Source organism: Streptomyces sp. NPDC055749 (assembly GCF_053617235.1).
Map to the genome: position 1 here is coordinate 1 of NZ_JBSHFH010000006.1, position 94,033 is coordinate 94,033.

Below are 94,033 nucleotides of genomic sequence, written 5' to 3' on the forward strand. Positions count from 1 at the left end.
CGGGGATGAGCGTGCTGCGTGACCGGTGCCTACACACCGGTCCCGCAGCACGCTGTTTGCTGTCAGGGGCTCTTGAACTCCACCGCGTCCACGTCGAACGAGTTGTTCTGCGGGGACGTGAAGACCAGATAGAGCCTGTGGGTGCCCGCCAGTTCCTTGACCGGGACGGCCGCCGTCGCCTGGTAGGTGTCCCAGCCCCCGGTGTTGGGGACGGGTGTGGTGGCGATCAGCTCACCGTCCGGGGCGTCCGCGCGGAGTTCGATCGCGCCCACGCCGTACGGCGAGGAGAGGGTGTAGCCGACGGTCGCGATGCCTTCGAGGCTCATCGGATCGAAGGCGACCCAGTCGCCGTTGGAGACGTCCCCGATCCGCTTGCCGTTCTCGGCGCCTGCCTGGGCGACGATCCGGGTGCCGGACTGGGCGTCGTGGTACTCCGCCTGCTTGTGCTTCGGCTGGAGCACCGAGCGCCCGTAGCCGGTGAGGGCCGATACGCCGTCACCGCCCTTGTCGGTGTATTTGGCGTTGAGTACGTAGGTGAGGTCGGCGCCCTCGGGGTGACCGCCCAGGTCACCGGTGTCCACGGTTCCCTCACAGCCGGGGATGTCGGTGGTGGGGTGTTCGTGGTCGTCGTGTCCGAGGGCCGGGTTCACCGTCACCTTGGTGCAGTCGACCGGGCCGTCCTCGGGGTCGGTGACGGTGACCTTGTAAGGGATCTTGTCGCCGAACTCGATGAGCTTGCCGCTGACCGGGAAGTCGATGGTGACCTTCGGTGCGGTGTTGCCTGCGGTGACGGGGATGTTGGCGTAGCCGGACTTGCCGGTGGAGTCGGTGACCTTCAGCTGGGCGGAGAAGTCACCCTTGGTGGTGTAGGTGTGGGTGGGGTCGGCCTCGTTCGAGTCGAACGTGCCGTCGCCGTCGAAGTCCCAGGCGTAGCTGAGCGAGTCGCCGTCCGGGTCGTTGCTGCCCCGGCTGGAGAAGTCGACCTTCAGCGGCACGGGGCCGTCGGTGGCGGAGGCGGTGGCCTTGGCGACGGGGATGCGCTGCCCCTGGGCGTAGTCGATGCGGAAGAGGCCCGAGTCGTTGTTGCCGCCGCCGAAGGAGGAGCCCCATTCGAGAACGTACAGCGAGCCGTCGGGGCCGAAGGTCATGTCCATGGGCTTGTTGAACTTCTGGGAGGACAGGAAGTCATTGATCTTGAGCAGCTTCTCGTCCTTGTCGAAGCGGACTTCCTTGACGTAGTTGCGTGACCACTCGTAGAAGAAGCTCGCGCCCTCGAAGTAGGCGGGGAACTTCGTGGTGGAGGGGTTCTTGGGGTCGTAGTGGTAGACCGGGCCGCTCATCGGGGCCGAGCCGCCGCTGCCGACCTCGGGGAACTCCTTGGAGGCGCCGTAGCCGTACCAGATCTCCGGCTGCTGGATCGCGGGCAGTTCGGTCAGACCGGTGTTGTTGGGCGAGGGATTGACGGGCTTGGCGCAGTCGAACTTCGCGCCGACCACCTTGGTGTCCGGGTCGTACGGGGCGTACGCCTGGTTGTTGCCGTGGCAGAAGGGCCAGCCGAAGTTCCCGGCCTTCTTGATCACGTTGTACTCGACGAGCCCCTCGGGTCCGCGGTCGGTGGTGGGCAGTCCGCGGTCGGGACCGTAGTCGGAGGCGTGGACGTAGCCGGTCTTCTGGTCGACGGTGAAGCGGAAGGGGTTGCGGAAGCCCATGGCGTAGATCTCGGGGCGGGTCTTGGGGGTGCCCCGCTCGAAGAGGTTGCCCCTGGGGATGGTGTAGCCGCCGGAGTCCTTGGGCTTGATGCGCAGGATCTTGCCGCGCAGGTCGTTCGTGTTGCCCGAGGTGCGTGCGGCGTCGAGCATCTCCTTGCCCTCGCGCCAGTCGAGCGGGGCGTATCCCTGCCAGTTCGGGTCGAGGTTGGGCGGGGTGTCGTCGCCGACGCCGAGGTAGAGGGTGCGGTCCGGGCCGAACTCCACGGCGCCGCCGGTGTGTCCGGGTTCGGGGAAGGTCCGGTCACGGTAGGCGGGGACGTCGAGGAGCTTCTTCTCGCTGGCGGGGTCGAGGGTGTTGCCCTTGACCGTGAAGCGGGAGAGCCGGTTGACGTCCTCGGTGGCGCCGGCGGGTGCGTAGTAGAGGTAGATCCAGTGGTTGTCCTTGAAGGCGGGGTCGAGTTCCATGCCGACGAGGCCGTCCTCGCCGCCTGAGTAGACGTCGAGCTTGCCCGCGGTGGTGGTGGCGTGGGTGGCGGGGTCGAAGATGTTCACCTCGCCGCTGCGCTGGATGTAGAAGACGCGGCCGTCCTTGGCGACGTCGAGCTCCATCGGGTCGGCGGTGTTGTCGTCGAGGGTGACCTTCTCGTAGCCGTTCCAGACGGTGCCGCCGCAGTCCCCGGGCTTGTTGCCCGCCGCCCACTTGAGGCCGCCGATGACATGGTCACGGAAGGCGGGTTCGGTGTACGAGGGGATGTCGTGGCCCATCGCGGTGGCCCAGACCTTGCCGCCCTCGGTGTTGCGGCACCAGGAAATGGGGTGGTCGGCGCCCATGGCGGAGCCGCCGGGGTTGTACGTGGTCTCGTCGGCGGTGACGAGGACGTGGACGTCGCCGCGGGGGTTGGCGTCGAAGTTGTACCACTCCTCGGGGCGCTCCCAACGTTCGGGGAGGCCGGCGGTGGAGGGGTGGACGCGGTCGGCGACCTTGGCCGTGCCCTTGAGGACGCCTGGTGAGTGGGCGGGCATGTGGGCGCCGCCGTTGATGACCTCGTCCCACCAGGGGAACTGTTCCTCGACGCCCATGTCGAGGGTGTTGTGCAGGGCTACGACGCCGCCTCCGCCGCGTACATAGGTCTGCATCGCCTGGCGCTGGGCGTCGGTGTCCCAGACCATGCCCGAGTTCTGGAGCATGACGATGGCGTCGAAGCCGGCGAGCTTCGCGTCGTCGAAGACGGTGGGGTCTGCGGTCTGGACGAGTTCGAAGTCGTTCTCGGCCGCCTCCTCCTTGAACATCTGGATGCCGGCGGGGATGGAGGCGTGCACATAGCCGACGGCGCGGGTGAAGAGCAGGACTCGGAAGGCGGGGGCGTTGGCCGTGGTGGCGGCGGTGGCGGGCAGCGCGGTCAGCGCGAGGAGCAGTGCGCTCGCTAACGCGATGACCATCCGCCGTATGTCACGAGCATGACAGCTCACGATGGGTCCTCTCTGCGGTAAGACGGTGGGACGGGTGCGGATCAGGGGGTGGTCGGCAGGGCCCGGCGCAGAAAGGCCAGACCGTCGGTGGCGATGGTGTCCTGGCTCGCGGCGAGCGGGCGCCAGACGGAGGCGGCGACCGCGATCGCGTCGTTGTGCGCGGTGAAGGACTCGATACACAGGGGGCCCCGGTAGCCCGTCCCAAGGAGCGCGGCGAGGAAGCCGGGCCAGTCGAGGCTGTCGGCACCCGGGGTGCCGCGGTCGTTGGCGCAGACCTGGACATGGAAGATGCGGCCGGCCGCGCTGCGTACGGCACCGGGCAGGGAGCGTTCCTCGATGTTCTGGTGATAGGTGTCGAGGGCGATGCCGATGGTGTCCTCGGGCAGTCCGGCCAGTGCGTCGAGGGTCTGCTCGACGGTGTTGAGGAGGCTCGTCTCGTAACGGTTGAGGGGCTCGACCGCGATGCGTACGCCCGCGGCCCGTGCGTGCGTGACGACCGGGGCCAGGTTCTCCCGTAACTCCTCGTACGCCGCTGCCCGTTCGGCCCGGTTCATCCGCCAGGTCCGGCCGACCGCCGTGTACACGGGACCGGCGACGGTCGGGGCTCCCAGGGCGTGGGCGGCGTCGACGCAGCGCCGCAGGTAGTCCTGGGTGACCTGGACGGTCAGCGGATCGGTGTGCACGAGGTTGCGCTCGGGGGGCATCACCGCGATCACCGCGGCGGGCGCGAGTCCGGAGGCGTCGAGGAGTTTCGTGACGGCCGCGGGCTCCCAGTCCCGTACGTTCTCCAGCGGGATCTCCACACAGTCGAAGCCCCAGCCGGAGAGGCGCGGCAGGACGTCACCGAGTGCTTCGTACGTCACCGGGGAGTGCCAGATCCAGGGGTTGGCCCCGAGCGGCAGTAACGCGGCACTCACTTCTTGCCTCCCCACTTCTCCGGGAAGCCGGGAAGGTTCTCGCAGCCGCACATCGCGTAGTGCAGGGGCGGCATGCCGGGCTTGAGGTACTGGTCGAGGGTGTCCTGGGTGACGGTGGGCTGCGGCAGCTTCCACTCCTTGGGGACCTGCTGTCCGTTCAGGATCTTCAGCGCCGCGATGACGGGCGTGCGCCACTGGAAGGTGGGGTAGGACGGCGCGATGGCGGTGAGGTCCTTCTCCTTCCATGCCTGGAGGAAGTCCTGCTGGTCCTCACCGGTGATGGGCGGTACGTCCTTGCCTGCGTCCTCGAACGCCTCGACGGCCGCGACAGCGGTCGCGCCGGAGTCCATCCAGACGCCGTCGATGTCTCCGTGACGGGTCAGCGCGTCGGTGACGATCGACTTGGTCTTCGCCGGGTCGCCGTCGGTGAACTTCACGTCGGCGACATCGAGTCCGCTCTTGTCGAAGGCGACCTTCGCGGCGGACCAGCGGGTCTCCAGGACGTCGACGCCGGGCGAGATCCGCAGGGCGAGGATCTTCCCCTTCGGCTTCACCTTCTCGACGAGGAAGTCGGCGGCGACCGCCCCGTATCCGTACCCGCCGACCGGGTTGACGAAGGTGACCGCGCAGTCGCTCTCCACACCACGGTCGAAGACGATGACGGGCAGCTTCGCGCATGCCTGCTTGACCGCCGGGGTGAGTGTCGCCGTGGTGTTCGGGGAGACGATCAGGGCGTCGCAGCCCTTGCCGGTGAGTTCCTGGATGTCGGAGATCTGCTTGTCGTCCTTGCCCTGCGCGTCCAGGACCGTGAAGTCGGTGATCTCCTTGTGGAGCGCGACCTCCGCCCGCATGTTCTTCAGGCCCACCTGGCGCCAGGGGTTGAAGACTCCGGCGTTGGAGAAGCAGAGGTGGACGGAGCCGGTGTCCTTCTTCTTGTACGTCGTCGTGTCGACGAGCTCCGGCCGGAGCATCTGTTCCCACGGCTTGTCGGCGGGGCCCTGCGCGGTCTCCTTGCCGAGGGCGATCTGCCGGTCGTACTCGGCCTGGTCGAAGAACTTCGACTGTTCCCCGGTGCCGTCTCCGGTCCCGCTGCCGCTTTGGGAGGCGGCGGGTGTGTCCGGTGGCGCGTCGCTCGTACAGCCCGCGAGGAGCGCGGCGCCGAGCAGGGCGGTGAGGGGGAGCAGGGTGTGCCGGGTCAGTCGGGTGCTCATATGGGTTTCCCTCCCGGAGGTTCGGTGCGGCGCCGCCGCAACCGGGACCAGTCGGCCGCGCCGAGTCCGACGGCGGCGATGACGATGACGCCTTGCACGGTGGATTCCAGGGCGCCGGAGACGCCCTGGAGGTTGAGCAGGGTGAACAGGGCCTGGAGGGAGAAGGCTCCGGCCATCGCGCCGACGACGGACCCGCGGCCTCCGCCGAGCACGACCCCGCCGAGCACGACCGCGGTGATGGCCTCGAACTCGTAGCCCCGGCCCGCCTGCGCGGAGACCCCGGAGAAGCCGCCGACGAGTACGGCGGCGAGCGCGGCGGCGGCGCCGGAGAGGACGAAGGCGATGGTGCGGGTACGGACGACCCGCACCCCCGAGAGCGCGGCGGCGCGTTCGCTGTCGCCGGTCGCGAGGAGGGTGCGGCCGAAGTCGGAGCGCATGAGGCGTACGGCGAGCAGCCCGGTGGCGAGGCAGACGAGGACCGCCCAGGGCAGCCAGCCGAACGCGCTGCCCCGGCCGAGCTGGCGGAACGCGGTGGGCAGGGCGCCGTGCGGGGAGCCGCCCGTCCAGAAGAAGACGGCGCCTTCGAGGATCAGCATCATGCCGAGCGTGGTGATGAAGGACGGTACGCGCAGCAGGGTGGTGATCAGGCCGCTGACGAGTCCGGCCAGGGCTCCGGCGAGCAGCAGGATCGCGGTGACGAGCAGCCAGGGGGCGTCGGGGAAGGAGCCGTACAGTTCGGCGGCGACGACGACGCCCGCGGTGACGACGGCTCCGACGGAGAGGTCGAACTCGCCGCAGACGATGACGAGGTACTGGCCGGCGGCGAGGATCACCAGCGGGGCGGCGCGTTTGACGAAGGCGAGGAAGCGGTCCGGCTCGTAGAAGCCGGGGTCGGTGAGGGCGAGGGCGGCGAGGAGCACGGCGAGCAGGGCGTACACGGGTGCGGCGGTGCCCAGTGCTTGCAGGACACGGCGGCCGGCCGGCGGCGCCTTGGCTGCGGTGGTCATGCGGTCCTCCCCAGCGGAGTGCGGCGGCGCCGGGCGTAGAGGGCGACGGCGGCGATGATGACGACCCCCCGGACGACGTTCTTGAAGAACGGGTCGACGGCCAGCTGGTTGAAGACGCTGTCGAGGACGGCGAGGACGAGGACGCCGCCGAGGGTGCCGGACACTCCCCCGCGTCCTCCGGCGAGCGCGGTGCCGCCGAGCACGACGGCGGCGATGGACTCCAGGTCGTAGCGGGCCTCGGTGCCCGCCCAGGGGGCTCCGGCGCCGAGCCGGGCGGCGAGGAAGAGGGCGGCGGCGCCGACGCAGAGGGAGCACAGGACGTGTGCGGCGACGACGGTGCGGCGGGTGCGGACGCCGGAGAGCCGGGCGGCGTGCTCGTCGCCGCCGGTGGCGTACATGTGGTGGCCGAGCCGTGTGCGACGGGTGATCAGCCAAATGACGGCGGCGACCGCGAGCAGGAGGAAGAGGGAGACCGGGACGGGTCCCATCCGGTCGTAGCCGAGGCGCTGGAAGGAGTCGGGTACCGCCCCTGCGGGTCCGGTGTAGTTGTCCTCGATCCAGCCGCGCAGGATGAAGGCGGTGCCGAGGGTGGCGATGAAGGCGTTGACCTTGAGGCCGGTGACGACGAGGCCGTTGGCGAGGCCGACGGCGGCGGAGAGTGCGAGCACGGCGAGGATCGCGACGAGGACGCTGCCGCTCTCCATGGTCTCGGCGGCGACGAGTGTGCCCAGGCTGATGAGGTAGGCGACGGAGAGGTCGAGCGAACCGCTGAGGATGACGATGGACTGGCCGACGGCGACGAGGCCGAGGGCCACGCAGTTCTGGAGGATCGCGACGACGTTGGTGACGGTGAGGAAGTCTCCGCCGCGCGCCGCGACCACGATCCAGCCGAGGACGGTGACGGCGAGTGCCGCCAGCCAGACGCCGGTGACCGGTCCGGTGAGGCGCGCTCCGGCGGTCGCCTTCGCCGGGGCGCGGGCCGCGGGGGGTTTCTGGCCGGTCCTGACCGCGGTCATGCGGCGCCCTCCTGTGCACGGCCGCCGCCGGTAGCGACGCGCATGATGGCCTCTTCGCCCGCCCCGGCGGGGAGTTCGCCCGCGAGACGGCCGTCGGACATGACGAGGATGCGGTCGCTCATACCGATCAGTTCCGGCAGTTCGGAGGAGATGATCAGTACGGCCAGGCCCTCGCCCGCCAGTTCTCGTACGAGGGTGTGGATGGCGGCCTTGGCGCCGACATCGACCCCGCGGGTCGGCTCGTCGAAGAGCAGCACTTCGGGGCGGGCGGCGAGCCACTTGGCGATGACGACCTTCTGCTGGTTGCCGCCGGAGAGGTACTGCGCCTGCTGGTCCTCGCCGCTGGCGTGGAGGCGTACGCGCTCCAGCAGAGCGGTGACCTCCCGGCCTGCGGGTGGTCCGCCTCGGGCGGGGACGGCCCGGGTGACGAGGAGTGTGTTGTCCCGCACGGACTGGCGAAGGGCGAGCCCTTCCGTCTTGCGGTCCTCGGTGACCAGCGCGATCCCCGCCCGGATCGCGTCGATGGGCCGGGCGGGCCGCAAGGGTCTTCCGCCGACGGTCATGCCACCGGTGGTGAAGGGGGCGGCGCCGAAGAGGGCGCGGACGAGGGAGGTGCGGCCCGAGCCCTGGAGTCCGGCGACGCCGACGACTTCACCGGCCCGGAGCGTCAGATCGATCCCGGAGATACGGGCGTTGGCGCCGCCCGTGACCGTCAGTTTCGCGGTGCCGATGTCACTGGGACGGGCGCGTGGCGGGTAGTACGCGCCGAGTTCCCGGCCGACCATGGCCCGTACGACCTCGTCGGCGTCGGTGTCCCGGGTGGTGAGGGTGGTGACGTGCCGGCCGTCCTTGAGGACGGTGATGCGCTGTGAGAGGTCGAAGACCTCGGGTAATCGGTGCGAGATGTAGAGGATGCCGAGGCCGCCGGCGGCCAGTCGGCGTACCAGCGCGGCGAGTTGGGCGACCTCGTGGCCGGCGAGGGGGGCGGTGGGCTCGTCCATGACGAGGACGCGGACGTCGGAGGCGAGCGCCTTGACGATCTCCACGGTCTGCCTGCGGGCCACGGAAAGCTCGTGGACGGGGGTACACGGGGTGATGCCGGTCTCGTCGATCCGGGCCAGGAGTTCGGCGGTCCGGCGTTCCATGGTGCGCCGGTCGACCAGTCCGCGGCGGGTGGGTTCACGGCCGAGGAAGACGTTCTCTGCGACCGTACGGTGCGGGAGGAGCGCGAACTCCTGGTGGATGATGCCGATACCCGCGGCCTGGGCCTGCGAGGGGTGGCTGAAGGAATGCGCCACCCCGTCGATCGTGATGGTGCCGGAGTCGGGTGTGTGCTCACCGGCGAGGATCTTCATCAGCGTCGACTTGCCCGCACCGTTCTCGCCCACCAGGGCATGCACTTCTCCGGCTTCGAGGTCGAGCCCCACATCGTGGAGCACACGCACCCCGAGAAAGCTCTTGGACACGCCTTGCATCGTCAGCATCGACTGGCTCCTCGGTCAGCGGTCTGCAGTGAGCAGAGTCGTGACAGAGCTTTGGCCTGTCAAGGTGTCAAGCATCTTTCTTTCAGGGCGAATTGGACCGGACTTATGCCGACGATCGAACAACACATGCCTTGTGAGCAGCAGAAGTCGTCCCTATGGTGACTGCCATGCCTTCGTCGCCGGATCGCCAGTTCTCCGCCGTTTCCCACTCGCCGGGCGAGGTGCTCGCGCTGATCAGTTCGGGGTCGGCCGCGACCCGTTCGGACATCGCGAGGATCACCGGCCTGGCCCGTTCGACGGTGTCCCAGCGCGTCGACGCGCTGATCGCCCACGGCTTCGTGGACGAGGACGCGGACGGCAGCTCGACGGGGGGACGGCCACCGCGACGGCTGGCCCTGCGAACCGCGGAACACGCTGTCGCGGGCGTCGATCTGGGAGCCTCGCACTGCCGGGTGGCACTGATGGACATCGGCGGCACGATGCTCGCGGCGCAGGAGGACCCGTTGTCGATCGGTGACGGCCCCGAGTCCGTACTGCGCCATGTGGAGCGGACTCTGCGCGGGCTGCTGGAGACGTCGGGGCGGGCACCGGGCACGCTGCGGTCGATCGGGGTCGGGGTGCCGGGACCTGTGGAGTTCTCCACGGGCCGTCCGGTCGATCCGCCGATCATGCCGGGCTGGCACCAGTACCCGATCCCGGAGTTCTTCGCGGCCCGTTTCGGGGTGCGTGCGCTCGTCGACAACGACGTGAACGTGATGGCGTTGGCCGAACAGCGCCGGGCCTTCCCCGACTGCCGGTATCTGCTGTACATCAAGGTCGGGACGGGCATCGGCTGCGGGATCGTCTCCGACGGCCGGCTGCACCGGGGGGCGCAGGGCTGTGCGGGCGATATCGGCCATATCCGGGTCGCCGAGCTGGACGAACCCTGCCGGTGCGGCAACTCGGGCTGCCTGGAGGCCGTCGCGGGCGGGGCCTCTCTGGCGGCGAAGCTGTCCGGGCTGGGTCTTGAGGCGACCTCGGGCAGCGATGTGGTGCGGCTGGTGAAGTCCGGCAACCGGGACGCGGTACGGATGGTTCGCGAGGCGGGGCGGGCGGTCGGTGAGGTCCTCGCGGGGCTTGTGAACTTCTTCAACCCCGACACGGTGGTGGTGGGGGGTGCGCTGGCCGCCGTCCACGACCAACTGCTCGCGGGGGTACGGGAAGCGGTGTACCGGCGGTCGCATCCGCTGGCCACGCATGTCCTGCGGATCGAGCCGAGCCGGACGGGGGAGAACGCGGCGGCCGTGGGGGCGGGGATTCTGGCGATCGAGCACGCGTTGTCGCCGGAGCAGGTGGACCGGGAGGTGGCGGGGGCGGGGCGGGGGTAGGGGCGCGGAGGCGCACGGGGCAGGGGGCAGGGGGACTCCCCCGGCCCCCTGCCTGCGGCACACTTGTCAGCCGGTCTGACCTGCGAACGGAAAGATCAGCCCGGAGTGTTGCCGGGTCCCGTTACCTGAGTTTTACGCGGCGCTCCGCGACCCGCCGGACTTGTGTGACTAATTCGCGCCGTGCGTGCCCCGGATGGCCGAGGGGTAGTGCTGGCGCGGACAGGACCGGTCCGGCGCGGACAGCGCGCGGATGTACTCGGAAAGGCCGCACGCACATGGCACAGCCCTTCTCACTGCCGGACTTCTATGTTCCGTATCCGGCACGGCTCAACCCTCATGTGGAGGAGGCCCGGCGTCATACCAAGGAGTGGGCGCGCCGGATGAACATGCTGGAGGGGTCCGGCATCTGGGAGGAGAGCGACCTCGACGCCCATGACTACGCGCTGCTCTGCGCGTACACCCATCCCGACTGCTCGGCCGATGTCCTCTCGCTGGTCACCGACTGGTATGTGTGGGTCTTCTTCTTCGACGACCACTTCCTGGAGACCTTCAAGAGGTCACTGGACCGGGAGGGCGGGAAGCGGTATCTGGACCGGCTGCCGGCTTTCATGCCGATGGATCTCGCCGACGGTATGCCGGAGCCCGAGAACCCGGTCGAGGCGGGACTCGCCGACCTGTGGGCGCGTACGGTTCCGGCCATGTCGGATGCCTGGCGGGCCAGGTTCGCCGAGAACACCGAGCATCTCCTGAACGAGTCCCTGTGGGAACTCTCCAATATGGACGAGGGGCGGATCGCCAACCCCGTCGAGTACATCGAGATGCGCCGGAAGGTCGGCGGGGCGCCCTGGTCGGCGGGCCTGGTGGAGTTCGCGGCGGACGCGGAGGTACCGGCTTCGGTGGCAGGGTCACGGCCGCTCGGGGTGCTGCGGGACGCCTTCTCGGACGCGGTGCATCTGCGTAACGACCTCTTCTCGTACCAGCGCGAGGTGGAGGACGAGAAGGAGAACAGCAATGGCGTGCTGGTCCTCGAACACTTCCTCGGGTGCACGACACAGGAGGCCGCCGAGGCCGTGAACGATCTGCTGACCTCGCGGCTCCAGCAGTTCGAGAACACCGCGCTGACGGAGGTGGGCCCGCTCTGCGCCGAGAAGGGGCTCACGCCCACCGAGACGGCGTCCGTGTTCGCGTACACCAAGGGGCTCCAGGACTGGCAGTCCGGTGGGCACGAGTGGCACATGCGCTCCAGCCGCTACATGAACGGCGGCGGGGTGCCCGCCGGGCCCACCGATTCGGCGTTCGGCATGGCAGCGGCCTCGATCCGCTTCACCCCGCGGGCCGAGGCAGCACGCCTGCGCAGCCATGCCCATGTGCCGTTCCAGCATGTCGGCCCGTCGCTGCTTCCCGAGTTCGACCTCCCCTACCCCCTCCAGCTGAGTCCGCATCTGGCGGGCGCCCGGGACCGGAACATCGAGTGGGCACGGCGGATGGGCATCCTCGATCCGGTGCCGGGACGGCCCGGTTCGCACGTCTGGGACGAGCAGCGGGCGCGCAACATCGATCTGCCGCTCTGCTCGGCGGGCATCGATCCGGACGCGACGCCTGAGGAGCTGGACCTGTCGTCGAACTGGCTGACCTGGGGAACGTACGGCGACGACCTCTATCCGGTGATCTACGGACGCACGCGTGATCTGGCCGGGGCCTGGTCGGCCAATGAGCGGCTGCGGTTGTTCATGCCGCTGGACGGGGCGCCCGTTCCCGAGCCCACCGATGCGATGGAGCGCGGGCTCGCCGATCTGTGGGCGCGAACGGTGGGGCCGCTGGACGAGGCTTCGCAGCGTTCGTTCCGCAAGTCGGTGGACGACATGCTGGACAGCTGGCTCTGGGAACTGGCCAATCAGGTGCAGAACCGTGTTCCGGACCCGGTCGACTACATCGAGATGCGGAGGTTCACCTTCGGTGCGGACATGACGATGCGGCTCAGCCGGCTGTCGCACGGTGACCGGGTGCCCGCCGACGTCTACCGCAGCGGGCCGATCCGCCCACTGGAAAACGCCGCCGCCGACTACGCGGCGCTGCTGAACGACCTCTTCTCGTACCAGAAGGAGATCGAGTACGAGGGCGAGGTGCACAACTCCGTCCTCGTCGTGCAGAACTTCTTCGGGGTGGACTACCCGACGGGCGTGTCCATGGTGCACGAGTTGATGCAGGGCCGTCTGCGGCAGTTCCAGCACGTCATCGAGCACGAACTCCCTCTGCTCTACGAGGACTTCGCGCTGGACGCGGAGGCCCGCGAGATCCTCGACACCTATGTGCTCGATCTGCAGAACTGGATGGCCGGGATCCTGAACTGGCACCGGGACTGCGTCCGTTACTACGACGCGGATCTGCGGGCGGGGACGGGTGGAGCCCCGTGGCACCTCAACGGCCCCACGGGGATCGGCACTTCGGCGGCGCGGGTGGTCTCGCTGCTAATGCCTCAGCCGGTAACCGCGTAGCGGTTCGCACCTCTTCCGGCAGGGACGTTTCAGCCCTGCTGGAAGAGCTCCGCGGGGAGCGGCTTGAGCAGTGCGTAGAGGTCGTCGGTGATCGGGCGGTCCCAGCTGGCGATGGTCACCAGGACGCCGTCGCTGCGGTCGAACTGAACGCAGGAGATGCGGCTCTCGGAGAGCTTGACGCGCCGGACGATCAGCAGGTTGTCGCCCTGCATGACCGGGGAGTCCTCGGTGCCTGTCACCTCGACCGGCTCGTCGTTCTCCAGCGCCAGGAGCAGCTGGGCGACCTCGAAGGGGACCTGGCCCTCCTCGGTCTCGCGGGCGGGCGAGCCCTCGGGCAGATTGCCGATGATCATCGCCGGGCCGCGCCCGCCGAACAGGTCGTACCGCAGAAACACGCCCTGACAGGTGCCGTCGGGGGCAGGAAGCAGACCGGCGCCGAGGTTACCGGGCCAGTCCCCCGGGTCCATGGCCAGGACGTCGAAGTCCGGGCCCGCGGGTGTGGCGGCGCTACGGCGGCGGAGGAAGGACATGCGGACATGTTACGTGTCCCGGCTCACGTTGCGGAGCCGGGCCCGGGCGTCGGGCAGCCGTGACCGGCGCTTTCGGGTGACGGGGGCTGGACGGGCTTCGGGTGACGGGGCGGAACGGGCCGGGACCCGGCACGGCTCAGGCCGACTCGGCGGCCAGCCGTTCCAGTACGCCGACGGCCTCGGCGGCCCGGTCGTGGGGGACGAACACGTGGTCGTGGTGGTAGCCGGCGACCACGTTGCAGGACAGGCCCGCGTCCGTCAGGGCCAGAGCGACCGCGGCGGTGAGCCCGACGGCGTCCAGCGCCGAATGGACCCGGAGCGTGATCCAGCCGGCCACGTAGTCGTGCGCCAGACCTGCCGCGTCCGCCTCCGCTTCCGGCAGGACGAGGGTCAGCCCCTCGCGCTCCGTCACCGTGACCACGGGGTTGGTGCCCGCGGGCACCACCCGGTCCGGCGCCGTGGTGAATACGTAGCGCCCCGGGTTGAGCTCGGGTCGCATGCTCTTCAGCAGGGTCCGCAGATCGCGCTCGCCAGTCATGGGCGCCAGGCTACGGCTGCGGCACGCGGTGCCGCTCGTGGTGGCGGGCCACCCGGGCACGGTTGCCGCAGGACGGCTTGCACCACTCCTGCCGGGGGTGCTCCTTGAGGAAGTAGCGCACGCACCTCGGCGCGTGGCAGGCGCGCAGGGCGTTCCGGTCCGGTCCGGTGAGGAAGGCGATCGCGGCGCGGGCGAGCGTGGCGGCCAGGGCGTCGGGCCCGGTGGCGGCGGAGGCCGGCCGGGCGGCGGCCTCCGGTTCGCCGCCCTGCGGCCATGCAAGGACCGCGACGGTGGGGACGGCGGCAGCGGCGGCGTTGAGCCGTTCCAGTGCCTCGGCGACGGGGAGCAGCCGCCGCGCGTCGGCAGGGCTCGGTTCGCCGGGGCGCACGGCATGCGCGAAGAGCGCGCGCACGGCCGCGCGCAGTGAGCGGACGGCCGCGAGGGCGGTTTCGTCGGCCTGCCAGTCGTCGCCGGACACCTCACCCAGGGCATCGGGGTGTTCCCGTACCCATCGGGTGAGTCCCGCGGTGGTGTCCAGGTCGTCGGCGACTCCGCCCTGTCCGTCGTGGCGGATGGTGAGGGCGAGGTCGAGAGCGAGCCGGGTGTCGGGCATGGCTTTAACGATAGCGTCGGCCTCAACCGTTAGCGCGAGTCACGTGCGGTCGCGCTCACGTCGTCGGGGGCTCCGAGCCGACGAGCCACATCGCGAAGAACTGCGCCCCGCCGCCGTACGCGTGGCCGAGTGCTTTCCGTGCCCCGTCGACCTGATGCTCGCCCGCCTGTCCGCGTACCTGAAGGGCGGCCTCCGCGAAGCGGATCATGCCGGAGGCGCCTATGGGGTTGGTGGACAGGACGCCGCCCGAAGGGTTCACCGGCAGGTCCCCGTCGAGTTCGGTGACCCCGGACTCGGTGAGTTTCCAGCCCTCGCCCTCGACCGCGAAGCCGAGGTTCTCCAGCCACATCGGCTCGTACCAGGAGAACGGGACGTACATCTCGACGGCGTCGATCTCACGGCGCGGATCGGTGATGCCCGCCTGCCGGTAGACATCGGCCGCGCAGTCCTTGCCGGCCTGCGGCGAGACGAAGTCCTTTCCGGCGAACAGCGTCGGTTCGCTGCGCATGGCTCCGCCGTGCACCCAGGCGGGGGGCGCGGGCGCACGGGCCGCCCCGGCCCGGTCGGTGAGGATCATGGCGCAGGCGCCGTCGGAGGAAGGGCACGTCTCGGAGTAGCGGATCGGGTCCCAGAGCATGGGCGCGGCCTGGACCTTCGCCAGGGTGATGTCCGGATCACGGATGTGCGCGTACGGGTTCAGCAGCGCGTTGCGCCGGTCCTTGTACGCGACGAGGGAGCCGACCGTGTCGGGCGCCCCGGTCCTGCGCATGTACGCGCGGACGTGCGGCGCGAAGAAGCCTCCCGCGCCGGCCAGCAGCGGCTGCTGGAAGGGGACGGGGAGCGAGAGGCCCCACATGGCGTTCGATTCGGACTGCTTCTCGAAGGCGAGGGTGAGGACCGTGCGGTGGACGCGGGCGGCGACGAGGTTGGCGGCGACGAGTGCCGTGGAACCGCCGACCGATCCGGCGGTGTGGACGCGCAGCATGGGTTTGCCGACGGCGCCGAGGGCGTCGGCGAGATAGAGCTCCGGCATCATCACGCCCTCGAAGAAGTCGGGCGCCTTGCCGATGACGACGGCGTCGATGTCCGCCCAGCCGAGCCCCGCGTCCTCCAGGGCGCGCACGGCGGCCTCACGGACCAGTCCGGCGATGGAGACGTCGTGCCGGGCGGCGACGTGCTTGGTCTGGCCGATACCGACGACCGCTACGGGTTCCTCAGACATGAGCGCTCTCCCCTTCCAGTACGGCGACCAGGTTCTGTTGCAGACAGGGACCCGAGGTCGCGTGGGCGAGGGCCCGGTCGGACTCGCCACGGTGGATGCGCGCGGCGGCTTCGCCGAGCCGGATGAGGCCGGTGGCCATGACGGGGTTGGCGGCGAGTGCGCCGCCGGACGGATTCACGTCGACCTCGTCGCCGAGCCCGAGCGCCCTGCGCAGGACGACCTCCTGGGAGGAGAAGGGGGCGTGCAGCTCCGCGGTGTCCACCGGCCGTTCGAAGGCTCCGGCGCGTTCGGCCGCGAGCCGGGTGGACGGCGAGTCGGTCAGGTCGCGGACGCCCAGGGCGTGGGCCTCGATGCGGTGGTCGATCCCGCGGATCCAGGCGGGCCTGGCGCACAGGGCGCGGGCCGTGTCGCCCGCGGCGAGGATGACGGCAGCGGCGCCGTCGCCGATGGGCGGGCAGTCGCCGGTGCGCAGTGGCTGTACGAGGTAGTCGCCTGCCGGGACGGTGCCGCTGAGCTGGGCGTGCGGGTTGGCCGTCGCGGTGGTGCGGCTGCGGGCGGCGATGCCGGCCAGCGCCGGTTCGTCGGTGACGCCCTTGTCGATCAGCGCCTGCGCCTGGAGCGCGGCGAGGGCGACGGAGTCGGGCCAGAGCGGGGCCACGTAGTACGGGTCGAGCTGGCGGGTCAGGACGTCGCGGACCTCACCGGGTGAGGACTTGCCGTAGGCGTAGACGAGGGCGGTGTCCGCCTGACCGGTCCGGATCTTCACCCATGCCTCGTAGAGGGCCCAGGCACCGTCCATCTCGACGTGGGACTCGGAGATCGGCGGGTGGGCGCCGACGCCGTCGAGGGCCATGGTGAAGGAGAACGCGCGGCCCGCGAGGTAGTCGCTGGAGCCGGAGCAGGTGAAGCCGATACTGCTCGCCTTCAGGCCGGTCGCGTCGAGGACCTGATGCAGGACGGGCATCAGCATCTCGACTTCGGAGAGTTCGTCGGTGCGCCGCCGGTGGTCGGTCTGCGCGAAGGCGACGATCGCCACGTCTCGCATCTACAACAGCTCCTTGTACGCGTCGTAGTCGGCATCGGGTTCGCCGGTGGGCCGGTAGTGGTCGGGGTGGCGGCTGCCCGGGGTCCAGACGGGTTCGACCCGCAGCCCCATGCGCACCTGGTCGTAGGGGATGCCCCCGATCCGGGCGTGCAGGGCGAGATCGGCGCCGTCGAGGGCGATGTGGGCGTAGACGTAGGGGACGTCGATGGCGGCGTTCTTCGCCTTGATGTTGACGATGCAGAACGTGGTGACGGTGCCGCGCGGTCCCACCTCGACCCGTTCGTCGGTGGCGACTCCGCAGGTCGGGCAGGCGCCGCGGGGCGGGACGTAGACCTTCCGGCACGCGGGGCAGCGTTCGCCGACGACGCGTTGCCCGGCCAGCGCTTCGAGGTAGGCGCTCTGCGCGCGGCCGGGGTGGTAGGTGTAGTCGAGCCGGGCGGGTGCGACGATGCCGGTCACCGGGTCGGCGAACTCACCACTGTGCGGGGTGGGTTGCGCCGGCCCGCTCTCCCCTTCGTACGGTTCGAAGCAGGCGATGTCCGTGATGGCGCCGGTGCGTTCCGGCGCCCAGCGGATACGGACGCGCATGCCGGTGCGTACCGCTTCGGGGCCGGGTGCGTCGAGGACGTGGAGCAGCGCCGTGTCGGCGCCGTCCAGCCGGACCAACACCCAGGCGAACGGGATACCGAGGGGCTGGTCGCGGCGCGGTGACGGGTTCCAGGCCCAGGTGGTGACGGTGCCGGTGGCCGCGACCTCGACGAGTTCGCCGATCTCCTCGGCGGTGACGGGGTCGTACTCGACGGGTGGGACGAGGACCTTTCCGCGGCCGGTGCGCACACCGAGGACGGTGCGTTCGCGCAGTCCGGTGAGGAAGGCGCTCTGGACGGGGCCCAGGGAACGGGTGAAGGGGAATTCGACCACCAGCGGTGCGCTGAGGACTTCGGGCACGTTTGTCTCCTTGGCTCAGGAGCGCCGGTAGACGGGCGGGCGCTTCTCGGCGAAGGCGCGGGCGCCTTCCTTGGCGTCGTCGGTGGCTAAGACCGGCCAGCCCCGCTTCAGTTCGGCGGCCAGGCCCTCGGTCTCGGTCATCTCAGCGGTCTCGTACACCGACGCCTTGACCGCCTCGACCGCGAGCGGTCCGCAGGCGTTGATCTGCTCGGCGACGTCGAGTGCCTGCTCCAGTGCGGTGCCGTCGGGGACGACCCTGCCGATCAGGCCGATTCCCGCGGCTTCCGCCGCGCTGTACGGGCGGCCGGTGAGGAGCATTTCCAGGGCGTGGGTACGGGCGATCTGGCGGGGCAGGCGCACGGTGGAGCCGCCGATGGGGAAGAGGCCGCGCCTGACCTCGAAGAGGCCGAAGGTGGCGCCGGCTCCGGCGATGCGGATGTCGGTGCCCTGGAGGATCTCGGTGCCGCCCGCGACACAGTGCCCCTCGACGGCCGCGATGACGGGTTTGCGCGGGCGGTGGTGGCGCAGCATCGCCTTCCAGTGCAGATCGGGGTCGGCCTTCATCCGGTCCCGGTACTCCTCGCCCTCCATCCCTCCGCCCGCCAGGGCTTTGAGGTCCATGCCGGCGCAGAAGGTGCCGCCCGCGCCGGTGAGGACGACGGAGCGGATCGTGTCGTCCTCGTCCGCGGCGAGCCAGCCGTCGTACAGCCCCACCAGCATCGGCAGCGAGAGTGAGTTCTTCGCTTCCGGCCTGTTCAGGGTGAGCACCAGCGTGGCGCCCTCGCGCCGCACGGTCAGGTGTTCCGTACCGCCCATTACCTGCCTCCAGTCTCAAGACCTAGAACAGGTTGCAGTAGGAGGGGCCGCAGTTCAATAGTTTTCTGACAGTCAGTCAGATTATCTCTACGCCCCCTCTTCCCACTTGCGCCGGTCGGCGCTCTAATGACGCCGAGTCGTCAGTCACCCCGGGGTCAGGAGGAACGGTGGAGTACAACCTTGCCGACCTGTTCGAGTCGGTCGTCGACGCCGTCCCGGACCGTGAGGCGCTCGTCTACGTCGACCACCCCGGCACGGGCGCCGAACGCCGCCTCACCTACGCCCAACTGGACGCGGCGGCCAACCGGATCGCCCACCATCTGATCGACGCGGGTATACGCCCCGGCGAACATCTGGGCCTGCACCTGTACAACGGCATCGAGTACCTGCAGACCGTGCTGGCCTGCCTCAAGGCCCGCATCGTGCCGGTGAACGTGAACTACCGTTACGTGGAGGAGGAGTTGGTCTACCTCTACCGTGACGCCGATCTGGCGGCGCTGGTCTTCGACGCCGAGTTCGACGATCGGGTGTCGGCCGCCGCCCCGCAGGCCACGAAACTGCGCCATCTCGTACGTGTCGGAGCGAGCTCGAAGGGCGGCCCGGACGCCGTGCCGTTCACCGAGGCGGAGGCGGCCGGCTCGCCCGCCCGCGGGTTCGCGCCGCGCTCGGCCGACGACCTCTTCATCATCTACACCGGCGGCACCACCGGAATGCCGAAGGGCGTGATGTGGCGCCAGGAGGATCTGTTCTTCTCCGGGCTGGGAGGAGGCGCTCCGACCGGTGAGCCGGTGAAGACCCCGCAGGAGCTGGCCGAGCGGGTGGCCGCCGGCGGGGACGGCATCACCTTCTTCCCCACTCCCCCGTTGATGCACGGCACCTCCACGCTCACCGCGTTCATCGGGTTCAACTTCGGCCAGCGCGTCGTCGTGCACCGCAAGTTCGCCCCTGAAGAGGTGCTGCGGACGATCGAGAAGGAGAAGGTCACGAGTGTGTCCCTGGTCGGCGACGCGATGCTGCGCCCGCTGATCGACGCACTCAACGGGCCCCTGAAGGGCGTCGACTGTTCCTCGATGTTCTCCGTCTCCAGTTCGGGCGCGATCATGTCGGACTCGGTCCGCGCGGAGTTCCAGGCGCTCGTGCCGACAGTGTTGCTGCTCAACAACTTCGGTTCGTCGGAGTCCGGCTTCAACGGCACCGCGACGGCCGACTCGGGGCCGGAGAAGGGGTTCCGCGTCCAGGTCAACTCCCGTACGGCCGTGGTCGATCCGGCGACGTACGAACCGGTGGTGCCCGGCGAGCCGGGGCGGATCGCACAGCGGGGCCATGTGCCGCTCGGGTACTACAACGACCCCGTCAAGACGGCCGAGACCTTCTTCCAGAAGGGGGACGAGCGGTGGGTGCTGCTGGGTGACATGGCGACCGTCGACGGCGACGGCATCGTCACGGTCCTCGGTCGCGGTTCGCAGTGCATCAACACCGGCGGGGAGAAGGTCTATCCGGAGGAGGTCGAGCAGGCGCTCAAGGCCCATCCGGATGTGTACGACGCGCTGGTCGCCGGGGTCCCGGACGTCCGATGGGGCAATCGTGTCGCCGCTGTCCTTCAACTGCGCGCGGGAGCGGCACCGTTGGATTTGGAGTCCGTACAGGCGCACTGCCGCACCCGGCTGGCCGGATACAAGATTCCGCGCAGTGTCGTGCTCGCCGACCACATCCGGCGGTCACCGAGCGGCAAGGCGGACTACCGGTGGGCGAAGGCGGTCGCGGCACAGGACTGAGGCCGGGGGGCTCTGCCCCGGGCCCCCGCTCCTCAGTCGCCGGAGGGGTTCGCAATCCACGGTCTGAGCGCCGCCAGGAACTCCTCCGGCCTGGTGCTGTGCACCAGGTGTCCCGTGTCGATGGTGACGAAACGGCTGTCGGGGATCTGTTCCGCCATCCAGGCCAGCTGCTCCTGGTCGATGTGACTGTCGGCGCCGCCGATGACGAGGGTGGGGGCGGTGATCTCGGCGAGACGTTCACGGCCCGTCGGGTCCGGGGCGTTCAGCTGTGCGTCGATGGACGGCACGACCGGCCAGTCGAAGTCGAGCTGCCCGTCGGGCCGTTCGGCCGGCGGCCGGGGCGGGTCGAGCGGAAGGAGCAGCGGGGCGTCCTCCAGGACGAGTCCGCCTATCAGTCCCGGCTCGCGCTCGGCGAGCAGACAGGCGGCGACGCCGCCCATCGAGTGACCGACGACGGTCGCGCCGTAGAGATTGCGGGCTTCCAGAAACGCGTGGAGGTCGTCGCGGAAGAGCTCGAAGGAGTAGCGGCCCGGCCAGTCGCTGAGGCCGTGACCGCGGAAGTCCAGCGCGTACACCCGGTACTCGTCGGCGAGCCGCTCGGCGACGAGGGTCCAGTCGAGGCTGCTTCCGCCCCGGCCGTGGACGAGCACGACGGGCGGGGCCGACGGTGCGCCCAGGACGCGGTAGGCGAGCCGGATGCCTCCGGCCTGCACGCTGTGCACATCGGGGTCGAGGAAGGCGGTGACGGTACGGGCGAAGGCGCCCGGGTCGTCGAGCCAGGGGTAGTGGGCAGCACCCCGCTGCACGACGAACTCGCCGTGCGGGAAGAGGGCGGCGAGCTCCGTGGCACGGTCGGGGCTCGGGCCCCCGTCGTACTCCCCCGCGAGAACGAGCACCGGAGCGGCCAGTTCCCGCAGGGCGGCGACCGTGGGCGCCGGATCGAAGGCGCCCTCCCCGTAGAAGAGCTGCCGCGCCTCGTGGTTGGTCTGCCCGGTGGCCGAAGCGGCGTGTTCCCTGGCCGCCTCGTCCCAGCGTCCGTACGCGAACGGCTCGACGGCGGAGCGCAGTTCGTCCACCGGGCGTCCGGCCCGGATCTCGTCGAGCGCGGCCCGGGCCGTCGCGTACCAGGGCTCGTGGCTGCGCAGCTCGGCCGCTTCGTGCCAGTCCTGCCCGGTCACCTCGACGCCGACGGCGCGGGTGCCGGGCGTGATGAGCGTGAGGGTGCGCAGGCGGTGCGGGTACCGGGCCGCGTAGAGCACGGCGAGGTTTCCCGAGGCGGAGTGCCCCAGCAGATCGATCCGCTCGTGTCCGAGGTGTTCGCGCAGTGCCTCTACGTCGTCGACCTGCCGGTCGCAGCGGTACGTCGCCGGGTCGGCCGGGGCCGCGGAGTCACCGGTGCCGCGCAGATCGAGCAGGACGAGCCGCCGGCCGGCCGACAGTCCGCCGAGGTCCCCGAGGCAGGCGCTCGCCCGCATCGGTCCGCCGGGCAGGCAGATGAGCGGGCTGCCCTCCGGGTCGCCCTCCCCCACGAGGTGGTAGGCGAGTTCGGTCCCGTCGTACGCGCGGAAGATCGGCATGCGTGCCATCCAAACAGCCGGGCCGCGCACGCGCAGCGGGCAGGAGCGCCCTGGCGGGCGAAATGCGCGGTTCCGGACCCGCTGTCCAGGCACGTCCGCCCGTAGCGAATCAGGCGGGGGTGGTGGCCGACAGCAGCAGCGACGCCGCTTCCCGGGCCCGGCTACCGGCGTCGGGCGTGCCGGAGACCGCGGCGGTGGAGATGGCACCTTCGGCAAGCAGGACGAAGGCGTCCGCGCATGCTGCCGGGCGGCCGGAGGCGACGACGAGGCCCGCCAGGTAGTCGCTGAAGGCGAGCTTGTGGGCGCGGGCGACGGCGGCGACGGCCGGGTCGACGGCCCCGAGCTCCCCGAAGGCGTTGACGAACGCACAGCCTCGGAAGTCCGGCTGCGAGAACCACTGATGGAGCCAGTCGAAGACCGCCAGGATCCGCCCGTCCGGAGTGGGAGCGCTGTCGGCGTACGCGGCGAGCCCACCGCGCCAGCGGATGTCCCGGCGTTCCAGATACGCCTGCACGAGCTCCGTTTTCGAGGGGTAGAGCCCGTAGAGACGCTTGAGCGAGAGGCCCGAGGCCGCGCGGATCTCGTCCATCGGGACGGCCTGGATGCCCCGTTCGTAGAACAACGCCTCCGCGGCGTCGAGCAGCCCGGTCCGCGCCTCGGCGGCATCCATCCGCGGCCTCCCTCGTGTCTTAAGAACCTTGCGTGAGAACGTGCGTTCTCCTAGGCTACGTCACCTCAGGGAGAACGACCGTTCTCTCCGTCCGGACACCTCTCAGCAGCCAGGAGCCCCCATGAGCGCACGACCGCCTGTCCCGCCCTTCACCCGGGAATCCGCCGTCGAGAAGGTCCGTCTGGCCGAGGACGGCTGGAACTCCAGGGACCCCGCCAAGGTGGCCCTCGCCTACACCGAGGACTCCCGCTGGCGGAACCGCTCCGAGTGGGCCACCGGGCGCGAGGAGATCGTCGCCTTTCTGACCCGCAAGTGGGCCCGGGAGCTCGACTACCGGCTCATCAAGGAACTGTGGGCGTACGGCGACGACCGGATCGCGGTGCGCTTCGCCTACGAATGGCACGACCGGCAGGGCCGCTGGCACCGTTCCTTCGGCAACGAGAACTGGGAGTTCGACGAGCACGGGCTGATGCGGGTCCGCCACGCGAGCATCAACGACGTACCCATCGAGGAATCGGCCCGGCGCTACCGCTGGCCGCTGGGCCGCCGCCCCGACGATCACCCGGGCCTCACGGAGCTCGGCTTCTGACCGCCCGGCGCGACTCGACCGCGTCACCCCCTTGCCATCTCCCGCGATGGCCTGAATTACTGCTCCCAGGAGAATCGACCGAATGATCGGTCGTCCGTTCGGGAGAGGAATATGCGCATGTCGGCACTGCTTGACGCCTCGGAACGACTCGGCCGCGACGAGCTGGAGGCGTTGCAGCTGGAGCGGCTGCGCGCCACGCTGCGGCATGCGTACGACAACGTCGCCTTCTACCGGGCGGCCTTCGACAAGGCGGGGCTCCGGCCCGAGGACTGCCGCACGCTCGCCGACCTCGCCCGCTTCCCCTTCACCACCAAGGCCGATCTGCGCGAGAACTACCCCTTCGGGATGTTCGCCGTACCGGAGGACCAGGTACGGCGCATCCACGCCTCCAGCGGGACCACCGGGCGGCCCACGGTCGTCGGGTACACCGACCGGGATCTGGACACCTGGGCGGATGTCGTCGCCCGTTCGATCAGGGCCGCCGGGGGCCGGCCCGGCCACAAGGTCCATGTGGCGTACGGATACGGGCTGTTCACCGGCGGGCTCGGCGCGCACTACGGGGCGGAGCGGCTCGGCTGCACGGTGATCCCCGCGTCCGGCGGGATGACCGCCCGCCAGGTGCAGCTGATCCAGGACTTCCGGCCCGAGATCATCATGATCACGCCCTCCTACATGCTGACACTCCTCGACGAGTTCGAGCGCCAGGGCGTCGACCCGCGTACGACCTCACTGAAGGTCGGCATCTTCGGCGCCGAGCCGTGGACCGAGGCGATGCGCCGCGAGATCGAGGAGCGATTCGCGATCGACGCGGTCGACATATACGGGCTGTCCGAGGTGATGGGCCCGGGTGTCGCGCAGGAGTGCGTGGAGACCAAGGACGGGCTGCACATCTGGGAGGACCACTTCTACCCGGAGGTCGTGGACCCGTTCACCGGTGAGGTCCTGCCGGACGGCGAGGAGGGCGAGCTGGTCTTCACCTCGCTCACCAAGGAGGCCATGCCGGTGATCCGCTACCGGACCCGGGATCTGACCCGCCTGCTGCCAGGGACCGCACGGGTCTTCCGGCGCATGGAGAAGGTCACCGGGCGCAGCGACGACATGGTGATCCTGCGCGGGGTGAACCTCTTCCCGACCCAGATCGAGGAGATCGTGCTGCGTACGCCGTCGGTGGCTCCGCACTTCCAGCTGCGGCTGACCCGTGAGGGCAGGCTCGACGCGCTGACCGTGCGCGCGGAGGCGCGGTCCGACGCCTCGCCCGAGCAGCGCTCGGCCGCCGCGGCGTCGATCGCGGCGGCCGTGAAGGACGGGATCGGGGTGTCCGTCGGGGTCGAGATCGTCGACCCCGAGACGCTGGAGCGGTCCGTGGGCAAGCTGAAGCGGATCGTGGACCTCAGGGACGCCGGCTAGGACCTTTCCCGGGCGATCTCGGGCCAGGAGGACGTCACCTGTCCGCTGAACGCACTTGAAACGCGGGCGGACCGGCTCACTTCGAGCCGGGGTCGAGCAGCCCGGCCATTGCCGCCGCAGCTTTGTGTCCCGATCCGGTGATGACCGCGACAACGTCGTCATCCGGATGAAGGTGTCCCGCAGCCTTGAACTGCGCTATTGCCGGGACGACTTGGGCGCTGGTGGGTTCGGCGTACAGGCCGGTCCGGGCCAGTGCCAGGACGGCTGGGCCGAGGTCTGCCTCGTCCACCGCGGTCATCGCCCCGCCGCTGGCGCGAATGGCGGCGAGTACCTCTCGGTCGCGGACCGGCCGGGTGATGGCGGTGCCCTCGGCGAGCGTGGAGTGCCATGGGGCTGGTTCGACGTGGTCGAGGCCCGCCTCGAAGGCTCGCACCAGAGGGCTGCAGCGGGCGGGCTGGCTGACCAGGAGTCGGGGAGGGCGGGCGATCTCGCCGGCCTGGTACAGCTCGTTGAAACCCCGCGCGCATCCGAGGACCAGGCTTCCGGCGCCGGCAGGAATCACGACCGCGGTGGGGGCGGTGAAGCCGCGGTCCTCCCAGATCTCGTAGGCGATCAGTTTCATGCCTTCGAGGAAGTGCGGCTGCCAGTTGTGGCTGGCGTAGAAGCGTTCGCCGGAACGGCGCAGCGCTTCGTCGGCGGTGTCCTGCCGGGTGCCGGGCCACAGTTCGACCTCGGCGCCGTGGAACCGGCTCTGCAGGAGTTTCGCCGGTGAGGTGGTGGCGGGCGCGAGGATCTGCGCGTGGATGCCGGCGGCGGCGCAGTAGGCCGCCACGGACGAGCCGCCGTTGCCGCTGGAGTCCTCCAGGACCGCGGTCACGCCCTGGGCGCGCAACACGCTGAGCATGACCGAGCTGCCACGGTCCTTGAAGCTTCCGGTGGGGTTCTGTGTCTCCATCTTCACGGCGACGTCGAGCCCGGCCAGGTGGCGGGGCAGCAGCGGCGTGCGGCCCTCGCCGAGGGTGACGGGTGTGAGGCCCGGCATGCCCAGCGCGGCGGCGTAGCGCCACTGCGAAGGTACGCCGGAGTCGATGTCGGCTCGGGTGATTCCGCGGTGCGGTGCGACGGTCAGCGGTGACCTGTCGTCGCCGCACCAGCGCGGCTGGTCACCGGGGTACTGGTGGCCTGCTCGGTCCACCAGTGCAGGCCACGCGGTCGGCCGCCGCGGGGTGGTGGGGCCTGCGGTGTTCATGGTGCCTCCACTGTGTGTGTGCGGGGGTGGGCCGGAGGGAGGGCTCTGGGTTCTGGAGGTTCACTTTGCGTAGTTGTAGACGGTGGCTCGGGAGATGCCGAGCAGCTCCGCGATCACCTGCGCGGCGTCCCGGGACTCGAAGTAGCCGTCCTGGTGCAGCCGGCGGACCAGTTCTCGCTTGGCCTCGCGGGGCAGGGCGCGGGGGCTGACCGCCCGCTCGGCCGCGTGGCTTTCCACGATCAGGCGCAGCTCCCGGGCGTTGCGGTTGCGCAGAGTCTCCAGAGGCTCCTGGCGGCGCTCGGTCTCCGTCTCGGTCTCGGTCGCGACCAGGTTCGCCAGGGTCAGTGCCAGGGGTGAGAGCACCGATACGTCGAGGTTGAGGCACAGGGCGGCGATGTAGTCGCCCGCAGCGTTCTTGATGCCGATCGAGGTGCTCTTGACGGGCCGGCCGTCCGGGAAGTGGTTGGCGTAGTTCTGGATGACGCTGGGGTATTCGGGGTCGCCGATCCTGGCCAGGCCCAGCTCAGTGGCGGAGTCGCCCACCTGACGTCCCGACAGGTTGTTCTCGATGACCCGGATGGCGTGGTCCGGGTTCCGCAGGTCGTGCAGGACGACCTCGCACAGGCCGGGCAGCGTCTTGCCCAGGGCCACTGCGATCTTCTCCGCCTCGCGGATGAGGTGCTCGTCCGCGTCCTCGGTGCCTGCGGTGACGGCAGGTCTCGGTTCGGGCTGACGGCCCGCCAGGTCGTTCACAGGTCTCCTCTCCCCGTTGATCGGACTACTCCGTGCTGCTGAACCAGTTTGACTTTTAATCTACCTCTAGACAGAAAGTCTATACAGTTCTAGATTCCTCGTCCAGCGGCAGACAACCCGCTCAGCGATACGCCATAGTCATTGCCCCATCACAGGAGGAACGCGTGGCTCAGTTACTGAGGGTCCAGAACTTCAACGTCTCGAGTGACGGCATCGGTGCCGGTGAGGACCAGACCCTTGAGAGGCCGTTCGGTCATGTCGATCCCGAGAGGCTGTTCGCCTGGGCCGGCGCCACGGCGAGCTGGCCCATGCGCACCGACCCCGGAGGCAGCCGGGGCCTGGACGACTACCTCACGCGTGACTACGCCCGCAACATCGGCGCCGAGATCATGGGCCGCAACAAGTTCGGTCCCCAGCGCGGGCCCTGGCAGAACCATGAGTGGCAGGGCTGGTGGGGTGACGAACCCCCCTTCCGTACGCCGGTGTTCGTCATGACCCACCACAAGCGTCCTTCGCTCACGCTCTCCGACACCACGTTCCACTTCGTCGACGCAGACCCTGCCACGGTCCTCGCGCAGGCCCGGGAGGCGGCACAGGGCAAGGACGTCCGACTCGGCGGCGGGGCCACCACCATCCGGGAGTTCCTCGACGCCGACCTCGTCGACACCATGCATGTAGCGGTCTCACCCGTGAAGCTCGGGTCCGGAGTACGACTCTGGGAATCCCCCGACGAACTGCTCGACCGCTTCAACCTGGACGTCGTCCCCAGCCCGAGCGGAGTAACACACCACCTGTTCTGGCGAAAGTAAACGGCACTCAGGGCCGACCTGAGGCGGGCCGTCAGCCCCCGAGATGTTCGGGTGCCGTACAACCCTTCGCCGTGCGAGTGGTCTTCTTGGGAGAGCAGAGCAACCGGCCTGCAAAGGCTGCGGTGGCGGTGGCCCAGGTACCGCCGCCGACCACTGTTCGTTCCTACCACTTCGCACAACAACAGGGGATATACATGCTGGACTCCCGGTTCCGTACCGCGTCAGCTGTCTTCGTGGCGCTTGCGGCCACCGCGGGCGCTGTTCCGCTCGCCTTCTCCGGTACGGCTGCGGCCGCCGGGTCCGCGGCGGTGTCGGGACAGCACGTCGACTTCAACGGGGACGGATACGAGGACATGTTCGCCTCGGTGTACGAGGGAACCGTCTCCGGCATCGCGAAGGCCGGGTACATCGCGGTGTACCCGGGTGACGCGAAGGGCATCAGCCCGGCCCGGCACCACGTGATCAGCCAGAACTCTTCCGGGGTGCCGGGCGTGGTCACGGCGAACGCCCGGTTCGGAGCGGGAACGGCCGCCGACATCGACCGCGACGGATACACCGACCTGCTCGTGTCGGCCGGCCAGGGCCCGCGGATCATCCTGTTCGGCGGGACGAACGGGCTGGCGACCCGGGCGGCGGAGTTCCACGGACCGGGTGACGCGGTCGGCGACTTCGACGGGAACGGCCGGACGGACGTGGCCGGCATCGACCGGACCGGCTTCGGCAAGGTCGTGGTGAGTGAGAACGTCGGTGCGGACGGCTCGGTCGGGAGCACCCGCACGGTCCTCACCGCCGACGGCGCCACCGACTTCACGAGCGTGCAGGCCGTGGACATGAACAATGACGGCAAGGACGACCTGCTGGTGCGCACCGGGTGCACCGACGAGCCGGACTGCGACGGGACGACGCTGTACCTGTCGACCGGCACGGGCTTCAAGAAGACGCCGATCCTCGCCGCCGCCGGGACGTACCTCAACCACTCCTCGGTGACCGTCGGTTCGGTCAACGGGGACGCCTATCCGGACCTGGTCTTCACCCGGCAGCCCACCGGGCTGGACAGCGACGTGGACTTCCCGAGCAAGGGCGGCGCGGTGGCGGTCGCCTACGGCGGCCCCACGGGGCAGAACACCACCACGAAGCCGAAGTGGATCACCCAGAGCACGACCGGGGTGCTCGGCGCCGACGAGGCCGGCGACAACCTCGGTGCGAGCGCGGCGGTGAAGGACCTGAACGGCGACGGCTACGGCGAGGTCGTCGTGGGCGTGCCCGGCGAGGACGTGGGCACGGCCCCGGACGCCGGCGGTGTCCTGATCTTCAAGGGCCGCGCCTCGGGCATCACGGGCGCCGACACGAAGGTGATCGGCCAGTCCACGGAGAACGTCCCCGGCGTCGACGAGAAGGGCGACGCGTTCGGCGGCGAGGTCCACATCGTGGCCGCCGCGAAGGGTGTACCGGCGACACTCGCGGTGGCTGCCCCCAACGAGAACGCAGGCCAGGGCGGCGTGTGGCTGTTCAAGGGCAGCAGCTCGGGCCCGGTCACCCAGGGCAGCGTCTCCTTCGGCGAGGCAAGCCTGGGTGTGAATCCGTCTGTGGTCAACTTCGGCCACTTGCTGGGATGACGCTCGATCACCTGCCACAACGCCTGTTGCATCGTTCCGATCCGGACAGGTCCTCGACGGTGACCGCTGCTTTCAGGCGAACCGGTCCCGCAGCTCGCGCTTGAGGATCTTCCCGCTGGCGTTGCGCGGGAGCTCGTCCACGAACAGGACCTTCTTCGGGGCCTTGAAGTGGGCGAGCTTCTCGCGGGCGTGCGCGATCAGTTCGCTCTCGGTCGCTTCGCCGCGCAGGACGACGACGGCGGTGACGGCCTCGATCCACCGCTCGTCGGGCAGTCCGACGACCGCTGTCTCGGCGACCGCGGGATGGGTGTAGAGCGCGTCCTCGACCTGCCGGGACGCGATCAGCACACCGCCGGAGTTGATGACGTCCTTCACCCGGTCGACGATGGTGAAGTACCCCTCGGTGTCGCGCACCGCGAGGTCCCCCGAGCGGAACCAGCCGTCCCGGAAGGCCTCCCTGGTCTCCGCGGTCCGGTGCCAGTATCCCTCGCACAACTGCGGTGACCGGTAGACGATTTCGCCCTCGGTCCCGTCCGGGACATCGCGCCCCCGTTCGTCGACGACCTTCGCCTCGACGTACCGCACGGGCCGGCCGCAGGAGTCCATCCGCCCCTCGTGTTCGTCGGGGCCCAGCACGGTGGCGAGCGGGCCGATCTCGCTCTGCCCGAAGCAGTTGTAGAAGGCAAGCCCGGGCAGCCGTGCGCGCAGCCGTTCCAGTACCGGTACGGGCATGATCGAGGCCCCGTAGTACGCCTTGCGCAGGCCGCTCAGCTCGCGGGTGGCGAAGTCGGGATGATTGGCGAGGCCGATCCACACCGTCGGCGGCGCGAAGAGACTGTCCACCTGCCCGGTCTCCACAAGGTCGAAGACGGTCTTCGCGTCCGGCCCGTCGATGATGATGTTCTCCGCGCCGACCGCGAGGTAGGGCAGCAGGAAGACGTGCATCTGCGCGGAGTGGTAGAGAGGAAGCGAGTGGACGGGCCGGTCGGTCTCCTTCAGGTCCAGTGCGGTGATGGCGCTGACGTACTCGTGGACCAGTGCGCGGTGGCTCATCATCGCGCCCTTGGGCAGCGCGGTGGTCCCCGAGGTGTACAGGAACTGCACAATGTCCTGGGCACTTCGGTCCGGGTCGAAGGGCTCAGGGGTGCCGAGCGCCGCCAGCAGCGAATCGGCGGAGCCGCGCAGCGGACGTACGGCGAAGTCCCCGGGGACCCGGTCGGCGAGGTCGGGGTCGGCGAGCACCAGGGCGCTCAGGGAGTCTTCAAGAATGTACGTCAGGTCCGCACCGGTCAGGTTCTGGTTGACCGGCACATGGATGAGACCGGCGCGTGCGCAGGCCAGAAACGCGATCAGGTACACATCGGAGTTGTGGCCGTACGTGGCGACCCGGTCCCCGCACTCCAGGCCCTGGCCGACCAGTGCCGCGGCAGCCGTGGACACCGCCTCGTCCAGCTCCGCATAGGTCCAGGTCCGGTCCGCGTACCGCAGGGCGGTGCGGTCGGGGACGCGCCGGGCGCTGAGCCGCAGGACACCGTCGACTGTGCTGTTGCGTACCTCTTTCATGCCGTGATCCTGGGCGGCCCCGCTCCGGTGGTCAAGTGTCCTGCATACCGACCAGACGGTTGACAGGTACATGGGTGTGCTGGCTGAGTGGCGTGTGGCTGCCCGGAACACCCGGGCAACCTCCTATCTCACCCGCACAGTTGGGAGGACCCTTGCCCCTCCGTAACCGTCTGAGACTTCTCGCGGTCTCCGGTCTCGCTCTGCTGACCGTGTCGGCATCGCTGCCGCCGGCCGCGGCCGGCACCTCGCCGAGCCGGCATCCTTCGGGCGGCGGGCTGTCCGCCGTCATCCGGTACACCGAGTACGGCATCCCGCACATCGTGGCGAAGGACTACGCGAATCTGGGCTTCGGCACCGGCTGGGCGCAGGCGGCCGACCAGGTGTGCACGCTGGCCGACGGCTTCGTCACGGTGCGCGGCGAGCGGTCGCGGTTCTTCGGTCAGGACGCCGCGCCGGACGGCTCGTTGTCCTCGGCGACGAAGAACCTCTCCAGCGATCTGTACTTCCGCGGGGTGCGGGACAGCGGCACCGTGGAGAAGCTGCTGAAGGTGCCCGCACCGGTGGGCCCGAGCCGCGACGTCAAGGAGGCGATGCGCGGCTGGGCCGCCGGCTACAACGCCTGGATCGCACAGAACCGGATCACCGATCCGGCCTGCCGGGACGCCTCCTGGGTACGGCCAGTCACCCAACTGGACGTGGCTGTACGGGGCTTCGCGATATCCGTGCTCGGCGGCCAGGGGCGTGGCATCGACGGGATCACGGCAGCACAGCCGCCGTCCGCCGCTCCGACGGAACCCGGTGTGTCGCCGGGTGAGGCGGCCGATGCGGCGCAGCGCCTGCTGTCCACGGAGAACGCGGACATGGGCTCCAACGCCGTGGCCTTCAACGGTGCGACGACGGCGAACGGGCGCGGGCTGCTCCTGGGCAACCCGCACTACCCGTGGCAGGGCGGGCGGCGGTTCTGGCAGTCCCAGCAGACCATCCCGGGCGAGCTGAACGTGGCGGGCGGTTCGCTGCTGGGTACGACGACCGTGTCGATCGGCCACAACAAGCACATCGCGTGGAGCCACACCGTCGCGACGGGAGTCACCCTCAACCTGCACCAGCTGACCCTCGATCCGGCGGACCCGACCGCCTATCTGGTGGACGGCAAGCCGGAGCGGATGACGAAGCGCACGGTGACGGTGCCGGTCAAGGACGGTGCCCCGGTCACCCGCACCCAGTGGTGGACCCGGTACGGGCCGGTCGTCACCGCGATGGGCGCCGGGCTGCCGCTGCCCTGGACGGCGACGACCGCGTACGCGCTGAACGACCCCAACGCGAAGAACATGCGCGCATCGGACACGGCCCTCGGCTTCAGCAAGGCCCGCAGCACCGAGGGCATCCACGCCGCGCTGCGCCGCACGCAGGGCGTGCCCTGGGTGAACACGATCGCTGCGGACTCCGCGGGGCACTCGTTCTTCTCCCAGTCGCAGGTGCTGCCGCGGATCACCGACGAGCTGGCGCAGCGCTGCTCCACGGCGCTGGGCAAGGCCACCTATCCGTCGTCCGGACTCGCGGTGCTCGACGGATCGAGGAGTGAGTGTGCGCTCGGCTCGGACCCCGACGCGTTGCAGCCGGGCATCTTCGGCCCGAGCCGCATGCCGACGCTGAAGGACACCTCGTACGTCGAGAACTCCAACGACAGCGCCTGGCTGACGCACGCCGGGCAGCCGCTGACGGGCTATGAGCGGATCTTCGGCACGATCGGTACGACCCGGTCCATGCGGACGCGCGGGGCGGTCGAGGATGTGGCGGGCATGGCGGAGAAGGGGCGGCTGACGGTCGCGGACCTCCAGGACCAGCAGTTCGCGAACCGGGCGCCGGCCGGTGATCTGGCCGCCGCCGATGTGGCGAGTGCCTGCGCGGCACTGCCGGGCGGAGTCGCGACAGGCAGCGACGGCACGCCCGTCGATGTCTCGGCGGCCTGCCCCGTGCTGCGGGACTGGGACCGGAGCGTGAACACCGACAGCCGGGGCGCGCTGCTGTTCGACCGCTTCTGGCGGAAGGCGGCGGCAGTGCCCGCCGCCCAGCTCTGGAAGGTGCCCTTCTCCCCCGCAGACCCGGTCCGCACGCCGAACACCCTCAACACCTCGGCTCCGGGCGTCACCGCGGCGTTCGCCGACACGGTGAAGGAGCTGCGGACCGCCGGAATCGCTCTGGACGCGCCGCTGGGCGACCATCAGTTCGTCGTACGGAACGGGAAGCGCATCCCGGTCGGCGGCGGTACGGAGTCACTGGGCATCTGGAACAAGACCGAGCCCGTGTGGAACGCGGCGGCCGGTGGCTACACCGAGGTGTCGGCCGGCTCCAGCTATATCCAGGCGGTCGGCTGGGACGGCAGCGCGTGCCCGGTGGCGCGCACCCTGCTCACGTACTCCCAGTCCTCGAACGCCCGGTCGCCGCACTACAGCGACCAGACGGAGCTGTTCTCGGGTGAGCGCTGGGTGACGTCCCGCTTCTGCGAGAAGGACATCGCACGCTCGCCCGACCTGCGGGTGGTGCGGGTGCGTGAGGGCCGGTAGCCGGTAGCCACGCTCGCGGGGCCTGTCCGGCACGAACGGCCGGGCAGGCCTCTCCCGCGCGGCGCGCAGCGAAATCGATTGCGGATCAGATGTTCGGTTGACAGCCTGGGACCATGAGCTCTCAGCACGACTCCGTCCCCGGTCCCGCCTCCTCGCGGACGACGGACTGGATCACCACGCCCGTCACGGCCGGCCTCCTGCGCGGCGCACTCGACGTGGAGCGGACCGAGCACGGTGTGCTGCCGCACCGGCTGCCCGCGTGGGCCCGCGCGCAGTTCCCCGACGGGCAGCTGGCCATGGCGGAGTCCCAGCCCTCCGGGGTACGGGTGGTGTTCCGCACCCGGGCCACCGTCGTCGAGCTGGACACGCTGCGCACCAAGATGGCCTACGAGGGCGCCCCGCCCCGTCCGGACGGGGTGTACGACCTGGTCGTCGACGGCCGGCTCGCCGGGCAGACGGACGCCACCGGCGGCAACGTCCTGCTGGTGGACATGCTCACCGGTGCCACCGAGGCGCGGACCGGGCCGGTCGGCACGATCCGCTTCAGCGGTCTGGCCGACCGGCTGAAGGACGTCGAGATCTGGCTGCCGTGGAACGAGATCACCCAGCTCATCGCGCTGCGCACGGATGCCCCCGTCGAGGACGTGCCGGACCGTGGCCGCAAGGTGTGGCTCCACCACGGCAGCTCGATCAGCCACGGCTCCGATGCCGCGAGTCCCACCACGATCTGGCCTGCGCTGGCCGCCTCGCTCGGCGGTGTGGAGCTGATCAACGTCGGTCTGAGCGGCAACGCCCTGCTCGACCCCTTCACCGCCCGCGCGCTGCGGGACACCCCCGCGGACCTGATCAGCGTCAAGATCGGCATCAATCTGGCCAACCGGGATCTGATGCGTCTGCGCGCCTTCACCCCGGCGGTGCACGGCTTCCTCGACACCGTCCGCGAGGGGCATCCCACCGCGCCGCTGCTGGTCGTCTCGCCCATCCTGTGCCCCATCCAGGAGGACACCCCGGGCCCTATCGCCCCGGACTTCAGCGACATCGGCGAGGGAAAGCTCACGTTCGTCGCCATGGGCGACCCCGACGAATCGGCCGCCGGGAAGCTGACGCTCAACGTCATCCGGGACGAGCTGGACCGCATCGTGAAGCAGCGGGCGGTTGACGACCCGAACCTGTACTACCTCGACGGCCGCGAGTTGTACGGGGAGGCGGATGCCGTCGAACTGCCGCTGCCCGACCGGCTCCACCCGGACGCCGCCACCCATCTCCGTATCGGCGAACGCTTCGCGGCGCTGGCCTTCGCCGGTGGAGGACCGCTGGGCGAACGGGCGTGAGTCCGGCCGGGGTTCACATCGCGCGCGTGTGCCCCTCCCAGTACGGCTCGCGCAGGCGTCGTTTGTAGAGCTTGCCGTTGGGGTCGCGGGGCATCGCCGTGATGAAGTCGACGCTCTTGGGGCGCTTGTACCCGGCGAGCCGCTCCTCGCAGTGGGCGAGGATCTCGGCGGCGAGGCCGTCGCCGGGCTCGTGCCCCTCGGCGGCTTCGACGACCGCCTTGACCTCCTCGCCCCAGTCGGCGTGCGGGATACCGAAGGCCGCCGCGTCGGCGACCGCCGGGTGGGTGAGGAGGGCGGCCTCGATCTCGGCGGGGTAGATGTTGACCCCGCCCGAGATGATCATGTCGATCTTGCGGTCGCGGAGGAAGAGGTAGCCGTCCTCGTCGAGGATGCCGAGGTCGCCGACGGTGAAGAAGTCACCGATGCGGTTCTTCGCCGTCTTGGTCTCGTCCTTGTGGTAGCTGAAGCCGCCCGTGCTCATCTTCATGTACACGGTGCCGAGTTCACCGGCCGCGAGGCGGTTGCCCTCGTCGTCGAACACGGCGAGTTCGCTGATGGGCCAGGCCCTTCCCACGGTGCCGGGCTTCTTCAGCCACTCCTCCGCCGTGGCGAACGCGCCGCCGCCCTCGCTCGCCGCGTAGTACTCCTCGACGCACCGCCCCCACCAGTCGATCATCGCGCGTTTGACGTGGTCGGGGCAGGGGGCCGCCCCATGGATCGCGTGCCGCATGGCCGACACGTCGTACCGCTCCCTGACCTCGGCGGGAAGGGCGAGCAGGCGGTGGAACTGCGTCGGGACCATGTGGGTGTGCGTGCAGCGGTGTACGTCGATGGCGCGCAGCATCTCCTCCGGGGCCCACCTGTCCATCAGGACGAGTGGATGGCCGATGTGCAGGGAAGCGCCCGCGAACTGGAGTACGGCCGTGTGGTAGAGCGGTGAGCAGACCAGGTGGACGTTGTCGTCGAAGGGCCTGATGCCGAAGATGGCGAGGAAGCCGCCGAGGTGGTTGTCCTCGGGGAGCCTGCCGGAGAGCGGCCTGCGGATGCCGCGCGGCCGGCCCGTGGTGCCCGAGGTGTAGTTCATGACCCAGCCCAGGGTGCGGTCACCCGGCGGGGTGTCCGGCTGTCCGTCGAGCAGTTCCTCGTACGGGCGGAATCCCTCGGCCTCTCCCACGGCGAAGCGGTGGCTCGCGGGGAGTTGCGCCTCGTCGGCCGCGGCGGTCGCGGCGTCGGCGAAACGCTCGTGGGCGATGAGCACCTTGGCGCCGGAGTCGGAGACGATCCAGGCGATCTCCGCGCCGACGAGGTGGTGGTTGACGGGAACGAGATAGAAGCCGGCCTGGGTGGCGGCCAGATAGGCGGTGAAGAACTCGGCGCCGTTGGGCAGGACGACGGCGAACGCGTCTCCCTGGCGCAGCCCCGCGGCGCGCAGCCCGTTGACCATGCGGTTGGCGGCGGCGTGCAGCCGGCCCGCACTCCATTCCTGGCCGTCGGGTGCGACGAGGATCGTGCGGTCGGGGGTGGCGGTGGCCTGGGCCCAGAAGCCGTTGGGTGGCTGGTTCATCGGGCGCTCCGTCCTGCGATGCGGTTGATGCGGTCCACGGCGCGTTCGAAACCGCGCGTCAGGTCGTCGAAGACGGCCTGCACACTCCGCTCGCTGTTCATCGATCCGACGATCTGGCCGACCGGTGTGCCGAGCAGGGACCCGACCTCGTACTTCTGGATCCTGGACACGGCATCGGCGACAAGGAGTCCCTGGAGCGGCATGGGCAGGGTGCCGGGTCCCTCCTGGTCGTCCCAGGCATCGGTCCATTCGGTACGCAACTGGCGTGCGGGTTTCCCGGTGAGGGCGCGGGAGCGGACGGTGTCGCCGGAGCCCGCTTCGAGGAGCTTCCGAGTGAGTGCGCGGGAGTGGAGGTCGGCTTCCTCCGTGGTGAGCCAGAGGGAGCCGAGCCAGACGCCCTGGGCGCCCAGGGCGAGTCCTGCGGCCATCTGTTCGCCGCTGCCGATGCCGCCCGCGGCGAGTACGGGGAGGGGTCCGACGGCGTCGACGACCTCGGGGACGAGCACCATGGAGGCGATCTCGCCGGTGTGGCCGCCCGCCTCGTACCCCTGGGCGACGACGATGTCGATGCCCGCCTCGGCGTGGCGCCGGGCGTGCTTGGCGCTTCCGGCGAGGGCCGCGACCAGGACGCCGTGGGCGTGGGCGCGGGCGATGACGTCGGCGGGCGGGGAGCCGAGGGCGTTGGCGAGGAGTTTGATCGGGTAGTCGAAGGCCACGTCGAGCTGGTTGCGGGCCACCTCTTCCATCCAGCCGGTGATGCGCCAGCCGGACACCTCGCCCGCCGCGAGTTCGGGGACTCCGTGCTTGGCCAGGGTCTCCTGGACGAATCTGCGGTGCCCCTCCGGGATCATCGCTTCGACATCGGCCTCCGTCACCCCCTCGACCTTCTTGGCCGGCATGACGACGTCGAGGCCGTACGGCCTGCCGTCCACATGGGCGTCCATCCAGTCGAGATCGCGCGCCAGGTCGTCGGGGGCGGTGTAGCGCACCGCTCCGAGTACGCCGAGTCCGCCCGCTCTGCTGATGGCCGCGGCCACTGCGGGGAACGGCGTGAAGCCGAAGATGGCGTGCTCGATCCCCAGGTTCCTGCTCAGCTCCGTCTCCATGGGCGGCAGGATGCCGCAGCGAAGCGGGCGAGGGAAGAGCTTTTCTGACGCCTTGTCAGATTCTTTGTTCCGTCAGGGGCGTACGGGGCGCCGGAGGTGACAGTAATCTCTGCGGCGGCAGGAAGTTTCACTGTCGGCCGAGATTTCGAAAGTTACTTTCGCGCACGTGCTTCTACAGGTGGGAGAGGGGTTCCGGATGACCGAGGACGCGAGGAATGCGGACGCGAGGAACGCGGAGAGCGCCACGGACGCGGGAATCAGCCGTCGGAGGCTGAGCAGCGGGATACTGGCCCTGGGCGGCGCGCTCGCCCTCGCACCGATCCCCTTCGCGGGGACGGCGGTCGGCGCGCAGCGGAACGCGGGAGCGTCCGGCGCGAAGGTGTCGGGCACAGGGTCGGAGGCCGGTACGGGCATGGGATCAGCTCCGGGGCAGCGGCCCACGCTGCGTCGCGGTTCCGCCGAGAGCGCCGGGCTGCTGCGGGAACCGCTGGATCAGCTCGTCGTCGATGCCGAGGCCTACCTCGCCGACTCCCCCAAGCACCCGTGGTACGCGGGCGCGGTGCTGCTCGCGGGGCGGGGCGGCACGGTGGCGCTGCACCGGCCGATCGGCAAGGCGGTGCGCTACGCGGCGTACGACGAGAAGACCGACAGCGGCGTGGAGTTCCCGGCGGACCAGCAGATCGCGATGGCCGAGGACACGGTCTTCGACCTGGCGTCGGTCTCGAAGCTTTTCACCTCGATCCTGGCGGTGCAGCAGATCGAGCGGGGTGCGCTGGAGCTGGACGGGAAGGTCGCCTCGTATCTCCCCGACTTCGCGGGCGGTGGCAAGCAGGACATCACGGTCCGTCAGCTGCTCACGCACACCTCGGGCTTCCGCGCCTGGATTCCGCTCTACAAGGAGCCGACCCGGGAAGGAAAGCTGGGGCTGCTGTGGAAGGAGGTGCCGGCCAGCGTGCCGGGTACCAAGTACCTCTACTCCGACCTCAACCTGATCTCCCTGCAGTTGGTCCTGGAGAAGATCACCGGTCACGCTCTGGATGTGCTGCTCCGGGATGAGATCACCGCTCCGCTCGGGATGCAGCGCACCCGGTTCAACCCGCCCGCATCCTGGAAGCCGAAGATCGCCGCGACCGAGGACGCCCGGCTGCCCTGGTCCGGCCTGGAGCGCGGCCTCGTGTGGGGCGAGGTCCACGACGAGAACGCGTTCAGCCTCGGCGGGGTCGCGGGTCACGCCGGCGTCTTCTCCTGTGCCTGGGATCTGGCGATCCTCGCCCGTACGCTGCTCAACGGCGGCGTCTACGGCAGGTCCCGCATCCTGTCCGAGGACTCGGTGGAGCTGATGTTCACCGACTTCAACACCGCGTTCCCGGGTGACGAGCACGGTCTGGGCTTCGAGCTCTACCAGCACTGGTACATGGGCGCGATGGCCACTCCGCGCAGCGCGGGACACACGGGCTTCACGGGGACCAGCCTGGTCCTGGACCCGTCGACGGACTCCTTCCTGATCGTCCTCGGCAACTCGGTCCATCCGGTGCGCAGTTGGCGGTCCGGGAGCGCGCCCCGGGTGGCCACCGCCAACCAGATGGCGCGGGCCGTCGCCGTCTCGCCCGCCGCGGGGCGCACGGCCTGGTTCTCGGGGATGGCGAGCAGCGCGACCACCACCCTCTCGCTGCCCGCGCTGCGGCCGGTCTCCGACCGGGTCCGGCTGAGCTGCGCGCTGTGGTGGGACACCGAGCCCGGTGCCGACGGGCTGTATCTGGAGGCTTCGGCGGACGCGGGGGCGAGCTGGCAGCCGGTGCCGTTCACGACGGAACGCACAGGCGGGGGCCACGGCGCGGCCCCCGAACCGCACCCGACAGGCGCGGTGTCCGGCTGGTCGGGCCGGGTCTGGCACCGTCTCGACGCGGACCTGGCGCCCTGGCGCGGGACGGAGGTGCGCCTGCGCTGGCGCTACGCCACGGACCGGCTGTACGTGGGGCGGGGTGCGTACGTGGACTCCATCCGGGTCGAGGACGGCGACCACACGGTGTTCAACGAGGCGCGGCCGAGTGACGCGCGGCGCATCGAAGCGGTGGGGTGGACGGTGTCGGCCGACTGAGGTTACGGAGGGGCGGGACCCGGCCCGGGGCGACCGCGCGAGCGGACGGGCGGGCCCGCGCCCTCACGCCACGGGTTCGGGCGTCGGCGTCGGTACCGTCACCGGTGCCGGCGCCGTCGACTCCCGTACCACCAGACGCGGGCGGATCAGCAGCGAACGCCCCGCCGAAGGCGCCGAGTCGATTCTCGCCCTCAGCTGCGCGAACGTCTCCGCCGCCATCTCCGTCAGCGGCTGACGGACCGTCGTGAGCGGCGGCTCGAAGAGGTCGGCGAGCAGGATGTCGTCAAAGCCCACCACCGAGACGTCCTGCCCCGCCGTGCGCCCCGCGTCCTTCGCACCCCGGCAGATGCCGATCGCGCACATGTCGTTGATCGCCACGAACGCGGTGGGCGGACGCGGCCCGCAGAGCAGTTCCCGGGCGGCATTGCGCCCCAGCTCGGCGGCGTCCTTGTCACCGAACTCGGTCGTCCCGGCCCCGGGCCAGACGATCGCGTCGGCCGGGTCGAGGCCCGCCGACTCCAGCGCCGCCCGGAAGCCGCGCAGCCGCTCACGCCGGTTGACGCTGTTCACCGACCCCGAGATGAACGCCAGCCTCCGGTGGCCGAGTTCGATGAGATGACGCGTGGCGAGCTCGGCGCCCATCGCGTTGTCCACGCTGATGCTGGCGAGCGACGGCGGGTCCCCCGCCTGCGCCGTGCGGTCGAAGGCGACCATCTTCAGACCACGGCTGAGCAGCGGCGTCATATGGTCGAGCGAGGGCAGTGAGGAGCAGAGCACCACTCCGCTCACCCCGTCCGCGAGCAGTTCCTCGCCGTACTTGAGCTCACGGGCCGGGTCGCGCTCACTGTTGCAGAGCAGTACGTGGTAGCCCTCGGTGAGCGCGATGGCCTCCAGCTCACGGGCGAGGGAGCCCCAGAACGGGTTCGCGACGGACGGCACGATAAGACCGATGACCTTGATCCGGCCGGTGCGCAGCATGCGCGCCGCCCGGTTCGGCCGGTAGCTGAGCTGTTCAATGGCCTGCTCGACGCGGGCCAGGGTGGCTGCCTGCATACGGTCGGTACGCCCGTTGAGGACGTTGGAGACCGTGCTGGCCGACACCCCCGCCGCCGCAGCGACCTCATGAATCGTTACCCCGCTCATGCCACCTCCGGTTCGGAATGCACTCCAACTCTAGTGTACCGATTTACTGAACGCACTCCACCGGTACACCTGTTAACAAGCCTGAAAATTCTTGTGCATCAGCTGTTGACGCCGCTCTCACAGCGTTCCTACTCTCAGTGCATCGATTTACCAGCACTTCCCAGCCATACCTGGGGTGACATGACTGGATCGATCCACTACCTCCACCTCAAAAGGGGTGTCCCATGGAACTCAACAGACGGTCACTGCTCGCTGTCATCGGCGCGGGCACCGCTGCCGCCCTCACGGGCTGCGGCACCGGCTCCACCGCGTCCGGCTCGGCCGACGGCCCGGCCGAGGGCGAGATCACGCTGCTCACCCCGATCTTCGAAGGCGCCGACGGCAAGACCCTGTTGGAAGAGAAGATCCTCGGCGGGTTCCGGAAGAAGTATCCGGACGTCAAGGTGAACGTGGACTACACCACGTACGCACAGCTCAACGAGAAGATCACCACCGGCCTCGCGGGCGGGCTGCTGCCCGACGTGCTCATGATGGGGGTCGGCTGGATACCCCCGTTCGCCGCCAAGAAGGCGATCGCCGAGCTGCCCGAGAAGCTGGCGACCGCGCACGACTACGAGGAGCGGGTCCTCGACCCGTCGCGCCACGACGGCAAGCTGTACGCGCTTCCCGTCGTCCTCGACACCCGCATCGTGGTCTACCGCAAGGACCACTTCGCGGAGGCCGGGATCAAGAAGACCCCGGAGAACTGGGCCGAACTGCGCGCGGTGGCCAAGCAGTTGACGAAGGACGGCCGCGTCGGCTTCGACCCGTTCTCCATCGACCTGCGCCAGTGCTGGGAGACCTTCCTCTTCGCCAACGGCGGCCAACTGTTCAGCGAGGACGGCAAGAAGGTGCTGTTCACCGACTCCCGCGGGGTCGAGGCGCTGCAGTTCTTCAAGGACCTGGTCAAGGACGGTTCGGCCGACTACGCGAAGAAGACGGACGCCGGCGCACCGGCCAACGTCCAGACCGGCAAGGCGTCGATGATGATGTCGACCAGCGCCCTCTGGAAGCAGGTCACGGAGCAGAACCCGGAGCTGATCGAGGAAGACAAGCTGGGCGCGTTCATCCTCGCCAACCGCAAGCCCGCGATGCTCCAGGGCGGCACGCTCGCCTCCCGCTCCGCGAGCTCCAAGCACCCGGCCGCGGCCCTCGCGCTCGTCGAGTACCTCGCGTCGCCCGAGTCGATCCTCGGTGCGGCCGAGCAGCGTGGTTCGGTGCCCGGTCTGCGGGACCTGAACGACACGGGCTATGTGAAGGAGAACGAGTTCGTCGATCTCTCGCTGCAGAACCTGGAGCACGCCGTCTCCGAGGGCGGCACCGCGGCCTGGATGGAGATCCGCGAAAAGATCAAGCCGACGCTGGAGCCCGCGATCGTGGGCGACCAGTCGGCGAAGGACGCCATCGCGGAGCTCGGCCGCCTCGCCGAGGCCGCGATCGGCCGGATGTAAGGACCCGTACCTGTGGGAGCGACATCCGTGGTGAAGGCACGGCCCGCGCGGCCCCCTTCACTCCCTGAGAAAGCGGCGCCCAAGCGCACCGGCCGGACCCCCACGGGTCCGGGCCGGCGCAGGCGCAGGGCAGGCATGCTCATGGTGGCGCCCGCGCTGCTGCACGCCTCGCTGTGGATCGGTCTGCCGGTCGTGGCCTCGGTCGCCCTGGCCTTCACGAAGTACGACGTGCTGACGGCGCCGCAGTTCGTGGGTCTGGACAACTTCCGGGACATGCTGGACGACGCGGTCTTCCGCAAGTCCATCGTCAACACCGTCATCTACACCTTCTTCACCGTGCCGTTCGGCATGCTGCTGGGGCTGCTGCTCGCACTGGCCCTGCACACCGGTCTGAAGGCGCGCGGCATCTTCCGTACCGCGGTGTTCCTGCCGCAGGTCACGGCGACCGTCGCGATCGCCCTCGTCTGGCTGTGGATCTACAACCCGGGCAACGGGCTGCTCAACGCGCTGCTCTCGTTCCTCGGCATCGACGGTCCGGCCTGGCTCAACTCCACGACCTGGGCGATGCCCTCGGTCATCCTGGTCGGCATCTGGCAGGGCATCGGCATGAAGATGCTCATCTACTTGGCCGCCCTGCAGTCCCTGCCGAGGGAGCTGTACGAAGCGGCGGCGGTGGACGGCGCGTCCAAGGTGCGGCAGTTCTTCTCGATCACGCTGCCGCTGCTGAAGCCCGCCACGTTCTTCGTGCTCATCACCTCGATGATCACCGCGTTCCAGTCGTTCGACCAGATCTACATCCTGACCGACGGCGGCCCCGCCAACAGCACCACGATGATGACGTACGAGATCTACAAGTCCGCCTTCCGGGAGTTCCGCGTCGGGTACGCCTGCGCGCAGTCACTGGTGCTCTTCGTGCTGCTGATGGGCTTCACCCTGGTGAACCGGCGGATCATGGGAGGCACCCGTGGCCACAGCTGAGATCCACACACGGCGCAAGCCTGTCTCCGTCGGACGGATCGCGCTCTATGTGACGCTCTCCGTGATCTCCCTGCTGATGGTGGTGCCGTTCGTCTGGATGGTGCTCACCTCGCTGAAGACGCCGGTGGAGATCGCCTCGCAGGACGCCGGACTGCTGCCGGAGCACTGGGAGTTCGGGAACTACGTCGACGCGCTGAAGGCGGCGCCGTTCGCGACGTACGCCCGCAACAGTTTCATCATCGCGATCAGCCACACGGTGCTCAATGTGCTGGTGGCGTCGATGGCGGGTTACGCGCTGGCGCGGATCAAGTTCCGTGGCAGCGAGGTGATCTTCCTTCTCTTCATCGCGGCGCTGATGATCCCGACGTACACGAAGGTGCTGCCGGAGTTCCTGATCGTCCGCTTCATGCCGCTGGCCGGCGGGAACGACATCCTCGGCCAGGGCGGCAGCGGGTGGCTGGACACCTGGTGGGCGCTCATCATCCCGGGCGCGGTCACTCCGTTCGCGGTCTTCCTCTTCCGGCAGTTCTATCTGGACCTGCCGGTGGAACTGGAGGAAGCGGCGCGGCTCGACGGGCTCGGCGAATTCCGGATCTACGCGCAGATCATGACGCCGCAGGTCAAGCCCGCTCTCACCACGGTGGCGCTGCTGACCTTCGAGTCCTCGTGGAACAACTTCCTGTGGCCGTTGCTGGTGACCCGCACCGACAGTCTGCGGGTGATCCAGGTGGGGCTCTCCGTCTTCAAGACGGAGAACGGCACCCAATGGCACTTCCTGATGGCCGGCACCACGCTGGCCACCCTGCCGATGGTCCTGCTGTTCCTCATCGGGCAGCGCTATTTCGTGCAGGGCTTCGCAACCGCCGGTCTCAAGTGACCGGCGCCGGTCCCTCTGTGACCGGCTCTCGAATGACCGAAAGGGCTTCACCCATGTCTGCTGATCTCAACGGCTCCCGCGCACTGGTGACGGGGGCGGGCCACGGCATCGGCCGTGCCATCGCCGTCGCCCTTGCCGAGGCCGGCGCCGATGTCGCCGTCCATTACCACTCCTCCGCCGACGAGGCCGTACAGACGGTCTCCGCGATCGAGGCGCTGGGCCGCAGGGCGAAGGCGTTCAAGGCCGATGTGACGGTGACGTCCGACGTGGACCGCCTCGTCGAGGAGGCGGCCGGATTCCTCGGCGGCCTGGACGTGCTCGTCTGCAACGCCGGACATCTGATCGGCCGCGCGAAGATCGCCGAGATGACCGACGAGCACTTCGAGCAGGTCGTCTCCGTCAATCTGACGTCGGCCTTCCGTACGGTACGGGCCGCTCTCCCCCACCTGACGAAGTCGAACGCCGGCCGCATCATCACGATGTCGTCGCTGGCAGCGCACAACGGCGGCGGCCCCGGATCGGTCGCGTACGCCGCCGCCAAGGCAGGCATCCGCGGCTTCACGAAGGGCCTCGCGAAGGAGCTGGCCGGTACGGGCATCACGGTCAACACCGTCGCGCCGGGCTTCATCAAGGGCACCGCCTTCCACGACACGTTCACCGCGCCCGAGGCGCAGCAGTCCATGGAGGCCGGGATTCCGGTCGGCCGGGCCGGTACCCCCGAGGACGTCGCTTCGGCGGTCGTCCACCTGGCGTCGCCCGCGTCCGGATTCCTCACGGCCACCACGGTCGACATCGACGGTGGCGCATGGCCGCGTTGAGGCGGATAGCGCGCGAGCGCGGCGGTTGGTGGCACGCGTACGTCTGCCCCGCGCACGGGGTGGAGCTCGACCACGGTGATCTGCTGGCCGGGGTCTTCCCGGACGGCGGTGCGCGGTGCGCGCACGGCTGCCGGGTGGACGACGAGGCGGTGCGCGGCGCCTGGCTGGTGCTGTCGCACCAGGCGTGGGCGCGGCACCTGCGGGTGCTCGCCCACCGGGGCGAGCGCGCGGAGACGGTCGCGCGGCTCGTCGAGTACGCCGGTCTGTACGCGGAGCTCGCCACCGAACGGCACGGCGAGGCGCAGACCTGGATGCTGCGTGGCCGGCTCTTCCACCAGGCGCTGACCGACGCCATCTGGGCGGTGAACATCGGGCACACGGTGATCACGCTCGCCGAGAAGGGGACGGACGGACTGCACGCGGTCCTCCCCCTGCTGGACGATCTGGAGCAGGCGGCGCTGGACGCCCGTGACGTCCTGACCGGCAAGGGACAGCTCGCGTCGAACTACACGGCGTGGCTCAACGCCGCCGGTGCCGCGTCGAGTCGGGCGGCCTCGGCCGTGCGCGGCGGGGACTGGGACGGCGGGAAGCGGTGGCTGGAGGGCGACCACGGTCTGTACGCGCATCTGCGGGTCGCGGTGGCCGATGACGGCTGGGAGTGGGAGGGCAGCACCTACTATCACGGGTTCGTGCTGCGGGCCGCGCTGCTGGCGCTGCGCTCCACCGATCCCTCGGACATCCCGTCCGACGTGGTGGGCGTGCTGGCCGGGATGACGGACGTGCTGGCGGCGATCGCGACGCCCGGCGGTATCCTGCCCGCGCTTCACGACGGGCCGTATCTGCGTAATCCCCTGGCCCTGGAGTGGCTCGAACTGGTTTCGCTGGCGCAGCAGTTGGTGCCTTCGGCCGCGCTGGAAGCGGTGTCCGCGCGGGCCCGTAACGAGCTCGGTGCGGCGGACGACGGGCTCGACGCCGAGCTGGGCGGCTGGTTCGCAGGACCGCCTCTTGGCGAACGCCCCTCCCCCGCACCCGTCACGGTGTTCGCGCGGGCCGGATACGGGGTGCTGCGCGGCGCGGGCATCCACGCCCTGCTGGACTTCGGTCCGCACGGCGGCTCGCACGGGCATCGCGACAAGCTGTCGCTGTACCTGTACGGGGACACCACCCCGTGGCAGCCCGATCCGGGCCAGGTGCCCTACGCCCATGCCGAGTTCCGCGAGCTGTACGCCTCGACGCTCGCCCATCCGGCGTTCCGGGTGGACGGCGGCGAGCAGGCCGAGTGCACGGGCACGCTGCTCGGCTCGGACGCCGGCTCGGTGACGGCCGAGGTGACGACCGCGTACGAAGGAGTGCGCGCGGTCAGGCGTATCGCGCTCGGCGACTGCTATCTGGTGGACCTGCTGACGGTGACGGGGCCGGAGCCCCGCCGCGTCACGGCGCAGCTGCGCCCCGGCACCGCACTGGACGTCCAGGTACAGGCCGCGGGTCCGGTGCGGACGACCTGGTACGGCGAGGAGACCCTGCACGGCTGGCACACCCACACGGACGGGGTGCCGGTGCGTCCGGTGACGACGCCGGGCCCCGGCCCGGCCGACGACCCCCAGCGGACGCGGACTCGCGTCGACTTCACCGCGGACGCCGATCGGGTCATCTTCGCCTCGGTCTACCAGGCGGCGTCCGCGGGTCCGGCGGTGAGCGCGGTACGGCTGGAGGGCGAGGAGCTGACAGTGGAACTGGCGGACGGCTCCACGGCACGATTCCGGACGGAGGGCTGACCCTTGCTGCTGTCGGCGACCCCGCCGCCCGGACCGCGCCCCGCGCAGGAGAACCGGCTGTACGAGGAGGCGGCCCGTCACCGCGGGCTGACCCCTCCCCGTACGCACCCCCTGGCCAGCATCACCTGGCTGGGTCCCGCGGCCTCCAACCCGGCGCTCGCCCACCGGGTCGGCGGCGACAGGGCCCATCTGACGGAGAGCATCCGCTGGATCGAGGCGGCGGTCCGGCTGCCGCACTGGGGCAAGGCCCATATGCCGGACCACGACCTGGACGCGGGCTGGCTGCTGCACCATCTGGCGCTCGCCTACCGGTGGATCGGTGACGACCTGCCGGACGGGCTGAGGGCGCTGCTGCGGTACAAACTGCTGCTCCAGGGGCGGCGGATGTACGAGTTCGCGGTGGCGAGCGAGGGCCGCTGGTGGTCGTCCTCGTACTGGCAGAACCACAACTGGATCTGTTACGCGGGTCTGGCGACGGCAGGCTACGTGCTGGGCAAGGAGGAGTGGACCGAGCGCGCCAAGGACAATCTGGGCCGGGTCCTGGACCTGATGCCCGAGGACGGCTCGCACGCCGAGGGCGTCGTGTACTGGCGCTACGGGGTCCCGTTCCTGGCCGCCCATCTGGATCTCCTCCAGGAGGCCGAGGGCATCGACTGGTGGGGGCGGGGCGGTTTCCTCTCCCGTACCTTCCGCTACCGACTGCACCAGACGGCACCGGGTTTCGCGTTCAACGTCGACCACGGCGACTGTCACGACCGGCGCAGCGGTCACAGCGCCGGGCTGTACTACCGGCTGGCCTCGCAGTACGGCATCGGCGAGGCCCAGTGGATGGGTGATCTGGCCTCGGGCGAACTGCTGTGGCAGGAGGCTGCCGAGAGCGGTGTGCGGCCGGGAATCCTGCCGGAGGCGTATCTGGAGTACCTCTGGTACGACCCGGCGGTGCCGGCCGTGCGTCCGACCGAGACCCGGGCGTTCTTCCCGGATCTGGGGCTGCTCGCTGCCAGGACCGGCTGGGACGCGGACGCCACGCTTGTGTCGTTCAAGGCGAGTCCCGGCGGCGGTCACAAGGCGTGGGAGACGGCGGAGAAGCACCGGGCGGAGCTGGGCTGGGAGACCCTGAACCAGGGGCATCACCATCCGGATTCGGGCTCCTTCGTGCTGGTCTCGCAGGGTGCGTTCCTGGCGGTCGACGAGGGGTACAGCAACCGCAAGCGGGCCGCCCACCACAATCTGCTCCTGGTGGACGGCCAGGGGTACGCCGACGAGGACCGCTACCACGTCTACAAGGACATCCCGTTCGAGCGGCAGGCCCGGCAGCGCGATGTGCTGGTGGACGCCGGGGGCGAGTGGGCGCACTCGACGGCGGAGATCGCCGCGATGTACGACCCGGCTCTGGGTGTCCGGCGGCTCGACCGGACCCTGGTGTTCACCCCGGCCGGGCGGCTCGTGCTGCTCGATCTCGCCGAGGCGGACGAGGAGCGGGAGTGGACGTTCCTGCTCCAGACCGACCGGCCGACCGAGCCGCGGCCCGATGGCACCCGGCTGATCCGTTCGGGCGCGGCCGTGGCCCTGGTAACGCAGTTCGCGCCGCCCGGCGGGACGGTCGTCTCCGGGGTCACGGAGGTGGAGGCCAACCCGACGTCCAGCACGCCGGAGCTGCGCCTCACCCGCACGCTGCACACCCTGCGTTCGACGACCGCCCGGTCCTCGGAGGGCCACTTCCTCACCGCGATCACCCCCGGTGCTTCGTGCCGGGCCGAACGGGCCGGCTGCGCCGAGGGGCACGGTGTCACCTTCGACGGCGGGGAGGAGACCGTGCTGCTGTCCCCCTTCGCGCGCCGCCTCCGCACCGGCACGGTCGTGGCCGACGCGGCGGCCGTGCTGCTCTCCGCGACCGGTGTCCCCTACGTCGTGGGGGCCACCCGTCTGGAGCTGAACGGCCGGGTGCTCCTCGAAGTCCCGGAGCCGTACACAGGAAAGGTCGGCTGAAACCATGCAGGCAACCCTCTCTTCCGCCTGGCCGACGCTGCTGCGGCGGCTGGAGTTCGTGGCCTACCCGGCCGCGGCCGGGGCCGCGTTCGCCGTGCTGTCGCTGGGCGTCGTGACCTGGCTTCCGGCGCTCGCCGCCATGGGCCACGCACTCCAGCGGTGGCGCGAGGAGGGGGACAGCCGCTGCTTCACCAACGCGTTCTCCGCGTTCCCCCGGTACTGGCGGGCGCTGTGGCGGCACGGGCTGCTGTCCACCGTCGCGGCGGCCGTCCTCGCAGCCAACATCGTTTATCTGCTGGGCCGTTCCGAGCCCTGGACGTTCGTGGTGCTCGCCGCGCAGGTGGGCATCGCCGCCGCGCTCGTCATCCACCATGTGGCTCTCGCCGCCTCGGCCGGTCTGGCGCCGGAGGGTTCGGTCCGCTCCTGGTCCCTCGGCGCACTGGCCCTGGGCTTCGGCTCGGCGGCGCGTGGCACCGCTCTGCTCGGCGCGGTGGTCTCCGCCGTGCTGCTCTCGCTCGTCGTACCGCTGGGGCCGCTGCTTCTCGGCCCCAGCATCCCCGTACTGCTCGCTCTGTCCTTCGCAGATCCCAGGAGGCACACCCCATGAGGCAACACTCGTTCACCGTTCTCACCGCCGCGCTGGCAGCGGGTCTCGCGCCGCTCGTCTTCCCGGTCACGTCGGTCGCGGCCGAGGCGGCGACCGCGTACTACGTCGCACCGGCCGGCAGCGACTCCAACGCGGGTACGTCGGCGGGCGCCCCGTTCGCCACGATCCAGAAGGCCATGGACGTGGCCCCGACGGGTGCGGTGGTGAACCTCGCGGCGGGCACGTACCGGCAGGACGTGGTGACCAAGCGCGCCGGGGTCACGCTCACCGGCCCGTCGAACGCGGTCGTCAAGGGGGCGGGCGACGCCCGGATCATTCAGGTCCAGCACGACTCGACGACGCTGAGCGGCTTCACCGTGGACGGACTGCACGGCTCGTCCACCGATGTGTCGGGCTACCGCCTCAAGCTCATCTATGTCATGAGCACGACTCCCAGCAACGGGGTGGGCGCACTGCACATCACCGGTATGACGCTCAAGAACGCCGCCGACGAATGTCTCCGGCTGCGCTACCTCGTCACCGGCGCGGAGGTGAACGACAACACCGTCACCAACTGCGGCGTCGCCGACTTCAAGTTCGGCGGGGGCGGCAAGAACGGTGAGGGCATCTACCTCGGGACGGCTCCCGAACAGCAGGGTGCGAACGGGGCCCCGGACGCGGCGGCCGACATCAGCCGGAACAACCGCATCCACCACAACACCATCGACACCCAGGGCAACGAGTGTGTCGACGTGAAGGAGAACTCGACCAACAACTACGTCGAGTACAACGACTGCGCCGGCCAGAAGGACCCGAGCTCGGGCGGCCTCGACGCGCGCGGCAGCGGCAACATCTTCCGCTACAACACCGTGCACGACAACGTCGGCGCGGGCATCCGGCTCGGCGGTGACACCGCCACGGACGGCATCGACACCAGCGTGTACGGGAACACCATCACCGGGAACGCCGGGGGCGGCATCAAGTTCATGCGCACCCCGCAGGGCCCGGTGTGCACCAACACGATGAGCGGCAACACCGGGGGCAACGCGGTGGGGACGTACGCGGCCGAGTACAACCCGACCGGTGCGTGCCCGCAGTGACCGGCCGGAGACCCGCGAGACGCGGGATTCTGACAGCGGCGGCAGGCATGGCCGGTGTGGCGGCGGTGGCCGTGGCCGCTCCCGGCGCGCAGGCGGCGGAACGCACCGCGGCGGCCGGCTCGCGCTGGTCCACGTCCTGGGCCACGGCGCAGACCGCGCCCACACCGAGCGACATCGTGGCGAGCGCGGGTCTGACCGACGGCGTACACACGGCGGCCGTCCGGCTGTCCGCGGGCGGGCAGGTGCGGCTGCGGTACGGGAACGCGTTCGGCGCCGTGCCGATCCTGGTCGGCCCGGTGACGGCCGACGGGCGCGCGGTGACGTTCGGCGGCCTGCCGCAGGCGTGGCTGGCCGCCGGCGCCTCGCTGATCAGCGACCCCGTCGAGGGGCTGCGGGTCCCCGACCGGGCGAAACTCTCCGTGGAGACACGGCTGCCCGGTCCCACCGGTCCGCTGTCCTTCCACCGCAACACGCACGCCTCGCACACGGTCGACGGTGTGCGCACCACGTCCGTGTTGCTGCTGACCGGCGTCGAGACGACGGGCGCCGCGGGACCGGTGCTCGCCGTGCTCGGCGACTCCATCGCCGAGGGCGTCGGCACCCCGGACGACGCCGATCTGCGCTGGCCCGACCAACTGGCCCGCAGGATTCCCGGTTCGGCGGTCGCCAACCTCGGGATCAGCGGCAACCGGCTGCTGCTGAACGACGCCCGGTTCGGGCCGGGCGGACAGGCCCGCTTCGACCGTGACGTCCTCTCACTGCCTGGCCTGCGCACCGTCCTCGTACATCTGGGCATCAACGACCTCCAGCAGCCGCCGAGCCAGACCGACCCGACGCTCGTCGTGGCCGGTTACCGGCAACTGGTGCTGCGCGCCCACGGCGCCGGACTGCGGATCGTCGGCTCCACCATCGCCCCGTTCGAGGGGTGGGTCCGCTGGACGCCGGAGCTCGACGCCGTCCGGCAGGAGATCAACCGTGCGGTGCGTACAGGGCGCGTCTTCGACGCCTTCGCGGACTTCGACGTCGCGCTGCGCGATCCCGCGAGGCCCGCGCACCTGCTGCCCGCGTACGACAGCGGAGACGGCCTGCACCCCAACTCCTCCGGTCATACCGCGCTCGCCGCGGCCGTCGACCGCCGACACCTCCTGTGAGGGCACCGATCATGAACCCAGGCACCACCCGGCGTACCGTCCTGGCCACAGCGGCCGCGCTCGGCGCGGCCGTCGCCCTGCCCCTCTACCTGACCGGAGCGGGCACCGCGCACGCCGCCGCCACGGACGCCGCCGCGCTGCGCGGTCGCTGGCACACCCTGCTCACCGGCGGCCCCGGGCTCGACCTGACCGACGAGCGGATCGCCGCGGCCGTCGCCCGGATCGGCAGGGCCGGAACCACCGCGGCGAAGGGCCTCGACCCGGCCGCCGCCGACGGTCTGTTCCCCGACCTGACCAGCACCGCACTGTCCAACCACGTCACGACGTCGTTCAAGCGGATCGCCACGGTCGCGACCGCGTGGGCCGTCCCCGGCACCCCGCAGTACGGCGACACCGCCCTGCGCGATCTGCTGCTCGGCGGCATCGACTGGATGCTGACGAACCGTTACGGCCCCGGGCACACCCGCTTCGACAACGACTGGGACTGGGAGATCGGCTCGGCGCTCGCGCTCAACGACGCGACGGTGCTCCTGTACGACAGCCTCGGCGCGGAGCGGCTGGCCCGGATCACGGCGGCCGTGCTCCACTACACGCCCGACCCCAACCTGTGGCGAGCCGACCGGCAGATCGCGACCGGCGCCAACCGGGTGTGGATCTCCACCGTCGTCGCCGTCAACGCGGTGCTGCGCGACGACGGGGACGCCCTGGCCCGGGTCCGCGACGCTCTTTCGGACGTCGAGGGTTCAGGCGCCAACAGCGTCCTGGCCTTCAACGACGCGAGCGCGGCAGCGGCGGGCACGGGCGAGGGGTTCTACTCCGACGGCTCGTTCCTCCAGCACTACAAGCACCCGTACACCGGCGGCTACGGCAAGGAGCTGCTGAACAACCTCTCCCGGCTGCTGAATCTGCTGGCCGGTACGGCGTGGACGGTCACCGACCCCGATCTCGACAACGTACGCGTCTGGGTGGACGAGGGCTTCGACCCGCTGCTCGCCAGGGGCGATGTGCTGGCCTCGGTGTGCGGACGGGAGATCGCCCGCCCCAGCAAGCAGGGCCACGCCTCGGCGCAGACGGTCATCGAGGCGGTCCTGCGGCTGATCCCGGGCTTCCCCGGTGAGACCGCCGACCGTTTCACCGCCCTGGTCAAGCAGTGGATCGCCGAGGACACCTACCGGGACTTCCTGGCGGTCACCGACCTCGCATCGCTGGTCGCCGCCCGCCAGGTCATCGACTCGCCCGTCCCCGCGCGCGGCCCGCTGGTCGCGCACAAGCAGCACCCCCGGATGGACAAGGCGGCGCACCACCGCCCCTCGTTCGCCCTCGGCATCTCCGCGTACTCGACCCGGATCTACAACTACGAGTCGATCCAGAACGAGAATCTGCACGGCTGGCACCTCTCCGACGGCATGGTGCTGCTCCACACCGACGACCTCGGTCACTACAGCGAGGACTACTGGCCCACCGTCGACCCGACGCGGCTGCCCGGCACCACCGTCATCGCCGGCCGGCCCGCGAACGCGGCCGGACAGCGCACCACCAGCACGGCGGACTGGGCGGGCGGCACGGCACTGCCCGGGACGACGCTCGGCGCGTACGGCATGGAGCTGCGGGCGTACGGAAGTTCGCTGCACGGCCTCAAGAGCTGGTTCTGTCTGGACGACGTGATCGCCTGTGTGGGCTCCGGCATCAGCGCGGACGCGGGAACGGCCGAGACGGTCGTCGAGAACCGCAAGCTGCGCGACCCGGCGGCGGCGCTCCTCGTCAACGGTACGGCGGCCCCCACGGGTGCGGGCTGGTCGGCGCAGCTCGACAAGGTCCGCTGGCTGCATATCGCCGGGACCGGCGGCTACGTCTTCCCCGAACCCGTCACGCTCAAGGGGCTCCGTGAGGAGCGCACCGCGACCTGGCGGGAGATCAACCTCAAGTACGGCACGGACACACCGGTCACCCGCCCGTATCTGACGCTGTGGCAGGACCACGGGATCGCACCGGCCGACGCGGGCTACTTCTGGCTCCAGGCACCCGCCGCATCCGCCGAACGTACGAAGCTGTGGTCGGCCTCCCCGCCGGTGAAGCTGGTCGCCCGGTCCACCGCCGTGCACGCGGTACGCCGCTGCGCGGACGGGCTCCTCGCCGCCAACTTCTGGTCCGCGGCTTCGGCGCAGGAGCTGAAGGCCGACGGTCCGGCATCGGTTCTGGTGCGCCCGGAAGGCAGGACTCTGACGGTGTCCCTGTCCGATCCGACGCAGCTGCGGTCCACCGTCTCCGTCGAACTGGCAGGCCGCAGTCTCACGCTCGCCTCCTCGGACCCGGGTGTGAGCGCCGTGCCCGTCACGAACGGCATCCGGATCACCGCCGACACGGCGGGCCGCCGCGGCGCGACTCTCAACCTCACCCTGAAGAGGAGCTAGACACTTGCTGTTCGACATGCCCCTGGAGCGGCTGCGCGAGTACCGGCCGGAACCGGAGGAACCGGCCGACTTCGACGCCTTCTGGGAGAAGACCCTCACCGAGACGGCCCGGCACGATCTGGACGCCGAATTCGTCCCGTACGACGCCGGATTCGCGACCGTCGACGTCCTCGACGTGACGTTCAGCGGCTGGGGCGGCCAGCGGGTCAAGGCCTGGCTGATGCTGCCGCGCGTACGCACGGGCCCGCTGCCCGCCGTCGTGCAGTACATCGGCTACAACGGCGGCCGTGGCATCCCGTACTCCTGGCTGACCTGGAGCGCGCTCGGGTACGCCCACCTGATCATGGACAACCGGGGCCAGGGCGGCGGCGGCAAGAACACCGCGGACACCCCGGACATCCATCCCGAGGGGCACGGCTCGTCCTCCCCCGGCTTCCTCACCCGCGGGATCGAGGACCCCTACCAGCACTACTACCGCCGGCTCATCACCGACGCCGTGCGTGCCGTGGACGCGGCGAAGGCCCATGAGGCCGTCGACGCCTCACGGGTCGCGGTACTCGGCGGCAGCCAGGGCGGCGGGCTCGTGCTCGCCGTCGCCGGGCTGCGGGACGACGTGGCGGCGGCCGTCGCCGACGTGCCGTTCCTGTGCCACTTCCGGCGCGGCTCGCAGATCACGGACGCGGGACCGTACTGGGAGGTCGCCCGCTGGCTCTCGGGGCACCGTTTCCGGGTCGAGGAGGCGATGGAGACCCTGTCGTACTTCGACGGTGCCAACTTCGCGGCGCGGGCGACCGCCCCGGCGTGGTTCTCGGTGGGGCTGATGGACAAGATCTGTCCGTCGTCGACGGTGTTCGCCGCCTACCACCGCTACGCGGGGCCCGCCGAGATCGAGGTGTTCGCGTACAACGGGCACGAGGGCGGCGCGGAGTACGACCTGCCGCGCAAGATGGCGGCCCTGCGCGGCGTGTTCGGTCAGTAGGCCGCTGCGTCTACCGGCCCAGCGCCGCCATCGCGGCGTTGTGGCCGGGGACCCCGCTGACCCCGCCGCCCCGCACCGCGCCCGCCCCGCAGAGCAGCACGTTGGCGTGCGCGGTCTCGACTCCCCAGCGGCCGGTGGATTCCGTCGCGTAGGGGAAGGCCAGGTCCCGGTGGAAGATGTGGCCGCCGGGCAGCCGCAGGTCCTGTTCGAGGTCGAGCGGGGTCTTCGCCTCGATGCAGGGTGCACCGTTCTCGTCGAGTGCCAGGCAGTCGGCGATGGGCTCGTCCAGGTGGGCGTCGAGTTCCGCGAGGGTGGACTTGAGCAGTTCGGCCCGTGCCGCGTCGTTGTCCGCGGTGAAGAGCCGGGCGGGTGCGTGCAGGCCGAACAGCGTGAGGGTCTGGTAGCCGCGCTCCGCCAGGTCCGGGGCGAGGATCGACGGGTCGGTCAGCGAGTGGCAGTAGATCTCGGAGGGCGGCGCGGCGGGCAACCGCCCCTGCCGGGCGTCCCGGTAGGCGTCGGCGAGCTGCCCGTACCCCTCGGCGATGTGGAACGTACCGGCGAACGCCTGCCTCGGGTCGACGGCGTGGTCACGCAGTCGCGGCAGCCGGGTGAGCAGCATGTTGACCTTCAGCTGCGCGCCCTCGGCCGGGGCGGGCGGCTCCTCGCCGAGGAGCGCGGCGAGGGCCTGCGGCGACGCGTTGACGAGGACCCGCCGGGCGCCGATCACCTGCTCCGCGCCGGCCGAGCGGACGGTGACCTCCGCGTGCGTCCCGTCGGTCTCGACCTTGGTCACCTCGTGCGCCGTCCGGATCTCGGCGCCCGCGTCCCGGGCGGCGCGGGCGAGGGCGTCGGTCAGCGCGCCCATGCCACCCACCGGTACGTCCCAGTCGCCGCTGCCGCCGCCGATCACGTGGTAGAGGAAGCACCGGTTCTGGATCAGGGACGGGTCGTGCGCGTCGGCGAAGGTACCGATCAGCGCGTCCGTGAGCACCACTCCGCGTACGAGGTCGTCGGTGAAGTTCTCCTCGACCGCGACCCCGATGGGCTCGTCGAAGAGCATCCGCCAGGCGTCCGGGTCGTCGATCCGGGCGCGCAGCGCGTCCCGGGCCGGCAGCGGTTCGGTGAGCGTCGGGAACACCCGCTCGGCGACCCGGCCCGTCATGGCGTAGAAGCGCTGCCACGCCTCGTACTCCCGGTCGCCGCCGGTGAGCGCGGCGAAGGAGTCCCGGGTGCCGTCGCCGCCGACGAGCAGTCCGGTGGGGCGCCCGTCGCGCACGGCCGGGGTGTACGAGGACACGGTCCGTTTGCGTACGGCGAAGTCGAGGCCCAGGTCGTCGACGATCTTCCTGGGCAGCAGGGAGACCAGGTACGAGTAGCGGGACAGGCGGGCGTCGACCCCGGCGAAGGGGCGGGTCGAGACGGCTGCTCCCCCGGTGGTCCCGAGGCGTTCGAGGACGAGGACGGACTGTCCGGCGCGGGCGAGATAGGCGGCGGCGACCAGACCGTTGTGTCCGCCGCCCACGATCACGGCGTCGTAGCGGTCCTGCGCGGGCGAGTCTTGTTCGGGCATGCACCTTCGTAACACGGGACGATCACCCGTGGCCAGGGGTGGTGGCCGGGCTACTGGGGCGGGGCTCCGCGCTGTCGGCGCAGGGCGGCGACCTGCCGGTACAGCTCGACCGCTTCGGCGCCCCTGCCCAGCTGCTCCAGGCAGTGTGCCTCGTCGTTGCGGCTGGCCAGGGCGTCGGGGTGGTCGGCGCCGAGTACCCGGGTCCGGGCCTCGGCGACCTGGCGGTAGACGGTGAGCGCGTCGGCCCAGCGGCCGAGCCAGCCGAGGCCGACGGCGACCTCGCGCCGGCTGATGAGCGTGTCGGGGTGGTCGGGGCCGAGGCTCCGCTCGCGGATCGCGCACACGTCACGCGATTCGCCGAGGGCCTCCTCCCAGCGGGCCATCCGCCCCAGGTTGACGCCGAGCCCGTGGCGGGCGCGCAGGGTTTCGGCGTCGGCGGGACCGCTGACCCGGGTGCGGTCGTCGACGAGCGCGCGGTAGAGCTCCAGCGCCTCCGCGCTGCGCCCCAGCCGGCCGAGGCTGATGCCGACCTCGTAGCGGGCGGAGAGCGTGTCCGGATGGTCGGAGCCGAACGCCGTGGCACGGGCCTGCGCGACCTCGCGGTACGTCCGCAGGGCCTCCTCCCAGCGCCCGAGCCGGCCGAGTGTGTACGCCACTTCGTACAGGGTGACGAGGGTGTCGGGATGCGTCGAGCCGAGCAGCCGGGTGCGGGCCGCCGCCACCTCGTGCGCCATCCGGTACGAGTCCTCCAGGCGCCCGAGCCTGCTCAGGTTGAACGCCAGGTTGTGGCGGCAGCGCAGAGTGTCGGGGTGGTCGGGGCCCATGGTGCGTTCGCGGGACGCGAGCACGGCCGCGTACATCTGATGGGCTTCGAAGTGCCTGCCGAGCTGCCCCAGGACATAGGCGGTCTCCTGGCGGGCGGCGAGGGTCTCCGGGTGGTCGGGGCCCAGGGTCCGTTCGCGGCCGTCGGCGACCCGGCCGAACTCCCGCAGGGCGTCGGCGGCGCGGCCGGTGCGGCTGAGGGTGAACCCGACCTCGTAGCGGCTGGAGAGGGTGTCGGGGTGGTCGGGGCCCAGCGCGTGTTCGCGTTCGGCGGCGACCGCGCGGTGCACCTCGCCGGCCTCCTCCCAGTGGCCGAGGCGGCCCAGGTTGAGGCCTGCGCTGTGGCGGTTGGCGAGGGTGGAGAGCAGTTCGGGCGAGGGCGTGGGCCGCTCGCCGCGGACGGCCGGGAAGCCGCCGGGGAGGGCGCGCAGATCGGCTCCGGTCGTCCACTCGCCGGTCAGTCCCGCCGAGTGGTCGGGCAGCGGGAAGCCGGCCCCCACCGTGCCGGTCGCCTTGTGCCCCGTCGTCATGTCGCGCGTCCAGGAAGGGAGCCTCGGCGGTCGGGCGGAGGGGTGACCGACGAGGGCGGGAGGTGCGAGGCGGACATGGCCGGACGCCTGGGGCTGTTCGCCGGTCCGGCCCAGTGTGATGCGGCGCCGCAGGTCGCCCGCGTCGGTGGGGCGTTCCTCGGGAGTCTTGGCCAGCAGGTCGAGGACGACCCGGTCGAAGAATCCGGGCAGTTCCGCGCGGTGGGTACGCAGCGGCTCGGGCCGGGTGTCCCGGTGCCCGACGAGGACGGCCCAGGCGTCCTCCAGGTCGAAGGGGGGCACACCGGTGGCGATCTCGTACAGCACGCAGCCCAGCGAGTAGAGGTCGCTGCGATGGTCGATGTCGCCGCCGCTGATCTGCTCGGGCGACATGTAGTGGGGGGTGCCCATGGCGATGCCGGTGCCGGTGAGCCGTGAGGTGAAGCCGATGTCGTGGCCCAGCCGCGCTATACCGAAGTCGCAGATCTTCACCGTGCCGTCGGCGAGGCGCATGATGTTGGCGGGCTTGAGGTCCCGGTGCACGATGCCCTGCTGGTGGGTGTAGCCGAGGGCGTCGGCGACCTGCTCCGCGATGTCGACGACGTCAGGCACGGGCAGCGGGTGCTGCTTGTTGTCCTCCAGGAGCTGGCTGAGGTTGCGCCCGTCGAGGAGTTCCATCACGAGGTAGAGGACGCCTTCGTGTTCACCGAAGTCGTGGACGACAGTGACGCCACGGTGCTGGAGCGCGGCGGCGACCCGGGCCTCGCGGCGGAAGCGTTCCCGCAGAATGCGGGTGAAGGACTGGTCGTGCTGGGGCCCCATGGGTTTGAGGCATTTGACGGCCACGTGTCGGCCGAGCGACTCGTCCCGGGCACGCCACACCTCGCCCATGCCCCCGCGCCCGATCAGATCGAGCAGCCGGTACCGGCTCTGGATCAGCCTGCTCTCCGCCATCGCGTGCTGTCGCCCCCGTCACTTCGCCTACCGCTGCGCCCTCCCCGGCCCGTCCAGTATGGCGGCCTGTCTGCGGAGTTTGTACGGGGCGGGGCGGCTGTCCGCACCCAGCCGGGCCATCGCTTTGAGAATGTGCTGGGGCGGCAGTTGCCAGCGCAGCCGGGCGGGGACGCAGCGCAGCACGGTTCCCGCGGCACGCAGACGGCGGTCGACGGTGCGCGGTGGCGGCGCCGGCCTGCCGTACAACTCATGGGCGTACGGGGGCAGTGACTGGTAGGCGAGTGCCGCCACGCGCCGCCACACGAGTGCGCGCGCCGGGACCAGCAGCGCGTGGACCGGCGGACTGCGCAGAAAGTCGTCGACCTCGGCCGCTTCGGCTCCGGCGGTGAGTTCGGGCCTTACCCGATCGAAGTAGGCGGCGAGCTGGGCGGTGGTGGCGGGGACGCCTTCGGGTCCGAGCCCGACGAGGCGTGCGCTCTCACGCTGCTCGGCGACGTATCCGTCGGCCTGGGCATCGGTGAGCGGGAAGCCCGAGCGGCGTTGGACCTGGAGGTAGGAGTCGACTTCGGCGCAGTGCACCCAGAGGAGGAGTTCCGGTTCGTCGACACCGTAGACCTCGCCGGTCGCCGGGTCGGTCGCCTTGAGCAGACGGTGAATCCTGCGGACCCGGGCGCCGGCCTTCTCGGCCGCCTCGGTGGTGCCGTAGGTGAGGGTGCCGACGAAACCGGCCGTACGCATGAGCCGGCCCCAGGCGTCGTTGCGGAAGTCTGAATTCAGGATGACACCGCGGACGGCGCGCGGATGCAGTGCCTGGAGGTAGAGGGCGCGCACTCCGGCGATCCACATCATCGGGTCGCCGTGCATCTGCCAGGTGACCGAGTCGGGGCCGAAGAGCCCCGGGTCCGCGTCCTTCATCGGTTCGCACCTTCCGCTCGGCGGCTCGGCGACGCGCCAATGGTACGAGAACTGGGGCCCCGCCGGACGAACCGGGGGGCCCACTCCTGTTTCATTTACCGCTGTTCCGACTCAGACGTTCCGGTCTCAGGAAGGAACGACGACCGAGCGCAGATACACCGTGAATTCACCGGCCTCGGTCACATCGACCGAAACCGTGTAGGTGGGAGCAGGCCCCGGTTCGCTCGTTCCGTCCGAGGAGCCCTGGAGGTAGCTACGGCCCGGCCGGCTCGACCAGCCGGCCTCCTCCGCGTCCTCGACGTAGAAGCCCTTCCGCATGTCACTTCGCGGTACGCCGATGCCGGTCAGGAATTTCTCCATCTCCGGCTTCGGCAGACGGAAAGTGAGGCACAGGCTGTACGAGGACCACCCGTCACTGATGAGGGAGGCCACGTCCTGCGCACCCGCCGGAACGCTCAACCGGTGCAGAGCCATGACCTTCGCCGACGGGGCGCCCGAAGTGAGCCGCCCCTGCCCCTCGGACATGGTGCGCTCCGCGTCCGCTCCGGAACCCGTGACTGCCTGGCTTCCGCCGGTCTCCTGACCGCACCCGGTCGCCCCTGTCAGGAGGACGGCCAGGAGCAGCGCGCCGACAGCGGACTTCGCTCTCCCCATCGCTACCACCCTCTGATGTCGATCGAGGTCGGGGGCTTTTTAACGGATACTTTGAGCCCCAGTCAAGGAACTTTACAATTCGGGCATTTGACTCCCCCGAAGCGAGCGATCGCCCCGATTCACCCGCTTCTTCCGCGCCCTGGCCTGCGCGGATTCCGATGGTGTATAACCCAGGCGAACTCGCTTCGACCGAAAGTACGGCCATGCCCACAACGCAGGAACCGACCGACCCGGAACAGCCGGACGAGGCAGAAGACTCCAAAACCGGGAAGGCGTCAAGGAGCCCCGACCGCCGCGGCATCGCCGTCGCCGCGGCCCTGCTGCTCGCCTGCGGCGCCCTCATCACCTACGGCATCCTCGACACCGGCGACAAGCAGGCGGACAAGGCCGCAGTGCCCACCGCCGATGTGACGTACGAGGTACTCGGCGAGGGCACGGCCGACATCTCCTACCGAGGAGACGGCACAGCCAACCGGGCCGAGACCGTGGAGAACGCCGAACTCCCCTGGAAGAAAACGGTGAACGTGCCACTCGGCGCCGTGCCCATCGTCAACATCACCCTCGGCGAAAAGGGCGGCAGCGCAAGCTGCACCCTCGCCGTCCACGGCAAGCACGTCCAACGCTCCACCGCATCAGGGGCCTTCGGACGCAGCACCTGCACCAGCGAACTCCCCGCCCCCGAACCATCGGCCCCCGCCGAGGAAACCGGCTGAACCCCGGCCGGCCGAGGCGGCATGTGACCAGGCGCCGGAGCCGCGTAGTCGGCGACGCGGCTCCAGCCTCCGCTTTGTGCATGCTCACACCGTGAACGGCCTCTGGTCCAGGAACTGATCACCGGGGCTGCCCGCCACATGCAAGTTCGGACTCTGCGTGGCCGGCATACGCCGCAGGATGTTGCGGTGGAAGGCGCGGTGGCCGCCGCGGAACTCCCCGTTGTCCCAGACCTTCAGCAGGATCTCGGTGAACTTGCCGTTGACCGGCCCGTCGGAAGCGAGCTGGTTGTCCTGGCAGGCGGAGATGAGCAGCGCACTCGTTCCGTTCTCACGCGGCTTCGCCGCCCCGAGCCCGCGCTGGATCTCCTGGAAGAAGTCCTTGTCCCGTTCGTAGATCTCATGCTGCTTGAGAACCGGCATGAGCCGTGAGGCATCCTCGATCAGGTTCGGGTCACGGGTCTGGAACTGCGCCTCCATGGCCTCGGGGCTGAGGACATCCCGTACCTCGATACCGCTCCCGCTGTGGCAGCAGTCGAGAAGGGTCAGGATCCGGACGCCTTCGGCGAACCGACCGAACTCCGCGTACAGCTCGTCGTCGAGGAACTCACGGTCGAAGAGCACGAGGGTCTCGTCGAACTCGTCGGGTTCGTCGTCGGAACCGAGGGCGTTGGGCACCTGGCCGCCGTGGCCGGAGTAGGTGAGCAACAGGATGTCGCCGCTCGTCAGCTTCTTGGCAGCCTTGCGCAGTTCGGCGGTGACGTTCTTGACGGTGCCGTCGGCGGTGAGCAGCGTCGTGTCGCCGAATCCGGATGCGCGGGCCAGCCGAGCCATGTCGTTGGCGTCGTTCTCGCAGGCGACGAGCTCACCGTCCCAGCCGCCGTACTTCTCTGGGTCGACCTTGTTGAGTCCGACGTGAAGGGAGAGGCCGGTGGCCATGAGGTGTCTCCTTGACTTTGACTGAGGGACGGGCGTCTCCTGCATGCGTTCCGTGGCCCGCGGGCTTCTGAACCCTGCGGGGGCTCCCACCGCCTGAACGGGCCTCATCGGGACGCAGCTGGGGTGCGCAGCCGTTCGAATGGCCGATGGGCAGGTACGCGGCAGGTGACCGAGTGGCGATCACCCCGCCGCGGGCCGATCCTAAAAGTGACCAGCGACCAGTGACCAGCGTCCGTGTGGCCATGGGAGGCGCTATGCAACCCCGGGTGATCTACGTCCACGGAAACGGGAACAAAGTCCGCCCGGAATTGCTCAAGTCCCAATGGGACAAGGCACTCTTCGGCAGGGACATGGCCGAGGTCTCACGCATGGCGTACTGGGCGCCGCTCCGGTACGAATCCCCCTTGCCCGATTTCCGCCCCGACCCCCTGGACGGCGGGACGGAGGGATTCGAGGAATCAGCGGCTCCGCCGGCGTTGGAAACACCCGAGGAATTCGTGGCGGCAACCCTGGGCGAAGCACGGTCCGAAACCGGGGCCATCGAGCCCGAGGGAGTGCCCGGCACCGATGGGACGCAGGACCAGCTCGCCGGCTGGCTCCGCGACATGACGTCCCTGGCGGACACGCTCGCCGGGGCCGAGGACACCGGAATCGGATCCGAACCTCCGCTCGAGGCGCTTCCGCTGCCCCAATTCGCCCGCAAGGCGGTGTTCCGGACCCTCGTCAAGCACACGTTCAAGGACGTCCACGCCTACTTCTTCGGCGGAATGGGACGGGCGATGCGCGACGTGGTCGGCGAGGCACTGGAGGACCTGGACGGCGCCCCTGTCCTGATGGTCGGACACAGCCTCGGAACGATCATCGCGTACGAGGTGCTGGCAGAACAGGCGCGAGAGATTGAACTGTTCGTCACCGTCGGATCGCCCCTGGCCATCACCGAGGTTCAGGACAACCTGGCGGGACCGCCGGCGGTTCCGAACCGCGTGCTGGCCTGGCGCAATGCATCGGATCTGAGGGATCTGGTGGCCCTCGACCACACCCTGCGACCTGAATACGCACCGCCGGACCGGGTGACGGACCTCCTGGTGACCAACAGCAGCAAGAACCATCACGGCATCACCGAGTACCTGGAAAATCCGCAGGTCAGGGAGCCTGTCCAGCAAGCGCTCGGCCGTCTTGCGCAAGCGTAAATCAGGTGAAAACATCGTGAGTAGGAGTTATCCAGGCTTATGCTCCCCCGGAGCAGCTGGGTAGGTGTCTTATGCCGTTGGCCGAGACGGAATGGGACCTGGTCACACTATGGGTCCGGGAACATCTCCTCGATACCGTCGACCCTCATGTCCGGCTCGCCCAGTACGGATTCTCCGCAGAATTCATTTCCGCACTGCGACTGACGGCCGTCAGCGCGGAGAACGCGCATGCACTGGTGCATTCTTCACGCAAGGATATCAACCATCAGCTCAAACTCGTCGAGGTCGTCACGACGATCGACGGACTGTCCGTGCTCCCGGAGATCTCGAAAGCTCTTGAATTCCTGGAACGGCTGCGCGAGGACTATCGCATTCACGCCTCTCAGGACCATTTCCGTACCTGTGTCCTCAAGAATGGCACCGAGGTCTTCATCGATCGCAAGGATCTACGGGGAACACTGCGACAGTTCGTCGAGGACCCCGAGATGTCCGTGCTCCTGGTCGACGGCGATCCGCAGAGCGGCAGGTCGTACACGTACAACCTCATTCGCCACATCGCACAGCACAGGGGTTTCCGCCCGGCGCGCGTCACGCTGTCGCAGACCTCGACCGCGGAGAAGGTAGTCCGCCGACTGGACGAGTTCGTGGCCGACCCCCACGCGGGTATTTCACCGCTCAACGACACACCGATCGACGACGCCGTGCACCGGGTCGTCGGCCGGGCGACAGCCGCCGAGGACCGCTTCTGGCTGGTCCTGGACGACTGCGACAAACTCGATCCCAGCTCCGATGTGTGGGACTTCATCGGACAACTCGCCCTCGCCATCTACGAGCACGTCGCCGTATCGGGCGCCCAGGCACCCCAACTGGTGCTCCTCGGCTACGGGCCCTCCATGCGCCAGCTCCCGTACGACCTGAGGGGAAGTATGTGCTGGGACACGGCCCGCGTCGCCGGACCCGCCGACCTGCGCGAATTCTTCGACCAGTACTTCCATGAATCACCTCCCGGCTTCCTCGACGCCGGGCAGCCCGGCGAACTCGCCATCGACATCGACGAACTCGTGGACGTGGCAGTCCAAGAGGTGCTCCGGGCCACGCAGGAGAACGGCGAGAGCGGCGAAAGCTATATGCGGAAGTTGTGCACGGCAGCGGAGGGGGCCATCCGTGTCTACCAGACCCTCTGAGGCGCGGGAGCGCTTCAGCGCCCGGCTGCGCCAGGAGCTGCGGGGCGGCAAGGACCACTCCCCCACGGTCTCGGACAGCCGGAAGGCCTATCGCGAAGCCGCTTGTCTGCTCACCCGTTTCGATCCGATGCTGCTCCGGCTGCCCGGCCAGGAGCAGGCCGCGGGCGGCGACGCGGTCCTGGAACTCCTCGACGACTGCACAGCAACCGGCACGGAGGACAGTGCCGTGTGGACTCTCAAGTCCGATGTCCGGGTAGAGGCGTTGCGCGGACTCGCCGGTCCGGAAGCCGCCCGGCTCGCTCTGGAGTGCAACGTCGGCCTGTCCCCGACGGAGTCCGGGCCGGAAGGGATCTGCCTGGCCTATCTGTCCGGCAGCCCGCCACAGCCCGCGGACGGGACCGCCGCCGAACTGGCCGACACCCTCCAGGCGGTGCAGTGGCTCTCCCAGGTGCCGGGCATGAGCGGACTTCCGGACGTCGGGGAACTGCAGCGCGCCATGGAGCAGGCCAGGCTTCTGCAACCCCTCGAACGCCTCGTGCGCGGAGACTTCCAGGGGCGCTCGAGCGAACTCGGTGAGCTGCGCGGTTACGTCGGTCTGCCTGCCGAGCCCGCGGCGGCGACCGCTCCTGAGCAGGCCGGCCACACCCCCCGGGCGGACGCCCGCCCGGCGCTGGTACCACCCCTGGTCGTCCATGGCCCCGGTGGCATGGGCAAGAGCACGCTGCTCGCCAAGTTCCTTCTCGATGCCATCCATGACCACTCCCCCTGTTTCCCTTTCGCCTACATCGACTTCGAGCGGCCCACGCTCTCGATTCACGAGCCGGTCACCCTCATCGCCGAGGCCGCCCGGCAGCTCGGCGTCCAGTACCCCGCTTTCCGCGCCGAGCTGGGCGTACTGGCGGACGAGTGCCAGCAGGCTGCCTTCAGCCAGCGGGAGGGCGAGGAGCGGGTGACCCAGCTGCACGAGCTCGCCACCACCCGGACGGTGATGGGACGCAGTTCGTCGCAGGCGTTCCAGCTTCTGGCCACCGGGCGGGAGACCGACCTCGTCCGGCGGGTCGCCGATGTTCTGGTCCGGGCGGTCGCGGTGGCGGAACGGGAGGACCCGCCGTTCGTCATGGTCATCGACTCGTTCGAGAAGGCGCAGTACAGCGGATCACCGGTGATGGGCAGGATGTGGGCGATCTGTGTCGCCTTCCAGCAGGTCTATCCGCGGCTACGCGTCGTCGTCTCCGGGCGTGCGCCCGTCGACCATCCGGCGAAGACCATGGCATCGCTGGAGATCGAACTCCGTGACCTCGATCCATCGGCGGCCGTCGGTCTCCTGATGTCCTGCGGTGTCAAGGACGCCGACGTGGCACGGGCGTTGGCCGACAGAGTAGGCGGCCACCCGCTCAGCCTGAGACTGGCCGCCCGGGCCTTCGCCCTCGCCGGCGGAAAGATCGGCGGGACGGGCGAACTGATCGGCAGTCTGCCCGAGCGGCGCGACCAACTCTTCCGCCGTGTCGATCAGTTGCTGGTCCAGGGCATCCTGTACGACCGCATCCTCCACCACATCGCGAACGACGATGTACGACGGCTCGCCCGCCCGGGACTGGTGCTCCGGATCATCACTCCCCAGATCATCAAGGATGTCCTCGCCGAACCCTGCGGACTGCGGGTGGAGACCCTGGACGATGCCCGCCTCCTGTTCGACGAGCTCACCCGCCTCGACCTGGTGGAGCAGACCGGAGCCGAGGCCGTACGGCACCGCGCCGACGTCCGTGCCATCATGCTGCGGCTGCCGGGCAGCGACCGTACCGACCTGATGCGTACCGTCGAACGGCGCGCCGTGGAGTACTACGCCGTCCGGGACGGGTTGGAGGCACGCGCCGAGGAGATCTACCACCGGCTGCGGCTGGGCGAGAACCCCCGCTCGGTGGAGGAGCGGTGGCTGCCCGGTATCGAGAGGTATCTCATCGGAGCGGATCAGGACATGAGCCCCAGGGCCGCGGGCCTGCTCACCGCGAAACTCGGTGGGGGCGCTCCCGCGCAGGTCATGGCAGGCGCCGACCAGGAGGACTGGGAGCGGATCGCCGGGCGTGAGGTCGAGGACCTGCTCGCGCAGGGCTTCACCGAAGCGGCGTTCACCCGCCTCGGGGAGCGCCGGCCCTGGACGCCGTGCAGCCCCCTGCACTCCCTGTTGGCCGAGACACTGAACCGGCTCGGGCGACGGGAGGAGGCCCGGCAGGCCGCGTCGGACGCCATCGGTCCCACACAGATGGCGGGATGCGCCGAACGGCAGCTGGAACTGCTGCTGCTCTCGGCCAGCCTCGCGGAGCAGGCCGGCGACCTCAAGAGCGCCGATCGCGACTTGCGGGTCGCGGAGAACGTCGCGGTGGGCCTCGGACACGATCTCGAAGCGATGGGGGCGCAGCTGGCCCGGGCCCGGCTGGCCTCCGACGCCGAGGTCCCGGACACCGATGTCGACACCGAACTCGCCCTGCGGCTGCGGATGTTGCCCGATGCCGTCCTGGCCGACCAGCCCGACCTCGTACGCGCTGTCGCCTCGCAGATCTACACGCAGGATCCCAAGGCACTCGGCCACGCACTGGCGGTGGCCGGGTTTCCGGCGGACGACGAGGCTCTGGACGTCCTCGGGCAGGGGATCCGCCGCGCCGCCTCCCGTAAACCGGGGCTGCTGGGCGCACTGGTGGAGATTCTGCGGGAGGCCGCGGGCACGTCCGGGCCGCAGTCCGGTGCCGCGCCCCTGAGCATCACCGGGCTGGTGAGCATGGCCCGCGACCGCGACGCGCTCGACGAACTCGCCGGACGGCTGCTGGACATGCCCGACGAGAGCGGCGACATCGTCGCCGCGGTCGCCGCCGCCATGCGCGCGGGAGCCGCCGGTCCCACGACGCCCCGCACCGGCATGACGTCGGCGGCCGGTTCACCACACGGAACCGAAGGGAACGCCCCCCAGCGGCCTGGTACCCCATGAACGCGTACCTCTCCCCGGAGGGGATCCTCCAGCTGCGGAACGTGGCTCTGGAGACCGGGCTCGCCGACCCCTCGGTCCGGCCTCTGCTGTTCGAGGGCATCATGGCCAGATACCGCGGCACGCTGCCGCAGCTGACCGCGCCCGGACTGCAGGTGCACTCGGATCTGAACGCGATGAACCGGGTGGAACGGCTCGTGGACGGCTCCGTGCCGTTGGAGATCTGGCTGCGCAACGCCGTCGCCCAGACCACCGAGAGCGCGCCGCTCGCCGTCCTCCAGCGCGCCCTGGACGACGTGGCGAGGAGCGCCGGAGGCGAGCCGGACGTCTTGGCCGGGATGCGGGCCCCGGAGATCAAGGAAGAGATCGTCCACCGCGACGACACCGTCCCCATCGGCTTCCTGCGAGGCGGCGACCTGGCCGGCGCGTCAGTCGCCCGTATCAAGGTTCCGCCCTTCCAGGGGGGCGCCCCGCTCCAGCCGAACGGCTTCCCGCACTCCGGTACGGGATGGCTCATCGCCCCGGACCTCCTCATCACCAACCACCATGTGGTCAACGCCCGGGCCGGCACCGGCGGGGCGCGGCCTCTGGCCGAGGCCGCGGACCTGCGTATGCAGGCGCTGCACGCGGGCGCCCGCTTCGGCTTCGACAGCGACGAGTTCGACACGGAGGATGCCACCATCAGCGATCTCGTCGCCTCTGACGCCGAACTCGACTACGCGATCCTCCGGCTGGCCGCCGAGCCCTCCCTTTCGGTGCTGAAGCTGTCGAAGGATTCGCTGGCGGTCTCCCAGGGCGACTTCGTGGCCGTCAACATCATCCAGCACCCCGGCGGGCAGCCGAAGCGTGTCGCCCTGCGCAACAACCTCGTCTACGAAGCGGACGAGAAGGATGTGCGCTACTTCACCGATACCCGCGGCGGATCCTCCGGATCGCCCGTCTTCACGGACGACTGGAACGTGGTGGCCCTCCACCGGGGCACGCGGCGCGTGGAGAACGTGCAGTTCCAGGGCAGGACCACGGCCTTCGTCAACGTCGGCACCCAGATGAACGCCATCATGCGCCACCTGGAGTCCAACAGCCCTGCCATTCGTGCGGAGATCACAGCGGCCCAACACGACTGAGGAGTGCGCCATGCGCAGCCGGAGCAGATCACCGGTGGCGACCGATCCCCAGCAGGTCTTCACGGACCTTCGGGAGGTCGCACAGCGGGTACGGGACGGAGTGTCGCAGGAGATCCCCGAATCGTCGGAGGATCTCCCTCCGGAAGAGCTGGCCGCCGGGCAGATATCCCGGTTCGCCCAGGAGGAACGCTCCCGTGTGCTGTCGGCCGGCGCCGACGGACTGGAGAAGCTCGCCGACGGCCGCGCGGACGAGATCAGCGACGACGAGTCCTTCGGCCTGGAGGCCATCGTCCTGCTCGAAGGCAGACCGGCCATCCTCGTCCAGGGCCACGACTTCCTCTCTCAGACGGGCGACTGGGCGGTCCTCGACGGGCACAGGGCCGCCATCCAGGAGTCGATCGCGCGCGTCGGCCGGGTGGAGGTCGACGGGCACGTCAGCCTGGACTGGGTCGGCACGGCCTTCCTCGTCGGCCCCGATGTCATCATGACGAACCGTCATGTCGCGGTGGAGTTCGCCCGCGGGAACGGGACGGGGTGGGCCTTCCAGCAGGGCATGAGCGCCCGGCTCGACATGGCAGCGGGATACGGCCCCGTCCTTGAGGGCGGTCCCGCCTACGGGATCACCGAAGTGCTGGGCATCCACAGCGACGTCGACATGGCCCTGCTGCGGGTCGCCCCGTCCGACGGCGGCGGTGCGCTGCCCTCCCCGCTGGCCGTGGCCGCCGACGCCCCCGCCGGCCTGCCCGGACGTCCGGTGTACTGCGTCGGCTATCCCGCCTGGGACGGCCGCCGCAATGAACCGGAGTCGATGCGCAGAATCTTCATGGACATCTACAACGTCAAACGCCTCCAGCCCGGCACCACCACAGAGCTCGTGCCGGACAAGGCTGTCATGAAGCACGACTGCTCCACCCTGGGAGGCAACAGCGGCTCCCCGGTCTTCGACCTCACCGACCACCGCATCCTCGGCCTCCATTTCGGCGGCCGGTACGGCTTCGGGAACTACGCCGTGCCGCTCTGGCAGATGGTGGACGATCCGCTGCTGCTCCGCGCCCGGGTCAACTTCGCCTGAGTTCGTCCGTCACCAGGCACTCACCGCCTGACCCGCGGCATCCCCAGCCCGATCCAGGAGATGATCTCCCGCTGGATCTCGTTGTTACCGCCGCCGAAGGTGAAGATGACGGCCGACCGGTAGCCGCGTTCGAGTTCTCCGTGCAGGACGGCGCCCGCCGAGCCCTCCTTGAGCGGGCCCGCCGAGCCGACGATCTCCATGAGCCAGGCGTAGGCGTCCCGGCGCGCCTCGGAGCCGTACACCTTCACGGCCGAAGCGTCGTGCGGGGTGAGGGTGGCGTGCTGGAGCGCCGATACCATCTGCCAGTTGAGGAGCTTCATGGCGTCCAGGCGGGTGTGTGTGCGGGCCAGCCGGGAGCGGACCCAGCCGAGGTCGATGACCCGGCGGCCGTCCGTCAGCTTCGTTTCCGCGGCCCAGCTCTGGACGTTGTGGAGCGCGCGTACGGCCATGGTGCCGTGGGCGGCGAGTGTCACGCGTTCGTGGTTGAGCTGGTTGGTGATGAGCCGCCAGCCCTTGTTCTCCTCGCCGACGCGGTGGGAGACGGGGACCCGGATGTCCTCGTAGTAGCTGGCGGTGGTGTCGTGCGAGGCCAGGGTGTTGATCACCGTGCAGGAGTAGCCGGGGGCGCTCGTCGGCACGAGCAGCATCGTGATGCCCTTGTGCGGCGGGGCGTCCGGATCCGTGCGTGCGGCGAGCCATACCCAGTCGGCGGTGTCACCGTTGGTGGTCCAGATCTTCTGCCCGTTGACGACGTAGTCGTCGCCGTCGCGCACGGCCCGTGTCTTCAGCGCCGCGAGGTCGGTGCCCGCCTCGGGTTCGCTGTAGCCGATCGCGAAGTCGATCTCGCCGGCCAGGACCTTCGGCAGGAAGTCCGACTTCTGCGCGTCGGTGCCGAACTGCATGATCGTGGGGCCGACGGTGTTGAGGGCCATCAGTGGCAGCGGTACGCCGGCCTGGGCCGCCTCGTCGAAGAAGATGAACTGCTCCATCGGGGAGAGCCCGCGTCCGCCGTACTCCTTCGGCCAGCCGACACCGAGCCAGCCGTCGGCGCCCAGGCGGCGGACCGTCTCGCGGTAGAAGCGCTTCTGCGCGGCGGGCTCGGCGTACCGCGCGTAGGCGTTGTCGGGTACCAGCGCGGCGAAGTAGGTGCGCAGTTCCTCGCGCAACCGCTGCTGCTCAGGCGTGTATTCGAGGTGCACGGCCCCTCCAGGTGTCTCGCGGTCGCGTCGCCCGTGTGCGGCGGCGCACACAGTAGAACGTGTTGCAAGAATCCGGAAGGGCCGTGGCGCCCGTCGGCTGTCAGCGCTTGACGGCGCGCAGGACGACGAACTTCGGGTCCCCCGCGATGGTGGTGCAGTTGCCGAAGATCCGGCGCAGCTGGACGTGGTAGCTGAGGTGCCGGTTGCCGACGACCCACAGTTCGCCGCCCTGCCGCAGCGCGGTACGGGCCCCGACGAACATGTTGCGGGCCGTGGCGTCGGTGGTCGCCTGGTGGGAGTGGAACGGCGGGTTGTTGAGTACGAGGTCCACGCTCCCCCGCTCCACACCCGTCAGTCCGTCGCCGACGAGGAAGTCCGCGCGGGCGTCCGGACCGAGGTTGTCCCGGAAGGTCGCCTCGGCTGAGGCGACCGCCAGGTACGACTCGTCGGCGAAGGTGACCTCGGCCTCCGGGTTGGCCAGGGCGGCTGCGACTCCGAGGACACCGTTTCCGCAGCCGAGGTCGACGACCCGCTGCGGGCCGGTCCGCGCGGGCATGTGGTTCAGGAGGAAGCGCGTGCCGATGTCCAGCCGCTCGGCGCAGAAGATGCCGGCGTGGTTGGTGACGGTGCGCCCGGAGGCGACACCGACGTCGGCGGGCAGGTCGTAGCGGTACGGCCAGGGGCTGGGTGTACGGGACAGCTCCGGGTCCGGAGTGCAGAAGATCAGTCTGGCCTTCTTCACCGCGAGGGAGGTGCGGGTCGGCCCGATGATCCGCTCGAAGAGCTTGAGGGTGGAGGTGTGGATCTCCTTGACCATGCCGGTCCCGATGACGACGGTGCCGGCGTGGACCGCGGGCGCCAGGCGGTGCAGCTGGTCCTCCAGGAGCGCAAGGCTCTTGGGCACGCGCACCAGCAGGACGTCGATCCGTTCCGGCGGGGCGTCGAGCGCCGACAGAAGTCGTACGGAGTCCTCACCGGCGCCGCTCCGGGCGAGGTTCGCCAGGGTGGCGCGCTGCGCGAGGTAGGAGTCGGTGATCTGTACGGGGCCGTGCTTCGCGAGCACGGTGGTCAGGGCGCCCCAGCGGTCGCCCACCACGGCAACAGTGCCGGACAGGTCGACCGGTGCGGCGTCATCGATCCCCTCCAGCTGCCGCAGCAGGTACTCATCGGCGGCGTCCCACGCACGGAACGGGTCGCGGGGGTTCTCGGGGAAGCGGGCGAGGTCGAATCCGCCCTGTGACGTCGTCAAACGATTCATATTGCACTCAGGCTAACCGAGTGACCGGGGCGCGCCCCACACGCTCCCCGTCCACGGCGGCGGCGCCCGCCCGAACGGACCCCGGCAGCCTTCACCTGCCGGGGTCTGGCGCACCCTCCTAGGGAAGCCGCTTGTCCATCGCCGCCCGGCCTTCCGCGGCGATCCTGCCTCGCGCCCACTTCAGATTCTCGGGGGTGAGATCCCGCCCGGAGGCGAGTACCAGATCCTCGGCGCTCGGATGGTCGCTCCCGCCGCTGTGGAGCAGTCGGTCGGGAGTCACCCCCCGAACTTCCGGCACGGTCACAGTTACGGATTCGGGCTCTTCGCTCATGCCGCCTCCTCGTCCTTGCGGCAATTCTCGCGCCGCAACGGCGTCCCCGCATCCGATGCCCGCGAGCCCGCACGCACAGGGAAATCCCATGCCCACTTGACCTGCACATGATAGGTACGCAGCGTTCACACACCACGCACGGTGCGTATGGAAAGCTCCCGGCTGACCAGCCTTCGCACGACCACCGCGACCGCGCCCCACAGAAGCGGACTCGCGGTGCCCCCGTTTCCGGAGAGGACACCCCACATGTCCATTCGCCCCCGTGTCTACGCGCGTCCACTGCTGGCGGCCATGGCCTCCGTCGCCGTGCTCGCCGGCAGCGCCGCCGCCGCGCCGGCCGCCCCGGCTCCGGCGCCCGCGGCCCTCGACGACACGTACTACCAGGCCGCACTCGGCAAGACCGGACCCGCACTCGAATCCGCGCTGCACACCATCATCAGCAGCCAGACAAAGCTGAGCTACAGCCAGGTCTGGGACGCGCTCAAGGACACCGACCAGGACCCGGCCAACTCCTCGAACGTGATCCTGCTGTACACCGGCCGCTCCCAGTCGAAGAGCGAGAACGGCGGTGACGCCGACCAGTGGAACCGCGAGCACGTCTGGGCCAAGTCGCACGGCGACTTCGGCACCGCGACGGGTCCCGGCACCGACATCCACCATCTGCGCCCCGAGGACGTATCGGTCAACTCCACCCGGGGCAACAAGGACTTCGACAACGGCGGCAGTCAACTCGGCGAGGCGCCGGGCAACTACACGGACGGCGACTCCTTCGAACCGCGTGACGCCGTGAAGGGCGATGTCGCCCGCATGAGCCTCTACATGGCGGTGCGCTACGAGGGCGACGACTCCTTCGCCGACCTCGAACCGAACGAGAACGTGAACAACGGCTCGGCCCCGTACATCGGCAGGCTCTCCGTACTCAAGCAGTGGAGTCAGGAGGACCCGCCGGACAGCTTCGAACAGCGCCGCAACGACGTCATATTCGACCGGTACCAGCACAACCGGAACCCGTTCATCGACCACCCCGAATGGGTCGAGGCCATCTGGTAGCAGGACCGCACGGACGGTCAGTCGCGCTCCGCGAGGGCCTGTGCGCACCGTTCGACGGCCTCCTCGCGGGAGCCGAAGCGCGGCAGGTCCTGGCCGGTCCGCTCCCGGGCGAGACCCGGCGGTCCGAGCCGGCCGTCGGGGTCGACCACGGCCGCGCGCCGGCCGTCGTGCGACAGCCGGGCCAGGCCCGCGTGCAGCATGGCGAGGGCGACGCTGTCGATGCCGGTCACCTCGCGCAGATCGAGCACGACCGACCCGGTTCGCTCGGGACCGGAATCGTCCAGCGCGAACAGCACGCGTTCCGCGGCGGTGAAGTCGAGCGCGCCCTGCGCCGCGACGACGCCCACCCGCTCCCGCAGGGCACGCTCACGCCGCCCCGCGGGAGCGGTGGGCAGGTCGTCGGCCGTGGTGGCGAGCGTGACGGTCGAGCCGGGGAGCGCCGGGTTGTTCATGAGGTGGAGCCCGAACCGCTGCGAGAGTTCGACGAGCGCCGCGTGCCCGCGTACCGAGGTGCCGGTGGCGTCCAGCGGCGGACTGTACGCGGCGAGTCCGAAGCGCGCGGGTCCGGCGGCGATCAGGCCGCCCGACACCCCGCTCTTGGCCGGCAGTCCGACCCGGAGCAGCCAGTCGCCCGACGCGTCGTACATCCCGCAGGTGGCCATGACCGAGAGGACCTGCGCCGCGACGGCCGGCGTGACGACGGCCTCGCCGGTGACCGGGTTGACGCCCCCGTGGGCGAGGGTCGCCGCCATCGTGGCGAGATCGACGGCGGTGGCCCGCACCGCGCACTGCCTGAAGTACGTCTCCACCGCCGTCACCGGGTCGTAGGGGAGAGTCCCGGCGCTGCGGATCAGGTAGGCGAGGGCCCGGTTCCGGTCCCCGGTCGTGGCCTCGGACGCGTACACCTCCTCGTCCACGTCCAGTTCCCGTCCGGCGAACCGGCCGAGGCACCCCAGGATCCGGTCGAACGGCGCCGCGCCGGGGAGGCCGGGAATCAGCGCGGTGGTGACGATGGCGCCCGCGTTGACCATGGCATTGGCGGGCCGGCCCGTGCCGGGCTCCAGGCTGATGGCGTTGAACGCCTCTCCGCTGGGTTCGGCGTTCACCCAGCGGCCCACCTCGTCCAGGCCGAGCAGGGACAGGGCCAGTGCGTACACGAAGGGTTTGGAGACGGACTGGAGGCTGAAGGCGAGGTCCGCGTCGCCGGTGCTGTAGCGGTGACCGTCCATGCTGACGAGGGCGAGCCCGAAGGCGTCCGGGTCGGCCTGGGCCAGCTGAGGGATGTAGTCGGCCGGACGTCCGTCCCGGACCCCGGCGAACCGGCTGTGCAGTTCGCCCAGCGCGTCGGTTACCGCGTCGGTGGCGCTCACCCGGGCCGGGCCCTCAGCCGCGCTCGGCCTGGGCGATCCGGGGGAACGTGGTGACGCCCGCGGCCTTGCGACTGTTGGCCTGTTTGCTGACGGTACGGCCGGGCGGCGCGTCCTCGAAGCCGAGGACGACGGAGTCGAGGACCTTCCCCTCCGCGTCGACGAACTCCACGCGCACGGCGTAGAAGGCCGCCTCCTCGGTGGAGTTGGTGACCCGCACCAGAGCGCTGCGGAAGTCCTCGGACTCGGTCATCGGCCTGCCGGTCACCGACACGTCCTTGACGGCGTTGCCCCGGCCTTCGGCGCCTTCGAGGACCTCGGTGGCCTCGGCCCTGACCCGTTCGAGGTCGGCGGATACGGACGCCGCAAGGCTCTCCTGGGTGTGCGGGGTCGCCGAGTCGTCGGCATGCGATTCGGACGGCTCGGGGGTGAGCGTACGAACGCTGCTGGACGTGCCTTCCGATGTGGTGTCGCTGTCGCAGGCCGCGGTTCCGGCGACGATCGCCGCGGTGAGCGCCGCGGGGATCAGCAGGCGGGCGGCGCGGGGTCGGTTCGGTTTCACGGACACTCCGTCTTCGGTGAGGGGGCGGGCCGGTGGGTCATTCCGCGTCGTGACCGAAGATGTCGCGGATCTTGGCCTCGCGCTCGGTGTCCAGGTTGCTGTGCAGCAGTTCGGCGCCGCCCCCGGGGAGCGCGTCGCCGATCCGGTCGGGCACCTCGTCCATCGTGAGGAGGAAGAGCGCCGAAGTACCGGGGGTCACCTTCTGTTTGACCTCGGCGATGAAGTCGTCGTCGATGCCGATGTCGGCGAGCTTGCCTCCCAGCGCCCCGGCCGCGGCGCCGATGGCCGCACCGAGGAGGGGCATCAGGAAGATGAGCCCGAAGAGCATTCCCCAGAACGTCCCGCTCAGCGCACCGGCACCCATCAGGTTGTGCAGCTGCTTCGTCCGGGGCTTGGGCCGGTCGGCAGGCCAGCTCACCACGGCGGCGTCGAGGATCTTGACCAGCCCCTCCTTCTGGAGTGACAACAGCGTCGTCTCGACGTTCTCCGCGGCATCCGCCGACTGGAACTTCCACACGGTCAGCGTGGACATCGCATATACCTCCGAGTCACGGAACGACCAACTCGCTCATATTAGGATCAAACGATATGAATTGACTCGTTGAACCACCTACAGCTCGGACACGAACCCCTCGGAGGGAACGATGGATACGGACGCCCTGACCGCCGGCCTGCTGCAGGACCTGCGGGCCACGAGGCCCTATCCGGCCCTGTCCCTGACGATGCCGACCCACCGCCGCGCACCGGAGAACGCCCAGGACGCCGTACGGCTGCGCAATCTGGTGGCGGAGGCGTCCAACCGGCTGGAGGCCGACCCCGCTGTGACGCGTGAGGTCCGGGCCGCCGTCAAGGAGCAGCTGGACCGGGCGGTCGCCGAGGTGGACCCGCGCCGCACCCTGGACGCCCTGGTCGTCCTCGCCACCGCCGACGAGCACCAGATCTGGCAACTGCCGCGTACCGCACCCGAACGCGTGATCCTCAGCGACACCTATCTCACCCGGAACCTGGTCGCCGCCAAGGCCCAGGCGCAGCCGTTCTGGGCACTGACCGTGTCCGCGGAGCACGCCACGCTCTGGAGCGGTACGACGGACGCGGTGCACCAGGAGGAGCGGTCCGGGTTCCCGCTGACGGCTCCGCACGAGGCGCCCAACCCGCAGCGCGAGGAGCGGATCGGCGACACGCCCAGCACGTTCAGCAACGAGGACACCCGCCAGTTCCTGCGCACCGTGAACGAGCAGCTGCGCACCCTCCTGGCCGCCGATCCCCGCCCCCTGTACCTGGTGGGGCTCGCTCCCGCACTCGCCATGCTGGACGAGGTGGGCGAGGCGTCCAGGTCCGCGGCAAGCCGGATCACCAAGGGCGCTCCGGCCGACACCACACCGGCCGAACTCCTCAAGGAGCTGCGCCCGGCACTCGACAGCCACCGCAAGCGGACCGCCGAGGAGATCGAGGGCAGGCTCGACGTCGCGCGCGGCAGCCGCTCGTTCGCCGGCGGTCTCGACGAGGTGTGGGCCGCGGTACGGGAGGGCCGGGCCGGCCTGGTGGCGGTGGAGGAGCACTTCCAGGAGACGGTCGAGGTCACCGGGGACCATCTGGAGCCGGTGACCCCAGGAGCCACCCAGGGGGCGGGCGGCAACGTGCGCGAGGACATCGTCGACGAACTCATCGAGGCGGCCCTCGACAACGGCTCCGAAGTGGTGTTCCTGGCCGACGGCGCCCTCACCGAGTACGGCCGGATCGCGGCGGCGCTGCGGTACTGAACACGGGCGCGCGAAGGTCCGGCGGAAGCATGACCTCGCGTGTCCCTGTCGGATGATTATGCGACTTATGTCTAGGTTTGACGCTCCACGGCCGATCCCATCGATCGGGCCGCACACAGAGGAGAGTCATTCATGGATCGCTACAGGCGCGTAACGGCCGCCGTTCTGACAGCGGCGGCGGTGCTCGCGGGCGCGGGCGGGGCTGCGGCCTCGTCCGATGACCCGCCCACCCCTCACGCCGCGCCGCCGAGCGCCGGGCAGCAGGCGGCCCATCCCGCACTGAGCGCGAAGGCGACCGCGAACAGCGTCCTGGCCTGGCAGGAGTTCCGGGTCCACGGACCGGCCCGGCAGATCCCCGCGGGCACCCGGGTCACCCTTCAGCAGAAGCAGGGCACCCGGTGGGTGTCCCTGCCCGCCTCGATGAACACCAACAGCGACCGCACGTACAGCCTGCGCGTGCTGCTCGGCGTCAAGGGCGACAACGCGCTGCGGATCGTCGGTGGCGGCGCGGTCTCGCCCGTCGTGCATGTGACCGTGCGCTGACCGGCCCGGCTCGCCCCGGCGGAAGGCAGATCTGTCCGACCGCGGGTTCGCGGTCGGACAGCGGTGGCGCGGCGTCAGGCGCCGTACCAGACCGTGGTGATGTTGCAGAACTCGCGGATGCCCTCGCCGGACAGCTCCCGCCCGTAGCCGGAGCGCTTGACTCCGCCGAAGGGCAGTGCGGGGTGCGAGGCCGTCATGCCGTTGAAGAAGACGCCGCCCGCCTCCAGATCGCGTACACAGCGGTCCATCTCGTCCGGGTCCTGCGTCCACACGTTGGAGCTCAGCCCGAAGGGGGTGTCGTTGGCGAGTGCCAGGGCCTCGTCCAGGTCGGCGGCGCGGTAGAGCGTGGCCACCGGGCCGAAGGTCTCCTCCAGGTGGATGCGCATGTCGGGTGTGATGCCGGACAGGACGGTCGGGGTGTAGAACCAGCCGGCGTCCAGGCCGCCGCCGAGCCCCTCGGGCCGGGCGCCGCCGCACAGCGCGGTGGCTCCTCGCTCCACCGCGTCGTCGACGAGTTCCTCCAGGTCGGTGCGGCCCTGCTCGCTGGCGAGCGGTCCGATGTCGGTGCTCTCCCGCGCCGGGTCCCCGACGGTCAGTGCGCGCATGCCCTCGGTGAAGCGCTCGGCGAACTCGTCGTACACGTCGGCGTGGACGATGAACCGCTTGGCGGCGATGCAGGACTGCCCGTTGTTCTGCACCCGGGCGGTGACCGCGGTCGCCGCCGCCTTCGCGATGTCCGCGGAGGGCAGCACCACGTACGGGTCGCTGCCGCCCAGTTCCAGGACGGTCTTCTTCACCTCGTCGCCCGCGATCGACGCGACCGAGCGGCCCGCGGGTTCACTGCCGGTGAGCGTCGCCGCCGCGACGCGGGGGTCCCGCAGGATCGCCTCGACGGCTCCCGATCCCACGAGCAGCGTCTGGAAGCAGCCCTCGGGGAATCCGGCCCTTCGGAAGAGATCCTCCAGGTAGAGGGCGGTCTGCGGGACGTTCGACGCGTGCTTGAGGAGGCCGACGTTGCCCGCCATGAGAGCGGGGGCGGCGAAGCGGACGACCTGCCAGAGCGGGAAGTTCCACGGCATGACGGCGAGCACGGCACCCAGTGGGCGGCATCGGACGTAGGCCCGGGAGGCACCGGCGTCGCGCACTTCGGCGTCCGCTGGGTGTTCGTCCGCGAGCAGCCGCTCGGCGTTGGCCGCGTACCAGCGCATCGCCTTGGCGCACTTGGCTGCCTCCGCGCGGGCCGCCTTGACCGGCTTGCCCATTTCGGTGGTCATGGTGCGGGCGATCTCCTCCTGGTCCTGGTCCAGGAGGTCGGCCGCGCGGTTCAGCAGCGCGGCCCGTGTATCGAAGCCGGTGGTGCGGTGCAGGCGGAACGCGCTGTCGGCGGTGGCGAGCTTTCGCTCGATCTCCTCCGGCCCCAGTGCGTCGAATGACTTGAGCGTCTCGCCGTTCGCGGGATTGACCGTCGCGATGGGCATGGCAGTGGCCTCCTTGCGTGGGTACTTCGACCGTGCCGCGCCGCGCTCCACCGCGCAAACGCGCCCCCCGGGCAAACACGTACCCGGCCGGCGCGGATCATGCGTGCGATGTGCACACGGTCCGCGCCGGCCGGGTCGTCACCGACAGCGCCGTCACACGAGGACGAGGACGGGGACGGGTACAGGCAGTTCCCGGACTTCGGGGAGCGGCAGTTCCCGCGCCTCGCGTCCGCCGGGCAGCGGCGGGTGCGGCACGAGCTCGGTACTCCGCGGCGCCTGGGCGTAGCGGGTGAACCAGACGACCTTGCCCTCGTCCGTCCGGCAGGTGCCCCAGCTGTCGCTCAGGGCCATGACGCGGCTGAGGCCGCCGCCACCGCCGCTGAGCAGCTTCGGCATCTCCTTGCCGTTGTCGGCCACGGACACCGTGAGGTGCCGGCCGGTCCAGCGGAGTTCGACTACGGCCTTGTTGTCGTCGCCGACATGCCGGTGGACGTTCGTCAGAAGCTCCTCGGCAGCCCGGCACACCGGCCGGACGTGCAGGTCGAGACTCCAGTGACGAAGGTGTGCGGCGACGATGCGCCGCAGCTGGGAAACGCGCTCTGCCGATACGTGCAGTTCGACCTGATAGTGCCGGTCGAGTGGAACGGTCATCGTCGAGGCTCCTCACCGCGAGGCCCACATGCTTCAGCCTTTTTGAACCAACGACCCCCGAACACGAAGCGTGAGCAGTCATCACTTCTGGGTCACTCATTAGGGTGACCCGGAGGAGCCCATACCGCAACAAATGAGTGTTTCTGGCAGGTCAGAGGGTCCGGAGCAGCTCCCGAAAGGGGGCCGAACGGACGTGTTCACAGGTAGGGCAGCAGTTTGTCGGGGGTGAGCGGCAGTTCGCGCAGCCTGGCTCCCGTGGCATGGCGCACGGCGTTCCCGATGGCGGCAGCGGTACCGACGATGCCGATCTCCCCGATGCCCTTGCTGCCCATGGGGTTGAGGTGCGGGTCGTCCTCCTCGATCCAGTGGGCGCGGATGTCGGGGACGTCGGCGCAGACCGGCACATGGTAGGAGGCCAGATCGCTCTCGGTGAAGTCGCCGAACACCGGGTCCATGGTGCTGCCCTCGGTCAGGGCCATGCCCAGACCCATGACCATGCCGCCGATGAGCTGGGAGCGTGCGGTGCGGGCGTTGAGGATGCGCCCGGCGGCGTAGACGCCGAGCAGGCGCCGTACGCGGACCTCGCCGGTGAGGGAGTCGACCGCGACCTCGGCGAACTGCGCGCCGAACGCGTGCCGTGCGTACGGCGGCACCTCGGCCGCCTCCCGCCCGGTGTCGGCGGTGACGGTGATCCCGGCCTCCGGGACCGGTCCGGTGTGCACACGCAGCAGGCCCGCGAGGGCCGTGGCCGCCTTGTGCACGGCCCACCCCCAGGAAGCCGTACCTGCGGAGCCCCCGGCGAGCGGGGCGCCGGGCAGTTCGCTGCTGCCGATCTCGATGGCGACGTTCTCCACGGGTGTGTCCAGCACCGAGGCGGCGATCTGGGCGAGGACGGTCCGGGCGCCGGTGCCGATGTCGGTGGCGTTGGTCCGGATGCGGTACGAGCCGTCGGGCGCGGCGTGGGCCGATGCGGTGGAGCCGGTTACGAGGACGGGGTACGTCGCCGATGCCACCCCGGTGCCGATCAGCAGCGGACCCTCCTGCCGGACGGCGGGCCGCCGGTCGCGGCCGTGCCAGCCGAACCGTTCGGCGCCGTCCCGCAGACAGGCCGCCAGGCTGCGGCTGCTGAACGGCAGTCCGCTGTCCGGTTCGGCCGCCGGTTCGTTGCGCAGGCGCAGCTCGATGGGGTCGATCCCGAGCACGCAGGCCAGTTCGTCCATGGCCGACTCCAGCGCGTACATCCCCGACGCCTCCCCCGGTGCGCGCATCCAGGACGGGCTGGGCACGTCGAGGGCGACCACCCGGTGCACGGTACGGCTGTGGGGCGAGGTGTACATGGTGCGGGCGGGCACGGCGGCCTGCTCGACGAACTCCTTGACGGTGGAGGTGTGCGTGATGATCTCGTGGGCCAGGGCGGTGATCACACCGTCGTCGTCGGCACCGATCCGGACCCGTTGCACGGTGGGCGCCCGGTGACCCACCACGGCGGCCAACTGCTGCCGGGGCATGGCGAGTTCCACCGGCCGCCCGGTGTGCATGGCGGCCATGACCGCCAGCACGACCTGGGGGCGCGGGGTGCCCTTCGATCCGAATCCGCCGCCGACGTGCTCGGAGACGACGGTGATCTGCTCCGCACCGAGCCCGAACATCTGCGCGAGGCTGTCGCGCACCTTCGTGGAACCCTGGCTGGAGTCGTGGACCGTCAGGTGACCGTCGGCCCATTGCGCGGTGGAGGCATGCGGCTCCATCGGGTGGTTGTGGAGTGCCTCAAGGGTGTACGTGGAATCGATCTGGACCGGGGCCCCGGAGTAGGCCCCGTCGAAGTCCCCGCGTTCGCGGACGGCCGGGTGGCCGCCGTTGGCCTGCTCGGGGGTGTAGAGACCCGGGTGGTCCTCGGTGAGGACGACGTCGTGCCCGCCGCTCTCGTACTCGATCCGCACCGCCCGGGCCCCGGCGCGGGCGGCTTCGAGCGTGTCCGCGACCACGAGCGCGACGGGCCAGCCGCGGTGCGGGACACGGTCGCCCTGGAGGACCGCGAGGATCGGGTCGTCGGGCTCCCCGAGCCGCGGCGCATTGTCGTGCGTGAGGACGGTGTGCACGCCCGGGACAGCGAGGGCGTCGGTGGCCCGGATCGCGGTGATCCGGCCGCGGGCGATCGTGGCGGGGACGGGCCAGGCCCGCAGACAGCCGGGCGGTGACTGTTCCGCCGCGTAGCGTGCGGTGCCGGTGACCTTGTCCCGGCCCTCGCGGCGGACGACGGGCGCGCCCGTGGGCTGGGGGGCGTGGCTCATGCGGGGAGTCCTCGGTTCGTTCAGGGGCGGGGGGCGCCGGACGATGTGGCCCGGGCGGTGAGTTCGGCGAGCGCGCCGACGGCCAGATTGCGGGCGAGGTCCACCTTGAAGGCGTTGCCGCGCAGTGCCCGCGCGGCAACGAGTTCGGCCCGCGCCGCGCGTTCGAAGGTTTCGTGTGTGGCGGGTGCGCCGCGCAGGACCTCTTCGGCGGCGCGGGCGCGCCATGCCTGGTGGGCGAGGCCGCCGAAAGCGAGGGCGACCTGGTCGATACGGCCGTCACGCACGCTCAGGACGGCGGCGACGGAGGCCAGGGCGAAGGCGAACGAGGCGCGGTCGCGGGCTTTGCGGTAGAGGGAGACGGCACCGTCCGGGCTGGGCGGCAGCACCACTTCGGTGATCAGCTCGCCCGGCCGGATCGCCGTGTCCTGCTCGGGACTCCCGCCCGGCAGCCGCTGGAAATCCGTGACGGGGACGGCCCGTTCGCCATCGGGGCCGTGCAGGTGGACCGTGGCGTCGAGGGCGGCGAGCGCGACGGCCATGTCCGATGGGCCGACGGCGACGCACTGTTCGGAGTACCCAAGGACGGCGAGGTCGCGGTGGGAACTCTCGCGTGCGGAACAACCCGCTCCGGGTGTCCGCTTGTTGCACGGTTTGGAGATGTCCTGGAAGTACGGGCAGCGGGTGCGCTGGAGCAGGTTTCCGCCGGTGGTGGCGGCGTTCCGCAGCTGTCCTGACGCACCGGCGAGCAGGGCCTGCGACAGCGCGGGGTAGCGGTTGCGTACGGAGGGGTGCGCGGCGAGGTCGCTGTTGCGTACCGTCGCGCCGATCCGTACGCCCCCTTCGGGGGTGTCGGTCACCCGGTCCAGGGGCAGCCGGCTGACGTCGATGAGCAGATCGGGCGTCTCGACGCCGAGTTTCATGAGGTCGACGAGGTTGGTGCCTCCGCCGAGAAAGCGGGCGCCTGGGTGATCGGCGCAGGCGCGGACCGCCTCCGGCACGGACGCGGGGCGCAGATAGGCGAACGGCTTCACAGGGCCACATCCTCGATGGCCTCGACGATGTGGGGGTAGGCGCCGCAGCGGCAGAGGTTGCCGCTCATCCGTTCGCGGATCTCGTCCCGGCCGAGTGGGGCGGGCGGGATTGCGGAGCCGTCGGGCGGGGCGGCCAGGGCGTCGTGCGAGGTGGCATGGGAGGGGAATCCGTCGGCCGCCTCGCCGAGCATGCCGACGGTCGAGCAGATCTGGCCCGGGGTGCAGTAGCCGCACTGGAGGGCGTCCCGGTCCAGGAACGCCTGCTGGACCGGGTGCAGGCGGTCCCCGTCGGCCAGCCCTTCGACGGTGGTGACCTGGGCGCCGTCGTGGGCCACGGCGAGCAGGAGGCAGCTGTTGACCCGCCGCCCGTCGACAAGCACGGTGCACGCACCGCACTGGCCGTGGTCGCAGCCCTTCTTGGCGCCGGTGAGACCGAGGTGCTGGCGCAGCGCGTCCAGGACGGTGGTGCGGTGATCGAGCGTCAGGGTCCGCGCGGTGCCGTTCACCCGCAGGGTGAGCGTCGACCGGTCGTCGGAGGCGGACCGGAGCTGCCCGGTGCCGACCTCCCCCGGGATGGTGGGATCCATGCGCGAGCACCTTCCGGATCTGGGACTTTTGCCCTGGTTCCTACCAGATCCATGACGATGCCGCGCAGTACCGGGGCGGGCCGGTCGGCACGTGACATCATTCGGGCTACCGGTTGGCCAGCTTCAGCCGTACCTCTTCCTCCTGGTCACCGGCCGCCGTGCCGACGACTTGCACGGCGAACACCTCGGCGAGGTGCCGGCGCAACCGTTCGACCGCCCAGTAACCGCCCTGCACATCCATCAGCACCGGCGCGGCCAGTGGCGGGGGTGCGTCCGCGGCCCTTTCCTCGGTCACATCGACGGTCGCGAACCACACGGTCGGGCGCGTCTGCGACGCCTCCACGGGCTCGTCGTCCGCCGCACGGTCGGAGGCGAAGGAGCCGCGCAGTACGTCGAACACCGTCCGCGCGTCCTCCTTCGCACAACCCGTGACCGCGACCACTACTTCCCGGCCCTCCTGATGGCCTGGTGCCTGCTCTGCCGTGCTGTTCACCGTGATTCCTTCCGGTCGGCCCTGACGGCTCTCCCCTCCAGGCTCACCCCGGGGCCGGACGACTGCGACACGAACGCCACGCGTGAGCGAAACGTATTTCTTCTCAGATCGCCATAAAACATGAATTAAGACGAATACCGGACTGCCCTCGGGCCCTGGGGGTATGCGGCAAGCATGGATGTAACCAACGGAGCCCAGAGTTCCCTCGCCCTCCCCCTCGCCGAGGGCGGCGGTCCGATCGGCGTTGTCATGCCCATCATCGGGGTCGTCCTGGTGGCGCTGCTCATCGGCGCCTTCTGGTGGGGCAGGCGCCGCAGGGACGAGCAGCCGCCCGCACCGCGCCCCGACGAGCAGCCGCACGCGCCGGACCACCGCACCCACATCGCGGAGAGCGGGAAGCATGGCTCGGACCGCTTCCCCGAGGACGGGCGCGGGCTCTCCCCGTACGAGCTCGGCCACCACGGCAACGAGGTGATCCCGCCCGACACGGAACCGCCGAGCGAGCCTCGGTGAGCCACCGCCCGGCGTGGCCGTCGCGGCGGACGGCCGCGCCTCGCCGGGCCGCCCCGGTCGCGTGTTGCGGGAGTGGCCGCGTGCGAAGAGGCTGGTTCTGGCCCCGCGGCACCGAGTACGTCATGCCGCAGAACCGACGAAGGCAGTGGGGACATGACCGGAAGCGAAGCGGGGACGACCTGGGCGGCTGCGCCACTGACCGGGCCCTCCGCACCCTGCTGGGTCAATCTCATGACCCGCGATCTGGACGCCGCGCAGTACTTCTACGGCGCGGTCCTCGGCTGGACCTTCCGGCCGGGCCGGCTGGGCCAGGAATTCTCCGTGGCGCGCCGCGACGGTGTGCCGGTGGCCGGGATCGTGGCCGCGGCATCGGCGTACCAGGTGGCCGTGGCATGGATTCCGTACTTCGCCGTCGATGACGCCGATGTGGCCGCCTCCCGCATCCGCGAACGCAGCGGAACGGTCGCGGTCGGCCCGCTCTCCCTCGGCAAGGGACGCGGGGCCCTGGCCTCCGACCGGGACGGCGCGGTCTTCGGCATCTGGGAGCGGACCGAGGCCGGCGCCACTCCCCGGGCCCCCGACGACCATTCGCACGCCTGGCTCCGGCTGCGGACCAGGAACGCCTTCGACGCCGCGATCTTCTACGGCCAGGTGCTCGACTGGGCCAGCGGGAAGCCCGGCTGCTGCGAGGTGGACTACGTGAAGGACGAGGTCATCGTGCGGTGCGCGGGACGGCCGCTCGCCCGGATCAGCTCAGGCGCGGTCGAGGCGGCACCCGACCCCATGGTCCGCCCGCACTGGCAGGTCCAGTTCCCGGTGACGGACGTGGAGGCGACCGTGACGTCCGCGCTGGAGCACGGTGGCGCGCTCGTCGAGCGGCGTCCGGTGCAGCACGGGCAGGAGGCGACCCTCCGGGACCCGGACGGCGGGCTCTTCACCGTCACGGACGTCGCGACACCTTACGTGGCCGAGGACTGACCTCGGTCCTCCGGACCGGACCGCCCGGAGGACCCGGGGTCCTCGGACGACGGCGGGTCGGCACTGCGTGCCAGCGCCCGGAGCGGGAACACGAACCAGCACACGAAGAACCACAGCGCCATGGCACCCACGAGCCACAGAGCCAGGGAGTTGTGCAGCGCCACCCTCATGATCAGGAGCAGCGCCGAGCACATCGTGCAGAAGAGCAGCCCGAGCCCCACGACGGTCAACCGCGAGGCCCAGACGACCGTCTGCGGCTTCACCCGGCGCCCGGTCAGCAGCCGGTGGTACGAAACCGGCCCGATCAGCGCGGCCACGGTCGCCGATCCCAGCATCACGGTCACCACGTAGATCGTGAGGTCGGTGTCCGAGAGCGTGGTGAAGCGCGGCTGGAAAACCACGGCGAGCAGAAAGCCGAACAGGATCTGTACGCCGGTCTGGGCGACCCGCAATTCCTGGAGCAGATCGTTCCACTGCCGGTCGGCCCGCTCCTCCTCGGTCTCCTCACGGCCGGTGTCCCGCCGGCTGCCGCTGTCGCGGCGTCCGTCGTCCTCAGTGCCCGATGTCGATGACACGGCATGCCTCCATCCTTGAGGCCACGGATTCCATGGTGTCACTCGACTGCCCACGCACCACAACGAGAACCGGCCGATTTCGGCCGCGGAGCCTCGACGACGCGGGATCCGTTGTTATGATCATTCACAGGGCATCGCGCGTCGGTCACCGGCCGGGTGAGGCGTGGAGGTAGCCCGTGAGATGCCCGTTGGAGGCATTCCACAGTGTCGGTCAAGCTGAATCACACCATCGTTCATTGCCGGGACAATCGGGAATCCGCAGATTTCCTGGCGCACATTCTGGGGCTGGAAGCCGGCGAGCCATGGGGCCCCTTCGTCCCACTGGTCCTCGCGAACGACATCACTCTGGACTTCGCGGCCATTCCAGCCGAGTCGATCACCCCGCAGCACTACGCCTTCCTCATTTCGGAGGCGGAGTTCGACACGGCCTTCGCCCGCGTCGAGGAGCTGGGAATCCCGTACTTCGCGGACCCCCATATGAAGCTTCCCGGCGAGATCAACCACAACGACGGCGGCCGGGGCGTGTACTTCCTCGATCCGGACGGTCACGCCATGGAAATCCTGACGGTGCCTTACGGCGGCTGGTCGTAAGGGGTCAGTCGGTGCCGAGCATCAGCTCGGGCCGGTCCCACATCACGGCGGGCGGACTGGCCAGGACGGTTCCGGTCCGTTCGGCGCCGACGCTGCGGTAGAAGCCTTCGGCCGGCGGGTGCGAGACGATGCGCACGCCGGCCGGACCTGCCCGCCGCGCCTCCTGCTTCAGGTGCCCGATGAGCATCCGCCCGATGCCGCGCCCCTGGGCCTCGTCGCCCACGAACATCAGGTCGAGCTCGGGGGGCGCGAGGATCAGCGCGTAGAACCCGAGCACCTGGCCGGTCGTGGTGTCGGCGGCCACGAACACCTGGTGCGTCTCGATGTAGTCGGGGCCGACCCGGTAGCCCTCGACCATGGGCGCGAAGGGACCTTCGTACGCACGCGAGGTCCTGACGAGCCGGGTCAGCCGCTTGGCGTCCCGCGCGGTCGCCCGCCTGATCGCCACGGCACCGCCGGCCGACTCCGTAACGCTTGATCTCATAAGGCGAGTATTACGTACGCGATTCAGTGGTCGGCCGCGGCCACGTCGACGGTGAACGACGCGGTGCGGACCTTGCCCTCGTGCTGGAAGTCGAGGAAGAGCCGATAAGTGCCCGCACTGGGCGCTGTCGCGGTGAACGAGACCTCAGGGCCGGGTCCGCCCTCGTTCGGGTGGACGTGCAGATAGGCCAGGTCGCCGGAGCGCAGGGCGACGAGGTGCCCGTACGCACCGAGGTAGGGCTGGAGGTCGGTGACGGGCTTGCCGTCCTTGCTGACGGTCAGCTCCAGTTCACCGGCCCGTCCCGCGCGCAGTCCGCCGTCGAGGGCGACCCGGTAGCCGTCGACCTCGGCGACGGTGCGGACGGGCGGCATCTTCGCGGGGCTGAATGCCCCGGCCACGGCCAGATCGGCGCCGAGCGTGTGGTTCCTGCTCCCCTCACCTCGCGGGGTGAAGTCGGCGAAGGCCCGGTAGCCACCGGCGGCGGGCAGTTCCACCGGGGTCGACCAGGTGCCGTCGGCCTCCCGCACGGGGTGCAGATGGCGGAAGGTGGTGAGGTCGCGCGAGGCCAGGATGAAGTGGAGTTCCTTGCCGTGCTCGCGGCGGTAGTCCTTGACGTTGTCGCCGTGCTCGTCCTTGATGGCGAACCGGATCTCGCCGCGGTCACCGGCCGTGACCGTCGGCGTTTCGAGCGCCAGGGTGTATCCGCCCTCGGAGATCTCCAGACCGCCCGCGGCAGCTCCTGCCGCACGCTCCCCCGCCGCCTCCCCTCCCTCCTGATGTCCGCCGTGCCCGTCGCCGTCGGCCATCTCCGGCTGCTTCGGCTGTTGCTTCTCCTGCCCCGCGTGCTGCTGCCCGCCGTGCTGCGAAGCGGGGTCGAACACGGGGTCGGCGCCCATGCCGACGCCGTACGCGGTGCCGAATGTCGCGGCGAGCGCGGCAGCGAAGGCGGTGATCTTCAGTCCGGTGTTCATGGCGGTCTCCCCAGAGGTGACAGGTGCGCTTCCGACACCCATCAACATACCCCCTGGGGGTATCAAGTCAAGCCCGCGGGATCAGGCGGGCACGGCAAGATCGGCGCGCAGCCGCTCCACCACCGGCCGGGGCAGCCGCAGTCCGTCCCGTATGTAGCCGTCGAGCCCGCCCCACCGCTCGTCCACCGCGTCCAGTGCCGCTTCCAGGTAGCGCGGGCGGACCTCGATGACCGCGGAGGCGATGTCCGGGGAGCCGCCCGCGTCGAGGAAGCCCTGCACGTACGGCGCGAAGGCGGCCCGCACGGCCGGGTTGACGGCCAGGAACTCCGCCCGCACCGCCTCCCTCGACGCACCGGCGATCAGCAGGAGCAGCGCGGCGGCCCAGCCGGTGCGGTCCTTGCCCGCCGTGCAGTGGAAGAGGACCGGCCTGGCCCGCGGATCGGCCGCCGTCTCCAGAAAGGCCCGGTAGGCAGCCGCGGCACCCGGCGAGAGCACCATCTGCCGGTACGTCTCCGCGAACAGGTCCTCGGCCCTGCCGCCGCCGAGCACCCTCTCGGCCCCCGCCGGATCGGAGAGCAGCGCCTTGAGCCGGGCGGGCGCGACGCCGGGCTTGTCCCCGAGCACATCGGCGACGAACAGCCGGGCGCCCGGGGGCAGCCGGTCGGGGGCCCACTGCCGCTCGTCGGCGGTACGCAGGTCGACGACGGTACGGATACCGAGCGCGGCCACCGCCATGTCGTGCTCGGTGTCGAGGTCGCTCAGCTGCCCCGAGCGCAGCAGGATCCCCTGTCGCATCCTGCGGTCGTGCGCGAGGGCGATACCGCCCAGGTCGCGCAGATTGAAGACGGTGGAGGCCGGGACGGCCCGGGCGGTCTGCACGATCATCTGCCTCTTTCCCGACGAACTGCACAAGCCAGGAGACTTGCCACATAATAGGCATCGCATGGCCGGTTCCCCCCGCTGAGCGCGGCGGCCGGGTCAAGCCTTCCCCGGCAGCGCGGACACGCCGGATACGCCACGGTCCGTTAAGGATCAAGTGCGACCCCGGGAGGGCAAGGTCACAGCCGGTCACCCGCTGTGGCTCAAATGCCTGCCCTAGCATCTGAGCATGACGGTCCTGCCTGCTGACGGGCTTCCTCTGGCCGCCGAGTTCCCTGACCCTTCCCACGACCAGTGGCAGCGCCTTGTCGAAGGCGTGCTCCGCAAGTCGGGCAAGGAAGTCTCGGGCACGGCCGCTGAGGAAGCACTGTCCACCGCACTGGAGGACGGGCTCACCACCCGACCCCTCTACACCTCGAACGACACCTCGCCCGGTACGGGTTTTCCCGGCTTCGCGCCCTTCACCAGGGGCGGCAAGGCCGAAGGGAACACCGCCGGCGGCTGGGACGTGCGCCAGCGCCACACGCTGACGGACCCCGCGCGCCTGAACGAGGCCGTGCTCGCCGATCTGGAGAACGGCGCCACGTCCCTGTGGCTGACCGTGGGCGGGCCCGCCGGGATTCCGGCCTCCGGCCTCGCCCGCGCCCTGGACGGCGTACTCCTCGACCTGGCCCCTGTCGCGCTCGACGCGGGCGGTGAATTCGAGCCCGCCGTACGGGAGTTGCTGCGGCTCAACGAGGAGCGGGGCGTACCGAAGGAGGCCGTGCGCGGCAGTCTCGGCGCGGACCCCCTGGGCCACGCGGCGCGTACCGGCACGGAGCCGGACCTCGACGCCGCCGTCCACTGGGCACAGGTCTGCGACCGCGAGTACCCCGGTCTGCGCGCGCTGACCGTGGACGCGTTGCCGTACCACGAGGCGGGCGGCTCGGCCGCCGAAGAGCTGGGCTTCGCGCTGGCGACCGGTGTCGCCTACGTGCGGGCGCTGACCGGGGCGGGGCTCTCCGTCGACGCGGCGTTCGCCCAGCTGGAGTTCCGCTTCGCGGCCACCGCCGACCAGTTCCTGACCATCGCCAAACTGCGCGCCGCACGTCTGGTCTGGGCGCGGGTCGCCGAGGTGTGCGGGTCCGCGGACGCCGGGGCGCAGCGTCAGCACGCGGTGACCTCGTCGGTCATGATGACGCGCCGCGATCCCTGGGTGAACATGCTGCGGACCACGCTCGCGTGTCTCGGGGCGGGCGTCGGCGGCGCGGATTCCGTGACCGTGCTGCCGTTCGACCACGCACTGGGTCTGCCCGACGCGTTCGCGCGGCGCATCGCCCGCAACACCTCGACGATCCTGATGGAGGAGTCGCACCTGGCGCGGGTCATCGACCCGGCGGGCGGCTCCTGGTACGTGGAGCGGCTCACCGCCGAACTGGCCGCCGCCGCCTGGGAGTTCTTCCAGGAGATCGAGCGGGCGGGCGGCCAGGCCGCCGCCCTGCGTTCCGGTATGGCAGGTGAGCGGCTCGCGGCCACCTGGGCGGCCCGCAGCAGGAATCTGGCGCGGCGCAAGGAGGCGGTGACCGGGGTCAGCGAGTTCCCGAACCTGGCGGAGCCCGCCGTGGAGCGCGAAGCGGCGCCCGGCGCCGGTGACGGATCGGGCGGCGGACTGCCGAAGGTCCGCCGGGACGAGGCGTTCGAGGCACTGCGGAGCCGGTCCGACGTCCACCTGGCGTCCTCGGGCAGCCGCCCCACGGTGTTCCTCGCGGCGCTGGGACCGGCCGCGACGCACACGGCACGGGCGTCGTTCGCTTCGAATCTCTTCCGGGCGGGCGGCATCGAGCCCGTCCACGATCCCGTCTCGGTCGACGCCTCGACGGTCGCCGGTGCCTTCGCCGCAAGTGGTGCGACGATCGCGTGCCTGTGTTCCAGTGACGCGCTCTACGCCGAGCAGGCCGACGCGGTCGCCGCCGAGCTGAAGGCGGCCGGCGCCGAGCAGGTGTTCCTCGCGGGACGACCCGGCGAGTACACCTGTGTCGACGGCTACGTCTTCGCCGGCTGCGATGTGGTCGCCGTCCTCTCCTCCGTACTCGACCGCATGGGAGTGGCGTGATGCAGAACCCCCGAACCACCCCCGGTACCGCTGCGGCGAATCCGGTCCCCGACTTCTCCGAGATCCCGCTCGCCGCGGCGGTCGCCCCAGAGGCGTCCGCCGACCGCTGGCGCGGCGCGGTGAAGGAGGCGACCGGCCTGTCCGAGGACGCTCTTCTCTGGGAGACACCGGAGGGCATCGCGGTCAAGCCGCTGTACACGGACGAGGACGTGGAAGGTCTCGACTTCCTCGGGACGTACCCGGGCATCGCCCCGTATCTGCGCGGCCCCTACCCGACGATGTACGTCAATCAGCCGTGGACCATCCGGCAGTACGCGGGATTCTCCACGGCCGAGGAGTCCAACGCCTTCTACCGGCGCAACCTCGCGGCCGGGCAGAAGGGCCTCTCGGTCGCCTTCGACCTCCCGACCCACCGCGGCTACGACAGCGACCATCCCCGGGTGACGGGCGACGTCGGCATGGCGGGCGTGGCGATCGACTCGATCTACGACATGCGTCAGCTCTTCGACGGCATTCCGCTGGACAAGATGTCGGTGTCGATGACGATGAACGGCGCGGTGCTTCCCGTGCTGGCGCTGTACATCGTGGCCGCCGAGGAACAGGGCGTGGCGCCCGAGAAGCTCGCCGGGACCATTCAGAACGACATCCTCAAGGAGTTCATGGTCCGCAACACCTATATCTACCCGCCGGGTCCTTCGATGCGGATCATCTCCGACATCTTCGCGTTCACCTCGCAGAAGATGCCCCGGTACAACTCGATCTCCATCTCCGGCTATCACATCCAGGAGGCCGGTGCGACGGCCGACCTGGAGCTGGCGTACACGCTGGCCGACGGGGTGGAGTATCTGCGCGCCGGACGCGACGCGGGTCTGGACGTCGACGCGTTCGCTCCGCGTCTGTCGTTCTTCTGGGCGATCGGCATGAACTTCTTCATGGAGATCGCGAAGCTGCGGGCAGCACGGCTGCTGTGGGCGAAGCTGGTCAAGGAGTTCGAGCCGAAGAACGCCAAGTCGCTCTCGCTGCGCACCCATTCGCAGACCTCCGGTTGGTCGCTGACCGCGCAGGACGTGTTCAACAACGTCACCAGGACCTGTGTGGAGGCGATGGCCGCCACCCAGGGGCACACCCAGTCGCTGCACACCAACGCTCTGGACGAGGCCCTGGCCCTGCCGACTGACTTCTCGGCGCGGATCGCCCGCAACACGCAGCTGCTGCTCCAGCAGGAGTCGGGTACCTGCCGGGTCATCGACCCGTGGGGTGGCAGTGCGTACGTGGAGAAGCTCACGCACGACCTGGCGCAGCGGGCCTGGCAGCACATCGAGGAGGTCGAGGCCGCGGGCGGTATGGCCAAGGCCATCGACGCCGGCATCCCCAAGCTCCGGATCGAGGAGGCCGCGGCCCGTACGCAGGCGCGGATCGACGCCGGGCGCCAGCCCGTCATCGGGGTCAACAAGTACCGGGTGGAGACCGACGAGAAGATCGACGTGCTCAAGGTCGACAACTCCTCGGTCCGCACCCAGCAGATCGAGAAACTGCGGCGACTGCGCGAGGAGCGCGACGAGTCGGCCTGCCAGGAGGCGCTGCGGGCCCTGACGGAGGCCGCCGGGCGGGAGCCCGGTCCGGGTCTCGAAGGCAACCTGCTGGCGCTGGCGGTCGACGCGGCCCGCGCGATGGCCACGGTCGGCGAAATCTCGGACGCGCTGGAGAAGGTGTACGGCAGGCACGCGGGCCAGATCCGTACGATCTCCGGGGTGTACCGCAAAGAGGCAGGAGAGTCCCCCGCCGTGGACCGCACCCGCACACTGGTCGACGCGTTCGAGGAGGCGGAGGGCCGTCGTCCGCGCATCCTCGTCGCCAAGATGGGCCAGGACGGGCACGACCGCGGCCAGAAGGTGATCGCTACGGCCTTCGCCGACCTCGGCTTCGACGTCGACGTCGGCCCGCTCTTCCAGACGCCGGGCGAGGTCGCGCGGCAGGCCGTGGAGGCGGACGTGCACATCGTGGGCGTCTCCTCGCTGGCCGCCGGGCACCTCACCCTCGTACCGGCGCTCCGCGAGGAGCTGGCGGCGGAGGGGCGCGAGGACATCATGATCGTGGTCGGCGGTGTGATTCCGCCGCAGGACATCGAGGCGCTGCACACGGCGGGCGCCACCGCGGTGTTCCCGCCCGGCACGGTGATCCCGGACGCGGCCCACGACCTGGTCACGCGGCTCGGTGCCGCGCTCGGCCACGAGCTGTGAGCCGCTGACCGGATGCCTCCCACGATCGACATCGACAGCTATGCGGAGGGGGTACTCGACGGGAAGCGGGCGTACATCGCGCGCGCCATCACTCTCGTCGAGTCGACCCGCCCCCAACACCGGCTCCTGGCCCAGCAGTTGCTGAGCCGGCTGCTGCCGCATGCGGGCCGGGCCCGGCGCATCGGCATCAGCGGCGTACCGGGCGTGGGCAAGTCCACGTTCATCGACGCGCTCGGCACCATGCTCACGGGCCTCGGGCACCGGGTCGCGGTGCTGGCCGTCGACCCGTCGTCCACCAGGACCGGCGGTTCGATCCTGGGCGACAAGACCAGGATGGAGCGGCTGGCCGTGGACGGCCGCGCCTTCGTCCGCCCCTCCCCGAGCGCGGGAACGCTCGGCGGGGTGGCCAAGGCCACCCGCGAGTCCATCGTGGTGATGGAGGCGGCGGGCTACGACGCCGTCCTCGTGGAGACGGTCGGGGTCGGGCAGTCGGAGACGGCGGTCGCCAATATGGTCGACACGTTCCTCCTGCTGACGCTGGCCCGGACCGGCGATCAGCTCCAGGGCATCAAGAAGGGCGTCCTGGAGCTGGCGGACGTCATCGCGGTCAACAAGGCCGACGGCCCGCACGAGCGCGACGCCAGATCGGCGGCGCGTGAGCTGGCGGGCGCACTGCGGCTGATGCATCCGGCGGACGCCGCCTGGACTCCCCCGGTGCTCACGTGCAGCGCCCGCGAGTCGAGCGGCCTGGACACGCTGTGGGAGCGGCTGGAGCAGCACCGCACTCTGCTCGATTCCACGGGCCGGCTGACGGTGAAGCGCCGGGAGCAGCAGGTCGACTGGACGTGGGCGATGGTGCGCGACGAACTGCTGGACAGTCTGCGCAACCACCCTGCGGTGCGGGAGCTCTCTCCGGCTCTCGAACAGCGCGTACGCGAGGGCGAGTTGACGGCCACGCTCGCAGCCGAGCAGATCCTCGGTGCCTTCCGCGGCGGTCCGTCCGACTGAGGTGGCGTGGGGGGGGGGCCCCCCCGGGCCCCCCCCCCCCGGGAGAGACAAGGGCCACACCGGGGGGGGGGGGGGGGGTGTGTTTTTTGGGGTTTGTTGGCGGATTA

General features: G+C 70.3%; 78 protein-coding genes. 36 read left to right on the plus strand and 42 right to left on the minus strand.

The annotated features are described in order from the left end of the window. Positions 1 to 62: 62 nt before the first annotated feature. From ACWGO0_RS06155 to ACWGO0_RS06180, 6 genes are all read right to left on the minus strand, one after another. On the minus strand, positions 63 to 3,149 hold the full coding sequence (locus tag ACWGO0_RS06155) for a ThuA domain-containing protein (protein WP_453528736.1): 3,087 nt from the start codon (positions 3,147 to 3,149) through the stop codon (positions 63 to 65). Between the two features lie 71 nt (positions 3,150 to 3,220). Next, positions 3,221 to 4,096, minus strand: coding sequence for a sugar phosphate isomerase/epimerase family protein (locus tag ACWGO0_RS06160; protein WP_453528739.1), 876 nt, complete (start codon positions 4,094 to 4,096; stop codon positions 3,221 to 3,223). Continuing rightward, a complete protein-coding gene (locus ACWGO0_RS06165) occupies positions 4,093 to 5,307 on the minus strand; it encodes a substrate-binding domain-containing protein (RefSeq protein ID WP_453528742.1) in 1,215 nt (404 codons plus the stop codon). The genes ACWGO0_RS06160 and ACWGO0_RS06165 overlap by 4 nt, the downstream gene beginning before the upstream one ends. Further along, complete coding sequence (locus tag ACWGO0_RS06170) at positions 5,304 to 6,314, minus strand: ABC transporter permease (protein ID WP_453528745.1); 1,011 nt, start codon at positions 6,312 to 6,314, stop codon at positions 5,304 to 5,306. Before ACWGO0_RS06170 ends, ACWGO0_RS06165 begins: the two co-directional genes overlap by 4 nt. After that, positions 6,311 to 7,330 carry an ABC transporter permease gene (locus ACWGO0_RS06175; protein ID WP_453528748.1) on the minus strand — a complete coding sequence of 340 codons (1,020 nt, stop codon included), beginning with the start codon at positions 7,328 to 7,330 and terminating at the stop codon, positions 6,311 to 6,313. The genes ACWGO0_RS06170 and ACWGO0_RS06175 overlap by 4 nt, the downstream gene beginning before the upstream one ends. Next, positions 7,327 to 8,814 carry a sugar ABC transporter ATP-binding protein gene (locus ACWGO0_RS06180; RefSeq protein ID WP_453528751.1) on the minus strand — a complete coding sequence of 496 codons (1,488 nt, stop codon included), beginning with the start codon at positions 8,812 to 8,814 and terminating at the stop codon, positions 7,327 to 7,329. The genes ACWGO0_RS06175 and ACWGO0_RS06180 overlap by 4 nt, the downstream gene beginning before the upstream one ends. Positions 8,815 to 8,981: 167 nt before the next feature. Between ACWGO0_RS06180 and ACWGO0_RS06185 the strand changes: the two genes are divergently transcribed. Together ACWGO0_RS06185 and ACWGO0_RS06190 are read left to right on the plus strand one after the other, a co-directional pair. Continuing rightward, positions 8,982 to 10,181 carry an ROK family protein gene (locus ACWGO0_RS06185; RefSeq protein ID WP_453528754.1) on the plus strand — a complete coding sequence of 400 codons (1,200 nt, stop codon included), beginning with the start codon at positions 8,982 to 8,984 and terminating at the stop codon, positions 10,179 to 10,181. Between the two features lie 275 nt (positions 10,182 to 10,456). Further along, a complete protein-coding gene (locus tag ACWGO0_RS06190; RefSeq protein WP_453528757.1) occupies positions 10,457 to 12,676 on the plus strand; it encodes a terpene synthase family protein in 2,220 nt (739 codons plus the stop codon). Between the two features lie 29 nt (positions 12,677 to 12,705). On the opposite strand, the gene ACWGO0_RS06195 is transcribed toward ACWGO0_RS06190, so the two are convergent. From ACWGO0_RS06195 to ACWGO0_RS06225, 7 genes are all read right to left on the minus strand, one after another. Continuing rightward, positions 12,706 to 13,206, minus strand: a complete 501-nt coding sequence (locus tag ACWGO0_RS06195; RefSeq protein ID WP_173310419.1) for a hypothetical protein — start codon at positions 13,204 to 13,206, stop codon at positions 12,706 to 12,708. Positions 13,207 to 13,342: 136 nt separating this feature from the next. Continuing rightward, entirely contained in the window at positions 13,343 to 13,744 is a 402-nt protein-coding gene (locus ACWGO0_RS06200) for an ACT domain-containing protein (RefSeq protein WP_453528761.1), read from the minus strand. Between the two features lie 10 nt (positions 13,745 to 13,754). After that, complete coding sequence (locus ACWGO0_RS06205) at positions 13,755 to 14,357, minus strand: CGNR zinc finger domain-containing protein (RefSeq protein ID WP_453528764.1); 603 nt, start codon at positions 14,355 to 14,357, stop codon at positions 13,755 to 13,757. 55 nt (positions 14,358 to 14,412) lie between these two features. After that, complete coding sequence (locus ACWGO0_RS06210) at positions 14,413 to 15,579, minus strand: thiolase domain-containing protein (protein ID WP_453528767.1); 1,167 nt, start codon at positions 15,577 to 15,579, stop codon at positions 14,413 to 14,415. Further along, complete coding sequence (locus ACWGO0_RS06215; RefSeq protein WP_453528770.1) at positions 15,572 to 16,624, minus strand: thiolase domain-containing protein; 1,053 nt, start codon at positions 16,622 to 16,624, stop codon at positions 15,572 to 15,574. The genes ACWGO0_RS06210 and ACWGO0_RS06215 overlap by 8 nt, the downstream gene beginning before the upstream one ends. Further along, positions 16,625 to 17,572: a Zn-ribbon domain-containing OB-fold protein gene (locus ACWGO0_RS06220; RefSeq protein ID WP_453528773.1), complete on the minus strand. Its 948-nt coding sequence runs from the start codon at positions 17,570 to 17,572 to the stop codon at positions 16,625 to 16,627. Positions 17,573 to 17,587: 15 nt separating this feature from the next. Further along, positions 17,588 to 18,388, minus strand: coding sequence for a crotonase/enoyl-CoA hydratase family protein (locus ACWGO0_RS06225; protein WP_453528775.1), 801 nt, complete (start codon positions 18,386 to 18,388; stop codon positions 17,588 to 17,590). A gap of 167 nt (positions 18,389 to 18,555) precedes the next feature. Between ACWGO0_RS06225 and ACWGO0_RS06230 the strand changes: the two genes are divergently transcribed. Then, positions 18,556 to 20,163, plus strand: a complete 1,608-nt coding sequence (locus ACWGO0_RS06230) for an acyl-CoA synthetase (protein ID WP_453528778.1) — start codon at positions 18,556 to 18,558, stop codon at positions 20,161 to 20,163. Between the two features lie 32 nt (positions 20,164 to 20,195). On the opposite strand, the gene ACWGO0_RS06235 is transcribed toward ACWGO0_RS06230, so the two are convergent. Both ACWGO0_RS06235 and ACWGO0_RS06240 read right to left on the minus strand, forming a co-directional pair. After that, the gene (locus ACWGO0_RS06235; RefSeq protein WP_453528781.1) at positions 20,196 to 21,740 is read right to left on the minus strand and encodes an alpha/beta fold hydrolase; all 1,545 of its coding nucleotides are present in this window, start codon (positions 21,738 to 21,740) and stop codon (positions 20,196 to 20,198) included. A gap of 109 nt (positions 21,741 to 21,849) precedes the next feature. Further along, positions 21,850 to 22,410, minus strand: coding sequence for a TetR/AcrR family transcriptional regulator (locus ACWGO0_RS06240; RefSeq protein ID WP_453528784.1), 561 nt, complete (start codon positions 22,408 to 22,410; stop codon positions 21,850 to 21,852). A gap of 121 nt (positions 22,411 to 22,531) precedes the next feature. Between ACWGO0_RS06240 and ACWGO0_RS06245 the strand changes: the two genes are divergently transcribed. After that, a complete protein-coding gene (locus ACWGO0_RS06245) occupies positions 22,532 to 22,999 on the plus strand; it encodes a nuclear transport factor 2 family protein (RefSeq protein WP_453528787.1) in 468 nt (155 codons plus the stop codon). Positions 23,000 to 23,116: 117 nt separating this feature from the next. Then, entirely contained in the window at positions 23,117 to 24,406 is a 1,290-nt protein-coding gene (gene paaK / locus ACWGO0_RS06250) for a phenylacetate--CoA ligase PaaK (RefSeq protein WP_453528790.1), read from the plus strand. A gap of 76 nt (positions 24,407 to 24,482) precedes the next feature. Here paaK and ACWGO0_RS06255 read toward each other — a convergent pair whose 3' ends face one another. Together ACWGO0_RS06255 and ACWGO0_RS06260 are read right to left on the minus strand one after the other, a co-directional pair. Beyond that, positions 24,483 to 25,655, minus strand: a complete 1,173-nt coding sequence (locus ACWGO0_RS06255) for a threonine synthase (protein WP_453528792.1) — start codon at positions 25,653 to 25,655, stop codon at positions 24,483 to 24,485. Between the two features lie 60 nt (positions 25,656 to 25,715). Then, a complete protein-coding gene (locus ACWGO0_RS06260) occupies positions 25,716 to 26,399 on the minus strand; it encodes a helix-turn-helix transcriptional regulator (RefSeq protein WP_453529198.1) in 684 nt (227 codons plus the stop codon). 173 nt (positions 26,400 to 26,572) lie between these two features. On the opposite strand from ACWGO0_RS06260, the gene ACWGO0_RS06265 reads away from it, so the two are divergent. After that, positions 26,573 to 27,217 (plus strand): dihydrofolate reductase family protein, encoded by a 645-nt coding sequence (locus tag ACWGO0_RS06265; protein ID WP_453528795.1) that lies wholly within the window; start codon positions 26,573 to 26,575, stop codon positions 27,215 to 27,217. Between the two features lie 194 nt (positions 27,218 to 27,411). After that, the gene (locus ACWGO0_RS06270) at positions 27,412 to 28,833 is read left to right on the plus strand and encodes a VCBS repeat-containing protein (RefSeq protein WP_453528798.1); all 1,422 of its coding nucleotides are present in this window, start codon (positions 27,412 to 27,414) and stop codon (positions 28,831 to 28,833) included. 72 nt (positions 28,834 to 28,905) lie between these two features. Here ACWGO0_RS06270 and ACWGO0_RS06275 read toward each other — a convergent pair whose 3' ends face one another. Next, positions 28,906 to 30,396: a fatty acyl-CoA synthetase gene (locus ACWGO0_RS06275; protein WP_453528801.1), complete on the minus strand. Its 1,491-nt coding sequence runs from the start codon at positions 30,394 to 30,396 to the stop codon at positions 28,906 to 28,908. 152 nt (positions 30,397 to 30,548) lie between these two features. On the opposite strand from ACWGO0_RS06275, the gene ACWGO0_RS06280 reads away from it, so the two are divergent. Further along, positions 30,549 to 32,960, plus strand: a complete 2,412-nt coding sequence (locus ACWGO0_RS06280) for a penicillin acylase family protein (RefSeq protein WP_453528804.1) — start codon at positions 30,549 to 30,551, stop codon at positions 32,958 to 32,960. Positions 32,961 to 33,073: 113 nt separating this feature from the next. Further along, positions 33,074 to 34,291, plus strand: a complete 1,218-nt coding sequence (locus ACWGO0_RS06285; protein WP_453528807.1) for a GDSL-type esterase/lipase family protein — start codon at positions 33,074 to 33,076, stop codon at positions 34,289 to 34,291. A gap of 13 nt (positions 34,292 to 34,304) precedes the next feature. Here the strand turns inward: ACWGO0_RS06285 and ACWGO0_RS06290 are convergent, their stop codons facing one another. Together ACWGO0_RS06290 and ACWGO0_RS06295 are read right to left on the minus strand one after the other, a co-directional pair. Beyond that, the gene (locus ACWGO0_RS06290; RefSeq protein WP_453528810.1) at positions 34,305 to 35,855 is read right to left on the minus strand and encodes an acyl-CoA synthetase; all 1,551 of its coding nucleotides are present in this window, start codon (positions 35,853 to 35,855) and stop codon (positions 34,305 to 34,307) included. After that, on the minus strand, positions 35,852 to 36,961 hold the full coding sequence (locus ACWGO0_RS06295; RefSeq protein ID WP_453528813.1) for an NAD(P)H-dependent flavin oxidoreductase: 1,110 nt from the start codon (positions 36,959 to 36,961) through the stop codon (positions 35,852 to 35,854). The genes ACWGO0_RS06290 and ACWGO0_RS06295 overlap by 4 nt, the downstream gene beginning before the upstream one ends. 196 nt (positions 36,962 to 37,157) lie before the next feature. On the opposite strand from ACWGO0_RS06295, the gene ACWGO0_RS06300 reads away from it, so the two are divergent. After that, on the plus strand, positions 37,158 to 39,059 hold the full coding sequence (locus ACWGO0_RS06300) for a serine hydrolase (protein ID WP_453528816.1): 1,902 nt from the start codon (positions 37,158 to 37,160) through the stop codon (positions 39,057 to 39,059). Between the two features lie 63 nt (positions 39,060 to 39,122). Here the strand turns inward: ACWGO0_RS06300 and ACWGO0_RS06305 are convergent, their stop codons facing one another. Continuing rightward, a complete protein-coding gene (locus tag ACWGO0_RS06305) occupies positions 39,123 to 40,202 on the minus strand; it encodes a LacI family DNA-binding transcriptional regulator (RefSeq protein WP_453528819.1) in 1,080 nt (359 codons plus the stop codon). A gap of 224 nt (positions 40,203 to 40,426) precedes the next feature. Here ACWGO0_RS06305 and ACWGO0_RS06310 point away from each other — a divergent pair, with 224 nt between their 5' ends. Genes ACWGO0_RS06310 through ACWGO0_RS06360 form a run of 11 tightly spaced genes read left to right on the plus strand, consistent with a single transcriptional unit; the run spans position 40,427 to position 54,356 of the window. Then, complete coding sequence (locus ACWGO0_RS06310) at positions 40,427 to 41,692, plus strand: ABC transporter substrate-binding protein (RefSeq protein ID WP_453528822.1); 1,266 nt, start codon at positions 40,427 to 40,429, stop codon at positions 41,690 to 41,692. 12 nt (positions 41,693 to 41,704) lie between these two features. Next, on the plus strand, positions 41,705 to 42,670 hold the full coding sequence (locus ACWGO0_RS06315; RefSeq protein ID WP_453528825.1) for a carbohydrate ABC transporter permease: 966 nt from the start codon (positions 41,705 to 41,707) through the stop codon (positions 42,668 to 42,670). Continuing rightward, the gene (locus ACWGO0_RS06320; RefSeq protein ID WP_453528828.1) at positions 42,657 to 43,547 is read left to right on the plus strand and encodes a carbohydrate ABC transporter permease; all 891 of its coding nucleotides are present in this window, start codon (positions 42,657 to 42,659) and stop codon (positions 43,545 to 43,547) included. The genes ACWGO0_RS06315 and ACWGO0_RS06320 overlap by 14 nt, the downstream gene beginning before the upstream one ends. A 53-nt stretch (positions 43,548 to 43,600) precedes the next feature. Beyond that, positions 43,601 to 44,365 (plus strand): SDR family NAD(P)-dependent oxidoreductase, encoded by a 765-nt coding sequence (locus tag ACWGO0_RS06325; protein WP_453528831.1) that lies wholly within the window; start codon positions 43,601 to 43,603, stop codon positions 44,363 to 44,365. Continuing rightward, positions 44,353 to 46,140, plus strand: a complete 1,788-nt coding sequence (locus ACWGO0_RS06330) for a heparinase II/III domain-containing protein (RefSeq protein ID WP_453528834.1) — start codon at positions 44,353 to 44,355, stop codon at positions 46,138 to 46,140. Before ACWGO0_RS06325 ends, ACWGO0_RS06330 begins: the two co-directional genes overlap by 13 nt. 3 nt (positions 46,141 to 46,143) lie before the next feature. Further along, positions 46,144 to 48,129, plus strand: coding sequence for a hypothetical protein (locus ACWGO0_RS06335; RefSeq protein WP_453528837.1), 1,986 nt, complete (start codon positions 46,144 to 46,146; stop codon positions 48,127 to 48,129). 4 nt (positions 48,130 to 48,133) lie between these two features. After that, the gene (locus tag ACWGO0_RS06340; protein ID WP_453528840.1) at positions 48,134 to 48,736 is read left to right on the plus strand and encodes a DUF624 domain-containing protein; all 603 of its coding nucleotides are present in this window, start codon (positions 48,134 to 48,136) and stop codon (positions 48,734 to 48,736) included. Further along, positions 48,733 to 49,815 (plus strand): DUF1565 domain-containing protein, encoded by a 1,083-nt coding sequence (locus tag ACWGO0_RS06345; RefSeq protein ID WP_453528843.1) that lies wholly within the window; start codon positions 48,733 to 48,735, stop codon positions 49,813 to 49,815. The genes ACWGO0_RS06340 and ACWGO0_RS06345 overlap by 4 nt, the downstream gene beginning before the upstream one ends. Before the next feature lie 47 nt (positions 49,816 to 49,862). Then, positions 49,863 to 50,966: an SGNH/GDSL hydrolase family protein gene (locus ACWGO0_RS06350; protein WP_453528846.1), complete on the plus strand. Its 1,104-nt coding sequence runs from the start codon at positions 49,863 to 49,865 to the stop codon at positions 50,964 to 50,966. A gap of 11 nt (positions 50,967 to 50,977) precedes the next feature. Next, complete coding sequence (locus ACWGO0_RS06355; RefSeq protein WP_453528849.1) at positions 50,978 to 53,377, plus strand: polysaccharide lyase 8 family protein; 2,400 nt, start codon at positions 50,978 to 50,980, stop codon at positions 53,375 to 53,377. A gap of 4 nt (positions 53,378 to 53,381) precedes the next feature. Beyond that, on the plus strand, positions 53,382 to 54,356 hold the full coding sequence (locus tag ACWGO0_RS06360; RefSeq protein ID WP_453528852.1) for an acetylxylan esterase: 975 nt from the start codon (positions 53,382 to 53,384) through the stop codon (positions 54,354 to 54,356). A gap of 10 nt (positions 54,357 to 54,366) precedes the next feature. Here the strand turns inward: ACWGO0_RS06360 and ACWGO0_RS06365 are convergent, their stop codons facing one another. The 4 genes from ACWGO0_RS06365 to ACWGO0_RS06380 all read right to left on the minus strand — a co-directional run bounded on the left by ACWGO0_RS06365 (position 54,367) and on the right by ACWGO0_RS06380 (position 59,798). Then, on the minus strand, positions 54,367 to 55,926 hold the full coding sequence (locus tag ACWGO0_RS06365) for a phytoene desaturase family protein (RefSeq protein ID WP_453528855.1): 1,560 nt from the start codon (positions 55,924 to 55,926) through the stop codon (positions 54,367 to 54,369). A 50-nt stretch (positions 55,927 to 55,976) separates the two neighbouring features. Beyond that, entirely contained in the window at positions 55,977 to 58,229 is a 2,253-nt protein-coding gene (locus tag ACWGO0_RS06370; RefSeq protein WP_453528858.1) for a tetratricopeptide repeat protein, read from the minus strand. Positions 58,230 to 58,256: 27 nt separating this feature from the next. Next, a complete protein-coding gene (locus ACWGO0_RS06375) occupies positions 58,257 to 59,144 on the minus strand; it encodes an oxygenase MpaB family protein (RefSeq protein ID WP_453528862.1) in 888 nt (295 codons plus the stop codon). A gap of 126 nt (positions 59,145 to 59,270) precedes the next feature. After that, on the minus strand, positions 59,271 to 59,798 hold the full coding sequence (locus ACWGO0_RS06380; RefSeq protein WP_453528865.1) for a hypothetical protein: 528 nt from the start codon (positions 59,796 to 59,798) through the stop codon (positions 59,271 to 59,273). Between the two features lie 203 nt (positions 59,799 to 60,001). On the opposite strand from ACWGO0_RS06380, the gene ACWGO0_RS06385 reads away from it, so the two are divergent. Beyond that, positions 60,002 to 60,511: an MmpS family transport accessory protein gene (locus ACWGO0_RS06385; protein WP_453528868.1), complete on the plus strand. Its 510-nt coding sequence runs from the start codon at positions 60,002 to 60,004 to the stop codon at positions 60,509 to 60,511. Between the two features lie 84 nt (positions 60,512 to 60,595). Here ACWGO0_RS06385 and ACWGO0_RS06390 read toward each other — a convergent pair whose 3' ends face one another. Then, positions 60,596 to 61,447, minus strand: a complete 852-nt coding sequence (locus ACWGO0_RS06390; RefSeq protein ID WP_453528870.1) for a caspase family protein — start codon at positions 61,445 to 61,447, stop codon at positions 60,596 to 60,598. 173 nt (positions 61,448 to 61,620) lie between these two features. Between ACWGO0_RS06390 and ACWGO0_RS06395 the strand changes: the two genes are divergently transcribed. From ACWGO0_RS06395 to ACWGO0_RS06415, 5 genes are all read left to right on the plus strand, one after another. Further along, positions 61,621 to 62,637 (plus strand): alpha/beta fold hydrolase, encoded by a 1,017-nt coding sequence (locus ACWGO0_RS06395; RefSeq protein WP_453528873.1) that lies wholly within the window; start codon positions 61,621 to 61,623, stop codon positions 62,635 to 62,637. Between the two features lie 77 nt (positions 62,638 to 62,714). Next, positions 62,715 to 63,821, plus strand: coding sequence for a hypothetical protein (locus ACWGO0_RS06400; RefSeq protein ID WP_453528876.1), 1,107 nt, complete (start codon positions 62,715 to 62,717; stop codon positions 63,819 to 63,821). Continuing rightward, complete coding sequence (locus ACWGO0_RS06405) at positions 63,802 to 66,801, plus strand: AAA family ATPase (protein ID WP_453528879.1); 3,000 nt, start codon at positions 63,802 to 63,804, stop codon at positions 66,799 to 66,801. Before ACWGO0_RS06400 ends, ACWGO0_RS06405 begins: the two co-directional genes overlap by 20 nt. After that, entirely contained in the window at positions 66,798 to 67,922 is a 1,125-nt protein-coding gene (locus ACWGO0_RS06410; protein ID WP_453528882.1) for a trypsin-like peptidase domain-containing protein, read from the plus strand. The genes ACWGO0_RS06405 and ACWGO0_RS06410 overlap by 4 nt, the downstream gene beginning before the upstream one ends. A 10-nt stretch (positions 67,923 to 67,932) precedes the next feature. Then, a complete protein-coding gene (locus tag ACWGO0_RS06415) occupies positions 67,933 to 68,994 on the plus strand; it encodes a trypsin-like serine peptidase (RefSeq protein ID WP_453528885.1) in 1,062 nt (353 codons plus the stop codon). 20 nt (positions 68,995 to 69,014) lie between these two features. Here the strand turns inward: ACWGO0_RS06415 and ACWGO0_RS06420 are convergent, their stop codons facing one another. From ACWGO0_RS06420 to ACWGO0_RS06430, 3 genes are all read right to left on the minus strand, one after another. Further along, a complete protein-coding gene (locus ACWGO0_RS06420; protein WP_453528888.1) occupies positions 69,015 to 70,193 on the minus strand; it encodes an acyl-CoA dehydrogenase family protein in 1,179 nt (392 codons plus the stop codon). Between the two features lie 100 nt (positions 70,194 to 70,293). Next, positions 70,294 to 71,451 (minus strand): methyltransferase, encoded by a 1,158-nt coding sequence (locus tag ACWGO0_RS06425; RefSeq protein WP_453528891.1) that lies wholly within the window; start codon positions 71,449 to 71,451, stop codon positions 70,294 to 70,296. Positions 71,452 to 71,569: 118 nt separating this feature from the next. After that, positions 71,570 to 71,782, minus strand: a complete 213-nt coding sequence (locus ACWGO0_RS06430; protein WP_453528893.1) for a hypothetical protein — start codon at positions 71,780 to 71,782, stop codon at positions 71,570 to 71,572. Between the two features lie 246 nt (positions 71,783 to 72,028). Between ACWGO0_RS06430 and ACWGO0_RS06435 the strand changes: the two genes are divergently transcribed. Next, the gene (locus tag ACWGO0_RS06435) at positions 72,029 to 72,832 is read left to right on the plus strand and encodes an endonuclease I family protein (RefSeq protein ID WP_453528896.1); all 804 of its coding nucleotides are present in this window, start codon (positions 72,029 to 72,031) and stop codon (positions 72,830 to 72,832) included. A 17-nt stretch (positions 72,833 to 72,849) separates the two neighbouring features. Here the strand turns inward: ACWGO0_RS06435 and glsA are convergent, their stop codons facing one another. Genes glsA through ACWGO0_RS06450 form a run of 3 tightly spaced genes read right to left on the minus strand, consistent with a single transcriptional unit; the run spans position 72,850 to position 75,293 of the window. Then, positions 72,850 to 74,202: a glutaminase A gene (gene glsA, locus ACWGO0_RS06440; RefSeq protein WP_453528899.1), complete on the minus strand. Its 1,353-nt coding sequence runs from the start codon at positions 74,200 to 74,202 to the stop codon at positions 72,850 to 72,852. 13 nt (positions 74,203 to 74,215) lie between these two features. Further along, entirely contained in the window at positions 74,216 to 74,761 is a 546-nt protein-coding gene (locus ACWGO0_RS06445; RefSeq protein ID WP_453528902.1) for a hypothetical protein, read from the minus strand. 37 nt (positions 74,762 to 74,798) lie between these two features. Continuing rightward, on the minus strand, positions 74,799 to 75,293 hold the full coding sequence (locus tag ACWGO0_RS06450) for a DUF1269 domain-containing protein (protein ID WP_453528905.1): 495 nt from the start codon (positions 75,291 to 75,293) through the stop codon (positions 74,799 to 74,801). Positions 75,294 to 75,405: 112 nt separating this feature from the next. Here ACWGO0_RS06450 and ACWGO0_RS06455 point away from each other — a divergent pair, with 112 nt between their 5' ends. Together ACWGO0_RS06455 and ACWGO0_RS06460 are read left to right on the plus strand one after the other, a co-directional pair. After that, positions 75,406 to 76,521: a baeRF3 domain-containing protein gene (locus ACWGO0_RS06455; protein WP_453528908.1), complete on the plus strand. Its 1,116-nt coding sequence runs from the start codon at positions 75,406 to 75,408 to the stop codon at positions 76,519 to 76,521. A 132-nt stretch (positions 76,522 to 76,653) separates the two neighbouring features. After that, the gene (locus ACWGO0_RS06460) at positions 76,654 to 77,064 is read left to right on the plus strand and encodes a hypothetical protein (protein ID WP_453528911.1); all 411 of its coding nucleotides are present in this window, start codon (positions 76,654 to 76,656) and stop codon (positions 77,062 to 77,064) included. A 74-nt stretch (positions 77,065 to 77,138) separates the two neighbouring features. Here ACWGO0_RS06460 and ACWGO0_RS06465 read toward each other — a convergent pair whose 3' ends face one another. The 6 genes from ACWGO0_RS06465 to ACWGO0_RS06490 form a co-directional block, all read right to left on the minus strand. After that, on the minus strand, positions 77,139 to 78,542 hold the full coding sequence (locus ACWGO0_RS06465) for an NADP-dependent succinic semialdehyde dehydrogenase (protein WP_453528914.1): 1,404 nt from the start codon (positions 78,540 to 78,542) through the stop codon (positions 77,139 to 77,141). A gap of 153 nt (positions 78,543 to 78,695) precedes the next feature. Further along, positions 78,696 to 79,193, minus strand: coding sequence for an ATP-binding protein (locus tag ACWGO0_RS06470; RefSeq protein ID WP_453528917.1), 498 nt, complete (start codon positions 79,191 to 79,193; stop codon positions 78,696 to 78,698). Positions 79,194 to 79,390: 197 nt separating this feature from the next. After that, positions 79,391 to 81,484 carry a xanthine dehydrogenase family protein molybdopterin-binding subunit gene (locus tag ACWGO0_RS06475; protein WP_453528920.1) on the minus strand — a complete coding sequence of 698 codons (2,094 nt, stop codon included), beginning with the start codon at positions 81,482 to 81,484 and terminating at the stop codon, positions 79,391 to 79,393. Between the two features lie 20 nt (positions 81,485 to 81,504). Beyond that, the gene (locus ACWGO0_RS06480) at positions 81,505 to 82,515 is read right to left on the minus strand and encodes an FAD binding domain-containing protein (protein WP_453528923.1); all 1,011 of its coding nucleotides are present in this window, start codon (positions 82,513 to 82,515) and stop codon (positions 81,505 to 81,507) included. Then, positions 82,512 to 83,102 carry a 2Fe-2S iron-sulfur cluster-binding protein gene (locus ACWGO0_RS06485; RefSeq protein WP_453528926.1) on the minus strand — a complete coding sequence of 197 codons (591 nt, stop codon included), beginning with the start codon at positions 83,100 to 83,102 and terminating at the stop codon, positions 82,512 to 82,514. The genes ACWGO0_RS06480 and ACWGO0_RS06485 overlap by 4 nt, the downstream gene beginning before the upstream one ends. A 106-nt stretch (positions 83,103 to 83,208) precedes the next feature. Beyond that, a complete protein-coding gene (locus ACWGO0_RS06490) occupies positions 83,209 to 83,595 on the minus strand; it encodes a hypothetical protein (RefSeq protein WP_453528929.1) in 387 nt (128 codons plus the stop codon). A 174-nt stretch (positions 83,596 to 83,769) separates the two neighbouring features. On the opposite strand from ACWGO0_RS06490, the gene ACWGO0_RS06495 reads away from it, so the two are divergent. Further along, positions 83,770 to 84,108, plus strand: a complete 339-nt coding sequence (locus ACWGO0_RS06495) for a DUF6479 family protein (RefSeq protein ID WP_453528932.1) — start codon at positions 83,770 to 83,772, stop codon at positions 84,106 to 84,108. 153 nt (positions 84,109 to 84,261) lie between these two features. Continuing rightward, positions 84,262 to 85,086, plus strand: a complete 825-nt coding sequence (locus tag ACWGO0_RS06500; protein WP_453528933.1) for a VOC family protein — start codon at positions 84,262 to 84,264, stop codon at positions 85,084 to 85,086. Here the strand turns inward: ACWGO0_RS06500 and ACWGO0_RS06505 are convergent. After that, positions 85,068 to 85,661 (minus strand): DUF6328 family protein, encoded by a 594-nt coding sequence (locus ACWGO0_RS06505; protein WP_453528936.1) that lies wholly within the window; start codon positions 85,659 to 85,661, stop codon positions 85,068 to 85,070. The genes ACWGO0_RS06500 and ACWGO0_RS06505 overlap by 19 nt on opposite strands. A gap of 204 nt (positions 85,662 to 85,865) precedes the next feature. On the opposite strand from ACWGO0_RS06505, the gene ACWGO0_RS06510 reads away from it, so the two are divergent. Continuing rightward, on the plus strand, positions 85,866 to 86,252 hold the full coding sequence (locus ACWGO0_RS06510) for a VOC family protein (RefSeq protein WP_453528939.1): 387 nt from the start codon (positions 85,866 to 85,868) through the stop codon (positions 86,250 to 86,252). 4 nt (positions 86,253 to 86,256) lie between these two features. On the opposite strand, the gene ACWGO0_RS06515 is transcribed toward ACWGO0_RS06510, so the two are convergent. The 3 genes from ACWGO0_RS06515 to ACWGO0_RS06525 all read right to left on the minus strand — a co-directional run bounded on the left by ACWGO0_RS06515 (position 86,257) and on the right by ACWGO0_RS06525 (position 88,586). Further along, positions 86,257 to 86,736 (minus strand): GNAT family N-acetyltransferase, encoded by a 480-nt coding sequence (locus ACWGO0_RS06515; protein WP_453528942.1) that lies wholly within the window; start codon positions 86,734 to 86,736, stop codon positions 86,257 to 86,259. Positions 86,737 to 86,759: 23 nt separating this feature from the next. Further along, positions 86,760 to 87,707 carry a hypothetical protein gene (locus tag ACWGO0_RS06520; protein WP_453528945.1) on the minus strand — a complete coding sequence of 316 codons (948 nt, stop codon included), beginning with the start codon at positions 87,705 to 87,707 and terminating at the stop codon, positions 86,760 to 86,762. Positions 87,708 to 87,788: 81 nt separating this feature from the next. Then, on the minus strand, positions 87,789 to 88,586 hold the full coding sequence (locus ACWGO0_RS06525) for a tyrosine-protein phosphatase (protein WP_453529201.1): 798 nt from the start codon (positions 88,584 to 88,586) through the stop codon (positions 87,789 to 87,791). Between the two features lie 229 nt (positions 88,587 to 88,815). Between ACWGO0_RS06525 and mutA the strand changes: the two genes are divergently transcribed. The 3 genes from mutA to meaB are packed head-to-tail and all read left to right on the plus strand — an operon-like array spanning position 88,816 to position 93,926. Then, positions 88,816 to 90,678: a methylmalonyl-CoA mutase small subunit gene (mutA, locus tag ACWGO0_RS06530; protein WP_453528948.1), complete on the plus strand. Its 1,863-nt coding sequence runs from the start codon at positions 88,816 to 88,818 to the stop codon at positions 90,676 to 90,678. Continuing rightward, complete coding sequence (scpA, locus tag ACWGO0_RS06535) at positions 90,678 to 92,918, plus strand: methylmalonyl-CoA mutase (protein WP_453528951.1); 2,241 nt, start codon at positions 90,678 to 90,680, stop codon at positions 92,916 to 92,918. Before mutA ends, scpA begins: the two co-directional genes overlap by 1 nt. Before the next feature lie 12 nt (positions 92,919 to 92,930). Then, positions 92,931 to 93,926 (plus strand): methylmalonyl Co-A mutase-associated GTPase MeaB, encoded by a 996-nt coding sequence (gene meaB, locus ACWGO0_RS06540; protein ID WP_453528958.1) that lies wholly within the window; start codon positions 92,931 to 92,933, stop codon positions 93,924 to 93,926. Positions 93,927 to 94,033: the final 107 nt, after the last annotated feature.

Excerpts from the sequence above, each read along its gene's own strand:
- ACWGO0_RS06155 (WP_453528736.1), bottom strand. The coding sequence starts at position 3,149 with ATGGTCATCGCGTTAGCGAGCGCACTGCTCCTCGCGCTGACCGCGCTG.
- ACWGO0_RS06165 (WP_453528742.1), bottom strand. The coding sequence starts at position 5,307 with ATGAGCACCCGACTGACCCGGCACACCCTGCTCCCCCTCACCGCCCTG.
- ACWGO0_RS06170 (WP_453528745.1), bottom strand. The coding sequence starts at position 6,314 with ATGACCACCGCAGCCAAGGCGCCGCCGGCCGGCCGCCGTGTCCTGCAA.
- ACWGO0_RS06175 (WP_453528748.1), bottom strand. The coding sequence starts at position 7,330 with ATGACCGCGGTCAGGACCGGCCAGAAACCCCCCGCGGCCCGCGCCCCG.
- ACWGO0_RS06180 (WP_453528751.1), bottom strand. The coding sequence starts at position 8,814 with ATGCTGACGATGCAAGGCGTGTCCAAGAGCTTTCTCGGGGTGCGTGTG.
- ACWGO0_RS06185 (WP_453528754.1), top strand. The coding sequence starts at position 8,982 with ATGCCTTCGTCGCCGGATCGCCAGTTCTCCGCCGTTTCCCACTCGCCG.
- ACWGO0_RS06190 (WP_453528757.1), top strand. The coding sequence starts at position 10,457 with ATGGCACAGCCCTTCTCACTGCCGGACTTCTATGTTCCGTATCCGGCA.
- ACWGO0_RS06195 (WP_173310419.1), bottom strand. The coding sequence starts at position 13,206 with ATGTCCTTCCTCCGCCGCCGTAGCGCCGCCACACCCGCGGGCCCGGAC.
- ACWGO0_RS06200 (WP_453528761.1), bottom strand. The coding sequence starts at position 13,744 with ATGACTGGCGAGCGCGATCTGCGGACCCTGCTGAAGAGCATGCGACCC.
- ACWGO0_RS06205 (WP_453528764.1), bottom strand. The coding sequence starts at position 14,357 with ATGCCCGACACCCGGCTCGCTCTCGACCTCGCCCTCACCATCCGCCAC.
- ACWGO0_RS06210 (WP_453528767.1), bottom strand. The coding sequence starts at position 15,579 with ATGTCTGAGGAACCCGTAGCGGTCGTCGGTATCGGCCAGACCAAGCAC.
- ACWGO0_RS06215 (WP_453528770.1), bottom strand. The coding sequence starts at position 16,624 with ATGCGAGACGTGGCGATCGTCGCCTTCGCGCAGACCGACCACCGGCGG.
- ACWGO0_RS06225 (WP_453528775.1), bottom strand. The coding sequence starts at position 18,388 with ATGGGCGGTACGGAACACCTGACCGTGCGGCGCGAGGGCGCCACGCTG.
- ACWGO0_RS06235 (WP_453528781.1), bottom strand. The coding sequence starts at position 21,740 with ATGCCGATCTTCCGCGCGTACGACGGGACCGAACTCGCCTACCACCTC.
- ACWGO0_RS06240 (WP_453528784.1), bottom strand. The coding sequence starts at position 22,410 with ATGGATGCCGCCGAGGCGCGGACCGGGCTGCTCGACGCCGCGGAGGCG.
- ACWGO0_RS06245 (WP_453528787.1), top strand. The coding sequence starts at position 22,532 with ATGAGCGCACGACCGCCTGTCCCGCCCTTCACCCGGGAATCCGCCGTC.
- paaK (WP_453528790.1), top strand. The coding sequence starts at position 23,117 with ATGTCGGCACTGCTTGACGCCTCGGAACGACTCGGCCGCGACGAGCTG.
- ACWGO0_RS06255 (WP_453528792.1), bottom strand. The coding sequence starts at position 25,655 with ATGAACACCGCAGGCCCCACCACCCCGCGGCGGCCGACCGCGTGGCCT.
- ACWGO0_RS06270 (WP_453528798.1), top strand. The coding sequence starts at position 27,412 with ATGCTGGACTCCCGGTTCCGTACCGCGTCAGCTGTCTTCGTGGCGCTT.
- ACWGO0_RS06275 (WP_453528801.1), bottom strand. The coding sequence starts at position 30,396 with ATGAAAGAGGTACGCAACAGCACAGTCGACGGTGTCCTGCGGCTCAGC.
- ACWGO0_RS06285 (WP_453528807.1), top strand. The coding sequence starts at position 33,074 with ATGAGCTCTCAGCACGACTCCGTCCCCGGTCCCGCCTCCTCGCGGACG.
- ACWGO0_RS06290 (WP_453528810.1), bottom strand. The coding sequence starts at position 35,855 with ATGAACCAGCCACCCAACGGCTTCTGGGCCCAGGCCACCGCCACCCCC.
- ACWGO0_RS06295 (WP_453528813.1), bottom strand. The coding sequence starts at position 36,961 with ATGGAGACGGAGCTGAGCAGGAACCTGGGGATCGAGCACGCCATCTTC.
- ACWGO0_RS06300 (WP_453528816.1), top strand. The coding sequence starts at position 37,158 with ATGACCGAGGACGCGAGGAATGCGGACGCGAGGAACGCGGAGAGCGCC.
- ACWGO0_RS06305 (WP_453528819.1), bottom strand. The coding sequence starts at position 40,202 with ATGAGCGGGGTAACGATTCATGAGGTCGCTGCGGCGGCGGGGGTGTCG.
- ACWGO0_RS06310 (WP_453528822.1), top strand. The coding sequence starts at position 40,427 with ATGGAACTCAACAGACGGTCACTGCTCGCTGTCATCGGCGCGGGCACC.
- ACWGO0_RS06325 (WP_453528831.1), top strand. The coding sequence starts at position 43,601 with ATGTCTGCTGATCTCAACGGCTCCCGCGCACTGGTGACGGGGGCGGGC.
- ACWGO0_RS06330 (WP_453528834.1), top strand. The coding sequence starts at position 44,353 with ATGGCCGCGTTGAGGCGGATAGCGCGCGAGCGCGGCGGTTGGTGGCAC.
- ACWGO0_RS06340 (WP_453528840.1), top strand. The coding sequence starts at position 48,134 with ATGCAGGCAACCCTCTCTTCCGCCTGGCCGACGCTGCTGCGGCGGCTG.
- ACWGO0_RS06345 (WP_453528843.1), top strand. The coding sequence starts at position 48,733 with ATGAGGCAACACTCGTTCACCGTTCTCACCGCCGCGCTGGCAGCGGGT.
- ACWGO0_RS06350 (WP_453528846.1), top strand. The coding sequence starts at position 49,863 with ATGGCCGGTGTGGCGGCGGTGGCCGTGGCCGCTCCCGGCGCGCAGGCG.
- ACWGO0_RS06355 (WP_453528849.1), top strand. The coding sequence starts at position 50,978 with ATGAACCCAGGCACCACCCGGCGTACCGTCCTGGCCACAGCGGCCGCG.
- ACWGO0_RS06365 (WP_453528855.1), bottom strand. The coding sequence starts at position 55,926 with ATGCCCGAACAAGACTCGCCCGCGCAGGACCGCTACGACGCCGTGATC.
- ACWGO0_RS06370 (WP_453528858.1), bottom strand. The coding sequence starts at position 58,229 with ATGGCGGAGAGCAGGCTGATCCAGAGCCGGTACCGGCTGCTCGATCTG.
- ACWGO0_RS06375 (WP_453528862.1), bottom strand. The coding sequence starts at position 59,144 with ATGAAGGACGCGGACCCGGGGCTCTTCGGCCCCGACTCGGTCACCTGG.
- ACWGO0_RS06380 (WP_453528865.1), bottom strand. The coding sequence starts at position 59,798 with ATGGGGAGAGCGAAGTCCGCTGTCGGCGCGCTGCTCCTGGCCGTCCTC.
- ACWGO0_RS06385 (WP_453528868.1), top strand. The coding sequence starts at position 60,002 with ATGCCCACAACGCAGGAACCGACCGACCCGGAACAGCCGGACGAGGCA.
- ACWGO0_RS06390 (WP_453528870.1), bottom strand. The coding sequence starts at position 61,447 with ATGGCCACCGGCCTCTCCCTTCACGTCGGACTCAACAAGGTCGACCCA.
- ACWGO0_RS06410 (WP_453528882.1), top strand. The coding sequence starts at position 66,798 with ATGAACGCGTACCTCTCCCCGGAGGGGATCCTCCAGCTGCGGAACGTG.
- ACWGO0_RS06415 (WP_453528885.1), top strand. The coding sequence starts at position 67,933 with ATGCGCAGCCGGAGCAGATCACCGGTGGCGACCGATCCCCAGCAGGTC.
- ACWGO0_RS06425 (WP_453528891.1), bottom strand. The coding sequence starts at position 71,451 with ATGAATCGTTTGACGACGTCACAGGGCGGATTCGACCTCGCCCGCTTC.
- ACWGO0_RS06430 (WP_453528893.1), bottom strand. The coding sequence starts at position 71,782 with ATGAGCGAAGAGCCCGAATCCGTAACTGTGACCGTGCCGGAAGTTCGG.
- ACWGO0_RS06435 (WP_453528896.1), top strand. The coding sequence starts at position 72,029 with ATGTCCATTCGCCCCCGTGTCTACGCGCGTCCACTGCTGGCGGCCATG.
- ACWGO0_RS06450 (WP_453528905.1), bottom strand. The coding sequence starts at position 75,293 with ATGTCCACGCTGACCGTGTGGAAGTTCCAGTCGGCGGATGCCGCGGAG.
- ACWGO0_RS06455 (WP_453528908.1), top strand. The coding sequence starts at position 75,406 with ATGGATACGGACGCCCTGACCGCCGGCCTGCTGCAGGACCTGCGGGCC.
- ACWGO0_RS06460 (WP_453528911.1), top strand. The coding sequence starts at position 76,654 with ATGGATCGCTACAGGCGCGTAACGGCCGCCGTTCTGACAGCGGCGGCG.
- ACWGO0_RS06465 (WP_453528914.1), bottom strand. The coding sequence starts at position 78,542 with ATGCCCATCGCGACGGTCAATCCCGCGAACGGCGAGACGCTCAAGTCA.
- ACWGO0_RS06470 (WP_453528917.1), bottom strand. The coding sequence starts at position 79,193 with ATGACCGTTCCACTCGACCGGCACTATCAGGTCGAACTGCACGTATCG.
- ACWGO0_RS06475 (WP_453528920.1), bottom strand. The coding sequence starts at position 81,484 with ATGAGCCACGCCCCCCAGCCCACGGGCGCGCCCGTCGTCCGCCGCGAG.
- ACWGO0_RS06485 (WP_453528926.1), bottom strand. The coding sequence starts at position 83,102 with ATGGATCCCACCATCCCGGGGGAGGTCGGCACCGGGCAGCTCCGGTCC.
- ACWGO0_RS06495 (WP_453528932.1), top strand. The coding sequence starts at position 83,770 with ATGGATGTAACCAACGGAGCCCAGAGTTCCCTCGCCCTCCCCCTCGCC.
- ACWGO0_RS06500 (WP_453528933.1), top strand. The coding sequence starts at position 84,262 with ATGACCGGAAGCGAAGCGGGGACGACCTGGGCGGCTGCGCCACTGACC.
- ACWGO0_RS06515 (WP_453528942.1), bottom strand. The coding sequence starts at position 86,736 with ATGAGATCAAGCGTTACGGAGTCGGCCGGCGGTGCCGTGGCGATCAGG.
- ACWGO0_RS06520 (WP_453528945.1), bottom strand. The coding sequence starts at position 87,707 with ATGAACACCGGACTGAAGATCACCGCCTTCGCTGCCGCGCTCGCCGCG.
- mutA (WP_453528948.1), top strand. The coding sequence starts at position 88,816 with ATGACGGTCCTGCCTGCTGACGGGCTTCCTCTGGCCGCCGAGTTCCCT.
- scpA (WP_453528951.1), top strand. The coding sequence starts at position 90,678 with ATGCAGAACCCCCGAACCACCCCCGGTACCGCTGCGGCGAATCCGGTC.
- meaB (WP_453528958.1), top strand. The coding sequence starts at position 92,931 with ATGCCTCCCACGATCGACATCGACAGCTATGCGGAGGGGGTACTCGAC.